The following is a 109,807-nucleotide window of genomic DNA, read 5'->3' as shown; positions in this document are numbered from 1 at the left end:
GGGGCCGGGCCGTTCGCGGGCATTCTTAGCTGAGGCACGGCAAGGATTTCGCGGGCATCTTGACATGAGGCACTACGGCACGCAGGCCTACCCCCGGAGTGTCGCGCCTCGTCAGTGAGGTGCTCCCGGAGCCTCGTGAGGCGTCGGATCGCGTCCGGGCAGGCAGAAGGGCCGCCTCGCGGATGCGGGACGGCCCTTCGTCAGCAGTGCGACTGCCGTCGGATCAGGCGCGCACGGAAGGCGCGCCGGAGATCACTTGACGGAAGCGGTCGCGCCGGCCTCTTCGAGCTTGATCTTGGCAGCCTCGGCGTCATCCTGCTTGACGCCCTCGAGGACGGCCTTGGGGGCCTCGTCGACGAGCGCCTTGGCCTCCTTCAGACCGAGGGAGGTCAGGGCGCGCACCTCCTTGATGACGGCGATCTTCGCGGAACCGGCGGAGTCGAGGATGACGTCGAACTCGGTCTGCTCCTCCTCGGCCTCTGCCTCGCCACCGGCGGCGGCGCCACCGGCAGCGGCGACGGCCACGGGGGCGGCAGCGGTCACGTCGAAGACGTCCTCGAACTGCTTCACGAACTCGGAGAGCTCGATGAGGGACATTTCCTTGAAAGCTTCGATGAGCTCGTCGTTGCTGAGCTTAGCCATGGTGGCGTTCCTTCCTTTGGGCGGGACCGGGGTCCCTGCGGTGTGAGACGGCGCATGCGCGCCAGGTCGTGCGGATCGCGCTTCCGGTGAAGGAGGCACGGGGACAGCGCTGAGGCTGTGGGGGCGGAGAGCTGAGCGGCTCGGGCCGCTCAGGCCTCCTGCTTGGCCCGCAGCGCGTCCACGGTGCGTGCTGCCTTCGACAGCGGCGCCGCAAACGTGGCGGCGGCCTTGGACATCGACGCCTTCATGGCGCCGGCGGCCTTGGCCAGCAGGACCTCGCGAGACTCGAGGTCCGCGAGCTTCTGGACGTCCTCCTTCGAGAGCGCAGCGCCCTCGAAGTAACCGGACTTGATCACGAGCTGGTCGTGGGTCTTGGCGAAGTCACGCAGGGCCTTCGCGGGCCCCACCGGCTCCCCCTTGATGAACGCGATGGCGGTCGGACCGCTGAGCGTGCCATCCAGGGCGGTGATGCCGGCCTCGCGGGCGGCGATCTCCGTGAGCGTGTTCTTCACCACGGCGTAGGTGGTCTCGGAACCCAACGAGCGGCGAAGCTCCTTGAGATCCCCCACGCTGAGCCCGCGATATTCGGTGATGACAGCGGCATCGGACTCGCGGAACAGCTCCGCGATCTCCGAGACGGCTTCCACCTTTTCGGGGTTAGCCATGGCCCTCCTTCCAGAGGTCTCTGGCCGCCGGGTGAAGAAGTCCGAGCAACAGGAAAGGCCTCGACACGCAAGTGTCGAGGCCTCGATCGCACGAGATCCGCTGCCCCGCAGGGCTCCGGCCGGGGCCGGACCGGGATGATCGTGCAACGATCGCTTCTTCACCTGCGCAGGCCATCCCGGAGGGATTTCTTCGATCGTCCTCGAGGTCGAGGACGACGACCGGCGGTCTTCGGTCCCCCCAGGCTAGACCATGCACGGGCACCGCCGCCACGTCGGGAGCGGCGTTCTGCGTCACATCCGGGCGCTGGTCCGACTCGCACGACGACGCCCCGCCCACCGTGATGGTGAGCGGGGCGTCGTGGTGCACCGTCGCGGTGACCGGGAGGCCGGTGATCAGGCCTCGTCGGTCTCCTCGAGGAGGTTGCGGGTGCGGTTCACATCGACCGGGATCCCCGGGCCCATGGTGGTGGACACGGTGATCTTCTCGATGTAGCGCCCCTTGGAGGCGGACGGCTTCAGACGCAGGATCTCGTCGAGCGCGGCGACGTAGTTCTCGGTCAGCTGCTGGTCGGAGAAGGAGACCTTCCCGACGATGTAGTGCAGGTTGGCCGCCCGGTCGGTGCGGAACTCGATCTTGCCGCCCTTGATGTCCGACACGGCCTTGGTCACGTCCATGGTGACGGTGCCGGTCTTGGGGTTCGGCATGAGGCCGCGGGGGCCGAGCACGCGGCCCAGCTTGCCGACCTTGCCCATCAGGTTCGGCGTGGCCACGGCCGCATCGAAGTCGGTCCAGCCGCCGGCGACCTTCTCGATCAGGTCGTCGTCGCCGACCTCGTCGGCGCCGGCCGCGAGCGCGGCCTCGGCCTGCGCACCGGTCGCGAAGACGATGACGCGGGCGGTCTTGCCGGTGCCGTTGGGCAGGTTGACGGTGCCGCGCACCATCTGATCCGCCTTGCGGGGATCCACGCCCAGGCGCATCGAGACCTCGACCGAGGCATCGAACTTGGCCGGGGAGGTCTTCTGCGCCAGACGCAGCGCGTCCAGCGGGGTGTAGGCGCGGCCCTCTTCGACCAGGGCTGCACCGTTCTTGTATGCCTTGCTACGGAAACCCATGTCCTCAGCCCTCCACCGTGATGCCCATGGAACGAGCGGTGCCCTCGACGATCTTCGCCGCGGCCTCCATGTCGTTCGAGTTCAGATCAGGCATCTTCGTCTCCGCGATCTCGCGGACCTGTGCCTGGGTGATCGTGCCGACCTTGTCGGTGTGCGGGACGGCGGAGCCCTTCTGGAGGCCGGCGGCCTTCTTGATGAGCTCGGCGGCCGGCGGGGTCTTCGTGATGAAGGTGAACGAGCGGTCCTCGTAGACCGTGATCTCGACCGGGATGATGTTGCCACGCTGATCGGCGGTGCGATCGTTGTAGGCCTTCACGAACTCCATCATGTTCACGCCGGCAGCGCCGAGCGCGGGACCCACGGGCGGCGCAGGTGTGGCCTGGCCGGCCTGGATCTGGAGCTTGATGACGCTCGCGATCTTCTTCTTGGGAGCCATTGCTCTTCCTTACTGTGGTGTGGTCCGGGCGGAGCTCATCACGCGCTCCTCCCACTGCAGGGCCCGCTCCCGCACGTGGCGGGGACAGACCCAGGAGGCGACGTTACCTGCACGTCGCGGCGGCGTCGACCGGGATCGGGGGTGATCCTGGTCGTACTTGCACGGCCGGGGGCCGTGCGCCGCTCAGATCTTGGCGACCTGGTCGAACGCCAGCTCGACCGGGGTCTCGCGCCCGAAGATGGACACCAGGACCTGGAGCTTCTGGGCCTCCGAGTGGATCTCGGAGATGGTGGCCGGCATGGTCTCGAAGGGACCGTCCATGACGGTGACGGACTCGCCGACCTGGAAATCGGGGACCTTCTGCGCGGCGGCGGCCTTGCCCGCACCGGCGCCCGAGGCGCGCTTCTTCTCCGGCAGGCCGACGGACGGCTCGAGCATGGAGAAGATCTCGTCGAAGCTCAGCGGTGTCGGGTCGGTCGCGTTGCCCACGAAACCGGTCACGCCGGGGGTGTCCCGCACGACGCGCCAGGACTCGGTGGTCAGATCCATGCGCACCAGCACGTACCCGGGCACGCGGACGCGGCGGACGATCTTCTTCTGGCCGTTCTTGACCTCGGTCGCATCCTCCATCGGGACCTGGGTCTCGAAGATGTACTCCTCCATGTCCTGGGTCTCGGTGCGCGTGGCCAGCTGGGTCTTCACGCGGTTCTCGTGACCGGAATAAGAGTGGATGACGTACCACTCGCCGGGAGCGGAGCGCAGGTGGCGCTTCAGCTGCACCAGCGGGTCCTCCTCCGCGGGCTCCTCGGCGGCGTCGGCGCTCTCGCCCTCGGGGGCGTCGGAGTCCTCGGCTACTGCGTCCTCGACGACGGGGTCCTCCACGACGGGCGCGGCCCCGTCGGCGGGTGCAGCGGCCTCCGCGGGCTCCTCGTCGTTCGTGGTCGCGGGCGCCTCGGCGCTCTGCGACGCGGGGTCCACGGCGGAGGAGGAGAACGAGAGGGAGTCGTCGAGGTCCGCGTAGGACTCGTCGGGGGTTGAGGTCTGATCGCTCATCGGCGGGAACCTGCCTTCCTGGCGGCGGGGAACTGATCGGTCACGGTGCGGTGTGCGGGGCGGCGGGACGGCCCGCGGCTCACAGGTCGGGGACCGTGAAGGCGATCCGGGACAGCCAGCTGAACCCGGCGTCGAGGCCGAAGATCAGCAGGATCATGAAGACGACGAACATCAGGACCGTGATCGAGTACAGGATCAGTTCCCGCCGCGTCGGGACGACGACCTTCCTCAGCTCCGCGATGACCTGGCGGATGAACAGACCGATCGCCAGGAACGGGCTCTTCGACCCGCTGCCCTGGGCGTCGGCACCGGTGGGCGTCGACGGGGCGTTCTGGCTGGAATTCACTCTGGACTGTCCGATCTCGTCGAGGTCATCCGCATCCGATCGGATGATCCCGACCGGACCGGCAGGGCAGACAGGGCTCGAACCTGCAACCTGCGGTTTTGGAGACCGCTGCGCTACCAATTGCGCCACTGCCCTTCATGAGGACCAGACCTCATGCGGCCATGTCCGCACACCCTCGGGAGGATCTGCGGTTCTGACCAGCGACCAGCATACAAGCCGCGGGGACCTCAGGCGAATCGGTCCGGGTCAGATCACAGGAGGACGAGACGCAGGCCACTCCCCCGTCGGTCTGCTCCTCCGTGGCCGGCAGGCCCGTCCGAGCTCCGTCCACCAGCGCGTCGGTCTGGCGGCGCGCGGCGGGCTCTGCCACGATAGTGGGGTGACCACCGACGATGCCAGCATCCCCGCGAACAGCCCGCAGTCCCCTCAGCATGCCGCCCGGCATGCCCGCATCTCGCAGCGGGTGGGAATGATCCAGCCCTCCGCGACGCTCGCCGTCGACGCGACGGCCAAGGCCCTCAAGGCCGCCGGCCGCCCGGTGATCGGCTTCGGCGCCGGCGAGCCCGACTTCCCCACCCCGGCGCACATCGTCGAGGCGGCGGTGCAGGCAGCGCAGGATCCGCGCAACCACCGCTACTCGGCCACCGGCGGCCACCCGGAGCTCAAGCAGGCCCTGGCCGAGTCCTTCTCCGGCTCCACCGGCCTGGAGATCGATCCCGCGCAGGTGCTCGTGACCAACGGCGGCAAGCAGGCCGTCTTCCAGACCTTCGCGACCCTCCTGGACCCGGGCGACGAGGTCATCCTCCCCGCGCCCTACTGGACCACCTACCCGGAGGCCATCCGGCAGGCCGGCGCCACCGAGGTGCCGGTGCTGGCCGGGGTCGAGCAGAACTACGTGCCCACCGTGGAGCAGCTCGAGGCGGCACGCACCGAGCGCACCCGCGCGCTGCTGCTGTGCTCCCCCTCGAACCCCACCGGCGTGGTGCTCACGCCCGAGCAGGTCGCCGAGATCGGTCGCTGGGCGCTCGAGCACGGGATCTGGGTGGTCACCGACGAGATCTACCAGTCGCTCACCTACGAGGGGATGCCGTTCACCTCGGTGCTGAAGGCCGTGCCGGAGCTGGCGGAGACCACGGTGCTGCTGGGCGGGGTGGCGAAGTCCTTCGCGATGACCGGCTGGCGCGTGGGCTGGATGGTCGGCCCGGCCGATGTCATCAAGGCGGCGACCAACCTGCAGTCCCACCTCACCTCGCATGTCAACAACATCGCGCAGCGGGCGGCGCTGGCCGCGCTGACCGGTCCGAGCGAGCCCGTCGAGGAGATGCGGGTGGCCTTCGACCGCCGGCGTCGGCTGATCGTCGAGAAGCTCTCCCAGGTGCCGGGCTTCACGGTCCCCACCCCCACCGGCGCGTTCTACGCCTTCCCGGACGTCTCCCAGGTGCTGGGCCGGACGATCCGGGGCCGGGAGATCACCACCTCCACCGATCTGGCCACCGTGATCCTCGAGGAGGCGGAGGTCGCCGCCGTACCCGGGGAGGCCTTCGGAGCCCCGGGCCACCTGCGCTTCTCCTACGCCCTGGCCGACGACGACATCACCGAGGGCATCGACCGGGTGATCGCGCTGCTGTCCGAGTGATGCTCCGCGCATGAGTGCGCTCGACGGCGCCCGCCGTGATCTCGCCGCGCTGCCGAAGGCGCATCTGCACCTGCACTTCACCGGGTCGATGCGTCCCGCCACGCTGTGGGAGCTGGCGGCGCAGCGGGGCATCCGGCTGCCGCGCTCCCTCATCGACGACGTCGCGCTGCAGGTCGAGCCGACGCGTCGCGGCTGGTTCCGCTTCCAGCGCCAGTACGACGCGGCGCGCGCCGTCGTCGATTCCGAGCAGGCGATGCGCCGGATCCTCCACGAGGCGGCGCTGGATGACGCGGCCGAGGGCTCGGGACGGTTGGAGCTGCAGGTGGATCCCACCAGCTACGCCCCGTTCGTGGGCGGGCTGACCCCGGCGATCGAGATCGTGCTGGACCAGGCCGCCCGCTCCGAGCAGGAGACCGGGGTGAGCATCGGGATGGTCATCGCCGCCTCCCGCACCCGCCATCCGCTGGACGCGCGCACGCTCGCCCGCCTGGCGGTGCGGCATGCGGGGCCGGTGGTCGGCTTCGGGCTCTCCAACGACGAGCGTCGCGGCGCCACGGCCGAGTTCGCCCCGGCCTTCCGCATCGCGCGCGAGGCCGGTCTGCTGGCGGTCCCGCACGGCGGAGAGCTGCTGGGCCCCGCCCATGTGCGAGACGTGGTGGAGCACCTGGGGCCGCACCGGCTGGGCCACGGGGTGCGGGCGGCCGAGGATCCGGCGCTGCTGGACCACGTGATCTCCGCGGGTATCGGCCTCGAGGTGTGCCCGGCCTCCAACGCCTCGCTGGGGGTCGTGGAGCAGGCGGCCGATGTGCCGCTGCGGCGCCTGGTCGACGCGGGCGCCCAGATCGCGCTGGGCGCCGACGACCCGCTGCTGTTCGGCGCGCGCCTGCTGGACCAGTACGAGACCGCACGGGCCAGCGGCTTCGACGACGCCGAGCTCGCCGAGCTCGCCGCCTCCTCGATCCGGATCTCGGCCGCGCCCGAGGCGGTCAAGCAGCGCCTGCTGAGCGGAGTGCGGGACTGGCTCGCCGCCCCGGTCCCCGCCGGCGCCGGCGGGAGCGCCCCGCCGACGGGACCTCAGCGGTCCTGACCGGCGCCCTCCGCGGGCAGGGCGAGGAAGAACTCCGGGGTCCCGAAGCCCTGGGCGGTGAAGGCCGCAGCGATCTCGGCGGCCACGGTCTGCGCCTGCGCGGCCTCGACCAGGGCGATGGTCGAGCCGCCGAAGCCGCCGCCGGTCATCCGGGCGCCATGGGCGCCTGCCCGCCGGGCCGCCTCGACGGCGAGGTCGAGCGGGGGGACGGTCACCTCGTAGTCCTCGCGCAGGGAGTCGTGCGAGGCGTTCAGCAGGGCGCCGAGCTCCGTGACGTGCTCGCGCACGGTGCCGTCCGCGAGCAGCAGGTCGAACTCCCGGACCCGCTGGATCTCGGTGATCACGTGGCGGGCACGACGCCGCACCACCTCGTCATCGACCCGGGCGAGCAGCTGGTCGAGCTGGGCGGGGTCGGCGTCGCGCAGAGTCGGCACGCCCAGAGCCGCGGCGGCGCGCTCGCTGTCGGCACGGCGCGCGGAGTACTCGCCGTCGACGTGCGAGTGCTCGGCGCGGGTGTCCGTGATCAGCAGCGCGAGACCCTGGGAGGCGAGGTCCCACGGCACCGGGCGGGTGGAGAAGTCGCGGCAGTCGAGGAAGAGCGCATGACCCTCCCGGGAGAGCACCGCGGCGGACTGGTCCAGGCCGCCGGTGGAGGCTCCCGCGAAGTCGGTCTCGGCGGTGATCGCGGCCCGCACCCGGTCCAGGGGTCCGGTGCCGAGGCTCAGCAGGTCCTCGATGGCCTCGGCGGCGGCGCACTCGAGCGCGGCGGAGCTGGAGAGCCCGGCGCCCAGCGGCACCTGACCGTCGATCATGATGTCCATGCCGCGGGTGGTGACGCCCGAGATGCGCGAGCGCAGCGCCCACAGCACACCGGCCACGTAGGCGGGCCAGCCGGTGACCGTCTCCGGGGACAGCGTCCGGGCGTCGATGTCCAGGACCGTCTCGTCCTGCGCGGAGCGCAGGCGCAGACGATCGGTGGGCGTGCGCGCCGCCGCCGCGAAGCAGCGGTGGGAGATCGCCATCGGCAGGCACAGCCCGTCCTGGTAGTCGACGTGCTCACCGATGATGTTCACCCGGCCGGGCGCCGACCAGACCCCGTCGGGCGCGTACCCGAAGGACTCCTCGAACAGCTGCGCGGCACGATCCGCCGCCGCCGAGCGCTCGGGAGCCGCGGAGAGCTCCACCGACGCCCGCTCGGTGCCTGGGGCGGCGCCCGCGGCAACGACGTGGGCGGGGCGGGAATCGGGGCTGGTCATGGAGTTCCTTCCGGAGCGGTCTGGGGCCGGGGACCGGCGGAAGCAGCCTCCGCCCGGCACGGCGTCCGCGAGTCTAACCGTCATCTCGACAAGAGCACAGTGCGGGCTCCCAGCTTCGGCCGCTCCGGTGCCCCTGTTCAGGGCCGTACTGCGAGACACGCCACCGAGGGGGCGGGGATCGGTGCCGCGGCGACGGTGAGCTCATCCCCGCGGCGGCGCAGCACGTCGATGCGGTCCCCCTCCTGGGCGGCGACCAGCACCAGGTCGCCCAGCTGGGTGAAGTGGCGCGGGTGCGCCCCCACCTCGACCTCGGTCACCAGCAGCGGACGCATCGCCGAGAGCGAGAGCAGCGAGAGGGTGTCCGGTCCGCGATTGGCCACCAGCAGGGCGGACTCGTCCTCGGTCAGCTCGATGTGCGACGGGGCATTGGCTCCGTCCCGGCCGCTGGCGGGGATCATCGAGCGCACGCTCCACCGCTGCGCGGGCCCCTCCATCACGGAGGGCAGCCCTCGCTGCGGGACGGTCCGGCTACGGGCCGCCGTCGCGATCATGCCCGAGAGCTCGCAGGAGATGTGGAGCTGATCGGATTCGTGGTCCGCCGCCAGGTGTCGGGGGCCGCTGCCGCGGCTGAGCGGGATCTCCCCCGCGAGGTCGATCATCCCGGCGGCGTCCTGGCGGTACAGCAGGACCCGGTCCAGTCCGAGATCCGGGACGGCGAGCAGCGGGGTGCCCGCCAGTGCGACCACCTGGTGCGGGTGCGGACCGTCCAGGCCGTGCTCCGTGCTGTTGTCGCCGCTGTCGCGGAGGTCCCGGTGATCGTCCAGATCGATCTGCTCGATCGGGATCCCGGCCTCGTCCAGCCGCACCGTGGCCACCGTGCCCGCACCGTACTGCGCGATGACCAGCGTGGACGGCTCGGTGCCGCGGCTGAGGTGGCAGCCCCCGGTGCCGTCGACGGCAAGGTCCCCGATGACCTCGGCCTCGCGACCGTCGGCCGCGATCCGCACGGCGACCACCCGGGTGGGATCTCCTTCGAGCACCGCGTGCAGCAGCGTCCCGTCCTGGCTCCAGAGCACGAAGGAGGGGTCCGGCAGGTCGACCTCCGCCAGGCGTTCCACGGCCGGTGCGCCGGTGGCGGCGGCGATGGTCAGGCCCAGCAGCTCGAGACCGGGTCCGCGGCCGGTGCCGCTGCGCGAGTACCCGCCGGCGGCGATCAGTGCGGTGGTGGTCATGGTCACTCCTCGCGGTCGGAGCGCCTCCCCGTGCCGTCCTCGAGGTCCGAGGGCGGCTCGAGGTCCTCGAGGAACGAGGGATCATCGAACATCGACGAGGACAGCGCTGTCATCTCACCGGTCATCGTAGACGGCTCGATCACCGCGGCGCGGCGACGTCGCCGGATCCGGCCCGATCCGAGCGAGACCCGCCGCCGCCGCAGGGTGGTGAACGGTGAGGAGATCGCCGGGGTGTACGCGATCCCGCTGCGGCGGAAGTACGGCAGCAGGCGCGAGGCCAGCAGCTGGCCCAGCACCACCCCGGCGGCGATCGCGACCGCGATCTCGGCCGCGCCCAGCATCTCCGCGACGCCGGCGCCGAGGTCATCACCGACGCCCAGCAGCCCGCTGTAGATGCGGCTGCCCGGGACCAGCGGGATCACCCCGGCCATGACGAACGCGAGGGCGGGCGCCCGCAGCCGGTCCCCGAGGACGGTCGCCACCATCCCGGTGCCGAAGGCGGCGACAGCGGCGGCCACCGGCCGATCCAGCGACGCGCTGCTGAGCAGGTGCGCGAGGATGCCGGAGCCAGAGGCCACCAGCGCGCCGAACAGCAGCAGCCGAGAGGGGACCTGGGTGCCGACGCCGTACCCGAGACCCATGCCCAGGCCGGAGATCACGACCACGACCGCCGTGGTGAAGGTCAGCGGCATCGCGGCGCTGACGGAGACGTCGGCCCCGATCACATCGGCCAGCAGCAGTCCCCCGCGCACCCCGGCGACCAGGCCCACGGTGAGCATCAGGGTCTCGAGCATGCGGCCGGCCGCGGTGACGTACCAGCCGGTGACGGCATCCTGCACCGCACTGATCGAGGAGAGTCCGGCCAGCTGCACGATGATGCAGGAGACGACGACGATCGAGGGACTGACGCTGTGGTCGATCAGGGCGACCAGCACCGCACCGCCCACCGCGACGAAGCCGCCCAGCACCTGGCTGTAGAACGGTGGGATGCTCCAGCGCGCCAGCAGCTCGCCGATCACGATGAGGAGACCTGCGGAGATCGTCGCGGCGATCACCACCAGGCTGCCCGCGCCGAAGAACAGCGCGGCGGCGCCGCCCATCACGGCGAAGCCGGAGACCACCAGGGGGATCCGGTACCGCGGCTGGCGCTGCGGGATGGCAGCGGCCTGCCGACGCGCCTCGTCCAGCGCCAGCTCCCCCGAGAGGTAACCGTGGGAGACGTCCTCGAAGGCCGCCAGCCGGGCGAAGTCCTGCACCCGGTCGCTCGCGGAGCGCACCCTGGTGAAGGGGGTCGCGGATTCGTCCGCCAGATAGGAGATCGTCACCTCGTTGAACGTCACCTGGACGGAGACGTTGCGCAGACCGGAGGAGCTGGTCACCCGCAGCACGGTCGCGGTCACCTCGGAGGCGGCGGCGCCGTTGGTGAGCAGGCCCTCGCCGATCCTCATGGCGAGGTCGAACACGGCATGGAGCCGGATGGAATCGGTGGGCACGGCTCGATCGTGCCACACCGGCCGGGGCCCGGAACACTCGGCGCGGCGGCCGGGCGCGGGATCAGAGGTTCGGTGAGGTGGACAGCACGCCGAGAGAGATCGCGAGCATCAGCAGCACGGCGACGTCGAAGCCCCGGGAGCGGACGGCCAGGGCGCCGACGACCCTGACGGGCAGGGCCGCCCGCAGCACGGCCAGGCTGCCCAGCAGCACGGCCAGCAGCAGCCCGGCCAGCGCTGCGGAGAACAGCACCCCGACCGCGATGATCGCGCCGAGCGCGCCCAGGGCGAGGGTCAGCACGCTCTGGCGTCGCACGGCCGCGGAGACGGTGAAGGGAGAACGTCGCTGCGGCACGCCGACCATGGTACGGGTACCGCGGGGGCCTCCCCCGGGGGCTTGCCCGGTTAGGCTTGCCGTGGTCGGCAGCGCCGTCGACCTCAGAGCGACCTGGAGGACTCCTTCACATGACCAGCCCCGGTTCGACGCCCGACATCGCCACTCGCACGGAGCATGATCTGCTCGGCGACCGCGAGGTCCCCGCCGATGCCTACTACGGTGTGCAGACCCTGCGAGCGCAGGAGAACTTCCACATCACCGATGTCCCGCTGAGCCACTTCCCGCGCCTGATCGAGGCGCTCGCCCAGGTCAAGCGGGCCACGGCTCGTGCGAACCATCGTCTGGGAGCGCTCGACGACGAGCGTGCCGCCGCGATCGAGCAGGCCTGCGCGGAGATCGCCGGCGGCGATCTGCACGAGAACTTCGTCGTGGACATGATCCAGGGCGGCGCCGGGACCAGCACCAACATGAACGCCAACGAGGTGATCGCCAACCGCGCGCTGGAGATCCTCGGCCATGAGAAGGGCGAGTACCAGCACCTCCACCCCAATAATCACGTCAATCTGTCCCAGTCCACGAACGACGTGTATCCCACGTCGCTGCGGCTGGGGATCCTGCTGACCTTCCCGGCACTGGTGGAGTCGATGGATCACCTGATCACCACCCTGCGCGCCAAGGGCGCGGAGTACTCCCAGGTGCTGAAGATGGGCCGCACGCAGATGCAGGACGCGGTCCCGATGACGGTGGGTCAGGAGTTCAACGCCTGGGCCACCACCATCGAGGAGGACGTCGAACGGCTCACCCGCACCGCCGCGGCGTTCCAGGAGATCAACCTCGGCGCGACCGCGATCGGCACCGGTATCACCACCGATCCGCGCTACGCGCAGCTCGCCACCGAGGAGCTCTCGGACCTGACCGGGATCGATTTCGTGGTCTCCGTCGATCTGGTCGAGGCCACCAGCGACACCGGCGCCTTCGTGACCTTCTCCGGGATCCTGCGCCGCATCGCGGTGAAGATCTCGAAGATCTGCAACGATCTGCGGCTGCTGTCCTCGGGCCCCCGGGCCGGCTTCCACGAGATCAACCTCCCCTCGGTGCAGCCGGGCAGCTCGATCATGCCGGGCAAGGTGAACCCGGTGATCCCGGAGGTCGTCAACCAGGTCGCCTTCGAGGTGATCGGCAACGATCTCACCGTGGCCTTCGCCGCCGAGGGCGGGCAGCTGCAGCTGAACGCCTTCGAGCCGGTGATCGCCTTCAACATCCTCGAGTCCACGCGCATCATGACCCGGGCGATGAACACCCTCGCCGATCGCTGCATCGCCGGGATCACGCTCAACGAGGACGTGCTCGAGGACAACCTGCGCCGCTCGATCGGCGTGGTCACCGCGCTGGTGCCGGTGATCGGCTACGGCCCGGCGACGGAGGTCGCGGCCACCGCCCTGGAGACCGGGCGTCCGGTCGCCGATCTCGTGCTGGAGCGGGGCCTGCTGGACGAGGCCCGGCTGCAGGCGCTGCTGTCCCCGGCCTCGATGACCGCCCCGCATCGCGCCACCCCGACCGGCACCATGCCGGCGCTCTCCGCGGAGCAGCTGGACTCCGGGGAGATCACGCGCCTGCCCGAGGACCCTGCGCAGACCCTCTGACCGCTCAGCTCACTCGTCGGCCTCCTCCATCTTGCCGCGCATCACCAGCTTGGGATCGGGCGCGCCGACCACCTCGTGGTCCTTGCCGTCGTACTCGAACTGGGAGAGGAAGTAGCGCATGGCGTTCAGCCGGGCGCGCTTCTTGTCATTGGAGCGGATGATCGTCCACGGGGCGTACTTCTTGTCCGTGCGGCGGAACATCTCCTCCTTGGCCTGCGTGTACGCCTCCCAGCGATCCAGGGACTCCAGGTCCATCGGGGACAGCTTCCAGCGCCGCACCGGGTCCAGCTGGCGGATCGCGAAGCGGGTGCGCTGCTCCTTCTGGGAGACGGAGAACCAGAACTTCGTCACGAAGATGCCGGAGTCCACGAGCATGCGCTCGAAGTAGGGCACCTGGTTCATGAAGGTCTCGTACTCCTCGGGGGTCGCGAAGCCCATCACCCGCTCGACACCGGCGCGGTTGTACCAGGAACGGTCGAACAGCACCATCTCGCCATCGGTGGGCAGGTGCCGGATGTAGCGCTGGAAGTACCACTGCCCGCGCTCGCGGTCGCTGGGCTTGTTCAGCGCGACCACGCGGGCGGTGCGCGGGTTCAGGTGCTCGGTGAAGCGCTTGATGGTGCCGCCCTTGCCGGCCGCGTCCCGCCCCTCGAAGATGATGATCGACTTCTGGTCGTTGTCCTCCAGCCAGTACTGGTACTTCAGCAGTTCCACCTGCAGCTTGTACTTCTCGCGCTCGTACTCGTCGCGGTCCATGCGGGTGTCGTACGGATAGCCCTGCTGCCAGGTGTAGACCGGGTTGCCCTGCGGGTCGATGAGGTCCGGGTCCGGCGTATGGCCGTCCTGGACCGAGTACCCCTCGTCGCGCAGATGCTCGATGTATTCGCGCAGGCTCTGGTTGTCAGGGATCTTCACGGTCGCTCCTTCGCACGCGGGGATGGACCAACTCTAGGGGTCCTGGATGACGGGACGCTGGACGCCCGGGGCTCCGGAGCCGGACCAGCGGTGCGCCCCGCCCCGTCAGCACCGGGATCGGGGCGCACCGACCGACGGGTCGGGAGGCCGCGGCTCAGTGCGCGAAGTGCCGTGTCCCGGTGAGGTACATGGTCACGCCCGCGGCGCGGCAGGCCGCGAGGACCTCCTCGTCACGGATCGAACCGCCGGGCTGCACGATCGCGCGCACGCCCGCGTCCAGGAGGATCTGGACCCCGTCGGCGAAGGGGAAGAACGCATCCGAGGCGGCGACGGCGCCGCGGGCCCGCTCCGGGGCCTCCTGGGCCCCGTCGGGAGCTCCCAGGGTGTTGGCCCGGGTGACCGCCAGGCGGCACGAGTCCAGGCGGTTGACCTGGCCCATCCCGATGCCGACGGCGGCGGAGTCGTCCGCCAGCAGGATCGCGTTGGACTTCACCGCGCGCACCGAGCGCCAGGCGAAGGCGAGGTCCGCCAGGGTCGCCTCATCGGCGGCCTCGCCCGCGGCGAGGGTCCACTGCGCGGGGTCGTCGCCCTCGGCGGAGAGGGTGTCGGCGTCCTGGATCAGCATCCCGCCCCAGATCTCGCGCAGCTCGGCGCCGCGGGAGTACTGCCCGGGAAGGCGCAGGATCCGCAGGTTCTTCTTGGTGCGCAGCAGCTCGAGGGCCTCGTCCTCGTAGTCGGGCGCCAGGATGACCTCGGTGAAGACGGGCCTCACCTGCTGGGCCATGGCGAGGGTGACCGTGCGGTTGGCGGCGATGACGCCGCCGTAGGCGGAGACCGGGTCGGTGCCGTGGGCGCGGGCGTGGGCGAGGGCGATGTCCTCGCCCTGGCCGGCCACGGCGATGCCGCAGGGGTTGTTGTGCTTGACCACGGCGACGGCCGGGAGGGTGTGGTCGTGGGCGGCGCGCACGGCGGCGTCGGCGTCGACGTAGTTGTTGTAGCTCATCTCCTTCCCGCCGAGCTGCTCGGCACCGGCGAGGCCGGGAGCGGTCTCGTCGGTGACCGCCAGGCGCGCCCGCTGGTGCGGGTTCTCGCCGTAGCGGAGGGTGGCGGTGATGCCGAGCTCGGCGGCGTCGGCGGCGGAGAGATCGAGGATGCTGACATCCTCGTCGTACTCGTCGTGCTCGTCGTCGGGGCCTGCTCCCTCCGCCTCGGCGGGACCGTCGAGCTGCTCGAGCATCCAGTCGCTGATCGCGTCGTCGTACTCCGCCGTGCGGGTGAACGCGATCGTCGCGAGCTGCTGGCGCTCGGCGAGGGTGAAGCCGCCGTCCGCGGCGGCCTCGGCGGCGATCGCGTAGCCCTCCGGGTCCACGACCACGGCGAGGGAGGCGAAGTTCTTCGCGGCCGCGCGCACCATGGTGGGGCCGCCCACGTCGATCTTCTCGATGATCTCCGCGAAGCTGCCGCCGGCCGCGACGGTCTCGCTGAAGGGGTAGAGGTTCACGACCACCAGGTCGAAGGGGGCGATCTGGTGGGCCTTCAGCTGCTCCTGATGGGCGGCCAGGCGCTGATCGGCGAGGATCCCGCCGTGGATGCGCGGGTGGAGGGTCTTGACCCGGCCGTCGAGCATCTCGGGGAAGCCGGTGACGGTCTCCACCTCCGTCACCGCGATGCCGGCGTCACGGATGGTGCTGCCGGTGGACCCGGTGGAGACGATCTCGACCCCGTTCTCGGCGAGGGTGCGGGCCAGGTCGACGATGCCGGTCTTGTCGAAGACGGAGAGGAGGGCTCGCGTCAGGGGACGACGCTCTGCGGTGCTCACGTGGGGTGCTCCTGTTCGGATCTGCGTGTGGTGGGCACCCAGGCGGTCGATGCTCACTGGTGTCACTCCCCGGTGGTCCCCCACCTTCGCCAGTCGTGTGCCTCCAGCATATCCGGGGCCTGGCGGAGAGGCTTCTCAGGAGGTGGCGGCGAGACGCCGCACCACGTCCACCAGCAGCGGCTGCTCGACGGCCTTGATCCGTTCATGGAGGGTCGCCTCGGTGTCGTCCTCGCGGACCTCGACCGCGGCCTGGGCGAGGATCCGCCCGGTGTCCACACCGGCATCGACCTCGATGACGCTGCAGCCGGTGATCCTCACGCCGTGGGCGAGGGCGTCCCGGACCCCGTGGGCGCCGGGGAAGGAGGGCAGCAGGGCAGGATGGGTGTTGATGATGCGACCTCCGAAGGCCTCCAGCAGCGGAGGGCCGACGAGCTTCATGAACCCGGCCAGCACCACCAGCTGCGGGCGATGGGCCGCGACCGCCTCGGCGAGCGCCGTGTCCCAGGCGGCCCGGTCGGCATGATCGGCCAGGCGCACCATCTCGGTGGGGATGCCTGCGGCGCGGGCATGCTCGAGGCCGGTGGCGTCGCGGTCGGCGAGCACCGCCACCACGGCATAGGGGCAGTCCTCGGCGCGCTCCGCGGCGAGGAGGGCGGCGAGGTTCGAGCCGGTGCCGGAGATGAGGACGACGACGGGGAGGCGGGTCACCGCTCCAGCGTAGTCGGGCACAATGGACCCGATGAACAGCGACTCCCCCTCCGGCCCGTCCACGGACCGGGCAGCCACCCGGTCCCGACGACTGTCCGGCGCCCTGACCCTGGCGATCCTGGCCTCCTGGCTGCTGATGCTCTCGCCGCTGCCCTACTCGCTGCTGTCCGGACTCACCGGGCTGGTCGCCCTGGTGCTGCTGATCCTGCTGATCGTGCGGGCGTTCCGGGAGCGACGCGTCACGATGGCGGCGTTCGGCATCCTGCTCGGGGTGCCGGCCATGCTCCTGATCATCGGCGGGGCCGCGCTCGATGTCGCGTTCTACGGCCCGATGGCCGAGCTCGAGCAGTGCCGCTCCTCCGCCATCACCGAGCAGGCCCGGACCGAGTGCACCTCGGCGGCGGAGGGCTCGATGGCCGACTGGGTCAGCGGTCTGTTCGGCGGCTGAGCCGGTTCCTCCGCCGAGCGGCGTCCGCCGGGGGTGCCGGCTCCTCGGCCGGGGTGCCCTCGGCCCGGTCGGTGTCGGTCTCGGTCGCCGGCAGCGCCCGGACATCGGCGTCGGGGCCCGCGTCCTCGGGCTCCGCGACGGGCTGCAGGGGGGCGTGGCGTCGGGCGAAGCGGGCCAGCAGCGCGCTGCGTGCGGCCTCCGGGTCGTGCTGGTCGCTCTCCGCCTGCGCGCTGCGCGTCCCCGCGTCGCCGTGCTCGCTGCGCTCGGCCGCCTCGACCCGTGCCCGCACGGAGCCGAGCGCGCTGCGGGTCCAGGGGATCAGCGGGGTCACCAGCACCGCGAGCACGAGCGCGGTGGTCGCCGCGACGATGATGATCAGCGGCAGCGCCAGCGTGCTCATCTGCGGCCCCACGTGCACCAGGCGGCCGTCCCCGATCCCGCCGGTGGACAGGCCGGCCAGCAGCAGGCACACCCCGATCACGGAGACCGGGTAGGCCGCCCAGGCGGTGATCTGCTCGCGCCGTCCGAGGTGGGCGACGTCCTGCACCAGCCGCACCGCGCCCAGCGCGATCGGGAGCGCGGGCAGGATCATCAGCAACCAGAGCGCGGCCGGGAAGTCCCCGGGCCCGGGGAGGGCGCCCAGCATGGGCAGCGCCGGGAGCACTCCGGTCTCGGCGCCGTCCAGCGAGATGCCGGTGGAGGTCCCCACCCCGACGGTGCCGCCGAGCAGCACCGTGAGCGCCCACACCGCCATCAGCGGCAGCAGGGCCAGCTGGAGCAGGGTGAGCACGGACCCGCCGACGATCCCGGGGGCGAGCCCTTCGAACAGGGCCGCCTGGGCGGGGACGGACAGCAGCAGCAGCACCACCACCAGCGCCATGCCGAGCCCGCACAATCCGGTCACCGCCAGCAGCACGGCCCGGGCGACGTCCCCGTAGGGAGCGGGCAGCAGCTCGAGCACCCGCACCCCGGGCACGGCGTCCGTCGGCTCCCGTCGCAGCGACCACAGCATGCCGAGCAGTCCCCCGGCCACGGCGACCATCAGCCCGGAGACCACCGCCGAGGTGATCATGGGCGAGGTGTCCACGCTGCGGCCGATGCCGGCCAGCACGGCCAGCCCGACCGCGTACACCAGCGCATACATGCCCAGTGCGGAGCCGGCGTCGCGCAGGGCGCCGGTGCGCAGCACGCCGTCGTCCCGCACCGGCCGCAGCGCTCGACCCACCCGGCGCATCGCCAGCGCCGAGAGCAGCAGCAGCAGGATCAGCAGACCGAAGGGAGTCATGGTCACGGGGCCGTCGATCACCCCGGTGTCCACCATGACGCCGCCGCCGTGGCCGAGCACGAGGATGCTCAGGCCGATCAGGATCGCGTCCAGCGCGGTCGCGCTCGAGGCGGTGCCGGCGACCTGGGCGGCGAGCGCCGGCACGACCACCACGGCCAGTGCGATGCCGAGTGAGGACAGCGCCCCGAGCACGCCCCGGACCAGAGGCGTCGCGATGCTGTCGACTGTGCTGCTCACGCGCGTGCTCCTAGGGGACGAGTCTCGATGGGACGCGGAACCGGGGCGGCGCGTCCGGCGGGGACGGTTCGCCGCTCCATGGTCGCACCTTCGCACGGCTCTCCTGCGCATCTGCGGCCGGGACACGGGTCACGCCCACACGCCTCCGGGTGCCGCATAATGGCACCGATGTCTGCCTCCGTCCTGCCCTCCGACGCCGCCGCCGAGCCACCGGTGGTGCTGCACGTCCGCACCCAGCGCATCGAGGAGGCGGTGGACCTGCTCGGGCACGTGCCGGCCGCGGTCAGCGGTGCGTGGCTGCGTCACGGGCAGGGGATGGTGGCGCTCGGGGAGGCCTGGTCGGCGCGGGCCGACGGGCCGCACCGCTTCGCGGCCACCGGCGCCGCTTTCCGCGCCCTGGCCGCCCGCGCCCGCGTCGACGACGAGGTGCGCGTGCGCACCAGCGGTCTGATCGCGCTGGGCAGCTTCTCCTACGCCGATTCCTCGCCGCGCCCGTCGACGCTGATGGTGCCGCGGGCCCTGCTGGGCGTGCACGACGGGGAATCCTTCCTCACCGTGGTCGGGGTCGACGAGGAGCCGGCCCTGCCCACCAGCTGGCGGGACCTGTTCCCCTCCTCCCCGCTCCCCACGGAGGCTGTGGAGCCGCTCGAGATCGAGCCCGATCACACGCCGGACGAGTACCAGGCCCTGGTGCGGGAGGCGATCGCCCAGATCCGGGACGGTCACGCCGAGAAGGTCGTGCTCTCCGAGCGCACCGCGGTGCGCACCCCCGAAACGCTCTCCCCCGCCGAGATGCTGACCCGGCTGGCCCGTGCCTACCCCAGCACCTGGGTGTATCACCTGGAGGACGTGGTCGGTGCGAGCCCGGAGATGCTCGCCCAGACCGAGGACGGTCGGGTCTTCTCCCGGGTGCTGGCGGGCTCGCGCCCGGTGGCTGACGACGGGGAGCTGGACGAGGTGGATCGACGCGCCTTCCGCAGCGACTCCAAGGAGCTGGCCGAGCATGCCTTCGCCGTCGACTCGGTGGTCGAGCGGCTGGAGGGCCTGGCAGCGGAGATCGAGGTCTCCCCCGAGCCGTTCGTGCTGCGTCTGCCGGGGCTGGAGCATCTGGCCTCGGATGTCTCGGCACGCCTGCGCAGCGGCACCACCAGCCTCGACGTCGCCTCGCGACTGCATCCCTCGGCCGCCGTCTCGGGCACCCCGCGCACCCAGGCCGACGAGATCATCGCCCACCTGGAGCCGCACGATCGCGGAGGCTACGCCTCCCCGGTGGGGTGGATGGACGCCGATGGGGACGGGCAGTGGGCGATCGCGCTGCGGATGGCGCACCTGGTCGGTGAGCGGACGGTCGTGCTGCAGGCCGGGGGCGGTCTGGTGGCCGCCTCCGATCCGGTCTCGGAGCATGCCGAGGCCCTCGCGAAGTGCCGGCCGATGCTGCGGGCGCTGCGCGGCGAGCACGGCGCCTGACGCTCAGGAGGGCCGCACCGCGAGGGTGATCCCGATGCTCTGCAGGGCACCGTCGCGCACCACCTCGAACTGGTGGGTGGAGCCGATCTCCAGCCCGCGCACCACCCCGGTCAGGGCCGCCGCTCCGCCGACGGGCGTGTCGTCGACGGCGATGATGAGATCGCCCTCCTCCAGCGACGACTCGGCGGCCGGGCTGTCCGGTTCGATGCTGATCACCTCGGCGCCGCTGTAGGTGGCCTCACCGTCCGAGGCGGTGCCGTCGGTGCTGGTCACTCCCACGAAGGCATGCTCAGCGGTGCCGTCCTCCTCAAGCTGCTCGGCGATCATCGTGGCGGTGCTCGCAGGGATCGCGAAGCCGAGCCCGATGCTGCCCGCCTGGCCGGAGGCATTGGGGATGCTGGCGATCGCGCTGTTGATCCCGATCACCTGACCGGCCGCGTCCACCAGCGGGCCGCCGGAGTTGCCGGGGTTGATGGCGGCGTCGGTCTGCAGCGCCGAGGTGAAGGTGGCCTCCGAGCCGTCGCCCTGCTCGCCGGCGGCGGTGACCGGCCGGTCCACGGCAGAGATGATGCCGGTGGTGACGGTGTTCTCGAGCCCCAGCGGGGTGCCGAGCGCCATCACCGGCTGGCCCACCTCGACCGTCGAGGAGTCCGCGAAGGTGGCAGGTCGCAGACCGTCCGGCGGCGAGTCCAGACGGATCACCGCGAGGTCCGTGGTGGGGTCGGTGCCGACGACAGAGGCCGGATAGCTGAGGCCGTCGCTGATGCTGACCTGGATCTCCTGGGCCCCCTCGACGACGTGATTGTTGGTGAGGATGGCGCCGTTCTCGTCGAGGATCACTCCGGTGCCCTGGGCGGTGCCCGCGGAGGTGGCGACCTTGATCGCGACGGTGCTCGGGGCGACCTGATCTGCGACCGCGGCCCAGTTCGGGGCCTCTCCGGTGATCGCCGCCGCCGGCTGCGCGGCGGAGGTGGAGCCGGTCCCCGGCTGCGCCGAGACCGCCGGGTCCGGGTCCAGGAACTGGTCGTAGACGACGACCCCGCCGAGGGTCGCGCCGCTGGAGAGCATCATGCCGAGCACCACCAGGGCGCTGACCCCGCCCCAGCCGGGGCCGCGGCGGGGCGGGGCCGGGCTCACGGATGCCGGTGCCGGGGAGGTCCGGGCCGTGGGGGTCTGGGCGGCCGGGAACGGGGTCGCAGCACCGTGGGCCGCAACCGGCGCGGTCGGTGCGGTCGCTGCTGCTCCGGGCTGGTCGTGCCGCGGGGCGTCACCGCTCGGGGCGTCGTATCCCCAGGCGCCCTCCCGGGGGGCCTCGTGACCCGGGGCGTCGTGCCCGGGGCCGCTGCGGTCGGAGGTGCCGTACGGGTTCTCCTGCGGGGTGTTCTCGTTCGTCATGGGATCCATGTCAGCACTCCTGTTCAAGAATTCCTCGAGTCATTGCTGGGCATCGGCTGGACGACGAGCACGCGGAGCCCCTCGGCAGGCATCGCGAGCGCCTCGGGCAGCAGCTCGGCCGTGACGCGGTGGGCCTCGGCCCCGAGGGCGGCCGCGGCCGCAGCGATGTCGGCACCGTGCGGGGTGGTGAAGAAACGTCGCAGCAGGTCCGGAGGCGCGGCGGCATGCTCGAGTCCGGAGAAGATGCGACCGCCGCCATCGTCGACCACGATCATGTCCAGCACCGGGCGCTGCTCCTCCGGGCCGATCAGCAGGCCGGTCAGGTCGTGCAGGGCGGTGAGATCACCCACCAGCAGCCGGACCCGGCCAGCTTCAGCCGCCGCCTCCCGCGCCAGGGCGATCCCGCCGGCCATCGCGGTGGTGCCGTCGATCCCGGCCAGGCCCCGGTTCGCGATGACCCGGGCGGCGGTGGGGCCGGCGTGCTGCTCGAGGTCGCGCACCAGGCTGGAGGAGCCGAGCACCAGCACATCACCCGCGCCCGAGGACTCCCAGACGGCGAGCGCGGCCTGCTGCTGCCAGCTGCTGGGCAGGACCGCCGCGGCGGTCCCGGCCGCGACGCGCCAGGCGGTGAGGTGCGCCCGCCGCTCCTGCGCGGGAACGGGTTCCTGCTCCTGGCCGACGGCGGAGGGGACCACGAGGCTCGCGCGGCGGGCGACATCGGGCCAGTCCAGCTGCCGATCGACCACGATCACCTCGACGTCCTCGGCGCCGAGCAGGGCACCGACGACGGGACGGGAGAGGGTGGGGCGGCCGAGCACGATCGCCCGCTGCGGGCGCAGCGGATGGCCCGGACCCGCCATCACCTCGCGCAGCAGGGCGGGGTAGCCGGGGATCAGGGTCTCGCCGTGGCGGGCACCGGAGCTGGGTTCGGCCAGCAGCGGCAGTCCGTGCTGGGCGGCGAGCTCGGCGGCGGCGGGTCCCGCGCCGTCCCCGGCGACCACCACGGTGCGCCCGTCCACCGGCACCGGGTGCGGTGGTGGGGGCGGGGAGCCGACACGCCGGGTGAGCACGATCCGCTGCCGGGAGGGGCTCGCGGGCTCCGCAGCGGTCTGCGTCGGCGGGGCCGTCGGGGTCCCCGGCCGCGGCACCAGCGGGTCGCGGAAGGAGAGGTTCAGGTGGACCGGGCCGGGATGCTCCCCGGTGGCCGCGGCCAGCGCCCGCGCCGCGGTGGAGACCGCGGTGCGCAGCTCGAGGGCGGTGGCTCCCGCAGCGGTGGGAGCGGGCAGATCCACGGCCAGGCGCGCGAGGGACCGGAACATCCCGGCCTGTCGGGTGGTCTGGTTCGCGCCCACCTCGCGCAGCTCCGCGGGGCGGTCCGCGGTGAGCACCAGCAGCGGGATCCGCGAGTGGTGGGCCTCCATCACGGCGGCGTGCAGGTGCGCGGTGGCGGTGCCGGAGGTGGTGACGACGGCGGCGGGACGGGCGGGATCGTGACGGCTCAGCCCCAGCGCGGTGAAGGCCGCGGCCCGCTCGTCGATGCGCACATGGGCGCGGATCCGCTCCCCCACCTCCGCGGCGGCCAGGGCGTACACCAGCGGTGCGGAGCGGGAGCCGGGGGCGAGGACCGCGTGCCGCAGCCCGAGCTCGGCCAGGGCGCTCCACAGCGCGACGGACTGGTCGACCGCGCCGGAGCCCGTGGGGCGGGGGGCCTCGATCCAGGCCGACGGGGTGATCGGGGCGGTTCGCTCATGCACCCCGTCAGCGTAGTGCGCCCGCGCGCGGGCGGCTCAGAGCCGGGCGGCGCAGGCGGCGAGCCGCTCCGCCCAGCGGGCGGTGAGCTCGGACCCCGCGGCGTGGCGCTCCAGCAGCTGCGGGGCCGGGTCGCGGCGGCCGACGGGCAGCATCCCGTCGTCGGCGTGCAGGGGCTGCTCGACGAGGTCGCCGGTGAGCAGGGGCGCGGTGCCGAGCCCGCAGGCGTACGGCAGCTCGCTCAGGGCGGCGGCGAGCGCGATCCCGGCGCTGAGGCCCACGCTGGACTCGAGCGCGGAGGAGACCACCACCGGCAGCCCGGCCTGCTCGACCAGCTCCAGGCAGCGCTGCACCCCGCCGAGGGGCTGCACCTTCATCACCAGCAGGTCGGCGGCCTCGGCCCGCGCTACCCGCAGCGGGTCCTCGGCGCGGCGCACCGATTCGTCGGCGGCGATCGGGATGTCCAGCGCGCGTCGCACCGCTGCGAGGTCCTCGAGGGCGGCACAGGGCTGCTCGGCGTATTCGAGGCCTCCGGCCGCCCGGTCCAGGACGGGCAGTGCCGTCAGCGCCTCCTGGCGGGTCCAGGCGGCGTTCGCATCGATGCGCAGGCGGGCGGCGGGGCCCATCGCGTCGCGCACCGCCTCCAGCCGGGCGGCGTCCTCGGCGAGGCTCACGCCGGGATCGGCGACCTTGACCTTCGCCGTGGTGGCACCGCCGACCCGTGCGAGGCGGTGGGCGAGCAGCGGCGGCACCACCGGGATGGTGACGTTGACCTCGACCACTTCGCGCAGCGGAGCGGGACGCTCGGTGGTGGCGTCGGCGAGGGCGGCGCGCAGCCAGCTCGCCGACTCCGCCGCGTCGTAGTCCCAGAAGGGGGAGAACTCGGCCCAGCCGGCGGGGCCGTGCAGCAGCAGACCGTCCCGCTCGGTGATCCGGCGGAAGCGGGTGGTCATGGGGATCGACCAGGCACGTGCCTCGTCGATGCCGAGGTCGCGCAGGGAGGAGGGGATCTGCATGCTCTCGAGGATAATGAGCCGGCGGCCGTGGGGCGACCTCGTACGGGCGGCTCGTCGCCGACCCGGTGCCGGTCACCGCCGGACTACCCTGGCAGTCATGACGACCGCACCTGTTCCGATGCCCCGTCGGGTCTCCGACACCTTCGACCCGCGCCGCTGGCGGGAGGTGCCCGCGGCCGAGCACGGCGGGCCTGCGCTGAGCGACATCACCTACCACCGCGCGGTGGAGCGGATCGAGTCCGCCGACGGGGAGCGCACCGAGCGGGATCTGCCCACGGTGCGGATCGCCTTGGACCGGCCCGAGGTGCGCAACGCCTTCCGACCCCACACGGTCGACGAGCTGTACCGGGCGCTGGACCACGCCCGGCTGGACACCGGCGTGGGCGTCATCCTGCTCACCGGCAACGGCCCCTCCCCCAAGGACGGCGGCCACTCCTACTGCTCCGGCGGCGATCAGCGGATCCGGGGCCGGGCCGGCTACGAGTACGCCGACGCCGAGGACTACGGCGAGACGGCGCAGGTGCGCACCGGCTCCTCCGGCCGGCTGCACATCCTCGAGGTGCAGCGCCTGATGCGCACCATGGGCAAGGTGGTGATCTCCTTGGTCAACGGCTGGGCCGCCGGCGGCGGGCACTCCCTGCACGTGGTCAGCGACCTCTCGATCGCCTCCCGCCAGCACGCCCGCTTCATGCAGACCGATGCGGACGTCGGCTCCTTCGACGGCGGCTTCGGCTCCGCCTACCTCGCCAAGCAGGTGGGCCAGAAGCGGGCCCGGGAAATCTTCTTCCTGGCCGAGGAGTACTCCGCCCAGGACGCCTACGACTGGGGCGCCGTGAACCGGGTCGTGGACCACGCCCAGCTCGAGGACGTGGCGCTGGAGATGGCGGCCCGGATCGCCACCAAGTCCCCGCAGGCGATCCGGATGCTGAAGTTCGCCTTCAACCTGGCCGACGACGGGTTGATGGGCCAGCAGGTGTTCGCCGGGGAGGCGACGCGCCTGGCGTACATGACCGACGAGGCCGCCGAGGGTCGCGATGCCTTCCTCGAGAAGCGCGCTCCCGACTGGTCGCACTTCCCGCACCCGCAGGGCTGAGATGAGCGCCACCACCTCGCCGTCCGCCCTGCCCTGGCTGGTCCCGCCCGCCTACGACGCCTCCGCCGCTTCGCTGACCGCCCACGCCGCGGCGATCGGCGAGATGATGGCGGGCCGGGCCCGGCTGTGGCTGGGTCCCTTCGACCCTCCTGCGCAGCTGCCGTCCGGTTTCGAGGACGCGGCGCTGGTGGTGCCGACGTCCGGCTCGACCGGCACCGCGAAGGCGGTGGCCCTGACCCGACAGGCGCTGCTCGCCTCGCACGACGCGACCGCGCAGCTCTTCACGGCCGACGGCACCGCCCCGGACTCCGGCGGCCACGGCTTCTGGCTGCCGCTGCTGCCCCCCACCCACATCGCCGGGGTGCAGGTGCTCGCCCGCGCCCACCGCACCGCCCAGGTGCTCGGCCTGGACGCCGCGGCGCTGCCGGACCCGCTGCCCGATCTGCGCGGCCATTTCGATGCCACCGCCTTCGTCGAGCTCGCCGTCCCCGTGCTGGAGCAGGCCGCCCGTGCCGGTCTGCCGGCGCTCACCTCGCTGGTGCCCACCCAGCTGACCCGCATCGTCACCGGCGCCACCGGCGCCGACGCCCGCGCTCGCGGGGTGCTGAAGCGCTTCGCCGGCGTGCTGGTGGGCGGCGCCGCGACCAGCCCCGATGTGCTCGCCCGCGCCCGGGCCCAGAAGATCGCGGTGCGCACCACCTACGGCTCCTCGGAGACCGCCGGCGGCTGCGTCTACGACCGCGCCCCCCTGCCCGGGGTGGAGCTGAGCCTCGCCGAGCCCGACGCCGCCGGCGCCGGACGGCTGCAGATCACCTCCCCCACCCTGGCGCTCGGCTACCTCACCGCCGGCGGCGGCACCGACACCACGCCTTTCACCGGTGACGCCGCCCGCCGCTTCCTCACCTCCGACCTCGCCGAGCTCGACGCCGACGGGGCGCTGACGGTGCTGGGCCGAGCCGATGACGTCATCAACACCGGCGGCCGCAAGGTCCTCCCCCAGGACGTGGAACGGGCCATCGACCGCTCGCTGATGCTGCGCGGCATGATCCGGGCGGCCGTGGTGGTGGGGGTCGCGGATCCCGAGTGGGGCCAGCGGGTCGAGGCACTGGTGACGCTCGAGGACGGAGTCGATCCCGACGAGGCGACCGCCCTGGTGCGTGCGGCCCTGCGCACCTCCGAGATCCCGTCCCATATGGTCCCCAAGCGAGTGCATGTGCTCGAGCAGCTGCCGCTGCTGGGCATCGGGAAGGTCGACCGCGCCGCTGCCCGCCGCCTCGCCGCGGAGACCGGGATGTGATTCGGTGCCGGGCCGGGTCCCGGACTCCGACCGCGGCGTATCCTCGTCAGGGCCGTCGAGCGGCGGCCGCGGTTCCCCCGCCGGATCCTCGAGGAGCACGATGGCCAGCCTGTCGCAGTGGGTGCAGGGCGCCCGACCCCGCACCCTCCCCGCCGCCCTGGCCCCCGTCGCCGCCGGCACCGGCGTCGCCGCGTGGCAGCTGGAGAACCTGCACGGGGAGGTGGACTGGGCGCTGGTGATCCCCCGCGCCCTGCTGGCCCTCGCGGTCTCCTTCTCCCTGCAGATCGGCGTGAACTACGCCAATGACTACTCCGACGGGATCCGCGGCACCGACGACGACCGGGTGGGCCCCTTCCGCCTCACCGGCTCCGGTGCCGCGCGGCCCACGACCGTCAAGCGTGCGGCCATCGTCTCCCTCGCGCTCGGCGGCCTGTTCGGGCTGGTGCTGGTCGCGCTGGCCCAGATCTGGTGGACGCTGCTGGTGGGCGCCGCCGCGATCGCCGCGGCCTGGTCCTACACCGGCGGGAAGAAGCCCTACGGCTACCTCGGTCTCGGCGAGCTGTTCGTGTTCGTGTTCTTCGGGCTGGTGGCCGTGGGCGGGACCGCCTACACGATCACCGGCGCACCCACCTGGGTGGCGCTGCCGGCCGCGATCGCGATCGGTCTGCTGGCCGTCGCCCTGATGCTCACCAACAACCTCCGCGACATCCCCACCGATGCGCTCTCCGGCAAGAAGACCCTCGCCGTCCGGCTGGGAGAGCGCGGCACCCGCAGGCTGTATGCGGCGGTGGTGCTGGTGCCCTTCGCGCTGATGCTGCCGGTGATGGTGGTGCAGTGGCCGGTCGCTCTGGTGCTGCTGGCGCTGCCGCTGGCGCTCTTCCCGGTGCGGACCGTGCTGCGCGGCGCTGCGGGCCGCGCGCTGATCCCGGTGCTCGGGGCGACCGGGCGGCTGGAGCTGGTCTTCTCCCTGCTGCTGCTCAGCGGTCTTCTTCTCTGACCTCGTCCCGGTCCTCGCTCCCGGTCTCGCCGTCGGCCTCGTCGAGCACCGCGTCCTCGTACTCGGCGTCCTCGTCGACCTCGTCGGCGTGGCGCGCCGCCCGGCGCTCGTCGGCCGCCTTCCAGCGCAGGGCCGCAGCATTCCGCAGCCGGTCCAGGAACAGGATCGAGAGCAGCATCGCGATCAGGGCGGCGAGCACACCGGCCAGCACCAGGCCGAGGCCGACCAGGGTCAGCAGCCACCACAGCAGGAACCAGAGGCCCAGGCGGACGACGGCATAGAACAGGAACGGGCGCATGGGTCCAGAGTAGTTCTCCCGGCGGTGCCCCCTGGCCACGGTCGCTGCGCCGCCGTGCAGACACCACCTCTCAGCACAGCGCCCACCCACCCGGCGGTCAGGTGCGTTGCCTACACTGCGGCCATGGCCCGCGGCATCATCGCAGTTCTCTCCATCGCCCTGACCGTCTTCGCGCTCGCCGACTGCGTGCAGACGGAGGACGAGAAGATCAAGGGGCTGCCCAAATGGGCCTGGATCGTGCTGATCGTGCTGCTGCCGTGGGTGGGCCCGATCACCTGGCTGTTCGTCGGCAAGGAGCGCACCAGCGGAGGCGGGCAGGTGCACCGCAGAGGCCCGGTGGCCCCCGATGAGGATCCCGACTTCCTGCGCCGGCTCGACGAGGACATCCGTCGCGAGCGGCGGAAGCGCCGCGAGCAGGAACCGGGCGAGGGCGACGGGGGCTGACGGTCTCCCGGGGCTCAGAGCCCCGAGTAGGAGTGCAGTCCGTTGATCACCGTGTTGACGATGGTGTAGTTGAAGACCACGGCCACGAAGCCGGCCAGCGCGAGCCCGGCGGCACGGCTGCCACGGTATCCGCCGGTGGCACGGGCGTGGAGGTAGGCCGCGTAGATCACCCAGATGATGAAGGTCCACACCTCCTTGGGATCCCAGCCCCAGAAGCGGCCCCAGGCCTCACGGGCCCAGATCGCGCCGAAGATCAGGGTGAAGGTCCAGCACACGAAGGCCACCGAGTGGATGCGGAAGCTCAGCGCCTCCAGCACCGTCGAGGAGGGCAGGCGGTCCAGCACATGGCCGAAGCGGCCCCAGTGCTCGGGATGCTCCTGTCCCGCGGACGCCAGCTCCCCCAGGGCGCGCTCGTGGCGCGCCTGCAGCAGCTGCATGCCGGCGACCACGGCGCCCAGGATCGACAGGGAGGTGGCGATGATGGCCACCCCGATGTGGATGTAGATCCAGTGCGAGTTCTGCAGGCTGGGGGTGAGGTTCGCGGCCGGCACGATCCAGAAGGTCTGCGCGAGCAGCAGCACCAGCAGCACGGGGCCGACCACGAAGGTGCCCAGCGCCCGCAGCTCGGCGCGCCGGATGCTGAACACCAGGAACGCGAGCATCACCACGGCGGTGCTGGTGGTCGCGAACTCGTACATGTTCGCCCACGGCACCCGCTGGGTGGCCAGGGCACGGGTCAGCACCCCCGCCACGTGCAGCGCGGTCGCCGCCCCGGTCAGGAGGAAGGCGAAGCGCTGCGCGCTCATGGTGCCGGTCCGGTGCTCGGGGCCGGCGGCGGGAGGCACGCTCCCGCCGTCGGCCTCGGCGGCCCTGGTCCCGCCCGCGGCGATCGCTCCCCCGCCGTCGGCCGCGACCGTCGCGGTCTGGAGCGTGCGCGCTGCGGCCTGCCGCTCACGGGCGGCCAGGCGCGCATCGCTGCGGCGCTGCGAGGAGGACGCGAGATCGGCGCCGAAGCCGATCAGGGCGAGCACGTAGAGGACGATCGTCACCACGAGGGCGAGGTTCGACACCTCCGCCAGCTGCTCATTGATCACTGTGCACTTCCTTCGGAGGGAGGTTCCGCGGCCCGTGCGGGCCGTGCTTGAGGGGGGTCGTGCGGACCGTCCGGGGTCCCATCCTGCACCTGGGTGAGCGAGGAGGCCAGAGCGCGGACGTCGCCCTCGAGCGCCGGGTCGTCGCTGCGGGCGAGCCCGGCCACCTCGAGCACGGTGCCGTCGGCGCTCTCGCGCACCCGCACCCAGACGCGCCTTCGGGGCACGAAGAGGGAGAGGATCAGGCCGCCGACGGCGACCAGCGCGCTGAGCAGGATCCAGCGCTCGAAGGGGTTATGGGCGATGTCGAAGGCGGCGTAGCGGCGCAGTCCGTCGAAGCTGACGGTGGTCCCGTCCGGGAGCTCGAACTCCTGACCGGGGTAGAGGCGGAGCAGCACCGGGGCACCGTCCTCGCCGACCACCGGGGTGAGGGTGGAGAGGTCGACCTCGTAGGCGTTCTGCGGGATGCCGGAGTCCAGCCCCAGGTCTCCCTGGTGGACGGTCAGCGCGAGCTGGGGATCCAGCGCATCGGGGTACAGCGAGTGCGGGCCCTGCTCGTCGATGGTGCCGGTGGGCAGGAAGAAGCCGACCACCGCGGTCTGCTCGGGCCGGGCGTCGGGGGCCTTGATCACCACCTGCGAGGTGTAGCCCACATCCCCCATCGGCACCGTGATCACGGGCCCCTCGGCGACGACCTCCCCCTCGGGATCGGTCACGGTGACCGCGGGGGCGTACCCGTTGCCGAGCAGGTACATCGAGGCACCTTTGACGTGCAGCGGCTTGTTGACCTGCACGGTCCTGGACAACTCCTGGCCGGGGGTGGTCACCTGGACATCCGCCTCGAAGGAGCGTGGCTCCCCCACGCTCCCGCCCTCCCCGGGCTGGACGTAGGTGGCGCGGAAGTCCTCGAGGGTGAAGCGGAAGTCCGGCATCTCGGTCTCGTCGAACCAGGCCCCGGACTCGAAGGAGTCGTACTGGGTCAGCGAGTTCGCGAAGCCCTCGCCCTCGATCACGGTGATCTGCCCGCGATAGCTGGTCAGCTGGCCGCCGGCGATGCAGATCAGCACTCCCACCAGTGCGATGTGGAAGGCGAGGTTGCCGGACTCGCGCAGCAGGCCGCGCTCCGCGCTGACGGAGCGGGCGCCCTTCTCCTCACGGATCTCCGTGCGGTAGCGCGAGCGGCGCAGGGAGCGACGGGCGCGCTCGATGAGCGCCTCGGCACCGCCTTCGGCGCCGGCCAGCTCGACCCGGGTGTATCCGGTGAAGCGCGTCAGCCGGGTGGGGGTGCGCGGCGGCGCCGCCCGCAGCTGCTTCAGGTGCACGCCGACGCGCGGCACGATGCAGCCGATCAACGAGATGAACAGCAGCAGGTAGATCGCGGAGAACCAGGGCGAGGAGAAGACGTCGAAGAATCCCAGGGTGTCCAGGATCTCGCCCCAGCGGCCGTTCTCCTCGAGGAACTGCTCGGTCAGCGCCGGATTCACGCTGCGCTGCGGGTACAGGGAGCCCGGCACGGCCGCGATCGCGAGCAGCATCAGCAGGATCAGTGCGGTCTGCATGCTGGTCAGCTGCCGCCACAGGAACAGCAGGGTCCCGCGCGGGCCGAGCGCGGGGGCGCTGGGCGGGCGCTTCCGCTCGATCTCCGGTTTGCTGCTCCAGGCGCTGCTCTGCGCCGCGGCGCCCGCGTCCGCCCGGGTGCTCGTCCGGTTCTCGGCCATCAGATCACCGGTTCGAAGGTCGTGATCATGCCTTGCAGGTGGCTCATCCAGGTCGCCCACACCCCGGTCATCAGCAGCACGCCGATCGCGATCAGCAGCGCCCCGGAGAGCAGGCCGATGGTGCGGCGGTGGGCGGTGAGCTTCCTGCTCAGGCCCAGCGCGCGCTCGAACAGCAGCGCGAACAGCACGAAGGGGATGCCCAGGCCCAGCGAGTACGCCAGCGAGAGGATGCCCCCGCGCAGCACCCCGCCGTCACCGCCGTCCAGCGACAGGGCGATGATCGCCGCATAGGTGGGGCCGATGCAGGGAGTCCAGCTCAGGCCGAAGATCAGTCCCATCAGCGGGGCGCCGAGCAGGCCGGCGTCGGGCTTCTTCGCAGAGACCGGGCGGGTGACCGACAGGCGGGGGAAGACCCCCATGAACACCAGCCCCATGAGGATCACCACGGCGCCGGCGATGCGGTTGATCCACAGCGCGTGCTCCTGGAGCAGATAGCCGATCATCCCGGCGAAACCGCCGAGGATCATGAACACGACGGCGAACCCGGCCACGAACAGCGCACTGCCGGCCAGCATGCGCCCGGTGACGGGCCGGGAGCGCTTCGCTCCCGGGGCGGTGGCGCTCTGGCCGGCGAGGCCGGAGACGTAGGCGAGGTAGCCGGGCACCACGGGCAGCACGCACGGCGAGAGGAACGCCACCAGGCCGGCGGCCGCGGCGACGGCGAGCGCCGGCAGCAGGGAGCCGGACAGCGCTGTGGCCTGGAAGGCCGCTCCGAGGTCAGCTGGGATCATTCGGCGACCACCGCATCGATCATCGCGCGCAGCACGGAGGGATCGGCGGCGCCGGAGATCCGGGCCGCGACCCGGCCCTGCTCGTCGATCACCAGGGTGGAGGGCACCGCATTGGGGGCGACCTGCCCGCGCAGGGAGTACATGATCTCGGCGTCGGCATCCGGCATCGAGGGGTAGGTGATCCCGTAGGTCTCCTCGAAGGCGGCCGCGGGCCCGGCGGAGTCGCGCACGTTGACGCCGATGAAGTAGACCCCCTGGTCCTGGTACTCCTCATGGATGGCCTGCAGGTGCGGGGCCTCCTCGCGGCAGGGTGGGCAGGAGGCGTACCAGACGTTGAGCACGAGCACCTCGCCGCGATGCTCGAGGGAGGAGAACTCCTCCCCGTCGTAGGTGGCGGCGACGACCTCGAGCGGGTCGCCGCGATCTGCCGGCGCGATCTCGGTGGCGACACCGTTGCCCGAGACGTACCCGGAGTCCCCGGAGCTGTAGCGGTCGCTGGCATCGGTCCCGCAGGCGGCCAGCAGGAGGGCGGCGGAGAGCCCGCCGACGCCGCCGAGCAGCGCCCGACGGGTGGGTCGGCCGGGCAGGGAACGGGCGCTCACGTCAGCCTGCCCCCGGTGGCGTCGACCGCCCCGGCGTAGAGCGCGGCGGCCGGCTCGGCGTACTCCACGCCCGCCAGGTGGGGGCCGACGAACCGCAGACTGGTGACCGAGCACAGCCCGCACTGCCGGCGGCGGGGATCGTGGAACAGCGGCCTGCCCTCGGCGCTGCGCCGGGTGACCCAGATCGGCAGCTGGTGCAGCACCAGCACCGCTTCTCGGCCCTCGGCCGCGGCGCGCGCGTCGTGGACGGCGGAGACCACGCGGGCGACCTGCTCGCGGTAGGGCTCGCCCCAGGAGGGGCGGAAGGGATTGGTGAACCAGCGCCAGTTGCGCGGGTCGCCGAGCCGGGCCTCGCCGTGGCCCATCCGCTGGCCCTCGAAGTGGTTGCCCGATTCGACCAGCCGCTGGTCGGTGACGATCTCGAGCCCGTGCGGGCCCGCGATCGGGGCGGCGGTCTGCTGGGCGCGCAGCAGCGGGGAGGAGCGCACCAGGGCGAGGTCGGAGTCGGCGAGGTGGTCACCGACCAGCGCGGCCATCTGCTCACCACGGCCGCTGAGCCGGTACCCGGGCAGACGTCCGTACAGGATGCGCTCGGGATTGTGCACCTCGCCATGACGGACGAGGTGGACCGTGGTGGTGGTCATGGGCGGCTCTCTCTCCTGCTCTGGCACTGCGGGCTCGGACCCGAGCCGCCTCACGGTACCAATCCAACCTTCGCGTCAGCGGGGAGCGGCGACCTCCTGATGAGCATCCGGACATGCGACGGCGACGGGGGCGCCCTCGTCGAGCGTCTTGCCCAGGATCCGACCCAGCTCGAGCAGGTCCTCGTGCCCGATGACGTCCACCAGCAGCGCCCGCACGGAGCGCACGTGGGTGGGAGCGGCGCGCCTCAGCATCGCCTCCCCGGCCTCGGTGAGCTGCGCCTGACGGCCACGCCCGTCGTCCGTGCACCGCACCCGCTCCACCAGGCCGCGCTTCTCCATGCGGCTGACCGTGTGGGTGAGCCGGGAGCGGGAGTGGACAACCTTGTCGGCGAGCTCCGACATGCGCAGGAACATGTTCTCCGCCTCGGACAGGCGCACCAGGATCTCGTACTCGCCGAGGGTCAGGTCGACCTCCGGATCGGCCTGCAGCGCCTCGCCGAAACGATCGGTGAGCAGGGTGGTGGCGTACAGGAACGTGCGCCATGCCGCCTGCTCCCTGCTCGTCAGCCAGAGGTCCTCGGGGGTCGAGGCCCCGTCCTCGGTCGTCGGCACCCTGCCGTCAGCGCTTGCTACTGTGCCATTCATCACGCACTCCTCTTTCCCGGGGCTCAATGCTTGCCATCATCCCCCAGTCTAGTTTAGATTTCAATCATGAGTTGGTGCTCGCCACCGCTCACCACCCCGTCCCGATCATCTCAAGGAGATCCCCGATGAACGACCTCACCCCCGGCACCTGGACCCTCGATCCCGCCCACACCTCCGCCGCCTTCACCGTGCGTCACGCCGGCATCTCCAAGGCCCGCGGCCAGTTCCACGACGTCGAGGGCGTCCTCGAGGTCGGCGAGGGCGGCCAGGAGCTGTCCTTCCGCACCACCCTGAGGACCGAGTCGATCAACACCGCGCAGGCCGACCGCGACAACCACCTGCGCAGCGGCGACTTCTTCGACGCGGAGAAGTTCCCCGAGATCACCTTCACCTCCACCAAGGTCGACGGCGACAAGCTCACCGGTGACCTCACCATCCGCGACATCACCAAGCCGGTCGTGCTGGACTTCACCTACGAGGGCGCGGCCACCGATCCCTTCGGCATCTACCGCGCGGGCTTCACCGGCGAGACCACGATCTCCCGCAAGGAGTTCGGTCTCACCTGGAACGCGGCTCTCGAGGCCGGCGGCGTGATGGTCGGCGACAACGTCAAGATCATCATCGAGGCCGAGTTCACCGCTCCCGCCTCCGCCTGATCCCCGGGCTCCGGCGGCCAGCGCCGGAGGCACCGGCGCCGAGAGCATCCGACGGGCCGTCCGCATCGAGCGGGCGGCCCGTCGTCGGCTCTCCCGCCGCGGTGACGCCCTGGCACCCGTCCGGCCCGGCGATCCGCCGCGCCGCAGCTGCCCGAGCGCCGATAGGGTGCGCCCCATGACCGCACCGCGCCTCCCCTCCCCCCGCGACCCGGACGCTCGCGTCCTCTACCTCACGCGCGAGGGCTGCCATCTGTGCGAGGAGGCCCTGCCGGTGGTGCGGGCCGAGGCCGACCGCGTCGGCTCCACCGTGGAGGTGCGGGACATCGACCAGGACGAGCGGCTGCGCGCCGACTGGGACTACGACGTGCCGGTGATCATCGTGGACGGCGCGGTCCATGCGAAGTACCGCGTCGATGCCCAGCAGCTGCGGACGGCGCTCGCACGTCGACCCTGGTGGCGCCGCCTGTCCGGCCGCGCCTGAACCGCAGGACGGCTCTCGAGAGGCCCCCGGGCGGCTCGCCGCCCGGGAGCGTCAGCTTCCGTACCGGACAGGCGTCGAGAACGGTTCGGAACCTGACGATCCCGGGCATGGCGGCACCCCTTCCGCCGGGGGACAGCCCCGTGACATGCATCGGCCCCCGCCGGACGGCGGGGGCCGAGGTGCCTCACACAGCGATCACTTCTTGTTGCGACGCTGGTGGCGGGTCTTGCGAAGCAGCTTGCGGTGCTTCTTCTTGGACATGCGCTTGCGTCGCTTCTTGACGACAGAACCCATAGGTTGCCTCTGTTCTGCAGGCTCAGGCCTGCGGGATGGTGCAGCGGATCAGGTATGCGCGGCCCGCGGAGACTGCACGGAACTCGTGCGGGCCCGACGCCACGGTCGACCAGCCATTCTACACTGCCATGCCGAACGCTCAGCCGTGCGCGAGTGCGAGATCTCTCGCAGCGGCCCGGGCGCGGGCGAGCTCCTCGGACACTGCGGAGACCACGTGGTCCTCGGCCACCGCACGCACCCTGGCGGTCAGCAGCCGGCGGGCCCGGGAGCGGTGCCAGGCCCCGATCAGTGCCGCGATCACCCCACCGGCCAGGCCGATCAGCAGCCCGGCGGCGATCCCCAGCACGACCAGCACCGTGGGCAGCGGGATCGGGACCCACAGCTGCTCGACCATCGGCATCGGCGGCGGCGGCACCCCGAGGAAGGCCAGCAGGGCGTTCAGCGCCAGCCATCCCAGCCCCACCACCCAGGTGAGCAGCGCCAGCCACTGCAGCACATCCAGCACCGGCCACCACCAGGAGGTGGCCCGCGCGCGCAGATCGGCGCCGGCGACCGCCTGGTCGAGCGCATCCGGCAGCTGGTCCTGCCCGGACCGGGCGGCGGTGCGCACGGCGGCCCGCCAGGGATCGCTGCCGCCCTCGGAGGCGGCGTCGGCGAAGCGGCGCACCCCGCCCGAGGCACGGGCGCGGGCGGCGGTATCCGGCTCCGGCAGCGAGGTGCGCTCGAGCCCCTCCCCGTCACGGCCCCGGCCGATGCCGAGGCGGCCCAACGGGTCCGGCCGGACGCGGCGGGCCCAGCGCAGCGGCGGCCAGCCCACCTTCCCGGCGGCGCGGAAGCGGTAGGAGGCGCCGACGGCGCGGGCCACCGGCTCGACCCGGGCGGCGCTCGCGAGGTCCTCGACCAGGGTGTCGATGTCGGCGGGCGCAGGCTGCTCGGCCATGCCCGTCGGGTCCGCCACCTGCTGCAGGGACTCGGCGGCCCCACGCACGTCAGCACGGTGCCGGGAGGCGATCGCCTCCCGACTGCGGGCGATCCGGACCAGGTGCTCGCGCAGCTCCACGACCCCCTCGCCGGTGCTCGCGGAGGTGGCGAGCACGGGCGCCTGGTCGAGGCCGTCGCCGCGGGCGAGGGCGGCGAGGGAGGCGAGCACCGGCTCCCGCTCGTCCTCGCGGATCCGGTCGATCTGGTGGAGCACCAGCACGGTGACCGCGTCGTGTCCGGCGAAGGGGCGCACGAACTCCTGATGGATCACGGCATCGGCGTACTTCTGCGGATCGGTGACCCACACGATCACGTCGACCAGTCCGGTCATCCGTTCGGCGACGGTGCGATTGGCGCTCTCGACCGAGTCGAGGTCCGGCAGGTCCAGCAGCACGATGCCCGGGGTGCCTGTGCCGGGACCGGCCTGGGCCGCCTCCCGGCGGGCGCGCCGGCCGGTCGGCGGCCGACGGGCGGCCTCGAGCAGCGCGGTATCAGTGCCGTCGAGGTGGTGGCGCTCCTCGACCTCGAGCCAGTCCAGCAGGGCGTCGCTGCCCCGCTCCCCGACCACGGCGGCGATGGGCGCGGAGGTCGTGGGGCGGCGCACCGCAGCCCGGGTGATCTCGATCCCGACCAGGGCATTGACCAGCGAGGACTTGCCGGAGCCGGTGGCGCCGAACAGGCCGATGACGGTGTGCTCGGCCGAGAGCGCGCGACGGCCGCCGATGCGGTCCAGCACCTCCCGCGAGGCGTCGACGGCGCCGCCGGGGGCGACACCCTCGAGCAGGCCGGTGGCGCGGGTGAGCGCCTCGATCCGTTCGGCCAGCGGGGCCGGCCCCGTCGCAGCACGGCTCAGCAGCTCTCTCATGCGTCCTCCCGGATGTCGCGGGCGAGCTGGGCGAGGGCCTCGGCGTCGGCGTGCAGCGGCGCCGCGGAGCCCTCCGCGCCGAGGCCGTCCAGCCGGTGAAGGAAGAGCTCGGACCGCCCTGCGACCAGCGCATCGAGCCGGTCGGTGAGCCGCTGGCGGGCGAGGGCCGCCATGCGCCGCACCGCCTCGTCGCCGAAGATCGTCTCCAGCAGCTTCTGACCGACCACGGCGGTCGCGGCCCCGGCGCCGACCTCGAGACCGGTGGGCACGAAGGCGGTGGAGGCGAACACCACCACCATCAGGGCCACGCCCACCGCGTTGACGCCCAGCGAGAGCAGGCGGGCCCTCGAACGTCGATCGGCGCCCTCGGCGCGGACCAGCTCCAGCACGTCCCCCTGCCAGGCCCGGATCTCGGCGTTGACCTCCTCGCCGTAGCCGTCGGGGAGACGGGAGAGGTCCTGCCCCTCGGCGAGCTGCCGGCCGGCGGGGGTGGCCTGCCAGGCGGCGTCGGCCCGCTCTGCACCGCGGGCCGTCTCGTCGATGACCACGTGCACCAGGCCGGTGCCCAGCGCCTGCTCGGCGGCGATCGCCGGGGCGGGCTTCCCGCTGACCAGTTGGCCGAGGCGGTCACGGGCACGGGTCACCAGGGACTCGACCCCGCGGAAGAACTCCCCGGTGCCCACCACGTCCTGCCAGCGGGCCAGCACCTCACCGCGCAGCAGCGAACCGTCCCCGAGGGCCTCATCGATACGCTCCCGCGCCCCGGAGAAGGCGGCGACCGCCTGCTCGCGAAGGCGCTGTCGCTCGGCGTCCTGCAGGGCGGCGTGCTCGGCGATCCGGGTCGCGGAGCCGGCCAGGCCGTCGATCGCTCCGGCCAGGGTGCGTCGCGCGATCCGGCCGCGCCCCTCGCCGTCGGCGGCGAGACGGGCGAAGTGCTGCTGCAGCTCGGTGGCCACCGCGGGCGGCAGCATCCCCGCGGCGTCGATCTCCGTCTCGGGGACCAGGAACAGCCGCTCCACCTCCACCCCCTGTCGCTCGAGCATGCCGCGCAGATCCTCGGCGAGCTCCTCGGCGACCCCCTCGCGGCCGGGGATGCGGTTCATCACCACGTCCACGGTCACGTCGCGCTCGGCGGCGGTGCGCAGCACCTCCCAGGGCACGGCGTCCGCGTAGCGGTTGGCGGTGGTGACGAACAGCCACAGGTCCGCCGCCCGCAGCAGCTGCCGGGCCAGCTCCCGGTTGCCCACCGCGACGGAGTCGATGTCCGGGGCGTCCAGCAGCGCGAGTCCCGGTGGGATCCGCTCCTCGCCGTGCAGCTCGAGGGAGGTCGCCGGGTCGAGGTCGCCGGTGGTGTCCCCGCCGTGGGGTGCCTCGGGATCCCGCCGCTGGCCCGCATGGACGCGGGCGAGGCCGGGCAGGATCCGGGCACCGGTGAACCAGGCCTCGTCGAGGGGATGGTGCAGCAGCACCGGGCGCCGCGTGGTGGGGCGGATCGCGCCGGAACGGCTCACGGGATGGCCGACCAGCGCGTTGACCAGAGTGGACTTGCCGGCGCCGGTGGAGCCGCCGATCACCACCAGCAGCGGGGCGTCCAGCGAGTCCAGGCGCGGGACCACGTGGTCGCCGAGCTGTGAGAGCGCCGCGCCGGTCTCCTCACGGGCCTGTGCGGCGCCCGCGACGGGCAGCGGCAGCTCGAGGGCGCGCAGATGCTCGGCGAACGTCTCGAGGACGGCGGTGGTCCGGTTCGTCATGGCAGCTCCCGGGGGATCAGGCGGTCGGCCCCGGTCGACGGGGCATCGACGTCATTGTGGCAGGAGGAGGAGCAGGGCCCGGCGGGCACGGCCGCCGGGACAGGTCAGTCCAGGTAGGGATCCAGACCCCAGTCGGGGAAGACGGCCCGGCGCACCGCCTGGACCGCACGATCCAGAGGGTCCCCCGGATCGAAGCCCCGCGACCAGTCCCCCGCCGCCACGGGACGCCCGTCCCCGAAGCTGAGGATCCCCGGCTCCGGGGAGAGACCGTGCTCCGCGCGGGCGGCCGCGGCCGCCGCGAGGAAGGCTTCCGGCAGCGGCGCCGCGGCCTCGATCGGTGCGCCGGTGACGATCGCGACCAGATGCGCCCAGGAGCGCGGCACCACGTCGATCACTGCGTACCCGCCGCCGCCGAGAGCGAGCCAGCGGCCCCCGCAGACCTCCTCGGCCAGCTCTCGCATCAGCAGCATCACCTCGCGCTGCGCCTCGAGCGAGACCGAGAGGTCCGCCAGCGGGTCCAGCCGGTGGCTGTCCGCGCCGTGCTGGGTGACCAGCAGCGTGGGCCGCACCGCTCGCACCAGCGGGGGGACGGTGGCGCGGATCGCCCGCACCCACCCGTCGGCCGTGGTGCGCGAGGGCAGCGGCACATTGATCGCGGTGCCCGGGGCGCCGGACCCCCCGGAGTCCTGGACGAAGCCGGTGCCGGGGAACAGCCGCTCGCCGGTCTCGTGGACGGACAGGGTGATCGCGCGCGGCTCGTCCCACAGCAGCCGCTCCACGCCGTCGCCGTGGTGCACATCGACGTCGACGTACATCACCCGCTCCTCCCCCGCGTCCAGGGCGTGGCGGATCGCGACGGCCGCATCGTTGTAGACGCAGAAGCCGGAGGCCGAGGAGGACTTCGCATGGTGCAGCCCGCCCGCGAAGTTCACCGCCCGCCGCACCCGGCCGGAGCGGATCGCCTCGAGCGCGGTCAACGAGCCGCCGACGATCCGGGCCGAGGCGGTGTGCATCCCGGGGAACGCCGGGACGTCATCGCCGCCCAGACCGAAGCGGACCAGCTCGTCGAGCTCCTCCGCGCTGATCTCCGCGAGCGGCCGCGAGGCCCGGCGGACGGCATCGATGTACGCGGGGTCGTGCACCTGGGCGAGCTGCGCGTCGCTCGCGACGGGCGCCGACAGGGTCTCCACGCCCGGCCGCTCCCACAGGCCGGCGCTGCGGGCGAGCTCCCGGGTGAGGGCCAGGCGGATCGGGGCCATCGGATGGTAGGGCCCGAAGTCGTACTCGCACAGCGCGTCGTCCCACACGATCCCGGTGGGCACCGTCGGGGCGACCCCGTCGACCGGACCGTGGGGGGCCGGACCGGCGGGGGGCGAGGGCTGCGCAGCAACGGGCATGGACCGAAGCGTACCCAGGCTTCCCGCTCCCCGCCCTCCGCGATCTCGGACGTGTCCGTGTGCCGCACGGCACGGCCGACGAACCGTCGTAGACTGCCGCGCACCACGACCGCCGGTCACGGTCCACCGCACGAGGAGCAGCATGAGCACACCCGGCAGACGCGCCGCCCGGCAGCGCACCCGGCCGCTCGGTGCCCGGAAGCACCTGCCCGCGTGGCGCCACATGCTGCATGCGCTCACCCGCGCCACCCCGGCGCGGATCGCGCTGGGCGTGTTCACGGCGATGATCGGGGCGTTCACCGCTCTGCTGTCACTGCCCGCCGCGACCACCGAAGGGGTGAGCACGGACCTCACCGACGCCCTGTTCACCGCCGTCTCCGCGATCTGCGTGACCGGTCTGGTGACGGTCGAGACCGGTACCCACTGGTCCACGTTCGGCCTCACCGTGATCATGATCGCGATCAAGCTCGGCGGGCTCGGCCTGATGACCGTCGCCTCGCTGCTGAGCCTGTCGGTGATGCACCGCCTGGGGCTCGCCCAGCGCGTGATCACCGCCCAGGAGACCCGGGCCGAGCGGCTCGCCGAGGTCGGCGGGGTGCTGAGGATCATCCTCATCACCTCGACCGTCTTCGAGCTCGCGACCTTCGTGGCGCTGACCCCCTACATGGTCATCACCGAGCACGGGATCGGGGAGTCGCTGTTCCTGGGCCTGTTCTACGCGATCAGTGCCTTCAACAACGCCGGCTTCGTGCCGGAGGCGGCGGGGACCGCGCAGTACGTCGGCGACCCCTTCTTCACCATCCCGATCGCGCTGGCCGTGTTCGTGGGGTCGCTGGGGTTCCCGGTGATCCTGGTGGTGGTGCGCAAGCTGCGCACGCCCCGGAAGTGGAGCGTGCACGCGAAGCTCACGCTGACCACCACCGTGCTGCTCTTCCTCCTCGCCTTCTTCGGCTTCCTGGGCCTGGAGTGGGCGAACCCTGCGACCCTCGGCGACCGCTCGCTGGGCACGAAGCTGATCGGCGCCGGGTTCGCGGCGGTGATGCCCCGCTCGGGCGGCTTCTCCACGATCGACGTGGGGCAGATGACCGCCGAGTCCCGGGTGCTCACCGATCTGCTGATGTTCATCGGCGGCGGCTCCGGCTCCACCGCAGGGGGCATCCGGGTGACCACCTTCGCCCTGCTGATGCTCGCGATCTGGGCGGAGATCCGCGGCAATCCGGATGTGGAGGTCTTCCACCGACGCATCCCGCACGAGACGATCCGCCAGGCCATCGGTGTGCTGGTCATGAGTGCCTCCGTGGTGTTCCTGGCGACCTTCCTGCTGCTGCGGACGACCCCGTACACGCTGGACCAGACCCTGTTCGAGACGCTGTCCGCCTTCGGCACCGTGGGGCTGTCCACCGGGATCACCACCTCTCTGCCGGACGAGGCGAAATGGGTGCTGATCGTCTGCATGTACGTGGGGCGCCTGGGACCGATGACCCTGGGCGCCGCGCTCGCCGTCCGCACCCGGCTGCGGATGATCCAGCTCCCGTACGAGCGCCCGATCGTCGGCTGAGGCCCCCGCCGCCCCGGGCCCGGCGAGCGAGGCTCTAGACTGTGCCCGCCCGGCTCGCGGAGCCCCGCGAGCCCGTTGATGAGGAGCAGACATGCCACGCAGCGCGCGCGATGAGGGGGTGCTGGTGATCGGCCTGGGCCGCTTCGGCGCCTCGATCGCCCTCACGCTCGAGAAGCTGGGCACCCAGGTGCTCGCGATCGACCCCGATGAGGAGCTGGTCCAGAAGTACTCCGGCCAGCTCACGCATGTGGTGCGGGCCGACGCCTCCCAGCCCGAGGTGCTGGATCAGGTGGGCGCCGCCAACTTCTCGATCGCCGTGGTCGGGGTGGGCACCACCATCGAGGCGAGCGTGCTGATCGCGGCGAACCTCGTGGACCTGGGCAAGCCGGTGATCTGGGCGAAGGCGATCTCCGCCGCGCACGGCAGGATCCTGCAGCGGATCGGCTGCCACCACGTGGTCTACCCCGAGGCCGATGCCGGCAAGCGGGTCGCGCACCTGGTCAACGGGCGCCTGATGGACTTCATCGAGTTCGACGACGACTTCGCGATCGTGAAGATGCGCCCGCCGCACGAGGTGCACGGCAAGACGCTCGCGGAGTCGGACATCCGCCAGCAGTTCGGCGTGACCGTGGTGGGCGTGAAGTCACCGGGCAAGGATTTCACCTATGCGGTGCCCGAGACGATGGTGGCCGCGCATGACCTGCTGATCGTCTCCGGCCGCACCGAGCTGATCGAGAAGTTCTCGCAGCGGAACTGAGCTCGGCCCGGCCGGGGCCCCGACCCGGGGCGGGGTCAGTCCGCCGTCAGCTCGCGGGACCTGCGGGCGGCGGCGGCCATCGCCGCGGCCAGTCCGGCACGGACGCCTTCGCGCTCGAGCGCGGCGTAGCCCTCCGCGGTGGTGCCGCCGGGGCTGCACACCCCGGCCTTCGCCACCGCAGGATGCACCCCGGATTCCCGCAGCATGGTGGCCGCTCCGCGCATCGTCTGCTGCACGAGCGCGTCGGCGAGGTCTCGCGTCAGGCCCTGTCGGACCGCTTCCTCGGTCATCGCTTCGATGATCGCGAAGCCGAATCCGGCCAGCGATCCGGCGGCGCCGATGAAGGCGTGGACCTGGTCCTCGGTGATGTCGACCGCGACCCCGGCGCGGGAGAACAGCGCATGGACCTGCTGGTGCTGCGCATCGGTCACGGCGCTGCCGCGCATCAGGCCGACGGCGCCCTCGCCGACCGAGATCGGGGTGTTCGGCATCGCCCGCACCACGGCCGCCCCCTCCGGGAGCGCCTGCTCGAGCTGGGCGAGAGTGATCCCGGCGGCCAGGGAGATCACCACGGCACCGGCGGGGATCTGCTCCCGCACTGCGGCGGCCAGGTCGAGGATCTGGTACGGCTTCACGCCGAGCACCACCACATCGGCCTGCGCGAGCGCCTGCTCGCGGGAGTCGGCGGCGGTGGCACCGAGCTCCTCGGCGGCCCGGCGGCTGCTGTCGGGGCTGGTGTTGGCGATCCGCAGATGAGCGGGGCGCACCCCGGCCTCGAGCATGGTGGCCGCGACCGGCCCGCCCATGTTGCCGGCGCCGATCACGGCGACCTGGAGGGCGGAGAGGTCCGGGTCGGCGGCGCGTCCACTGGTGGGGTCCTGGGTCTGAGCGGTGTTCTCGTCCATGCGTCCCAGGGTACGGGCGGTGGGATCAGGTGTCGGCGGCGGGGCCGGGTCGTGTCTGCTCGGGGGCGCCGGTCGGCCGCGCGGCGGTGGTCCTGCGCCGTTCGAGCAGCACCAGCAGCTGCACGGCGAGCGCCCCGGCCAGGGCGATCCCCAGCAGGGCGACCCGGTCGGCCCCCGGCGGCAGCAAGGATCCGTCCGCCGACTGCCAGGGCCACAGGCTGCGCAGCGCACCGATCATCACACCGGCCAGCACCACCATGGTGCCGCGATGATGGCGGACCAGCAGGTGCCGCATCAGGCGCACGATCACGACCAGGCCCACGCAGGCCCAGAGGCCGAACCAGGCGAGGTATCCCAGGTCCCGCTCGTCCACCGCCTGCAGGGTGGGCTGGTAGAGGCCGAAGCTCAGCAGCAGGAACGATCCCGAGACGCCCGGCAGCACGAGGGCGCAGACCGCGATCGCGGCCGCGGGGGCGACGATCCACGGGCTCGGGACGAGCGCTGTCGTCGGCAGCGAGGTGAGCCCCAGCCCTCCGAGCACACCGGCTGCGAAGAGCAGCAGCTCGGGCCGTCGCCACGCCCCGCCGGACAGCCTCACCGGCACCAGCACGGAACCTGCCACGAGTCCGAGGAACAGGGCGCGCATGGCCTGCGGGTGGGTCTCGACCAGACGGCCGATCGGACCGGCGATGGTGAGCACCGCGGCCGCCATCCCGATCAGCAGCGGGATCACGAGCCGCCAGGAGACGGCCCGCAGCTCCTCCCGGGCGGAGCAGACCCGGCGCGGGCCGGTGACCAGGACCCGCGCGGCCGCGGTGATCTGGTGGCCCGAGTCGATCAGCTCGTCATAGATCCCGGTGACCAGCGCGACCGTGCCGCCGCTGACCCCGGGCACGGTCTCCACGACCCCGATCAGCGCACCGCGGAGCAGGTTCCCGATCACCGGCCACCGCCCCAGTGCGGTGGCACGTCTCCCGCGAGGCGGGTGTCGTTGGATTCGTCGGTCCCCGGCTCCGGGGCGTCCTCGTCGACGCGATCGGGGAGGATCGGCCGACGATCCTGCGCGGCCGGTCCCTCCGATGGCGCGGGCGGTGACTCGTCCCACGGGATGGGCTTGCCGGTCACCGAGGAGATGACGACTCGGCGGCCCGGCGTGACCGTTCCAGGTGCTCCCCGATCGTCCCTGTGAGCAGTCACTGTCGCTCCTGGTAGCGGCGGATGGCGCTGGAGACGGAGACGTCCAGCAGCACCGAGCGCTGCTCGAAGCCGAGGAAGCTGCGCACCTCGGTGGCCAGGTGCTCCTCGAGGCGGGCCCGGCCGTCGGAGCAGATGTACTCCACCACCGCGTCGAAGTCGTCGCTGGAGTAGAAGGACAGCGGGTGGCCGGCCGGGATCTGCGGTCTCGGCAGGCGGTGGCGGATGGTGCCCACGCCGGTCGGGGAGTCCGAGCTCTCCTCGGCCTGGACCAGGCGCAGCGCCCGGTCCACGGCGCGACGGATCCGCTCGGCCTCGCCATCGGGATCGATGAACAGCGCCCAGGACCACACCCGCTCGGTGGCCCAGCCCGCGGCCTCCAGGCGCTCGGCGCGCAGCCGGTCGCGCTCGCGCTGGCTGGGGGTGTCGACGTAGTGCGACCCGTCGGTGTCCACGGCCAGCAGCAGGCGGCCGGGCATGTCCGGGTGGCCGAGCGCCAGCTCGATGCGGTCGCCGGACAGCCCGAAGTCGCGCTCGACCAGCAGCCCGAGACGGAACAGACGGTCGGCGAGGTCCTGCACCAGGGCGTCGGTCTCGAGGACGCGCGGCTCCCTGGGCTCCGGGGCGGCGTCGGCATCGGTGTCAGCGGCATGGGTGTCAGCGGCATCGGTGTCGTCGGCCGGGGGGTCAGCGACCGCGGCCTGCTCGTCGGCATCCGGCACCTCGCCGTCCGGCACCTCGCCGTCCGGCGCCTCGTCGGCCGGTGCCTCCGCACCGGCCGGGTCGGCGCTCTCCGGGGAACCGCCGGACCGGCGGGCCATGGCGGCCTCGATCGCGGCGTCCAGGTCCTCGTCGGACATCTCCGGATCGTCCCCGGTCTGCGGCCCCGTCTCGGTGGGCGCGGCCGGCTCCGGCGGGATCGCGGCCGCGGGCGAGAGGCGCGCATCCCGGGGCTCGGGCGGGGCGATCTCGTCCTCGCTGCCCGTCAGCGCGGCGACGTGCGGCACCACCGGGACATCGGGACCTCCCTGGAGCACCCAGAGCATGGCGCGCAGGTCACGGGCGCCGTCGGAGCGCAGCCGGGCGTGGTCGAGGTCCTGCACCCCGATCGCGGAGACCACGGTGGTGCGGCCGCGGGCGCGGGTGATCACGGTGGCCAGCGCCTTGCGCCCGCCGGCCTCGGAGAGGGGGCCGAAGCGGTGCAGCAGCCGTCCGTGCGGGGTCTTGCCGAAGCCGATCGAGACGATGATGTCGTCCCGCGTGACGGCGGTGGCCTGGTCCGCCGGCAGGACGGTGAAGACCTCCTCCGCCCCGGGATCGAAGTACTCGCGCAGCGCCGGGATCACCGAGACGGTGTTCATGATCCGCTCCATCAGACGGCGCGCATGGTCCTCGGTGAAGGTCAGCACCGCCAAGGAGCGCTCCGGGCGGGTGCGGGCGTGCTCGATCACCAGATCGGTCACCCGGCGCAGCTCGGCCTCGGTGCTCTCGACGTACTCCATGCCCTCGGTGACCAGGCCCCGCCCGTCCTCGACCACGATCAGCCGGTCCTGCTCGGGGGCGACGGGGCTGGGAACGGCGATGACCTCTCCGGTGAGGGCGCGGCGCTGGGCGAACCCGCGCAGCCCTTCGGTGGCGGGGTGGGGATCCCGCAGGATCTCGGCGTGCGGAGCGATCCGCAGCATGTCGTCCAGCAGGCTCGGCGCGGAGTCCCCGCCGTACTCGAGCGGGTCACCGACCACGACCGTCTGCTCACCGCGGACGATCGAGGGCAGGGCGGCGGCGGTGGGCAGGCGCCCGCCGTCGGCGACGATCACCACGTCGAAGTGCCGGCCGCGCGGGATCACCTGCGGCACCAGGTAGGGGGAGGCGAGCCACGCCGGGCGGGCCGCGAACAGGATGTCCTCGTACTTCGCGGCGAGGTCCCGGATGGAGACCGTCGACGACCGGGCGAGCTCCGCGATCGCGGAACGGGAGGTGTCCGGGTAGGCCTTCATGGTCTGGACCCTGGTGTCATCGGCGGCCGCGTGCACCCGGGCGGAGGCGCGGGCGATGTGCTCCGCGTCCAGCCGCCGGAACCGCTCCGCGACCTGCGAGAGCGAGGTCCCGTCGTACTGCGAGATGGTCGGCTCCGCACCCGCGATAAGCTCCAGGACGCTGCCCCACCAGGCCAGCTCGAGCTCGGCGCCGACCAGCTCCCGGTCCACGCGACGGGCGCGGAGGTCCTCGACCAGCTCGCCGAGCCCGTCGAAGCTGAGCCGGCGCAGCAGCTCGGTGCGGCGCGGGAGGGTCTCGAGATCACCGCGATCGGTGTGCAGGGCCTCGATGCGGTGCTCGAGCTCGCTCAGCTCGGTGCGGGTGAGGTCCGCGCCCGACGTCGTGCCGTCCAGCAGCACGGCCAGCTCGTCGAGCACCTTCTCCGAGCGGGCCGCAGCACGATGGACGGCGTCGAGGTCGTCCGGCAGCGCGGGGCGCGACGGGGTCGGCGCCTCCTCGCGGGCACCCTGCTCCGGCTCCTCGCCGAGCGTCTCCCGCCGCCAGGCGTCGGTGACCCTCCGGGCCTCGTCGAGATCCCGGTGCAGGTCCGGGGAGAGCGCCGCCGGGCGCTGCAGGGCGGCGGCGTCCTTGCGCAGGCGTCGACGCATGCCGAAGCCCATGGCCACGCCGCGCTCCTCGCGCCAGCGCTTGTCCGCGGTGGCGGCGACGAGATCCGCCAGCGGGGCGGAGAACACCGCGGGCTGGAAGGTGGCCAGCAGGCTGCGCACCCGGTCGAGCAGGGAGAGGCGGTCCTGCAGCTGGTGCAGGCTGGTGGGCTCGGTGAGGCCCAGCGCCCCGCCGCTGCGGGCGCACGCCCGGTGCAGCTGCGGCAGCACCACCTCCCGCAGCTCGGCGACGAGCTCCTCGGCGCGGGCGGCCTGGGTGTCGCTGCTGATGGGTGCGCCGTACCAGGCCGTCTTCTCCGGCCCGCTGCTGAGCACCCCGACCTCGGCCGCCTCGCGCAGCGCCGCGGCGAAGCGGTCCCGGTCGGCGCCGATCATCTGCGCGGCGACGTCGGCCCGCAGGCGCACCCGGGTGCACGGCGCCGGGTTCAGGCGCGTCAGCGCCGCCAGGGCCGAGATCGCCTCATGCGCCGACGCGTCCCAGGGGTGCTGGAGGCGGTGCATCGCCTCGACGTGCCCCACCAGGATGTCGCGGCTCGCGCCGAGCTCCTCGGAGGCGGTGTCGTCGGGCCCCAGGCCGTGGGAGCCGGCGCGGCGCAGGCTGCGCAGCAGGGCGGCGGAGGCGTTGCGCTGCAGGGAAGGATCCGGTGAGAGGTCGAAGACGAGCTCGGCGAGGTCACGATGGTTCGCGATCTCGACCAGCTGGGCCAGATTGCGCCGACGCTGGGAGACGATCAGGACGGAGCGGCCGCGGGCGTTGAGCTCCTCGGCGAGGTCGATCACGAGATCGAGGCTGGTGGTGCCGGGCGGGGTGGCGACGGCGAGGTCCTGACCGGCGAGCACCCGGGCCAGCACGGCGCGGTGGCCGGGGTCCACGGCGGCGACCAGCTCCTGCTCGGGGACCTCGGGCACCTCCTGCTCGGAGCCCGGACCGCGGACCACGGTCCGGGCGGACTCGTCCCCGGCGAGCGCGGCCACCAGCGGAGAGGCCGACCAGTCGCCGCGATCGACCTCCAGGTCCTCGGCGACGGAGCCGGCGGCGTCCATCAGGTTCCCGACCACCAGGGCGTGGAGCACGCGGAAGCCGGGCAGGGGCTGGCCGAGGGAGCGGAAGGCATCGAGCACCGGGGTGGGGTCGAAACCGTGGGAGCCGTCGGTGGTGGCCAGCAGTGCACGGGCGTCGACCGCGACCCCGGCCTCCCGCAGGGCGCGCAGCAGCACCGGGTTGAGATCGGCGGTGGCGTCGACCTCGAGGTCGACGTCCTCGCGGGCGTTCCCGCGCAGCCGCAGGGTGATCGGCCGCACCAGGACGGGGGCGTGAACCGGTGCGGAGCCGTCCTCGGGGTACCAGACGGCCTCGCCGATGCCGAGATGGCAGGTGGTCAGGCCCACCTCCTCCGCATGACGCTCGGCGATCTCCCGGATCGAGCGGGCGTGGGCGCGGGCGTCGGCCAGTGCGCCGACCTCGCGCACCAGCGAGGAGAGACGGGTGGGGCCGCGGCCGGCGAGCAGCTGGGCCAGGCCCGAGGGATGGGAGTGGGTCAGGTCCAGCACCACTCCCCCGGCCCGGATCTGGGTGAGGAAGGAGGGGGCGTGGCCTCCGCCGGTGATCTGCTGGGACCAGCGGTCCAGCGCGTCGGCGACGCGGTCCTCCCGGCTCAGCGGGCGATGCTCGTGCGGCGTGACCGGCAGATCGTCCTCGTCCTGACCGGGGGCGATGCCGGCGCCGGTCTCCTCGGCGTGCGGATCCAGGACCACTTCGTAGCCGCCGGGCTCCCGTGCCGCGCCGGCGCGGGCGGCCCGGAGGGCGGCGCCGTCCTCGCGGCCCCCGGTGTCGTCGACGACGGTGCGCTGGTCCGCGGCCGCCCGCGCGGCCCCGGCCCGGTCCTCACGGCGCTCGCTCGCCAGGGTCGACAGGGCATCGTGACGAGGGGCCGCGTCCTCACCCGGACGCTCCGGCCGCTTCTTCCCACGCAGGAAACTCCACATGGGCACCCACGCTACCGGCGCGCGGGCCCCTGTCCGTGCAGGCGTGCCGTGCGTTCCCGGCCGGGCCTGCTCATATCGGCCGGGCCGGCGTCCGGCACGGGGGCTCAGACCTCGTGGAGCCTCACCGAGGTCTCCTCGAGATGTGCGCGCAGCGCGTCCGGGACCGGACCGGCGATCACCAGGTCGGTGAGCACCGAGACCGGGCAGATGCCGGCGAGCGCGCGGTGGCCGATCTTGTCGGCGGTGGCGAGCCCCACCACCCGGCGGGAGTGGCCGATCATGATTCTGGTGACTCCGGCCTCGGCATCCGAGTTGCAGGTGAGCCCCGCATGGAGATCAAGGCCCACGGTGCCCACGAACATGGTGTCCAGCCAGAGGTCGCGCATGGTGGCGATGGCGAGCGGTCCGGTCAGCTCGAAGGAGTACGGCTCGGCGACACCGCCGAGGACGACGGTGCGCACGGAGGGGCGCAGCACGGCCTCGGTGGCGATGTTCAGGGCCGCGCAGACGACGGTCAGCCCGGGAGTGCCGTCCCGGGCGTCGAGATCCGGGCGGGCGACCGTGCGGCGCGCGGTCGCGGTGGTGCTGCGGCCGCCGTTGAAGCCGATGATCTGCCCGGGCTCGACCATCGCGGCAGCCCGTTCGGCGACGCGCTCACGCTGCGCGGAGTCCTCGTCGGCACGGCGGGGAACGGTCGCCAGGGAGTAAGCGACGTCGACCGCGACGACCCCGCCGTGGGTGCGCCGCGCGAGCTGGGCGCGCTCCATCTCCATGAAGTCGCGCCGCACGGTGGACTCGCTGACCTCCAGCTCTCGTGCGACATCGGCGACGCTGAGGCGCTTGGTCGAGGCGAGCAGGGTGAGCACGTGATCCCACCGAGCACTGCGATCCTTGGGCGCGGTGCGGGCCCCGGGGGCCGCCGGCCCTTTGTCGTCAGTTCTCGGATTACGCAGATTCACGCAGCAAGTATTGCGCACTCTGTCGCGATTCGGGGCGATTCCGCGCAAGAACCGCCAGTATTCCGGTGGTACGGGGATCACATTTGAGACACGAGGCGGCCTCGTCATAGGTTGACCCCGTCGCTCCGGACACGGGGCGGTTCCGCGAACGAGAGGATATCCACCATGGGTTTCGATGATGCGCTGAACAAGGCCAAGGATCTCGCCTCCGAGAACCCCGAGCAGGCCGAGCAGATGCTCGACGCCGCCGGTGAGCAGATCAAGGAGCGCACCCCGGACAGTGTCGACGGCCAGGTCGACTCCGGCCTGGACGCCGCCCGCGACAAGATCGGGCTCGACGGCGGCGAGGGCGAGGAGAACCAGGGCAGCTGAGCCCCGGTCCTCGCGAGCGAGCGAGCGAGCAGAGAGGAGGCCCCCGACGTGATCGTCGGGGGCCTCCTCTCTGTCCCGGGCCCCGGGGCGGACCGGCCCCGGAGGGGTCAGTCGCGGCGGCGCATGATCACGGAGCCCGCGACCACGACGGCGAGGACGATCACCGCGAGGCCGCCGAGCAGCACCGGCATCGACAGGCCACCCTCCTGCGCGGACGACTCCGCCGCCTCCGCGGTGGTCTCCGCCCCGCCCTGCGCTTCCACCGGACCGGTGGCGGTGGGGAGCTCCTGCGGGGACTCCTCGGAGTCCTCCGCCGCCTCCGTGGCCGGGTCCTGCTCGACGGTGAGGGTCAGGGTGCCCTCGATGGGGTGGCCGTCGCCCGAGACGACCCGCCACTGGATGTCGTAGGTGCCGGCCGCCAGCGGCTCGGGCAGGGTCGCGGTGGCGGTGGGGCCCTCCACGGTCGGGGTGATCTCGGCGATCTGGTCCCCGGATCCGTCGGTGACCCGCACCAGCGGGCTGACCTCGAGGATGTCGGCGGAGAAGGTGAACGTGATCGCCTCGGGGGAGGTCTCCAGCGTGGAGCCGTCGGTCGGATCGGTGCTGAGCAGGGTGTCATGCGCCTGCGCGGGCGCCGGGAGCGCGAGCATCGCGGCGCACAGCAGGGCGACGCACACGGCGAGCGCGGAGGCGGAACGGGCTGCGGAACGACTGATCACTGAGGTCACCCCCGCAGGCTACGCCAGCTCCCTGGGCACGGATCCGTGCCTCCGCTCACCGCCGGGGCAGCTCCACATGGTGGCGCAGCACGGGCAGCGCGGCGCGCGCGGCCTCGACCTCCTCGAGGTCGAGGTCCACCAGCAGCAGCCCGGGCTCCCGGCCGAGCTCCTGGCGGATCCGGCCCAGCGGGCCGACGACAGCGCTGCGGCCGATCCCCCGGGCGGCTCCGCCGGAGTAGCCCGGGGGCGGCGACTGGTCCGCGGCGAGGACGACGGTGGTGGAGTCCAGGGCGCGGGCGCGCAGCAGCAGCTGGAGCTGTTCGCGCTTGCCCGGCCCGTCCTTCCAGGCCAGCGGGAGCAGGATCGCCTGGGCGCCGTGCTGGGCGAGCGCCGTGAACTGCTCCGGGAAGCGCACGTCGTAGCAGGTCGCCACCCCGAACCGGGTGCCGGCCAGATCGAAGGTGATCAGCTCATCGCCCGGCGCGACGGTGCGGGACTCCTCCGCACCGAAGGCGTCGAAGAGGTGGATCTTGCGGTAGTCGAGGTGGGGGTCCCAGTTCGGGCCGCGCACGATCACGGTGTTGTGGACCCGGCCGTCGTCGGCGGGGGTGAAGGAACCGGCGACCACCACCACCACGTGCTCCTCGGCGAGCTCCTGGACCAGCTGGGCGAAGTCCTCGTGGTGGGCGACGGCGGCCGCGCGCAGGTCCGTGCCGAAGGGGGCGAGGGTCGCCTCCGGCAGCAGCACCAGATGGGCCCCCTCCTCGGCCGCCTCGGCCACCGCCGTGCGCACCGTGTCGCAGGTGGCGCCCAGCTCCTCGGAGACCTCGATCTGGGCCAGCGCGATGCGCGGGCCGGCCACCCGCCGCACCTGAGCCAGGGCATCCGGGGTGTCGATGTCCGCGCCCTCCGCGCCGGTGGTCGGCAGCGTCACCAGCTCGTGATCGGCCAGCTGCGCGTACAGCCGGCGCAGACTGAGATCGGCCCAGCCGCCGTCCGGGTGCTCGACCGCGGCCAGTGCCGCGCGCAGCCGGCCCAGCGGCCAGGCGGCGCCGAGGAACTGGAGGCGGCCGTCCTCTGCCTCCAGGGCGGTGACGGACGAGCTCTCGGCGCTGGCGGCGGCGAGCGCTGCGAGGGTCTCGGGGCGCAGCATCGGCATGTCCCCGCCGAGCACCAGCACGGTCGCCTCGTCGGGGCCCTCGGAGAACTCGGCGACCCCCCGCTCGAGCGCGGCCAGCGGGCCCGAGCGGGGCGGGTCCTCGAGCACGAAGCGGGCGCCGTGGCGCTCGGCGAGCACGTCGCCGTCCTCCCCGCTGGGGCCCACCACGATGCGGCGGCCGACGGGGGCGGCGCGCAGCACCCTCTCCAGGGCGCTCGCGCCCGCGATCGGCAGGCGGGTCTTGTCGGTGCCGCCGAGGCGCGAGGAGGCGCCGCCGGCCAGGATGATCGCGGCGACGGTGGCGGAGGTCTCGTGCAGCTGGCTGGACATGCTCCGATCCTGCCACGGAGCGCTACCATGTTCGAGGCCCTTCGTCGCGGCAACGCGGGTCCGGGCCACATCGCCCCCGTAGCTCAGGGGATAGAGCACCGCTCTCCTAAAGCGGGTGTCGCGCGTTCGAATCGCGCCGGGGGCACAAGTGACGCAGCAGCTCAGGCCGGTGGCGCCGCCGAGCCGCCGAGCCGGGCCGTGATGCCGGCAGCCGCCTCCGCGCAGGCCTCGCACAGCTCGGCCAGTCGCTCCCGGTCCACGCGGTAGCGCGGGGCCGCGATCAGCAGCGCACCGACGAGATCGCCCCGGTGGTCCCGCACGGCGGCCGCGACGCCCACCTCATCGGGGACCGTGAGCCCGTCGTTGACGGCGCACCGCTCGTCGTCATCGCGGGAGAGCGCGGCCAGCGCCTCCTCGTCGGTGCCGAGACGCTCGAGGGCGGCGGCGCGGGCCTCTCCGCTCAGCTCCCGCAGGAAGATGCGTACGGAGCTCGAGGCGGGCGTCTGGTACCGGGTGCCGAGCTCGACCGCGTGCTTGACGGCCCGCCGGGAGGGCACCTGCTCGACGGTCGCCGCCCCGTCGCCGTCCCACAGCAGCAGCGAGCTGGTCTCCTCCGTCGCCTCGGTGACCTCGGCGAGCACCGGCGCGGCGGCGCGGCGGATGTCCAGATCGGACAGCAGCGAGCCCGCGACCTGCAGCAGGCCGAGGCTCAGGCGGTACTTCTGGGAGTAGGGATCCCGCTCGACCAGCCCCTCGGACTCCAGCGTGGGCAGCATCCGGGAGACCGAGGACTTGTGCAGCCCGACCTGCTCGGCGATGTCGACCACACCGAGAACCGGGTGCTGGGCCGTGAAGCAGCGCAGGATCGCCATCGCCGTCGCGACGGGGGACCCGCTGCGCACGGGGCTCTCGTTCCCGGTGGTGCTGACCATCGCCTCTGCTCTCCCTGTGACCCGCTGGACTTCCGTGGATCCTACGCGTCCGCCGCCCGACGGGCCTCGTGCATCGGGTACGCGACGGCGTGCTGACCTCTGCGCTCGACGGGCTCCATGGGCTGCCTCCTGGGCGGGCTCGGCTCTGCGGGGACGACGACAGGGCTCCGCCGCTGCGGAGCCCCGTCGTCGCGGGATCGGCGTGCCGGGCGGGCGGTCAGGCCGGGATGATGTTGTGCTCGGGACCGAAGGGGAACTTCGTGATGTTCTCGGCACCGTCCTCGCCGACCACGAGGATGTCGTGCTCGCGGTAGCCGCCGGCGCCGGGCTGCCCCTCGGGCACGGTGATCATCGGCTCCATGGAGACCACCATGCCGGGCTCGAGCACGGTGTCGATGTCCTCGCGCAGCTCGAGGCCCGCCTCCCGACCGTAGTAGTGGGACAGCACGCCGAAGGAGTGGCCGTAGCCGAAGGTGCGGTTCGGCAGCAGCCCGTGGCCGACGTAGATCTCGTTCAGGGCGTGGGCGATGTCCTTGCACACGGCACCGGGCTTGATCAGCTCGAGGCCGGCGCGGTGCACCTCGACGTTGACGTTCCACATCCGCAGGGACTCCGCGTCGGGCTCGCCGAAGAAGAGCGTGCGCTCGAGGGCCGTGTAATAGCCGGTGGGCATCGGGAAGGCGTTCAGGGAGAGGATGTCGTGCTCCTGGACCTCCCGGGTGGTGGCCCAGTTGTGGGCGCCGTCGGTGTTGATGCCGGACTGGAACCAGACCCAGGTGTCCCGGATCTCGCGGTGCGGGAAGGCCTTGGCGATCTCATGGGTCATCGCCTGGGTGCCGGCGAGGGCGACCTCGAACTCCTTGACCCCGGCATGGACCGCATCCTTGATCGCCTGGCCGCCGATGTCGCCGATCCGTGCGCTCTCGCGGATCACGGCGATCTCCTCCGCGGACTTGATCATCCGCTGGCGCATGGCGGCCTGGGAGACGTCCACCAGCTCGGCGCCGGAGAAGGTGTCCTGGAGCTGCTGGCGGGTGAGCAGCGGGACGGTGTCGTCCTCGATGCCGAGGCGCTTGGGGCTGTTCACGCCGCGCTGGGCGAGGGCCTGCTGGAGGGCGAAGTAGTAGTTGTCGCGCCGCCAGTCGGTGTAGACCAGGTTCTCGCCGTAGCTGGTGCGCCAGGGCATCCCGGCGTCGATGTTGGCGCTGATGGTGCAGGTGTCGTCAGCGGTGACGACCATGCCGTAGTTGCGGCCGAAGTAGGTGAACAGGAAGTCCGAGTAGTACTTGATGCCCTGGTAGCTGGTGAGGATCACGGCGTCGAGCTCCTTCTCGGCCATGATCCGGCGCAGTCCGCTCAGGCGGCGCTCGAACTCGGCATCGGAGAAGGTCAGCTGCTGCTTCTCGCCGATGTGCAGGGTCTTCAGGCGCTCCAGCTCGGAGACGGAGCTCGCGGTGGTGGGGGTCGTGGTCATGGGGTGCTCCTATCGGGCTGCCGCCGGTGGCGGCCATCGGGTGCGGTGGCTTCTCTGCCTCGCAGCTCATGAATTGCATTCAGCGCAACTGCGTTGCGTTCATTGTGTGTGGTGTGACGGGTCACGTCAAGCGGTGCCGAGCTCCCGCCGCAGATCCGTCGCGAGATCGTCGGTGACCTGCTCGAACAGGAGTCGGCCCTTCTGGGCGTCGGAGCCGTCGGGCGCGGAGAGGCACCCGGTCTCCGGGGTGCGCTCGGCGACGACCGGCAGCCGATCGAAGCGCGGCAGGCTCGCCGGCGGGTGGCTCACGGCGCGCTCCATGTCCACCAGCTCGGGGCGCAGGTGCAGCATCAGCGAGGTCTCCAGGACACCGCCGTGCTCGATGTCCCAGCCGGGGAATCCGCCGGGGTACACCTCTGCCAGGGTCTGCTCGGAGACGTAGTCCCAGTAGGACAGCAGCAGCACCGACGGCGCCGGCCCTCCCTCGCCCCCGATCCCGGCCGCGCGGAGGTCGCCGAGCGCGAGATCTGCCGCCTCGAAGAGGAACTGGTAGTTCTCGAAGTGCCCGTTGAGCACGACCACGTTCTGAACGCCCTGGGACAGGAAGCCCGTGAGCACGCAGCGCGCCTGGGCGATGAGGGCGGCGGCGTCCAGGCTGATCGTGCCCGGCAGATGGTCGCCTCCCCCGGACTTCTGCTGGGACTTGAAGCCGTAGGTGAGCGGCTCGGCGACCTTCGCCCCGGCCCTCTCCGCCACCGCCTCGGCGAGGGTCGTGGACAACAGGGAGTCAGTCCCCATCGGCAGGTGAGGGCCGTGCTGCTCGAAGGCCCCGGCCGGCACGATCACGGTGGACCCTCCCCGGGCCACCCACTCCCGGTAGCGGTGGGCGTCCAGATGGGCCAGCCGGACCGGCTGCTGTGCTGCGGTGTCAGGCACGGTCTCGTGTCCTCTCGTCAGGGTCTCGTCGCATAGGGGTTCTGGGGTTCGGTGAGGGTTCCCTCCCCGACGCCGCGGCGCGGGTCGGGGCGCGGGATGCCGTGCTCGTCCACGGTGTCGTCCTCCTCGCAGTGGCGCGGATCATTGATCTGCTTCTCCAGCTGGCGCACCGACTTGTTGCGCGAGCGCAGACGCCGCACGAGGTTGATGATCATCAGCAGGATCACGAAGGAGAACGGGAAGGCGCCGATGATGGTGCCGGTCTGGACGGTGTCGACGACGTTCACGCCGCCGAGGGCGAGCAGCAGCACCGCGACGGTGCCGATGCTGGCCACCAGGATCACGCGGAACAGGGGACCGGATCTCCTCGGCGCCGAGACGAACTCGGCGAGGGCGTAGGTGCCCGAGTCGAGGCTGGTGACGTAGTAGGTGGCCACCAGGATCGTCGCGACCACCAGCAGCAGACCGCCCACCACCGGGACCATCCCGAGCATCGAGAAGAGCCCGGCGGAGGTGTCCTCGGCGACATCGGCGGAGACGGTGCCGCCGGAGAGCCCGTCGTAGTAGTTGCCGGCGGAGCCGATCACGGCGACCCAGACCATCACGATCAGCGTGGGGATGACGGTCACGCCGAGGACGAACTCACGGATCGTGCGGCCGCGGGAGATCCGCGCGATGAATCCGGCGACGAAGGGGGAGAAGGCGATCACCCAGCACCAGATGAAGACGGTCCAGATCCCGTTCCAGCTCTCCGACCAGTCCCCCAGCGGCGCAGCGGCACCCTCCGCCCCGGTCCAGAAGCTCATCGGGATGAAGTTGTAGAAGAACGAGCCGAAGGTCTGCGACAGGTTGGACAGGATGTACACGGTGGGGCCGAAGACGAACACCCCGATGACCAGCACGATGCTGAGCACCGAGTTCAGCTCGCTGATGCGCTTCATGCCCTTGTTCACGCCCAGGAAGGCGGAGACGGCGGTGAGACCGCCGAGCACCACGATGACGATGAACCACACGACGGGGCCCGAGGCGATACCGGTGACCGAGGTGAGTCCGGAGCTGAACTGCATGGCCGCGAAGCCGAAGGAGGTGGCCAGGCCCAGCACGGTGGCGATGATCGCCAGCAGCTCGATGACGACGCCCGCCGGACGCTGGGCGCGGGCGGGGAGCAGGTCCACGGTCGCCTCCCGGAAGGTGAGGGTCTTACCGAGGTTGTGATGGGAGTAGGCCAGGCAGATGGCGACCACGCAGTACATGGCCCAGGCGGTCAGACCCCAGTGGAAGTAGGTCCACACGATGCCGCCCTGACCGGGGTTCCCCGCATCCGCGACCACCGGCGCGCCGTCCTGCAGCAGGATCGGCTCGGCGATCGACCAGAAGATCAGCCCGATCCCCTGGCCGCAGGCGAAGAGCATGGAGTACCAGGCGAACTTGCCGTGCTCGGGACGGGCCTTCGGGCCGCCCAGCCGGATCGACCCCATCCGGCTGAGGCACAGCCAGGCGCAGACACCGAAGGCGATCAGCGAATAGGCGACGAACCACCAGGTGAAGCCGCCGGTGACGAAGGTGCGCAGCCGACCGATGACCGCGGCGGCGCCATCCGGGTCCACGATCACCGCGATCACCGCGGCGAGGATGAGCAGCGGGGGCAGCACCATGATGATCCCGCGGTCCAGCGGCGGGATCAGCCGGCCACGGAATCTCGGGAGGATGACCGGGCCGGTCTCGGTGCCGCCCTCGGGCGGTGGGCTTTGGTGCTCCGGGTGATCGGGGGTAGACATCTGGACATCCTCCAACGGCGTCGTCGTGGGCTGGGCCCTCGGGATGGAACGGGGTGGCACAGGCGATCGGGCTCAGCGTTGCATTTCCGGCAACCCGGTTGCGCTGAATTCTGGCAGTGACGGACCTCACGGTCAACCCGTGCGAGAGCATTCCGGCTCGGCCCGCCACCCGGGAGCGATCGGCAGGTGATCAGGCGGCCTGCCGCCGCAGCTCGTGATGGGCGGTCTCGCGGGCGATGAGCACTGCGATCAGGGAGACCGCGGCCGCGGCCATCAGGTACCACGCGGGGGCGATCGTGCTGCCGGTCATCCCGATCAGCAGCGTGGCGACGAACGGAGCCGTGCCGCCGAAGATCGCATTGGACAGGTTGAAGCTGATGGCGAAGCCCGAATAGCGGACCTCGGTGGGGAACAGCTCGGCGAGGAAGCTCGGCAGCGTGCCGTCGTTGAGGGTGAGCATCGCGCCCAGCAGCACCTGCACCAGCAGGATCACCAGGAAGGAATCGGTCTCCAGCAGGAAGAACGCCGGCACCGTGAGCACGATGAAGCTCACCGACGCGCTGATCAGCACCTTCCGCCGCCCGAAGCGGTCCGAGAGCAGGCCGGTGAGGAAGATGAAGCCGATATAGGTGAACAGCGCGACCGTGGTGGCGATGTAGGCGCGGGTATCGCTCAGGCCGAGCTCGGTCGACATGTACACCGGCATGTAGCTGAGGATCATGTAGAAGCCGACGGCGTTGAGCAGGACCGCGCCGGAGGCGAGCAGCCCGGTGCGCCAGTAGGTGACCAGCAGCTGCTTGGTCGGCGCCTTCACGACGTCGTCGCCCTTCGCCAGGGCCTGGAACTCGGGGGTGTCCTCGAGCTTGTTCCGGATGTACCGACCGATCAGGCCCATCGGCGCCGCGAGCAGGAACGGCAGGCGCCATCCCCAGGACTCCATCTGGGGATCGGTCAGCGTCACGCTCAGCAGCGAGGCGATCAGTGAGCCGAGGAGCAGGCCCGTGGCGGTGGAGGCCGGGACCACCGCGGCGTACATGCCCCGTCGGCGCGGCGGCGCGTACTCCACGAGGAAGGCGGAGCTGCCGGCGTACTCGCCGGCGGCGGAGAAGCCCTGCACCAGGCGCAGCACGAGCAGCAGCAGCGGGGCGAGGAAGCCCACGGCCTGATACGAGGGCAGCAGGGCGATGAGGAAGGTCGCGCCGGACATGATCAGGATCGACCAGGCCAGCGCCGTCCGCCGACCGACCCTGTCCCCCAGGCTGCCCCAGAAGAACCCGCCGATGGGGCGGATGAGGAAGGAGATCGCGAACAGCGCATAGGTGGACAGCAGGGCGACGCGCGGGTCGCTCTCCGGGAAGAAGACGACAGCGATCGTGGTGGCGAGGTAGCCGTAGACGGCGTAGTCGAACCATTCTACGAAGTTGCCGATGAAGCTGGCGACGACCACCTTGCGTCGGGTCTGCGGGGTGACGCCGGTGCCGTCGTTGGCCCGCGAGCGCCCGCTCAGGCTCCGGGATTCCGTGTCGGGGGAGCCGTCGACCGGGGTGTCTGCGTCCTGGGGAGCAGTGGACATCATCGTCCGCCTCTCTATCGGTTGCCTTGCATGCAACTGGGTTGCGTAGAACCTAGGTGCGGCCGGGACCGACGTCAAGGGATCGGCACGAAGGGTTCTTCGCGCCCCCTTTTCCGCGGACCGGGCCCCTCGGGTCCGATCACGCGGAAAATCCTCAGATGACCTGGCGGACCATCGCGTCGAAGTGATGGATGTGATCGAGCGTCAGCTGCTCGGCCCGATCGGCATCGCCGGCGAGGATCGCCTCCAGCAGCGCGATGTGCTCGCGGACGTGCACGGACACATCGGGCAGCCGGTCGACCATGGCGCTCCAGATGCGGGTGGCGAGATTGTCGAGCCGGATCAGGGAGTCCTCGAGGTGGGGATTGCCCGCGGCACGGTAGATCAGGCGGTGGACGGCCAGATCCGCGGCCAGCGCCTCGCGCCAGGGAGAGCCGTCCGCGAGGTGCGCGACACTCTCGTGCGCCTCACGCAGCGCCTGGCGCACCTCGGGATCGGCGCGCAGGGCCGCCTTGCGCGCGGCCAGCGGCTCCAGCAGCTCGCGCACCTCGGACACCGTCGCCAGCTCGGTGATGTCGACCCCGGTCGCGAAGGTCCCGCGGCGCGGGTAGGAGACCACCAGGCGGTCCACCTCGAGCCGCTTGATCGCCTCCCGCAGCGGGGTGCGGCCGACCTCGAGCTCCTCGGCGAGGCGACTCTCCTGCAGGGGATCGCCCGGGGCGATGTCGAGCACGACCAGGCGGTCCCGCAGTGTGCGGTACGCCCGTTCGGCGAGCGAGAGGGCGGGATCGGCGTGCACGGGCAAGGAGGTCATCGCAGCCTTCCTGAGGTGTGGACGATCGCGGACGGGACCTGGGGCGCCGCGGGGGCTTGACGTCGCGCGAGCACCATCATACGGTGTGCCAGGAACTGATATATCAGTTGTTCATTACGGGTACTTCAGGAGTTGCAATGACGCAGACCACTGCCACCACCGGCACCGTCCCGGCCGAGCTCACCCGCAGCCTCGCCGATCTCGACCCGGAGGTCGCCGGTCACATCGACGCCGAGCTGGCCCGCCAGCGCGAGGGTCTGGAGATGATCGCCTCCGAGAACCACACCGCCGCCGCCGTCATGCAGGCGCAGGGCTCGGTGCTGACCAACAAGTACGCCGAGGGCTACCCCGGCAAGCGCTACTACGGCGGCTGCGAGCACGTCGACGCCATCGAGACGCTCGCGATCGAGCGGGCGAAGACCCTGTTCGGCGCCGCGTTCGCCAACGTCCAACCCCACTCCGGGGCCCAGGCCAACGCCGCGGTGATGCATGCGCTGATCCGGCCCGGGGACACGGTCCTGGGCCTGGAGCTGGCGCACGGCGGCCACCTGACCCACGGCATGCGGATCAACTTCTCCGGGCGGCTCTACGACATCGCGGCCTACGGGGTGGACCGGACCACGCACCTGGTGGACATGGACGAGGTCGCGCGCCTGGCCCGCGAGCACCGCCCGAAGCTGATCATCGCCGGCTGGTCGGCCTACCCCCGCCAGCTCGACTTCGCCGCCTTCCGGGAGATCGCCGACGAGGTGGGTGCCTACCTGATGGTGGACATGGCGCACTTCGCCGGCCTGGTCGCCACCGGACTGCACCCCTCCCCGGTCCCCCATGCGCACGTGGTCACCTCCACCACCCACAAGACTCTCGCCGGCCCCCGCGGCGGACTCATCCTCACCAACGAGCCGGAGATCGCCAAGAAGGTGCGCTCGGCCGTCTTCCCCGGCCAGCAGGGCGGTCCGCTCGAGCATGTGATCGCCGGCAAGGCGGTGGCCTTCAAGATCGCCGCGACCGACGAGTTCCGCGATCGCCAGCAGCGCACCCTCACCGGCGCCGCGCTCCTGGCCGAACGCCTCACCCGGCCCGATGTCACCGCGCACGGGATCACGGTGCTCACCGGCGGCACCGACGTGCACCTGGTGCTCGTGGACCTGCGCGACTCGCCGCTGAACGGGCAGCAGGGAGAGGACCTGCTGGCCGCCGTCGACATCACCGTCAACCGCAATGCGGTGCCCTTCGACCCCCGACCGCCGATGGTCACCTCGGGGCTGCGCATCGGCACCCCCGCCCTCGCCAGCCGCGGATTCGACCGGGACGACTTCCGTGAGGTCGCCGACCTCATCGCCGAGACCCTGATCGCCGGCGCCCGCGCCGCGACCGGTGACGGCGCGGAGGTCTCCGTGGACGACGCGGTGCTGTCCGGCCTGCGCGACCGCGCCCGCGGCCTGGCCGCCGCCCACCCCCTGTACCCCGACCTCACCGAGATGGGAGCCTGACATGGCCGAGCTGCTTCCCGAGCACCCCGAATTCCTCTGGCGCAACCCCGAGCCCGCCGCCGGCTACGACGTCGTCATCGTCGGCGGCGGCGGCCATGGCCTGGCCACCGCCTACTACCTGGCCAGCGTCCACGGGATCACCAACGTGGCGATCCTCGAGAAGGGCTGGCTGGCCGGCGGGAACATGGCCCGCAATACCACGATCATCCGCTCGAACTACCTCTGGGACGAGTCCGCCGGGATCTACGAGCAGGCCCTGAAGCTGTGGGAGGGATGGCCCGAGGAGCTCGAGTACGACTTCCTGTTCTCCCAGCGCGGCGTCATGAACCTCGCCCACACGCTGCAGGACGTCCGCGACTCCGAACGGCGCGTGTACGCCAACCGCCTCAACGGGATCGACTCGCAGTGGCTGAGCCCGCAGGAGGCGCAGGAGGTCTGCCCGATCCTCAACGTCGCCGACGACATCCGCTACCCCGTCCTCGGGGGCACCTATCAGCCCCGCGCCGGCATCGCCAAGCACGATCACGTCGCCTGGGCGCTGGCCCGCAAATGCGACGAGATGGGCGTGGACATCATCCAGAACTGCGAGGTCACCGGGTTCGTCAAGGACGGCGACCGGGTCGTCGGCGTGGAGACCGACCGCGGACGCATCAACGCCGGCAAGGTGGGGCTCGCCGCCGCCGGCAGCTCCTCCCTGCTGGCCGACCTGGCGGGGTTCCGCCTGCCGATCCAGTCCCATCCGCTGCAGGCGCTGGTCTCGGAGCTGTTCGAGCCGGTCCACCCCACCGTGGTGATGTCCAACCACGTGCACGTGTACGTCTCCCAGGCGCACAAGGGCGAGCTGGTCATGGGCGCCGGGGTCGACACCTTTAACGGGTACGGCCAGCGCGGCTCCTTCCACGTCATCGAGGAGCAGATGGCCGCCGCGGTCGAGCTGTTCCCGATCTTCGCCCGCGCGCACGTGCTGCGCACCTGGGGCGGGATCGTCGACACCACCCTCGACGCCTCCCCCATCATCTCCACCACACCGATCGACGATCTCTACGTCAACTGCGGTTGGGGCACCGGCGGATTCAAGGCCACCCCGGCGGCGGGCATGACCTTCGCCCACACCATCGCCACCGGCTCGCCCCACCCCCTGAACGAGGCGTTCACCCTCGAGCGCTTCGAGACCGGCCATCTGATCGACGAGCACGGCGCCGCCGCCGTCGCCCACTGAGGAAGGAGCACCCGTGCTGCTCATCGACTGCCCCCACTGCGGACCCCGCAACGAGGTCGAGTACGCCTACGGCGGCCAGGCCCATGTGGCCCGGCCGGAGGACCCCTACGCGCTCACCGACCGCGAGTGGGCCGAATACCTCTTCTACCGTGACAACCCCCGCGGCGACTACGCCGAGCGCTGGCACCACACCGGCGGCTGCCGGAAGTGGTTCAACGCCATCCGCGACACCGCCACCTACGAGTTCCGCGCCACCTATCCGGCCGGCTCCGCACGCCCCGGCACCGGGCCGGGCCCCACCTCGCACGAAGGAGTGCAGCCGTGACCACCACCCGCCTGGATCCCACCCGCGCTCCGGGGCACGGCATCGACCGTGACCGCGAGATCACCGTCCTCGTCGACGGCACCGAGCTCACGGGCTACGAGGGCGACACCGTCGCCAGCGCCCTGCTCGCCGCCGGGCGCCCCGGCTGCGGCCCCTCCCTCTACCTGAAGCGCCCCCGCGGGGTGCTCACCGCCGGGCTCGAGGAGCCCAGCGCCCTGCTGCGGGTGCGCGGCACCCGTGCCGGAGAGGTCGACGAGTCGATGCTCCCGGCCACCACCGTCGGCATCCGCGAGGGGCTCGAGGCCGAGCACCTCCAGGGCATGGGCGTGCTCGACCCCCGCCGGGACGAGGCGCTGTACGACCACCGGTACGTCCACACCGAGGTGCTGGTGGTCGGGGCCGGCCCGGCCGGTCTGGCCGCCGCCCGGGCGGCCGCCGCGAGCGGTGCCCGCACCCTCCTGGTCGACGACCAGGCCCGCGCCGGGGGCTCCCTGCTCGGCGACCGGACGGCCGCCATCGCCGGCGGCGACGCGCTGACCTGGGTTCAGCAGACCCTGCAGCAACTGGCCGCCGCCGAGGAGTTCACCTATCTGCCGCGCACCACCGCCGTCGGCAGCTATGACGAGAACTTCGTGGTCGCGGTGCAGCATCGCACCGACCACCTGCCCGCCACGGACCGGCCCGGCGTCTCCCGGCAGCGGGTCCACCACATCCGCGCCGCTCGCGTGGTGCTGGCCACCGGCACCCACGAGCGTCCGCTGGTGTTCGCGGACAACGACCGTCCCGGTGTGATGCTCGCGGGCGCGGTGCGCACCTACCTCAACCGCTATGCGACCGCCTGCGGCAGCCGCACCGTCATCGCGACCACCAACGACAGCGCCTACACCCTGGTCGAGGACCTCGTGCTGGCGGGTCTCGAGGTGGCCGCCGTGATCGACTCCCGACCGGAGCCCTCCCCGTCCGCGCAGGCCGTGCTCGACGCGACCGGGGTGCGGAGCCTCCCCGGCGCCGCCGTGGTCGGGACCGCGGGGGACGGATCCACCGGCCACCTCAGCGCGGTCGAGGTGCGCTCCCTCGACGCGGACGGCGCCCCCCAGGGCGCGAGCGAGCGGATCGAGGCCGATCTGCTGGCCGTCTCCGGCGGGTTCTCCCCCGTCGTGCACCTGCACAGCCAGCGCCAGGGCCGGCTGACCTGGGACGAGGAGCTCGCGGCCTGGCTGCCGGTGGACACCGTCCGCGGCCAGCAGATGGCCGGCGCCGCCGCCGGTGCCTGGACGCTCGCCTCCACCCTGGCCGACGGCACCGCGGCGGGCCTCCGGGCGGCGGAGGCCACCGGCTTCTCCTCCACGCTGCAGGCCCCCGACGCTCCCGCCGCCGAGGTGGGCACGTTCCGCCCGCTGTGGATGGTGGCGGGGCCCGAGGGCGGACCGGAGACCTGGACCACCCACTTCGTGGACCTGCAGCGCGATCAGACCGTCGCCGACGTGGCCCGCGCGATCGGCGCGGGAATGCGCTCCGTCGAGCACGTCAAGCGCTATACCTCGATCTCCACCGCGAACGATCAGGGCAAGACCAGCGGCGTCAACGCCTCCGCCGTGATCGCGGCGCTGCTGGGGCACGAGGGCCCGGCCGAGGTGGGCAGCTCCGGGTTCCGCCCGCCGTACGCCCCGGTCGCCTTCGCGGCGCTCGCGGGCAGGCGCCGCGGCGCGCTCTACGACGCGGCCCGGCTCACCGCCGTCCATCCCTGGCATGTCGCCCACGGCGCCGTGTTCGAGGACGTCGGCCAGTGGAAGCGCCCCTGGTTCTTCCCCCGGCCCGGGGAGGACATGGACGCCGCGGTGCTGCGCGAATGCGCGGCGGTGCGCACGTCGGTCGGCTTCCTGGACGGCACCACGCTGGGGAAGATCGAGATCCGCGGCGCCGACGCCGCCGACTTCCTGGGCCGGGTGTACACCAACGGCTTCAAGAAGCTGGCGATCGGCAAGGGCCGCTACGGGCTGATGTGCACCGAGGACGGCATGCTGTTCGACGACGGTGTGACGATGCGCCTGGCCGAGGACCACTTCTTCATGACCACCACCACCGGTGGCGCGGCGAAGGTGCTGGACTGGCTGGAGCAGTGGCACCAGACGGAGTGGCCGGAGCTCGACGTCACCTTCACCTCGGTCACCGAGCAGTGGACCACCATCGCCGTGGTCGGACCGCGCTCCCGTGACGTGATCGCGAAGCTCGCCCCCGGACTGGATGTCAGCAACGACGCCTTCGGGTTCATGGAGTTCAAGGAGCACACCCTGGCCTCCGGGATCCCGGCGCGGATCTGCCGCATCTCCTTCTCCGGGGAGCTCGCCTTCGAGATCAACGTCGAGGCGTTCTACGGGTTGGCCGTGTGGGAGGCCGTCGCCGAGGCAGGGGCGGAGTTCGACATCACCCCCTACGGCACCGAGACGATGCACGTGCTGCGCGCGGAGAAGGGTCTGGTCATCGTCGGCCAGGACACCGACGGCACCGTCACCCCGCAGGACGCGGGCATGGAGTGGGCGGTCTCGAAGTTCAAGGACTTCCTGGGCAAGCGCTCCTTCCAGCGCCAGGACACCGCCCGCACCGACCGCAAGCAGCTGGTGGGCCTGCTGCCGCTGGACCGCACCACGAAGCTGCCGGAGGGCGTCCAGATCATCGAGAGGAGCACCTCCGTCACCCCCGACGAGGGTCCGGTGCCGATGATCGGCCAGGTCACCTCCTCGTACCGCTCCGCGGTCCTGGATCGCACCTTCGCCCTCGCCCTGATCCAGGACGGGCACCAGCGCATCGGCGACATCGTCCGCGCCCCGCTCGGGGACCGCCTGGTGGACGCCGAGATCACCTCCCACATCCTCTACGACCCCGAAGGGAAGCGCCGTGATGGCTGATCGCACCCTGTCCCCGTTCACCGCCGCCCAGGCCGACCCGGTGCTCAGCACCGAGGAGGCCACCGCCCTGCTGGAATCTCGCCCCCCGGACGAGCTGCGCCGTTCCCCCGTCGCCCATCTCGCCGCGGCGATGGCGGCCGCCGAGGTCACCGGCGAGCGCTCGGTGGCCCTGCGTGAGCTCCCGTTCACCCTCCAGATCGGACTGCGCGCCGAGATCGGCACTCCGTCCGCCCAGGCGCTGGAGGCGGAGCTGGGACTCGAGCTGCCTCGGCACCACGGCAGCACCACGGGGGACGCCGACGGCCTCCACGTGCTCTGGCTGGGGCCGGACGACTTCCTGGCCGTGGACGTCTCCCGGACCCAGCGCACCGGCGATGAGCAGCCCTTCGCCGCGGCGCTCGAGGGGATGCCGGGGCTCGCCGTCGACCTCTCCGGCAACCGCACCGTGCTGGAGCTGAGCGGCCGCAGCGCCCGCGCAGTGCTGGAGAAGAGCTGCCACGCGGACCTGCATCCCCGGGAGTTCCCCGTCGGCACCGGGATCGTCACCGCCCTCGGCACCGTCCCGGTGATCCTGCATCGCAGCGCCGAGGAGACCTTCCGGATCCTGCCGCGGGCGTCCTTCGCGGACTTCCTGGTGCGCTGGCTGCTGGACGGCATGGAGGAGTTCGGGAGCGAGGCGCTCCCATGAGCCTGAGCGTGCTGGACCTGTTCTCCATCGGGCTGGGTCCGTCCTCGTCCCACACGGTCGGTCCCATGCGGGCCGCCCGCCGCTTCGCCCGGGAGCTGGGCGACGGCGGCGCGCTGGCCGGCACCGCGGGCGTACGGGCCGAGTTCTACGGCTCGCTCGCGGCGACCGGGGTGGGCCACGGCTCCGACTCCGCCGTGGTGCTGGGCCTGGCCGGCCGGGATCCCGAGACGATCGGTGCCCAGGAAGCGCCGGAGGTGATCCGCGAGGTCGAGGAGTCCGGCCGCCTCGCCCTCGACGGCACCCACGACATCGACTTCATCCGCGAGCGCGATGTGGTGCTGCATCAGGGCAGCTCGCTGCCCGGCCATCCCAACGGGATGCGTCTGAGCGCCCTGGACGCCGAGGGCGAGGTGCTCACCTCCCAGGAGTACTACTCCGTCGGCGGCGGCTTCGTGGTCACCGCCGAGGAGCTGGAGAACCCGGTGCCGGAGGCGCTGGAGACCCCGGAGCCCTTCCCCTTCGCGGACGGCGCCGAGCTGCTGGAGCGCTGCGAGGCGACGGGCACCTCGATCGCCGAGGTGATGCGGGCGAACGAACGGACCCGGCACTCGGACGCGGAGATCGACACCGCCCTGCTGGACGTCTGGGACGTGATGCAGGAGTGCGTGGAGAACGGCTGCACCCGAGAGCAGGAGTCCTTGCCCGGACCGCTGCAGACGAAGCGTCGGGCCCCGGCGCTGCGGCGCCGGCTGCGGGAGCTGGAGGCCGCGGGCCCGGGACTGGGCAAGCACGCCACGCTCGCGGAGCTCGAGTGGGTGAACCTCTACGCGCTGGCCGTGAACGAGGAGAACGCCTCGGGCGGCCGCGTGGTCACCGCCCCGACCAACGGCGCCGCCGGGATCATCCCCGCGGTGCTCCACTACGCGATCCGCTTCCTGCACGGCGCGGCGGAGCCCGCCGTGGTCGAGGAGAAGGTGCTCGAGTTCCTGCTCACCGCCGGCGCGATCGGCACGCTGTTCAAGCGCAACGCCTCGATCTCCGGCGCCGACGTCGGCTGTCAGGGCGAGGTGGGCTCGGCCTGCTCGATGGCGGCGGCGGGGCTGTGCGCCGTCCTCGGCGGGACCCCGACCCAGGTGGAGAACGCGGCCGAGATCGGTCTCGAGCACAACCTGGGACTGACCTGCGATCCGATCGCCGGTCTGGTGCAGATCCCCTGCATCGAGCGCAACGCCATCGCCTCGGTGAAGGCCATCAACGCGGCCCGGCTGGCGCTGGCCGGGGACGGCAGCCACCGGGTCTCCCTGGACCAGGCGATCCGCACGATGCGGGACACCGGACGGGACATGATGTCGAAGTACAAGGAGACCTCGCTCGGTGGCCTGGCCGTGAACGTGGCGGTGAACATCCCCGAGTGCTGAGAGGCCCGGGTCACCCCGCCGCGTCGCGCAGCTCCTCGAGCCGGGCCGGGTCCATCAGCGCGGTCCAGCGCCGACCGGAGTCGATCAGGCCCTGCTTCTTCCAGCGGCTCATCACCCGCGAGACCGACTCGGGGGTGGAGCGGGCGAGCCCGGCGAGATCCGCGCGGGACAGCGGCACCTCGAGCATGATCCCCTCGCCGCCGCGGTCCTCGCCGAGCTTGTCCGCCAGGCGCAGCAGGGTGCTCGCGACCCGCTGCTCGACGGTCGCGGTGCCGTGGGAGCCGACGTCGGTCTCGGCCCGGGCGAGACGGGCGGCGACGTCATCGAGGACTCGCAGGGCGATGCGCGGCTGCTCGGCCAGGACCGTGCGGAACGCCTCCTGATCGATGCGCAGCACACAGGTGCCCACCAGCGCCGAGGCGGTCTGGTGGTGGAACGGCTCCCCGAGCGAGCTCATCGACCCGAACAGTTCCCCGGGGACCAGGAGGTCGGTGACCGTCTCCGTGCCGTCGGCGGTGACCTGGGAGAGCTTCACCCGGCCCTCGGCGACCACAAAGAGCGACTCCGCCGGTTCGCCGGCCCGGTAGATCGGGGTGTCCGGGGAGAAGGTCAGGGTGCGCATCCGCGCATCGATGCGGTCCAGCTCCGGCTCGCCCAGGCCCCGGAAGTAGGGCGCGCGGGCCAGCACGTACAGCCGTACCGGCCGCGGGCACTCGTGCGGCAGGGCGATCTCCGTGAGCGGGATCGTGCGCCGGCCCTGCGGGGCGGGCCCGGCGGACGGCTCCTGGGTACTCATGCGACGACTCTAACGCCCTCCCTCTCACCTGGTCAGAGATGCGGTGCGGGTGATTGATCCCCGTCATGTCGCCGCCACCAGGACCCCTCTAGGTTGAGAGCACATCGAGGGAGAAGCCCTCGAGGACCACGATCCGGAAGGACGGCCCGCCATGACCACCACCCCCGCCACCAGCACCCACTCCATCTTCCGCGCCAAGGGCTTCAGCTGCCCGTCCTGCGTCGCCAAGATCGAGAAGCAGGTGGGCCGCCTCGAAGGCGTGCAGAACGTCAGCGTGAAGTTCGCCTCCGGCCGCGTCGAGGTCGACCACGACGCCTCCGTGACCACCACCGACGATATCGTCTCCGCGATCGGGAAGGCCGGCTACGAGTCCGCCCTCTCGGCCTTCTGACCACCTGGTGCCGGGCCCCACGGGCCCGGCCACCTTTCCCGCGTCCTGTTCCGCACCTGATCGTGAAAGGCACCACCTCATGTCCGCTCTCACCCGTTGGCTGCGCGGTCCCTGGGGAACCCCCCTCGTCGCGGGTCTCCTCATCGTCGTCGCCGCGATCTTCTCCCTGAGCATCGGGGTGAACCCCTTCGGTGCAGGCCACCAGCACGGCATCGGCCTCACGCTGGACGGGCCCGCTGCCCTGGTCGCCGCCGATCTCCTCATGATCGCCGCGGCGCTGGTCGCCGGCATCCCGATCATCCTCAAGGCCGTGCGCGCCCTGATGGTCAAGGTCATCGCCATCGATCTGCTGGTCGCCATCGCCGCGGTCGGTGCGCTGCTCATCGGTCAGTACTGGGAGGCCGCAGCGGTGACCTTCCTGTTCGCCATCGGCCACGCCCTCGAGGCCGGCACCATGAATCGCACCCGCTCCGCGCTCGCCGAGCTCGTGGCGGTCGCCCCCGACGTCGCCGTGGTGATGCGGGAGGGCGAGCAGGTGGAGATCTCCGCCGCCCAGGTCCTGCCCGAGGAGACCGTGCTGGTCAAGAACGGTGCCAAGGTCCCCGTCGACGGCATCGTCATCGACGGCACCGGCGCCCTGGACGAGGCATCGATCACCGGCGAGTCCATCCCCGTCGAGAAGTCCACGGGTGATCAGGTGTTCGCCGGCACCATCTCCGACGGCGGCTTCCTGCAGGTGCGCGCCACCGGCATCGGGGCCGACACCACCCTGGCCCGCATCATCCACCGCGTGGAGGAGGCCCAGGACGCCAAGGCCCGCACCCAGTCCTTCATGGAGAGGTTCTCCACCTGGTACACCCCCGGCATCATCCTGCTCGCCCTGCTCACGGGGCTCATCACCGGGAACGTCGTGCTCGCACTGACCCTGCTGGTGATCGGCTGCCCCGGGGCGATGGTCATCTCCATCCCCGTCTCGATCGTGGCCGGCATCGGCCGCGGCGCCAAGGACGGCATCCTCATCAAGGGTGGCGAGTACCTGGAGACCAGCGCGAAGATCACCGCCGTCGCCCTGGACAAGACCGGCACCCTCACCGAGGGCAGGCCCTACCTCACCGACGTCACCGTCCTGGACCCCGCCCTGGATCGCGGCGACGTGCTCGGCTGGGCCGCCCGCGCCGAGGCCGGCTCCGAGCACCCGCTGGCACGTCCCCTCATCGACGCCGCTGCGGCCGAGGGACTGCCCGCCGAGGGACTGCCCGAGCACACCGAACCGGTTCCCGGCAAGGGCATCGTCGCCATCCTCGGGGGCCGGCGCGTCGCCGTCGGCAACCTGCCGCTGCTCGCGGCCGAGGGCATCTCCGAGGACCGCGGCGCTGCCGCCGAGGTCGACCGGCTCGCCGGACTCGGACGCACTCCGATGGTCGTCACCCTCGACGGCCGTGTGATCGGCGTGGTCGCGGTCGCCGACCGGCTCCGCACCGATGCGAAGGAGATGATCTCCCGGCTCCACGCGACAGGGGTGAAGAAGGTCATCATGCTCACCGGCGACAACCGTCGGGTCGCCGAGGCGGTCGCCGCCGAGGTCGGGGTGGACGAGGTCCGCGCCCAGCTGCTGCCCGAGGACAAGCTCACCGTCGTCCAGCAGCTCCAGGGCGAAGGCTTCACCGTCGCGATGGTCGGCGACGGCGTCAACGACGCCCCGGCGCTCGCCACCGCCGACATCGGCGTGGCGATGGGTGCGGCCGGCACCGGCGTCGCCATCGAGACCGCTGACATCGCCCTGATGAAGGACGACCTGCTGAAGCTCCCGCAGGCGATCGGCCTGGCCCGCAGCACGGTCTCCGTGATGCGCCAGAACATCGCGATCGCCCTGCTCACGGTGGTGGCGCTGCTGGCGGGTGTGTTCGCCGGCGGAGTCACGATAGCGATCGGCATGCTGGTCCACGAGGGATCGGTGCTGCTGGTCATCGTCAACGCGATGCGGCTGCTGCGCCGCCGCAGGGAGCAGCGCAGCGACCGCCCCGCCGCCCCGTCCGGGTCCCGCGCTCGGCGAAGCGTCGAGGCGACCCAGAGCGTCTGACCCCGATCGGTCCTGCGCGGCGGCCCTGACCGGCCGCATCGCAGGGGCGTGGAGGACAGTTCAGCACTCGAGAAGCACCGTTCCCGCTCGAGAGGACACGCATCATGTCTGACCAGCAGTTCGCCCTGGAGGGCAACGTCCAGCACTTCACCATCGCCGATATCGCGTCAGCGAATACGGACTTCCGCAAGGTCCTGTGGACCGGGAAGCACTCCCAGCTCGTCATCATGACCGTGCCGGTGGGCGGAGAGATCGGGGACGAGGTCCACGAGGCCACGGACCAGATCCTGACCTTCGTCTCCGGCACCGGTGAGGCCGTTCTCAACGGGCACACCCACGCGATCGGCGGCGGCGATCAGTGCGCGGTGCCCGCCGGCGCCCAGCACAACTTCCGCAATACTGGGGACGAGCCCCTCGTGCTGTATACGCTCTACAGCCCGCCGGAGCACGCGGTGGACGGCGCCTTCGCCACCAAGGAGGAGGCGGCCGCGCCGGCGGAACCCCGGCGCGGCCGTTCCCCGCACCAGCAGCGACACAGGAGAACTCAGATGTCCCAGGTATTCGTCTTCAAGGACTACGGCGGCCCCGAGGGCCAGCAGCTCGTCGAGCGTGACGCCCCGACCCCCGGGCCCGGCGAGATCGCCATCGAGGTGCGCGCCGCCGGGGTGAACCCCGCCGACTGGAAGCGCCGTGAAGGAGTCTTCGGCACCCGCGGGACTCTCCCCGCCGCGATGGGGCTGGAGGCATCCGGGGTCGTGACCGGCGTGGGTGAGGGGGTCGAGGACTTCGCCGTCGGGGACGAGGTGCTCGGCGCCCCGGCGCGGGGGCTCGGGGCCTTCGCCGCGCACACCGTGCTGAAGGCCTCGGAGTCCGTGGCCAAGCCGGAGGAGATCTCCTTCACCGACGCCGCGGCGATCCCCATCGCCGGCACCGCCGCCTACGACCTCACCCATCAGGTCGAGATCGAGCCGGGGCAGACCCTGCTGGTCCTCGGCGCCGGCGGCGGGGTGGGGCTGATGGCCCTGCAGATCGCGAAGGTCCACCAGTTCCGGGCGATCGGCGTCGCCTCGGAGTCCAAGCGCGATCTCGTCGAGGCGACCGGTGCCGCCTTCGTGCCCTCCGGCGAGGGGGTCGCCGAGCGCGTGCGCGCGCTCGCCGCGGACGGTGTCGACCTGCTGGCCGATCTCGTCGGCGGGGACGCGCTGCGTGAGCTGGCGCCGCTGGCCAAGGAGCCCTCGGTGATCGTCTCCGCCGCTGACGGCGAGACCGCCGTCGAGCTCGGCGGCGCCGGCCGGGAACGGTCCGAGGGCGTGCTGGGCAAGATCGCCGGGGTCGTCCAGTACGGCCTGGTGGACCCGCACGTGGTCCGCACCTACCCGCTGGAGCAGGCTGCCGAGGCGCTCGCCGAGGTGGAGTCCGGCCACACCCGCGGGAAGATCGTGATCATCCCCTGACCTGCCCTCGACACCGCCCGCACCTCCGGTAGCGTGACGTGGATGGCCTCCACCTCTGCTGATCCTGCTGTTCCCTCGAGCCCGTTCTCCGACTTCTCCGACGTCGACGCCTTCCTGCGGATCCCGCGCCTGGCCTCCGTGGCCGCGAGCGAGGACGGGCGGGTGGTCGGCGCGATCCAGCAGGCCGATGAGCCCGGGGCGACGCTCGTCTCCTCCCTGTGGGAGCTGGATCCGACCGGCGAGCGCCCGGCCCGTCGACTGACCTTCTCCGCGAAGGGCGAGAGCGGACCGCGCTTCGCCCCCGACGGCTCGCTGCTGTTCAGCTCCGCCCGCCCGGATCCGGAGGGCGGGTCCGAGGAGGACACCACCGCGATCTGGCGCCTGCCCCGCACCGGCGAGGCGCAGGTGGTGGCCTCCGCCGCGGCAGGCCTGTCGCTGCTCGCCGTCGCCGCGGACGGCACCATGCTCGGGGCCACCAGCGTGCTGCCCGGCGGCACGCTGGAGGACGACGCCGAGCGCCGCAGGGCCCGCAAGGACGCGAAGCAGACCACCATCTGGCACACCGGGATGCCGATCCGGCTGTGGGACCACGAGATCGGCGACGAGAGCCGCCGCCTGGTGCTGGTCTCTCCGGAGGGTGACCTCACCGATCTCACCCCGGATGTGGGCACGGTGACCCTCCACGCCGCCGCCGCGGACCTCTCCCCGGACGGCGGCACCGTCGCCACCTCCTGGACCCAGCGGGTGCGCGGCGGCGAGACCCGCAGCTCGATCGCCCTGATCGACACCGCCACCCTGCGCCGCAGCGTGCTGTGCGCGGCGGACGAGACCGCACAGTTCGGCTCCCCGCTGTTCTCCCGCGACGGCCGCAGCCTCGCGGTGATCCGCTCGACCGCCTCCTCCCCCACCGACACCAGCTACAGCCGCCTGGAGATCCACCCGCTCGGCGGCGGCGACCCGGTCACCGCGCAGCTGGGCGATCTGAGCATGACCGACCTCGAGTGGACGGCGGACGGCACGCTGCTGGTCGCCGGGGACCTCCATTCCTCGGGAGCGGTGCTCGCCGTCGACCCCGAGACCGGCGAGGCCCGGACCGTGGCGGGCGACGGCGTCTTCTCCTCCCTCGCCGCGGCCCCGGGCGGCACCTGCTTCGCGCTGCGCTCCGACATCGCGACCCCGCCGCGCCCGGTGCGGATCGCCGCGGACGGGACGTGCTCGGAGCTGCCCGCCCCGGGTGCGGTGGGCCCCCTGCCGGGCACCCTGGAATGGGTGGAGGCAGACCTGGACGGCCTCCCCGTGGGTGGCTGGCTGTGCACGCCCGCCTCCGCCTCGGCGGCGGCGCCCGCCCCGGTGATGCTGTGGATCCACGGCGGACCCCACGGCTCCTACAACGCCTGGAGCTGGCGCTGGTGCCCGTGGCTCGCGGTCGAGCGCGGCTATGCGGTGCTGATGCCGGACCCCGCGATGTCCACCGGGTACGGGGATGCGGGCCTGAACCGCGGCTGGCCGCGCCGACCGGACGTGGTCTACCGCGAGTGCGAGACCCTCTTCGACTCGGTGCTCCAGCGGGCGGAGCTCGACGCCTCGCGCACCGCGATGCTCGGCGCCTCCTTCGGCGGGTTCATGGCCAACTGGATCGCCGGGCACACCGAGCGCTTCGACGCGATCGTCACCCATGCGGGGCTGTGGGCCCTTCCCCAGCAGCACCGCACCACCGACGCGGCCGCCGCCAAGATGCGGGTGCACCGCCACGAGGACGAGGACCCGGACTGGTACCGGGCCTTCTCCCCGCACCACGAGATCGATGCGATCACCACCCCGATGCTGGTCACCCACGGCAACCGTGACTACCGGGTGCCGATCAGCGAGGCGCTGCGGCTGTGGTGGGACCTGGTCTCCAGCTGGGACGGCGAGCCCCAGGACATGCCGCACCGCTTCCTGCAGCTGACCAGCGAGAACCACTGGGTGCTCACCCCGTCCAATGCGCTGGCCTGGAACCAGGCGGTGCTGGCCTTCTGCGACCAGCACGTCCTCGGCGCGGCCCCGGTCCCGGAGGTCCTGCCCTGGTGAACGCGCGGGTGCAGCCCACCCCCGCCCGGCCTGGTCCGGGCCCGCCCGGCCACCAGAATTCCGCCTCATATGACGAGGGAACGGCTGTAGGGCGTTACACCTTCATATGAGGCAGGAAGCCGGTGGCGCCGGCCGGCGCTAGGCTGGTGGTGCCCACCCCTCGGCCCGTCCGCGGGCGTCCGAACGGACAGGATCCATGACTCCACGCCCCCGTCGCCGCTTCGATGCCACCTGGCTGCCCTTCGGCATGATGATCGGCTTCACCGTGGGGATCGGGCTGGGCCTCTCGGTGATCAGCAATCTCTTCATCGGCGCGCTGATCGGCTTCGCCGTCGGCACCGCGCTCGGCGTCACGCTCGGGTTCCGCGATCCCCGGCGCTCGGGCGGCGCGGCGGAGTCGGAGGACGAGGCCGATGATCGCTATCGCCGTGAGCACGGGGACCCGGGCCCGCAGCGCCGCGACCCCGGATCGGGGCAGCATCGCTGATCCCGTGGCGATTTGACCCTCTCTTGACCGTTTGGGACGGTGTGGTGAGGACCACATCGTGACCGGGTCCGCCTGGGAGGCACCGCCCGCGCGGTGGGAGGGAAGGATCCAGCATGAGGACCGCACGCATCGCCCGCCGCACCCGTTCCGCCATGGCGCTCGTCGCCGGCGCCGCACTGCTGGGCCTCAGCGCCTGCGGGACCGATACCGGGGCGGAGCCCGAGGGGACGCCGGCCGCCCCCGCCACCAGTTCGGACGGTGGCGGCGCGGAGCCCTCGGACGGCACCGGGGGCGCGGGCGAGCGCACGCGGATCATGCTGAGCACCGATCTGGGGCTCGATGACGCCAGCGGTGAGGGCGCCCTCGTGCTCGGATCCGACGCCCTGGCGGCGCTGCTCGCCGAGCCCTTCGGCGGTTCCGCCGACTGCGAGGCCGAGCTGGTGCTCGCACCGGGTGCCGCCCCCGTCGACTGCCTCGGCCCCGCGGGCATCGAGAGCATCGAGCCCACCCAGGAGTGGGTCGCCCACGGGGTCATGGTCCCGGCGGAGTCCGACGTCCGGAACGGCTCCAGCGTCGCGGTGCTCTTCTCCACCGGCACCGCGCTGCCGGAGGCGGCGGAGGACCTGCTGGACGAGGACGTCACCCTGACCGGCCTGGGCTTCGGCTCCGTCTATGGGATGGACCCGCTCGGCGCGGAGGACGTCGCAGCGGGCACGCTGCAGACGCTGACCTCGGAGTTCTCCTATGTGCCGGTCGGCCAGATGGCCGACTGGGAGGATGTCACCTGTCAGGACGGGCTCGACTTCGCGCAGTTCGAGACCGTGGACTGCGAGGCGACCACCGCCGAGGGCACCACCTGGGACCTGGTGGTCGCGCCCGGCACCTACGTGGACAACGACCAGGGCCTGCTGGTCGGGATCGACCGCACCAGCGAGGACTGATCCTGACCTGATCGCCCGCCCCCGGGCACGGCTATCGTGGCAGCTGCGTCGGGCGGTCCCCGCCGACGCCGCGGCCGGGACGACCCGGACGGTGGATTCTCCGGAGGACGGCCTCGCAGAAGGACCCTCCCGCCATGTCATCGCACTCCGCCGCCCCCGCCCCGAGCGACCGCGGCCCGGTCGCCGCCCTCCTCACCCGCAGCGCGATCCTCCGCCTCCTGCTGGGCTGGGTCTCCGTGGGGGCGCTCACCCTGGCCGCCCCGCTGCTGGCCGGCCGGCCCTCCTCCGCCGTGCTCGCCCTGGTGCTCGCCGCGATCGTGGCGGTGATCGTGGTGGCCGCCGGCGGCGTGGTCCGCCAGGCCGAGGCACTCGCGCGCCGCCTCGGCGACCCCTACGGCACGCTCGTGCTCACCCTGTCGATCGTGGTGATCGAAGTGGTGCTGATCGCCGCGGTGATGCTGGGGCCCGGGGACCACGCGACCATCGCCCGGGACTCGGTGATGGCGGTCTCGATGATCATCATGAACCTGGTGCTCGGGCTGTGCCTGCTGGTGGGCGGGCTGCGCCACGGCTCGCCGGCGGTGCATCGCGTGGGCACCTCCGCCTACCTGGTGATGCTGGTGGCGCTCGCGGCCCTCGCCTTCGCCCTGCCGGCGACGCTCGGGGAGGGCGGCCGCTACGCCCCGGTGCAGGCGTTCGTGATCGCCGGCCTCACGGTGGCGCTGTACGCGGTCTTCCTCTGGCGGCAGATGGGCGCCCAGGCCGCTGAGTTCCAGGAGGTGACGGTCCCGGCGGTCGGGACGCCCGGCGGCCGCGCGACGAGGCCCGACGACGGCACCGCGCCCCTGTCCCTGCGCCGGATCATCGCCGTGCATCGCGGCGAGCTGCTGGCCCGCTCCGGCCTGCTGATCGCGACGGTGCTGCCGATCGTGCTGCTCTCCCACCACATGGCTGACCTGCTCGACGACGCCTCGGACCGCCTCGGCGCCCCGGTCGCGCTCGGCGGGGTGCTGATCGCCCTGATCGTGTTCACCCCGGAGTCGATCACCGCGGTGCGGGCAGCACTGGCCGGCGAGCTCCAGCGGGTGGTGAACCTGTGCCATGGCGCGCTGGTCTCGACCCTCGCCCTGACCATCCCGACGGTGCTGGTGATCGGTCTGCTCACCGGCACTCCGGTGGTGCTCGCGGCATCGACGACGAACCTGCTCCTGCTGGCGGCGACCCTCGCCGTCGCCGCGATCTCGGCGGCCGCTCCGCGGGTGACGGCGATCCACGGCGCCGTGCACCTGCTCCTGTTCGGCGTCTATGCCCTCCTGCTCTTCCGCTGACCGGATCGTCCCCCGGCGGTCACCGGCTCCAACGCGGTATGGTCGCGGCGTGAGTGCGACGACGCTTCCCATCCCGACCGACCCCGGTGACCTGCCGGGGCTGCTCTGGCTGCCCGAGGACCTCGAGGAGCCGGTGCCCGGCCTGGTGGTGCTGCAGGAGATCTTCGGCCTGTCCGAGTACATACAGCGGCGCTGCGCGGATCTCGCCGCGCTCGGCTATGCGGTGCTGGCGCCGCAGCTGTTCGCCCGTCTGGACCCGCCGCTGGTGGGGATGGACGACTGGGACGACGTCGAGTCCTGGCTCACCGAGGGCATGGCCCTGACCGAGCAGCTGCCCTGGGAGCGCGCCGAGGCCGACGCCCTGGCGGCCCTGAACGCACTGCGTGCGCACGGCGCCGTGGACTCCGAACAGGTGGGCCTGGTGGGCTTCTGCTACGGAGGCGGTCTCGCCGTCGCCGCGACCGCCTCCGCCGCTGCGGAGGAGCGGCCGCCCTCGGTGCTGGTGAGCTACTACGGGTCCGCGCTGCCCGCGCTCCTGGACCGGGCCGCACAGGTCGAGGTGCCGAGCCTGCACCACTTCGGCACGGCCGACGCCTTCATCCCGCTGGAGCAGGTCACGGAGATCCGTTCGGCGGTCACCGCCGACGGCGCGCGCGAGCAGGTGCGCTTCCGCCTGCACGAGGGCGCCGGTCACGCCTTCGACAACCCCCACCCGGGCCTCCACCACCACGAGGCCGCCGAGGCCGCCTGGCAGCAGACGGTCGGCTTCCTCGCGGAGACGCTGCCGACGCGCCGTTGAGCAGCTGAGCGGCTGCGGCGTCCGAGCGGCTCCGACAGCCGAGCGAACCCGCCGGTCCAGCACCCGGAGAGCCCTCCGTCACGTCCAGAACTGTACGTGACCGAATAGTTATGTCCAGATTGTCGGACAGTCCGCACCGCGGAACCCTTCCCCCGTCGGCCGCTCGTCGGCCCAGCGCACAGCGTTTTCCCGCCACGCAGCCGCCATGACCTGCCCCTGCTGAGACCCATAAGCCGAGGTCAGAATCGACACTTCCGGCGAGGGCGAGGTTTGCCGCCCACGCGCAGGAGGACGAAGATAGAACATCGGGTCGGTGCGTCCACGAGCACTCGCCACGCAGGGCGGAACCGATCCGCGTCCACCCGAGGCCTATGGATGAAGGAGCCCCCGTGCCACCAGTCATCACCGCCGACGGCCTGTACAAGGTCTTCGGTCGACGACCCGCCCGAGGTGTCGAAGCCCTCCGGCAGGGAAAGTCGCGCGTCGAGCTGCGCGAAGAAGGGCTCACGGCCGCGGTGATCGACGCCAGCTTCAGCGTCGAGCCCGGCGAGAACTTCGTCGTCATGGGGCTGTCCGGCTCCGGGAAGTCCACGCTGATCCGCATGGTCAACGGACTGCTCCCCGCGAGTGCCGGCGAGCTGCGGATCGGCGACGACGTGCTCTCGAGCATGTCCGCCGCCAAGGTGCGCGAGGTGCGCCGCAAGCGAGTCTCCATGGTCTTCCAGCACTTCGCCCTGCTGCCCCATCGCACCGTCGGTGAGAACGCCGCCTATGGGCTCGAGGTCAGCGGCCTGAACCGCGCGGACCGCGAGAAGCGGGCCACCGAGGCGCTGGAGATGGTCGGCCTGAAGGGGTGGGGCGGGTACCGTCCCGACAGCCTCTCCGGCGGCATGAAGCAGCGCGTGGGCCTGGCCCGCGCCCTGGCTGCGGGGACCGACATCATGCTCATGGACGAGGCGTTCTCCGCACTGGACCCGCTGATCCGCCGCGACATGCAGGATCAGCTGATCGAGCTCCAGCAGAAGCTGGACAAGACGGTCCTGTTCATCACCCACGACCTCAACGAGGCGATGCGGATCGGCGACCGGATCGCGATGATGCGCGACGGGCGGATCGAGCAGATCGGCACCTCCGACGAGATCCTCAACGAGCCGGCCAACGACTACGTCGCCCGCTTCATCCAGGACGTCGACCGCTCCCGCGTCATGACTGCGGAGAACATCCTCGAGCGGCCCTCCGAGACCCTCGGCGAGGACCACGGCCCGCGCACCGCGCACCGCATGCTGCGCGAGACCCAGAACCCGTGGCTGGTCGCCCTGCACCGGGACCGCACCCCCCTCGGCGTCCTCTGGGAGGAGGACGTCGCCGAGGCTGTCCGCGCGGGTCGGGACGACCTGCCCTGGGTGCCCGGTCGCGAGATGCCGGTGGTCTCCTACGACACACCGATCGCCGATCTGTTCGCTCCGGCCGCCCAGCACGTCAACCCGCTGATCGTGGTCGATGAGGACGGCAAGTTCCTCGGGGTGATCCCCCGGGTGACGCTGCTGACCGCCGCCGGGACGGGGCACGGCGAGAACGGCGACACCGTGACGGCCGTCGGTGCACCCGACGCCGCCGGAGACGATGCCCTGCCGGGCACGACCCACGACACCCTCGGAGGTGACCGATGAACCCCGACGACGGCCTCGTGCCCCGCATTCCGGTCGGTGATTGGGCGGAGACCGGCATCGACTGGTTGAAGGCCAACCTCGCCTGGCTGTTCGACGCCTTCCGCTGGCTGATGGAGTTCCTGGTCGGGAACTTCACCGAGGCGCTGCTGTTCCTGCCGGCGCTGCTGCTGATCCCGCTGTTCGCGCTGCTCGCCTGGGTGGCGCGCTCCTGGCGCATGGGCATCGGCACCCTGGTGATGATGCTCGTGGTCCTCGCCATGGACCAGTGGACGCCGATGCTCCAGACCATGGCGCTGGTGATCGTCGCGACCCTGTTCGCGGTGCTCATCGCCGTGCCGCTGGGCATCCTGGCCGCCATGAGCTCCACGGTGAGCGCGATCGTGAAACCGATCATGGACTTCATGCAGACGATGCCCGCCTTCGTCTACCTGATCCCGGCGGTCACCTTCTTCTCGATCGGGCTGGTGCCCGGCATGTTCTCGACCATCATCTTCGCGCTGCCGCCCGGCGTGCGCATGACGGAGCTCGGCATCCGGCAGGTCGACTCCGAGACCGTCGAGGCCGGCGAGTCCTTCGGCGCCACCCGCGGGCAGATCCTCCGCGGCATCCAGCTGCCCCTGGCCATCCCCACCATCATGGCGGGTGTCAACCAGGTGATCATGCTGGCGCTGTCGATGGCCGTGATCGCCGGCATGGCCGGGACCGAGGGTTCCGGCAAGCTGGTGGTCCAGGCGATCGCCACCCTGGACCTTCCGCTCGGCGTCGAGGCCGGCCTCGGCGTCGTCATCCTGGCGGTCTTCCTGGACCGCGTCACGGCGGCCCTGGGCAACCCCGGCGATTACAAGACCTCGCTGGTCGCCGTGCTGAAACGACGTCGCACGGCCACCACTTCCTGACCGCACCCGAAACCTACGAACACCTCTGGAAAGGATGATCGATCATGACCAAGCGCAACTCGCTCTGGACCCCGAACTCCGTCTCCCGCCGCTCCGCCCTGGTGGGCGGCGCCGGCCTGCTGGGCCTCGGCCTGGCCGCCTGCGGCAGCGACGGCGGTGACGGCGGCGGAAGCGGCGGCGACAGCAACGGCGGTGGCGGGCCCGAGGGCAAGACCATCACCCTCGGCTACATCGCCTCCTGGACCGACGGCCTCTCCACCGCGTACCTGCTGGACAACCGCCTGACCGCGATGGGCTACACGGTCGAGCACCAGACCATCGCCGAGGCCGCCCTGCTCTACGCGGGTCTCGCCCAGGGCGACGTGAACATGTACCCCTCGGCCTGGCCCGAGGTCACCCACGCCGAATACATGGACGAGTACGGCGACAACATCGAGGACCTGGTCGCCTACTACGAGGGCGCGAAGCTGAACTTCTCCGTCCCCGACTACATGGACGACATCCAGTCCATCGCGGACCTGCAGGGCCAGGCGGACCGCTTCGACGGCAAGATCTACGGCATCGAGCCCGGTGCCGGCATCACCGGCGCCACCCAGGACAGCGTGATCCCCGGCTACGGCCTGGACGATTTCGAGCTGGTCACGTCCTCCACCCCGGCGATGCTCACCGAGCTGCAGAACAAGATCGATGCCGAGGAGGACATCGTCGTGACCCTGTGGTCGCCGTTCTGGGCCATGACCGCCTTCCCGGTCCGGGCGCTCGAGGACCCGGAAGGTCACTTCGGCGAGCCGGAGGCGCTGCACCACCTGGGCAACCAGGGCTTCTCCGAGGAGTTCCCCGAGGCCGCGGAGTGGATCTCGCAGATGAAGCTGAGCGACGAGCAGTTCGGCTCGCTCGAGGACACGGTCGTCAACCAGTTCGAGGACGGCCAGGAGGCCGAAGCGGTCGAGAAGTGGCTCGAGGAGAACCCCGACGTGCTTCCCCCGCTGCCGGGCGAGTGACCCCGGCGCGGACATCCGCGCCCCGGCCGGCGGGCTGATTCCCGCCTCGGCCATACAGGACGGGCCGACCACGATCATCTCGTGGTCGGCCCGTCCTTCGTGCGACGCTCAGCGTGCGACGGCGACCTCGGTCCCGGCCTGCGCCGAGGCGTAGCAGGCGTCGATGACCCGGGCGCGGCGCAGGGCGAGCGACCCGTCGTGCGCGGCCGGGTCCCCCGAGGCGACGTGCTGCAGGAAGCTCGCGACCGCGGCCGCGTGGTGGCCGTCCTCCCCGACGGCGGGCTGCAGCTCCGCGGGCATCCCGGCGACCTCGGTCCACACGGTGATCTCCTGATGCGGGTGCGCGGGGTCGCCGCCCCATTCGATGGTGGCGCCGCCATCGGCCCCGTAGAGGGTGACATAGCAGAGGTCGTGCGGGATCCACTGGGCCCAGCTGGACTCCAGCAGCAGGGTGCCGCCGCCGTCCAGGCGCAGGAAGGCGGTGGCGAGGTCCTCGACCTCGAAGGGGGCGCCCTGCTCGAGCTGCGAGACGCCGAAGCCGGAACCGCCGCGGCCCAATGGCCCGAACTCGGCGTGCGTGGAGGCGGAGGCGGCGGTGACCGCGGGTTCGCCCATCAGGTGCAGGGCCATGTCGAGCATGTGGATGCCGATGTCCATCAGCGCGCCGCCGCCGGAGCTCTCGGCCCGGGTGAACCAGGTGCCGAGCCCGGGGATCCCCTGGCGGCGGAGCCAGCCGGTCTTGGCGTAGTAGAGCGTCCCCAGCACGCCCGAGTCGACCACCTCCTTCAGCGCGGTGACGTCTCCCCGCTGGCGGTGGTTGAAGGACACGTCCAGCACGCGGCCGGCCTGCTGAGCGGCGGCGACCATGCGGGCGGCGGCCTCACCGGTCTGAGCCATCGGCTTCTCGGTGAGCACGTGCACGCCGGCGCCGAGGGCATGGATCGCCATCGGTTCGTGCAGGAAGGTGGGGGTGGCGATCGAGACGACGTCGAGCTCGGCCTCGGCGATCATCTGCGTCCAGTCCCGGTAGCGGCCGGGCACCTCGTGCTCCTCGCCGAACCGCTCCAGCAGGTGCTCCTCCATCGCCGAGAGCGCGACGAGGTCGACGGCGGGGTCGGCGGCGTAGGCGGCGACGTGCTGCTGACCTGCCCAGCCCAAGCCGATCACTCCGGCACGCAGTCGTCGCCGCCCGCCCTCCTGTACTGCTGCGTTCATGATGCGTGGTCCCTTCCGATCAAAGTGCTGTGCGGGATGGCTGGTCGTGCGGCGGGGTCGTCGGGAACGGGGGCAACGACCGCCCACGAGTCCGCGAGGCCGCAGATCAGAGACTCGACGTTGCCATGGTCGCATCAGTCCAGTGAGCTTGCGCCCTCGTTCTGCGGCTCGCCCTCAGCAGGACGCTCCTCCCACCGGTCGCGAGCGCCCCGGACGCTGCCCAGCAGGGTGCGCCGCCGGGGCGCGCTCGCCGCCCGAGGGTGCGCACCTGTGCCGGTGCCCGAACCGGTCTCCGCGCTCCAGGTGCCCTCACCGACTGCGGGGCGGCACTGGTGGGAGCTTCGGCTGGTGCGGCGGGGATGACCGGCCGGTGCTGTTCCTCGACCGGAATGCGGACGGTGAGCGAGGAGCTCACCGCGGCGCACGGGGCGGAGTCGCTGAAGCCCGTGATGGCGTCGGCGCCGGCAGCGGTGTCGGCCGGGCCGGTGCAGCCGGTCGCGGCCGCGGCGCCCGCTGCAGGGTGTGTCGGGGCAGGGTCCGTCGGGCCCAGCGGGGACGGGGAGGTGACGCGGGCGGCGCCGGAGAGGCCTGTCCATTCGACCAGGTGGCGCGCGGCCTCCGGGTCCTCGAGACGCCGGACGCCGGTGGTGTCGCTCTCCTTCGAGAGGTTGCAGTGCGCGCAGAGGCCCTGACCGTTGTCGATGCTCGTGGTGCCGCCGGCAGAGGCGGGGACGATGTGGTCGTGCTGGCGCACAGCGGCATCGCAGAACGGGGCACGGCAGATGAGATCCCGCCAGTCGAGGAAGCGTGCCATCGCGGGCGGGAAGGCCCGTGCTCGGGATTCGACGGCCACCAGCTCCCCTGAGGTGGGATGGGTGAACAGGCGTCGCATCACGGGACGGAGTGGTGGCCCCTCCGGTCCGTAGCGGTCATCCTCGGCGGGGCCCGGCTCGGCGAGCGCGAGGCGGAGCTGTTCGCGCACCATCCCCACCGGGACGGAGCCATACCCCTCGATATGCGCGATGTCGCCGTGGTCCGGGGAGAGCAGGGACCGCTCGGTCATGATCAGTCCGATCTCCAGGAGCACCGGGTCCATGCCTCCTTCGCGACCGATCAGGGTGTCGGCGAAGGCATCCGCCATCAGTGCGCCATGGCCCTCACGTGCTCCTTCGGCACGGAGCCGCTCGGCTTCGAGGGAGAGTCGCTTGTGGACGAGTTTGGCGTCGAGCGCCGGGAGCTGGGCGCTCACGGTCGCCATGCCGTGCTGACCGGGGGTGAAGGTGACGTGGCGGCCTCGGCGGGCCCGGTGGTGGCGGTCGGCGGCTCCCTGCGGGTCGAGCTGCCCGATCGCGGCCGCAACCGCCTCCCGCCACCGTTTGACACCGGCCCCGTCCAGACGGGGCATCTGCTCGTGCAGGGCTTCGTCGAGCTGTCGACGCTGGAGGTCATCGAGCGGCTCCATCGCGGACGCCGCCGCATAGGCCACCTGCGCCGTCACCTTGCCGGTGCCCAGCGCGCAGAGCATGCGCGGCATGGAGCGGACCATGCGCCGGGCGGAGGCCAGGGAGTGCTCGGCAGCAGAGGGTGAGCGCCGGGTGGTCAAGGAGTAGTCACGGCGGGTCCGGCCGTCGGCCAGGCGGTTGAGCCGGTCGATCGGCGGGAGGAATTCGTCCTCGTGGGCGGCGTCGTCCCGCGCGGCGCGGATCTGGTCGCGCCGGGTGGCCTCGGCCAGTGCCACCACGGCACGCGCCTCGAGCGCATCGAGCGAGCTGCGGGAGTCGTGGACCGTCGCGAGCAGCCTGTGGTAGGCGCCCCGTGGCCTCTCCCCCGCCTCGAACATCTCCTCCGGTGCGGTGGCGATCGCGGTCAGCAGGAAGTCGACGTCGCCGAGCAGCTCCGCGAGCGCGCCCGGTCCGGCCGCATGGAGCGCAGCGAGGATCTCCTCCGGAGCGGCGGAATGCCGGTCCGAGGAATCCGTCAGCTTCTCCATGAACATGCTGACATCCTCTCTCGTCGCACCGACATTCGAAAGCCCGTGCCATGAATGTGGAAAACCTACTCAGGACGCTCATCACCCTGTCCGCGCCGCTGCATGCGGCGCTATGAACTGCACTCGGGCCCGACCTGCACAGTGTGCATAACTCTATCCAGCAGATCCCGGGAAGCGCCGCCTGAATGTGGACAAGAATGTGGATGAGTAGGCACTGTGGAGGAACGGTCGCCCCTTTCCGAAGTGCTCCGGCCCCGGCTCCACCTCCGCCCGGAGCACGCCTGAGATGCCCTCCCCTCCGCCCTCGCCCTTGCCCCTTCCGCTCCGCCGGTATCTGATGGGGGTCCCTGCACGCTCACCCAGGAGGCACCGATGGAGAAGCTCGACCGCACCGCCACGACCCCCGGCCCGGACTCGTCGTTCACCGGCGAGGTGCTCATGGAGGCGATCCGCGGACCGCGGGACGGATCCCGCGCCGCGATGAATCACGTGCACTTCACGCCGGGCGCGCGCACGCATTGGCACTGGCATCCCGTCGGCCAGACCCTCTACGGCACCGGCGGGGTGGGCCTGGTCGTCACCCGCTCGGGCGAGGTCCTCACCCTCGAGCCGGGTCGCACGGTGTGGATCCCGCCGCGCGAGGAGCACTGGCACGGCGCGCTCGACACCTCGCTGATGTCCCATCTCGCGGTGCAGGAGGCCGACGAGGACGACGAGACCGTCATCTGGCTCGAGCCGGTCAGCGACGAGGAGTTCGACCGCGCGAACGAGGTGGCACGCACGAGCTGACCCGCGGCCTGTGCGTGGTGGATGCTGGCGCACCCGGACTGCTCGCCGGCATCTGCCATCACCTCAGCGCCCCGACCTCGGCGGCCGCGGCGTAGAGGGCACGGTGGGCGGGCCGCAGCGCCCGATGCGCAGCCGCAGCCGCAGGGTCCGGGGCGACGCTCCGGCCATCCGCTCGTGCGGCGAGCGGCAGGATCCGATGCTCGAGGCCCAGCGCGTCGGCCGCGGCGAGCGCGCAGCCGATCAGTGCCGCATCGGCGCCGTCGACCGTGCGCACGGGGCGCCCGGTGACATCGGCGATGATACGCAGCCAGGGCTGCGAGGCGGTCCCGCCGCCGGTGATGGCCAGGGGGCGGGATGTCGCACCCTCCTCACCATGGGCGATGGCGTGGGCGACCCCTTCCAGCATCGCCGCGTAGAGGTCGATCGCGCGGGTCCGCGGGCCGATGCCTATCACGGCGCCGCGGAGGTCGGCATCCCGCACGGGGTAGCGCTCACCGAGGATCGAGGGCAGCGCGAGGAGCCCCGTGGGCCCGCGTCCGTGCCGGTGCTCGCGCTCCTCGAGCAGAGCATCGGCCCCATCGGGCGTGACCCCGCCCAGCAGAGCCTCGCGCGCCCAGTCCGCCGCGGCGCCCGCGGCGAGCAGGGCGGAGATCCGCAGGGTCGGCCCGGCGCCGTGGTCGCCCAGGCCGTGGTCACCCGTGCCGAGCGCGAGGTGGTGCGAGGCGCCCGGCTGCGAGGGCGGGGCCGCCGCCAGCACCGACGCGCGCCAGCCGCTGGTGCCCAGGTAGGCGTAGTCCTCACCGGGGGCGAGTCCGACGATCCCGAGGGTGGTCGCCCCGGCGTCGCCCGGCGGAAGGACCACGGGGAGCCCGGCCGGCAGCCCCAGCAGTGCGGTGGCCGACGCCCCGGTGCGTCCGAGGAGCTGGCCCGCCCGGTGGGTGAGCGCCGGCAGCAGGGGCGCCGCGAGGCCTGCGGCGCGCGCGACCGGGGCGGACCAGCTGCGCGTGCGGTGATCGAGCAGCCCGGTGGCGGCGGCCGTCGTCGGATCACACCAGGCACCGAGGCCCAGTCGGTGCACGAGATGGCCGGCCGGGCCGAACACCACCTGCCGGGCACGCCGCACGAGGCCGGGATCCACGCGGTGCAGGCGCCGGAACATCGCGGCGCAGCTGCTGGCGTCCTGCTGGTTGCCGGTGAGCTCGTCCCACGAGATGCCCTCGGCCGCGAGCTGGGCGCGCAGCTCCTCGGCCTCCGCCCCGGCGCGGGTGTCGCTGTACAGGATGGCCGGAGATCCGGTCCCGCCCTCGGTCTCGAGCACCAGGTCCTGCATCTGCCCGGTGAGGCTCAGCGCGAGCAGGTCGTCGCCGGCCGCTGAGGACGGAAGGAGCCGGGTGATCGCGGTGCGGGCGGCGCGGACCCAGTCGCCGGGGTCCTGCTCCGCTCCCCCGTCGGCCGTACGGCGCGTCGGGTACTCGCTGCTCGCCTGCGCCCCGCAGGTGCCGTCCAGGTCGATCAGCGCCGCTTTCGCCGCAGACGTTCCGAGGTCCAGGCACAGCAGAGAGGGCATGGGGTGAGGATAGGCGGGCAGACCCTGTCCGCGCCGCCTGCGGACTTCCCGCGCTCCACCCGACGATCCCGGACCGGCGTCTTGACCTCGCCGGCCCACTGTCCTACTGTATTAAGCACCTAATACAACGAGACAGGGGGTGGCTGATGCAGTTCGACAGCTCGATCCCCCTCTGGACCCAGCTGGTCACGGAGTTCTCCCGACGCATCGTGGTGGGCAGCTGGCCCGCCGGGACCAGGCTCCCCGGTGTGCGGGCGCTGGCCGGCGAGCTCGGCGTCAACCCGAACACCGTGCAGCGGGCGATGTCCGAGCTCGAGCGCGAGGGACTGTGCCGCTCCGAGCGCACCGCGGGCCGATTCATCACCGAGGACACCTCCCGGATCGACCAGCTCCGGGCCACGCTCGCCGCACAGGCGGCGGACGACTTCCTGGACCGGGCCCGAGGCGTCGGGATGGGCCACGCCCAGGTGCAGCAGCTCATCACTGAGAGGTGGGACCACCATGACCCCGACCACGACGACCACACCGGAAGCGAAGGGACCTGAGATGACCTCACCCGCTCAGGAGCCGCCCACCCTGATCTCGACCCGGGCACTGACCAAGACCTACGGCAGGACCACGGCGATCGACGGGCTGGACCTCGATCTGCCCGGGGGCCGGATCGTGGGCCTGCTCGGCGAGAACGGATGCGGCAAGACCACTCTGATGAAGATCCTCGCCGGGGTCGTCAGCGACTACCGCGGTCAGGTGCGCATCGCCGGCCTCGCCCCGGGCCCGGCTTCGAAGGCGAAGGTCTCCTTCCTCCCCGACGTGAGCTTCCTGCCGCACAGCGCCCGTGCGCGCTACTGCGTGGAGCTGTATACCGACTTCTTCGAGGACTTCGACGCCGAGCGGGCCCATGAGCTGATCGGGTTCTTCGGCCTCGAGGAAACGATGCGCCTCAAGGAGATGTCCAAGGGCATGCGGGAGAAGGTGCAGATCGCCCTGGCGATGTCCCGGCGAGCACGGGTCTACCTGCTCGACGAGCCGATCAGCGGAGTGGATCCCGCCGCGCGCCAGATCATCCTCGACGGGATCCTGCGCACCTTCGACGAGGACTCGCTGCTGCTGATCTCCACCCACCTGGTCCATGATCTCGAGCAGATCCTCGACTCGGTGGTGATGATGCGCCACGGTGCCGTAGTCCTGTCCGGAGAGGCCGACGACCTCCGTGCACAGCACGGGGCGGGCCTCGATCAGATCTTCAAGGAGACGTACCGATGATCACCACCCTCATGAAGCACGAATGGCTGCGCACCCGCGGGCTGCTCGGCACCCTCGCCGGCGTCGCGCTGCTGCTGGTCGCCGCCGGCACCGCATTGACCGCCACCGGCTGGCCCGGGATCGACATGATCGGGGCGCTGATGCTCGTGGCGGCGCTGGGAGGGCTGGTCCCCGCAGTGCAGATCGCGCTGACCGTCCACTACTGGCAATCCAGCTTCGGCCGAACCGGCTATTTCACCCAGTCCCTGCCCGTGCGCGGCACGACCATCTTCACGGCCAAGCTGCTGTGGGCCCTGCTGATCTCGCTCGCCGCTCTGGTGGTGGTGCTCGGCCTGCTGTGCGCCGCCTGGCCCGTGCTCGCCGACCGGCTGGGCACCGAGCGCAATCCCTTCACCGTGATCTCGCAGCTGTGGAGCGGGTACGCGGAGGTGGTCCCGGTGCCGCTGCTGGTGATCGGCGTCGTGCTCTTCGTGGGCATGATCCTCATCTGGCCGATCCAGTACTTCTTCGCCGCCTCGGTGGGCAGCGAGACCCCGCTGAACCGGCTCGGCCTCGGGGGCCCGGTGCTCGTCTTCCTCGGCCTGTACCTGGTCACGCAGGTCGTCCTCTTCCTCGGGATGGCCGTGCTGCCCTGGGGGCTCGGGGTCGCCGACGGGCAGCTCGGGGTGGTCCGCTGGCGGCTCTTCTCGGAGCTGGCCGCGGGCGATGCCGCCTCCTCCGACATCATGCCGCTCGGCTTCCTCCCCGCGCTCTTCCTGGTGACGCTGGCGTGCCTGGTGCGCACCGTCCACTCCTGGCGACGAAAGATCAGCCTGGTGTGAGGCGTCCGGATGGGGTGCGACCGTCCGGATACTCTGGCCCGTACCCGAGCTGCACCTGGAGGAGTACGACGATGTACCACGGAACGTCCCTGCACGCGGCTCGCGTGCTCATCACCGGCGGCGCACGGGGGCTCGGGCGGCAGCTGGCGCTGGAGGCCGCACGGCGCGGAGCCGACGTGACGATCTGGGATCTCGACCAGGCGCGCGCCGAGGCCGTCGTGGCGGAGATCCGAGCCCTCGGCGCGACCGCGGTCGCGGCACGGGTGGACATCACCGATCAGGAGCAGGTCACCGCCGCCGCGCAGCCGGCCGGGCCGCAGGACGTGGTGATCAACAACGCCGGGATCATCACCGGCAAGCGGCTCCTGGAGGCGAGCGACGAGGAGATCCGCCGCACCTTCGAGCTGAACACGCTCGCCCTGTTCTGGGTGACCCGGGCCTTCCTGCCGGGGATGATCGAGCGCGACCGGGGCACGGTCGCCACCATCGCGAGCGCTGCGGGGCTGGCCGGCGTCGCCCGGCAGACGGACTACTCCGCGAGCAAGTGGGCGGCGCTCGGCTTCACCGAGTCGCTCCGGGCCGAGCTGCGCGGGGATTCCCGGGGCGTGGGCACCTTCGTGATGTGCCCCTTCTACATCGACACCGGAATGTTCGACGGAGTGACCACGAAGTTCCCCCGTCTGCTGCCGATCCTCAAGGAGGAGGAGGTCGCGCACCAGGCCCTCTCCGCGATCGAGAGCGGGAAGGAGCAGATCATCACGCCCTGGCTCGCCCGGCTGCTCCCGGCGGCGCGCATCCTGCCGGTGCGGCTGTTCGACCGCGGACTGGACCTGCTGGGCATCAACCACACGATGGACGGCTTCGTGGGCCATCACGACCGGGCATCTCCGGGGGTTCGGGGCGCTGACCGGCAGACTCCCGAGGAGCACGATGCGGGACGTTGACGACATGGACCGCGAGGACATCGCCCACCGGATCGCCGCGCTCAGCCGCTGGATCGACGACGGCAACACCCACCGCGATCCGGAGGCCGCGACCTGGGCCCGGCTCGCGAAGATCACCGAGGAAGCCGGGGAGGTGGTCGCCGCGCACATCGGCGCGACCGGCCAGAATCCTCGCAAGGGCGTCACCCACAGCGCGCCGGCCTGCAGGACTAGGCACCGGGCGAGGCCCGACGCGCCCGCGCCGAGCGTCGGAACCAGTTCACCAGCATCCCGGGCACGAACCGATCCACGAACGGTGCGCCGAACCGGGCGAGCACCTCCACCAGCAGTCCGAGGAAGAACGCGACCAGCGGTATCCACGGGGCGAGGCCGACGGAGGCTACGAGGTCGCCCGCCATCCCCACCTGTGCCTGCGCGCTGGTCCAGACCAGCGCGAGCAGCACGATCGAGCCGCCGAAGTAGGCGAACGGAAGCGCCACCCAGGAGGCGACCAGCGCCAGGATGTTCCCGGTCTCGATCTCGCGGTCCCGGTGCCACAGCAGGGAGACCACCGCCGGTATCAGCAGTGCGATCAGCACCAAGGGGATCCATGCGTACCAGGGCAGGTCGAAGAACCACAGGAACTCGTCGGTGCGTTCCACCCCGAAGTCCTCGACGCCGCCCTGCAGGGTCAGGTGGAGCGGCACGGCGAGCATTCCCAGCCCGGGCAGCAGAGCGAGGCCGTTCAGACCCCAGAGCGGGAGTGCGAGGAGCAGGCCGAGCACGGAGCGGCCCTCCCCCTCGGCGATCATCGTGATCGCTCCGCCCGCGGCCAGCAGGATCCAGACCGGGACGGCGAAGGCCAGGGCGTGGACGAGCACGAGCCGGGGCGCGGCGGCGAGATCCGCCACCAGCGGCCACCAGGAGGGCTTCTGCATCCCTGCGATATGCCCCAGGAACAGCGGAAGCGCGATGAGCACCCAGGTGCCGAAGAACATGTCCACCCCGGCGGAGTGCATCGAGATCGACATCCCGAACGACTCCTCCTCGACTGCGAACGCGGTGACGCGGGTGGCGATCACGGCGAAGATCGCCACCGCGAGGCCGGAGATCCCCGACCAGAGCAGGGCCCCGAGCACCCCGTTCGAACCCCAGCGCCCAGTGCCCCAACGGCGCTGGAGGAGGCGAGCGGCGAAGAAGGCGGTCGCCACCATCGCGACGGTGATCAGCAGCGGCATCCCCCGGAAGCTCATCGTGGCATGGCCCAAGAAGCCCAGGTTCAGCTCGAGACCGTAGGAGCCGAAGGAGGCGAGGGAGACCAGCTGGAACGGAATGCCCACCAGGCCGACGATCCCTCGCCATCCGCCCGCTCCCGACGGGGAGGCCGAACCGCCGAGGGGATCGGTGACGTCACCAGCGGCGCCGCCCGTGTCCAGGGTGAGGATCGCGAGGACGGCCGAGACGATCACCACGAGCGCCGCGCCGAGAGCCACGATGTAGGCGAGAGCGCCGATCACGAACGTGGGGATGGGATTGCCGATGCCGAACCGTCGCAGAGCGGTGCCGACCTGTGACGCGGACAGCGCCTGCGCCCCCTGGGAGCCCGCCGACGCGCCCGGTGCCGAGGGGGCGGACGCCGCCCAGGGACCCGGCGGCGCTGGATCGGCCGACGTGGGCGGCGCCGCGGGATCGACGGGCGAGCCGGACGCGGGGCCCGAGGGGGCGGAGCCGAGGGGTCCCGCGGAGGACGCGGGCGGGAACGCGCTATGCCCGTACGGCCCGGAGTCGTGGCCCGGATATCCGCTGCCGGGGTAGTTCTGGCTCCCCCTGTCGCCGTAGGGATGGTTCGTCTCCGACATGAGTGTCTCTGCGCCCTTCTCGCGTGGCCTGTCATCGCGGGCGCGGTCGTGCACCCGATACCGAGCCTAGCTGGCAGGATATTCACTGCCTCGCGGCAGCTTGCGCCGCCGTGCCCGGGTCCGGGAAGATCTCGTCGGCGGCGATCGAGCCGCCCCCACGCCGACCCCACCGGGAAGAAGACCGCATCGCCATGGACCTGAGCTTTCGACGGGCCGCACCCGAGGACATCCCCGCGGCGCAGGCGGCCTACCGGCAGATCATCGATCACCTCGCCCGGACGGCGGACTTCCCGCACTGGCACACCGAGGACCACCCGAGGCCCGCGCAGGTCGCCGCCTGGATCGCGGCCGGAGAGCTCTACCTGGCGCACACGCCCGACGACGCCGGCTCCACATCGCCGCCGGAGATCGCGGGGGTCGTCGTCCTGAACCACGAGACGGCGGGCGGCTACGAGGACGCGGACTGGGCGATCGACGCCGCCCCCGAGGAGGTGCTGGTGGTCCATGTCCTCGGTGTCACCCCCGACCATCTCGGGCAGGGCGTCGCCCGGTTCCTCATCGACTCGTCCCTGCAGGCCGCGCGAGAGCAGGGCTGCCGCACCGTCCGCCTGGACGCCTACGTCGAGAACCTGCCGGCCCGGACCCTGTATGCGCGCTACGGGTTCACCGACCTCGGTGTCCACACCCTGGCCTACGACGGCACCGACCTGGAGCAGTTCCACCTGTTCGAATTAGTTCTCTGACCCGCCGGCCGTGTCGGCGGCAGCGCTGACTCTGCCGTGGACCACGGGCCTCATCGCACCCCGCGCGCGGTCAGCGCATCGCCGAGGGAGTCGGCGTGCTTGAGGGCGACCACGAGGAACGGCATGGCGAAGTGCCGCAGGCTCTGCCGGCCGCCGCGGGCACGCTGCGCCTCGCGCACGTCACGGGCGAGTGAGGCGAGGACGGGCAGCGTGTTCAGGGTGATCGCGAGGACGAGCGCCGCTCGCTGCGGGTCGATGCCCACGCGTGCCAGCGGTGCCAGCGCGCGCTCCAGGGCATCCAGCAGCTCGCTGACCGGGGTGGTCAGCGCGAGCAGTCCGCTGATCACCACGGCGGCGGTGACGCGGGTCGTGTTCGCGAGCGCCTCCTCGGGGCCCAGGAAGATCAGCTGCCCGGCGGCGGTCACCAGGATGATCCACCGGATCGCGACGAGCTGCCGGCCCAGCACCCGCATCCCCGCTCCCGGCACCGCGTACACGGCGAGGCAGAGCGCCGCCATGATCAGGGCGCTGACCCAGCTCACCGGCAGGAAGCAGATCCCCAGCACGATGAGCATCAGCGCCAGGATCTTCGGTCCGGCGGGCAGGCGGTGCCAGGGGCCGTTCCCGGGCCGGTACAGGGTCAGCATCGCAGCTCCTGCTCGTAGGCGGCGATGATCTCCCCCGGTGCGCCCGTCCGCGCGATCGTGCCGTCCTGGACGAGGATCGCGGTCTCGCAGCGCCGGGCCAGGTCCAGGTCGTGCGTGACCAGCAGCAGGCGGTGGGCGCCGTCGGCGAAGAGGTGGTCGGCGACGCGGCGGGCGTTGCGGGCATCGAGGTAGGCGGTGGGTTCATCCGCGATCACCAGCTCGGGGCTGCGGACGAAGGCGCCGCACAGGGCGAGCAGCTGCTTCTGGCCGCCGGAGAGATCGTGCGCCGAGCGGTCCGCGCGCTCGCTCAGGCCGAAGCGCTCCAGGGCCTCCTGGACGCGTTGTGCCTTCTCCCCGCGGGGCAGCTTCGCCGAGCGCAGGGAGAAGGCGACGTCTTCGGCGACGGTGGGCATGATGATCTGGGCGTCCGGGTTGGCGAAGATGACCGCCAGGCGCCGCCGCAGCTGCGCCGCCTCCCGCGCCGGGTCCAGGCCGAGGACGCGGATGGTCCCGCTGGTGGCGGTGGCGAGGCCGCCGACGAGCCGGGCGAGGGTCGATTTGCCGGAGCCGTTCTCGCCGATGACGGCGATGGTGCGTTCGTCGTGGGTGGCGGTGATGCCATGCAGGACATCCGTGTCGCCGAGGCGGACGTGCACGTCGTCGAGCTCGAGGGCGCTCATCGGATCACCTCCACGACGGCGGCGATCCCCATCCCGCCGCCGATGGAGGCGGCCGCGATGCCGGTGGTCCCGGTCGGGGCGCCGCCCCGGATCAGCCGGCTGAACAGGCGGACCATGCTGATCGCGCCGCTGGCGCCCCAGGGGTGGCCGAGCGCGAGCGCTCCCCCGTCGGCGCAGACCCGCGGATCGTCCTCGGCCACGCCGATCCGGTCAAGCACGGCGAGGGACTGCGAGGCGAAGGCCTCGACGAGCTCGATCGCGGCAATGTCCTGGATCCGCAGCTCGGCGCGGTCCAGCGCCGCGAGGATGGCCGGTGCGGCGCCGATCCCCGGCAGTGCCGGGTCGCAGCCGGTCACCGCGTGGGCGCGGATCAGAAGTCCGGGGGCCGTGCCGCGCGCCTGCTGCGGGGCGAGGACCAGGGCGGCGGCGCCGTCGCTGATCCGGGTCGCGGTGCCGGCGGTGACCGTGCCCTGCGGGAACAGGGCGGGCAGGCGGGCCAGCAGCGGCGCGGACACCCCGATCGCGTCATCGGCGCGGGCGGCGGCGAGAGGGACGAGCTCGGCCTGGAACCGCCCGGCCTCCCGCGCCGCTGCAGCCCGTCGGTGGCTGCGGGCGGCGTGCGCGTCCTGCCGCAGCCGGGAGATCGCGTCGGCCGCGGCGAGCGCGTCGGCGGCGCGCACCATGTCGGGATCGGCCCAGCCGGCCGGGGTGAAGGGGGCACGGTCGTACGTCGCGCCGTCGACGGAGCGGGTGGGGGCGGTCGAGGCGCTCTCGACACCGCCGGCGATCCGCGGGCGCCGGTCCCCGGCCTCGATCGCCTGGGCGGCAGCGATCACGGCGGCGAGGCCGCTGCCGCACTGCCGGTCCACGGTCATGCCGGGCACCTGGACGCCGAGCCCAGCGGCGAGGGCGGCCACCCGGGCCGGGTTGCCGCCGGGGCCCATGCAGTTGCCCAGCACCACATCGGCCACCTCGACAACGGCGCCGGTGACTGCTTCCGCATCCTCCGCGGCGGCACGGAGCACGGGCGCGGCGAGATGCTCGAGCGTCACGCCGCCGAGGCCGCGGCTGCGGGTGCCGATCGGGGTGCGGCGAGCGGCGAGGACGATCGCGGTCTCAGACACGCCAGGCCCCCTCCCCCGCCAGGGCGCGGCGCAGCGCCTCGGCGCGGGCCGGCTTGCCGGAGGCGGTGCGGGGCAGGGTGCCGGTGAACCAGACGCGGGGCCGATGCGCGGGGGCGAAGCGGGAGGCGGCCATCGCGCGCAGCTCGCGCGCGCTCGGGCTCGGGACACCGGGGTCGAGCTCGACCAGTGCGGCGACGAGCGCGCCGATGCCGTCGGTCCGGAGTCCGAAGACGGCGGCGTCGGCGATCCCCGGCAGGTCGCGGAGCCCGGCCTCGACCTCCTCGGGGATGACCGTGGCCGAGGCAGTGAGGATCGCGTCATCCGCGCGACCGCGGACGGTGAGCACCCCGGCATCATAGGACGCGAGATCGCCGACGCTCGCCCAGGCGCCGTCCCTGCGCAGCGGGCCCGGCTCACCGAGGTAGCCGAGCGCCGTGAACGGCGAGCGGACCCAGACGACGCCGTCGCGCACCTCGAGATCCGCGCCGGGGAAGGCGCGGAGCCCCTCCCCCTCATCCAGCGCGACGAAGGAGAGCTCGGCCGCGCCGTAGTAGGCGACCACCCGGATGCCGCGGGCGGTCGCCTCCGCGCGCAGCAGCTGATCGAGGTGGGAGCCGCCGACGAGTGCGACCCGCAGCTGCGGGTGGGCTTCCGCGTCCAGGATCGAGCGCAGGGCCTGCGGGGTCCCGTGGAAGGCGGTGGCGTCCGCGGCCTCCGCGCTGCCGGGCAGGACCGGCCGGGGACCGCCGGCGAGCGCATGCGCGAGGGAGAACAGCGTCAGCGAGGAGGCCGGGGGCGCCGGCAGCAGAATCCGCTGCGCGGCGGCGGATCCGTCCGGGGCGAGGATCGCGGAGACGGCGGCGAAGGAGTCCGCCCAGGAGGCCGCCGTGCGCAGCACGATCCGCGGGGTGCCGCTGCTGCCGGAGGTCAGCGAGGCCCAGGCCGCCTCCTGGGGCACCGGCCCGGCCGCCGCGAGCGCCCGCACCTGCGACCACTGGGTCGCCGGCCAGCGCTCGTCCCCGACCAGGGGCACGTCCCCGGCATCGCGCACCGCGCGCAGGCGGTCCAGCAGGCCGTCCGGGGAGCCGTCGAGCAGGATGATCCGCCGGGTCATCGCGCTGCTGCGGGGCGGGCCGTCTCCTCCTGCTCGGCGCGGGAGGCGGCGGCCGGCGCGGAGGGGAGCCAGGTGCGGCGGAGCGCCCGGGGGTAGGCCCGCAGGAGCGTGGTGACCACCACGGTGGCGAGCACCGCCTTCAGCAGGTCGCCGGGGAGGAAGACCAGGCTGGCGAGGGCGGTCTCCCCGATCGGGAGGCGGGTGATGAGGCTCTGCACCGGGATGCCGAAGGCGTAGATCACGAGGATGCCGCCCACGATCATCGCCAGCGCGATGCGCCAGAGGGCCGGCTTGCGGGCGGCGGAGTGCACGATCAGGCCGATGACGAAAGCGCCGGCGATCCACCCGACCATGTATCCGGCCGAGGGCCCGACGAACGCGCCGATGCCGCCGCGCCCTCCGGCCAGCAGCGGCAGCCCGGCCGCGACGAGGACCAGGAACACGGTCATCGACACGACGCCCAGGCGCGGGCCGAGCACCGCCCCGGCCAGCATCACCCCGAAGGTCTGTGCGGTGATCGGGACGCCGCCGAACACGCTGAAGCTGCCCGGCAGGCCGAGCGCGGCGACGATCGCCGCGAACACCGCGACGCGCGCGATATCGGTCGCATCCAGCGACCATCGACGTGCTGCAGGAGTGCCTGCCATCTCGCTATCCTTCGCCTGAACGCTGTTCACCTGAACAACGTACACCTGAACAGTGTTCAGCACTACGGTAGGGTGATGGCCATCCCAGAATCTCCGCGCCGGCGGAGCCGCGACGACGTCGCCGAGATGGCCCTGCACCTCCTGGACGAGTTCGGACTGCCGGACCTCACGATGCGTCGCCTGGCGACCGCTCTCGGCGTCCAGCCCAGCGCCCTGTACTGGCACTTCCCGAACAAGCAGGCTCTCCTGGCCGCGGTCAGCGAGCAGATCCTCGCGCCGCTCACGGACATCCACCTCGACGAGCTCCCGCTGCCCCGGGCGGCGTGCGTGCTGGGCGCGCGCATGCGCGACTGCCTGCTCGCCCACCGGGACGCCGCCGAGCTGGTGTCCAGCTCCCTCGCGCTCGGTCTCGTCGAGCCGCCCGTGCGACCGGCGCTCCTGGAGGCCGCGCGTCGCCACGGCGTCGGCGATCAGCTGGCGGAGGTGGCCGCGGAGGTGGTCGTGCACTTCGTGCTCGGATTCGTCTTCCACGAGCAGCAGCGCCTGACCGCCGATTCCCTCGGCCTGCTCGAGCGATCGCCCGCCTCGAGCACCGACGGTGCCGGGTTCACGGAAGCGATGACGCTGATCGCCGACGGGCTGGACGTCTCGATCGCGCGGCGGGCGTAGGTACGCGAGGGACCGCGGTGGGCCCGGAGGGGATCGAACCCTCGACCCGCGGATTAAAAGTCCGATGCTCTACCACTGAGCTACAGGCCCGTGCCCGCCTGGCGGCGAGCCCGACCATCCTAACGGCGTCGAAGCCCGCAGCAGGACGGGCCGTGCCGGCGCCGGATATCGGCTCGCGCACGGCCCGTGGGTCCCAGCAGCGCCGCCGGCCTGGGCCGGCAGCGCTGCGGGCGGGCTCAGACGGTGGCCTCGTCCGCCTCGCGCGCATCCTGGTAGTCGCAGACGTCCTCCCCGACCCAGACCTCCACGTTCTTGATCTCCGGGAGGTCGGAGGCCAGGAAGATCGGGTCCAGGCCCTGGGCCCGTTGGGTGTTGTAGTGCCGCAGGAGCTTGACCGCGGTGGGGGCCAGCAGGGCGATCACCACGAGGTTGATCAGGGCGATGAACACCATGGACACCCCGGCGATGGTCCAGGCGAGGTCGACGGCGATCATCGAGCCGACGAGCACCAGGCCGGTCACGGCGGCGCCGAAGGCGATGTGCCAGCCGCGCCTGCTGGTGATGAAGTGCATGTTCGCCTCGCCGTAGGAGAAGTTGCCCAGCACCGAGGTGAAGGCGAGCAGGAACATGATCGCGGCGAGCAGGATCGCGGACCAGCCGCCGAGATTGGCCGCGAGCGACTGCTGCACCATCATCAGGCCTTCGCCGCCGGCGCTGACGTCTGGGAAGGAGACCAGCACGATGAAGGCGGTGATGGTGCAGATCAGCAGGGTGTCGAAGTAGACGCCGAGGGTCTGCACCAGGCCCTGCTTGACGGGGTGGCTGACCGAGGCGGTCGCGGCGACGTTCGGGACCGAGCCCATGCCGGCCTCGTTGGAGAGCATGCCGCGCTGGACGCCGTTGACGATCACCGCGCCGAAGCCGCCGCCGATGGTGGCCTGCGGGTTGAACGCCTCGGTGACGATCTGGGTGAGCACCCGGGGCAGCTCGCCGAGGTTCATCCCCACGATGATGATGCCGATCAGCAGGTAGATCGCGGCCATGAGCGGGACCATGTTCTGGGCGACCGTGGCCACGCGGCGCATGCCGCCGAAGACGATGACGCCGGTGAGCACGGTGAGCAGCACCCCGAGCGCGAGAGGCAGCCAGCTCAGCTCGGCCGGATCGGCGTACACGGCGACGGCGCCGGTGACGGCGTCGACGATGGTGTTGGCCTGCAGCGAGGTGAAGGCGAAGGCGAAGCAGACGATGAACAGCACCGCGAAGAACAGGCCGAACTTCCGGCTGCCGAGCCCGCGAGCGATGTAGAAGGCGGGACCGCCCTTGTAGGTGTCGTCCGCGCGGGTCTTCCACAGCTGCGCGAGGGTGGACTCGATGAAGCTCGCGGCACTGGTGAGCAGGCACATCACCCACATCCACAGCACCGCTCCCGGCCCGCCCAGGAAGATCGCCCCGGCCACGCCGGAGATGTTGCCGGTGCCCACGCGGGCGGCGGCGGAGACGGAGAACGCCTGGAAGGCGCTGAGCGACTTGGTGCGCTCGGCACGCTCACGGCCCGCACCCACTTCCTCCCGCTGCGCCTTCTGGGTGATGGCGCCGAACATCGCCGGAATCATCCTCAGCTGCACGGCGCCGGTGCGGATCGTGAAGTACAGGCCGAGCAGGATGACCACGGGCATCCCGGCCCAGGTCCACAGCCAGCCCTCGGCGTTGCCGAGGAGCTCGTTCAGTGAGTCGAGGGGATTCATGGACCTGACGGTAGCGGCAGCGACCTGCCACCGACCGCAGGGGCACGTCGAGACGGCTCTCCCCCGGCCCTCACCTCTCGCGCGCGCGAGAATGTGTCCCGCATCGCGGCCCTGTGGTGCACACCACACCGGGAGCGCCTCAGCTCCGCCGAAGGCCCGCGAAGATGATGCATCACTGCAGGTCGACATGAATGATCCACGGTTGTCCGACAATCCGATGCACGGACGCCGAACCGTCACAGTTGCGTCACGACACTCCGAGGGCACCCCCCTCCGGCGACCCCGGGGGCTCCACATTCGTCGCCACTCTCGGTACCGTGGAGGGCGATATGGGCCAGTTGATAGCGCACAGCGCAGACCACCCGTCCGCTACTGACCAGACCACCGGAGAAGCCTCCGACCTGGATTTCCGTCCTCCCACCATGGAGGAGGGGGCCGCCATGTGGCGGATCGCCCGCGACAGCGGCACGCTCGACCTGAACACGTCGTACGCCTACCTGATCATGGCTCGCGACTTCGCCGCCTCCTCTCGCGTGGCGATCGTCGCGGGAGAGCCGGTCGGCTTCGTGCTCGGATACCTGCGCCCCACGGCGCCGGAGCGGCTGTTCGTCTGGCAGATCGCGGTGGACGAGTCCCAGCGCGGCCGGCGCATCGCCGCCCGCCTGCTGGACGCCCTGCTGGCTGACCTTCCGCAGGTCACCACACTGGAGACCACCATCACGGCGGACAATGCCGCCTCCCAGCGCCTGTTCGCCTCCTTCGCGGAGCGTCACGGGGCGAGCCATCACGTCGGCCCGCTGCTGACGGAGGCCCACTTCCCGGATCCCGGCCACGGTGCCGAGCTGCTCCACGAGATCAGCGAGCTGCGCCGCGGCACCTGAGCCCGCGCACCTCCGGCGACCCCGTCGGCCCCGAGATCCATCGGCGCAGGCGCCCCAGCGCGCCCCCGCGCCCTCCACAGACCACCGATCCACCACCCAGGGAGATGTCATGACCATGACCGCAGCGACCGAGCCCACCGACAAGCCCGAGCTGACCGACGAGGTCAGCGCCCCCACCGTCGACCCGACCGATCTGGAGTCGGGCGTCCGCAGCTACTCCCGCGGCTGGCCCACCGTGTTCACCCACGCCAAGGGCTCCGTGCTGACCGCCGAGGACGGCCGCGAGTACATCGACTTCTTCGCCGGCGCCGGCACCCTGAACTACGGGCACAACCACCCCGAGCTCAAGAAGGTCGTCATCGACCACTACCTCGAGGACCGGGTCGTGCACGGCCTGGACATGTTCACCGACGTGCGCCGCGAGTTCCTGCAGACCTTCAACGAGAAGATCCTGCAGCCCCGCGGCCTCGACTACAAGGTCGCCTTCCCCGGCCCCGGCGGCACCAACGCCGTCGAGGCGGCGCTGAAGCTGGCCCGCAAGGTCACCGGGCGCGAGTCCGTCGTCAACTTCACCAACGGCTTCCACGGCATGACCCTGGGCGCCCTGTCGGTCACCGGCAACTCGATGAAGCGCGGCGGCGCCGGGATCCCCCTGGTGCACTCCACCCCGATGCCCTTCGACGACTACTTCGGCCAGGTCGTGCCGGACTTCATGTACTTCGAGCGCCTGCTCACCGACGACGGCAGCGGCCTGAACAAGCCCGCGGCCGTGATCGTCGAGGCCGTCCAGGGCGAGGGCGGCATCAACGCCGCCCGTGCCGAGTGGCTGCGCGGCCTCGCGGACCTCTGCACGAAGCACGAGATCCTGCTGATCGTCGACGACATCCAGATGGGCTGCGGCCGCACCGGGCAGTTCTTCAGCTTCGAGGAGGCCGGGATCAAGCCCGACATGGTGACCCTCTCGAAGTCGATCAGCGGCTACGGGCACCCGCTCGCGCTGACCCTCATCAAGCCCGAGCTCGACATCTGGGAGCCGGGCGAGCACAACGGCACCTTCCGCGGCTTCGGCCCGGCCTTCGCCACCGCCACCAAGGCCATCGACCTGTTCTGGAGCGATGACGAGTTCGAGAAGGCGACCATCGCCAAGGGCGCCTACGTGGAGAGCCGCTTCAACCGCATCGCGGCGAAGCACCCCGAGCACGAGCTGATCGTCAAGGGTCGCGGCCTGGCCCGTGGCCTGCAGATGCCCACCGGTGAGATCGCCGGGAAGATCGCGGCGCGCTCCTTCGAGGAGGGCCTGCTGGTGGAGACCTCCGGCCCCTCCGACGAGGTCGTCAAGCTGCTCCCGGCGCTGACCATCCCCGATGAGCTGCTGGCCAAGGGTCTGGACATCATCGAGGCCGCCGTCGACGAGGCGCTCACCGCCTGAGACCACTCCCCCGTCGGCCCGCCCGCACCATAGGGCGGGCCGACGGTCTGCGCGGAGGCGCCCAACGCCTGCGCAGCACCCCAGACCCTGGACCATCCACCGGAAGGACACCCCATGCTCGTTCGCTCGCTCGCCGAGGTCGAAGACACCGAAGACGATATCCAGTCCGAGAACTGGCGCTCCAAGCGCATCATCCTGGCCAAGGAGGGCGTGGGCTTCTCCGTCCACGAGACCACCCTCTACGAGGGCACCGAGAGCTACTTCTGGTACGCCAACCACATCGAGGCCGTCTTCATCACCCACGGTGAGGGCGAGATCGAGGACCTGGCCACCGGTGAGGTGCACCAGCTCGCCCCGGGCACCCTGTACCTGCTCAACGACCACGACAAGCACAAGGTGCGGGTCCGCAAGGAGATCCGCTGCGTGTGCGTGTTCAACCCGCCGGTCACCGGCCGCGAGGTGCACGACGAGAACGGCGTGTACCCGCTGATCACCGAGGACGCCTGAGACCAGCGTCTGAGCCGGACGGCTCGCATGACGGAGCCCGGCAGGACCGATGTCCTGCCGGGCTCCGTCACGTCCCGCTGGTCGCTCAGCGCTCGGGCGCTCGCCCGGCTCCGGCACCCCTCATGCGGAACGCTTGCGCACGATCAGCCAGATCACGCCGATCACCAGCAGCAGGAACCCGAGAGCTCCGCCACCGATGGCGAGCAGGATGCCGCCGAGACCGGCGAAGATGCCGCCGAGGGAGACCGGCGGGCCCACCGCGATCGGAGTGTCGCCGCAGGTGACGGTGTACTCGCCCGCCTGGTCCGCGGTGAACGAGTCCACCGACACCCAGGAGTTCTCGCCGTCGTTCATGGAGCTGGACTGGTTGGTGCCCTCGCCCACCGCGGGGCCGTCGATCGTGCAGCTGGGGACCGAGGCCCCCTCCTGGACGTAGATCTGCAGCGATTCACCGGCCTCAGCGGAGATGCTGCCGCTGCCGGACTCGAACACCTCGAGCTCGTCCAGGTCGCTCACGGTGCCGCCGAAGCCGATGACCGCGAGCACCACGCCGATGATGACGCTGAGCGCGAGGACCACCACGCCCAGGATGATGAGGATCATCGGCGCCTTCGACGGCTTCTTCGCCGGCGCCGGGGCGAAGCCCTGGGGCGAGGGGGCGCCCGGTGCGGGCATCCCTCCCTGCCCGTAGGCCCCGTACTGCGGGGAGAGCGGTCCGGAGGAGGACGGGGGAGGCTGGGTCACGAGAAGCTCCTGAGGTGGTGACGGGTGTTTCCCAGGCTAGCGCCCCCGGCGGCGCCCGGCCACGCTCCCGGGCCGGGTTCCGCCTAGACTTCCCGGCATGTCCGATCCCCTGGTCCTCGCCGCCGATGTCGAGACCGAGCTGGTCGAGAAGAAGTCCCGATTCCTCACCCGGCTGCATCGGGTCCAGGACGTGGCGCAGGCCGATGCCCTGCTGCGCAGCGCCCGCACCCAGCATCCCGACGCCCGCCACCACTGCACCGCGCTGGTGCTGGACGAGACCGCCGACCGCGCGGAGATGCACCGCTCCAGCGATGACGGCGAGCCGTCCGGGACGGCGGGGATGCCGATGCTGCAGTCCCTGCTGCACGCCCGCCTCGTGGACACCTTCGCGATCGTGATCCGCTACTTCGGTGGGGTGAAGCTCGGCGCGGGCGGGCTGGTGCGCGCCTACACCGCCGGGGTGGAGCAGGCGGTGGCGGCGGCCTCCCTGCGCCGGCGCACGGAGCTCGTGGTGGCGCAGCTCGAGGTGCCGCCGGCGGAGGTGGGGATCGCGGAGAACGCGATACGACTGTGGGCCGCCGGCCACGGGGCGAGCGTCGAGCCGACGCAGTACTCCTCGCGCAGCGCAGTGCTGTCGGTGCTGGTGGCGCCGACGGACCTCGCTGCGCTGCGTGCCGACACGGCGCGGTGGTCCTCGGGCCGGCACCCGGTCCAGGAGGTGGGGCGGCGCACGGCCGACGTCCCGCTCTGAGCAGTCGTGCTCCCGCGACCGGCGGGCCCGGCATCCGCGGGCGCGGGGTTCAGATGTCGTCGTCGGCGGCGGGGCCGCCCTCGTTCTCCCAGTTCTCGAGCCGCTTCACGGTGCGAGGGTTGAACTTCCGGCGCACACCATGGCCGGTACCGGCCACCTCATCGGCAGGCAGCACCTCGACGCCGAACTCCTCGAAGGCGAGGTGGAGGCGCTCCTCCTGCGCCGGCGTGAGGGAACGCAGGCCTCGCTCCACGCCGCGCAGATGCTCGGCGTCGAGGTCGGTGTGCTCAGCGAGGTCGAGCAGGGAGACCTGGGCGAGCGCTCGCGCAGCTCGCGCCAGATCATGGGTGATCAGGGGAACATAGGTGGCCATACCCCAGTCTCACCCATCTGCGAGGAAGAGGCCAGGGAACCGCGAGAACCGCGGCCGGCATCGCGGTGCCCGAGGGCCCGGCATGACAACGGCGCCGCCCGGAGGATCCGGATGGCGCCGCCGTCATGCCGGGCTGGGGAGCCCGGTGTCCTGCGTCAGGCCCGGTTCTTGGTCACCAGACCGTAGATGAACATGACGATGAGCGCACCGACCACGGCGAGCAGGATGGTGCCGATGCTCCACGGATTGTCGAGGATCCCGCTGACGCCGTCGCCTCCCAGGAGGCCGCCGATGAAGCCACCGACGATGGCGCCGATGACACCGAGGATGATCGTCATCCCGAGGCCCATGGCCTGCTTGCCCGGCATGATCGCGCGGGCGATGAGACCGATGATCGCACCGATGATGATCCACGAGATGATTGCCCAGAGAAGACCCATGAGAAAACTCCGTTCTGACAGGGGAAGGGACGGATAGTGCCTCCCCAGTATGCCGACGGATGCCCACGGAACCGGGGATGCTCGGCGACACCGCAGGTCACCGCGTCGACCAGCTGGTCCGCGGAGTCGCCCGCACCACGGAGCCCGAGACATCAGTGCTCCCCGTGCACACCTTGGGGAATGCAGGACGGGCCGGGCGTGATCGCCCGGCCCGTCCGCTCGTCAGGGGACCTGGAGGTCCTGCCTGTCGGGACTCAGAAGTCCCAGTCGTCGTCCTCGGTCTCCACGGCCTTGCCCATCACGTAGCTGGAGCCGGAGCCGGAGAAGAAGTCGTGGTTCTCATCGGCGTTCGGGGACAGCGCGGCCAGGATCGCCGGGTTCACCTCGACGGACTCCTGCGGGAACAGCGACTCGTAGCCGAGGTTCATCAGCGCCTTGTTGGCGTTGTAGCGCAGGAAGGTCTTGACCTCCTCCGTCCAGCCCACCGGGTCGTAGAGATCCTCGGTGTACTCCTCCTCGTTCTCGTAGAGCTCCATGAGCAGCGAGAAGGTGTACTCCTTGAGCTCCGCCTGGCGGGCCGGGGTGGCCTTCTCCACGGCCTTCTGGAACTTGTAGCCGATGTAGTAGCCGTGCACGGCCTCGTCCCGGATGATCAGCCGGATGATGTCCGCGGTGTTGGTGAGCTCGCCGCGGCTGGAGTAGTGCATCGGCAGGTAGAAGCCGGAGTAGAACAGGAACGACTCCAGCAGCGTCGAGGCGACCTTGCGCTTCTCCGGGTCATCGCCCTGGTAGTAGCTCATGACGATGTTCGCCTTCTTCTGCAGCGGCTCGTTGAACTCGCTCCAGCGGAAGGCCTCGTCGATCTGCTTGGTGTTGGCCAGCGTCGAGAAGATCTGGGAGTAGGACTTCGCGTGCACCGACTCCATGAACGCGATGTTGGTGTACACCGCCTCCTCGTGCGGGGTCACCGCATCCGGGATCAGGGAGACGGCGCCCACGGTGCCCTGCACCGTGTCCAGCAGGGTCAGGCCCGTGAACACGCGCATCACCAGCTGCTGCTCGTGCTCGGTCAGGCGGTTCCAGGACTGGACGTCATTGGACAGCGGGACCTTCTCGGGCAGCCAGAAGTTGCCGGTCAGACGGTCCCACACCTCCTGGTCCTTCGGGTCCGGGATCCGGTTCCAGTTGATCGCCTGGACCGTTGTCTTCAGGTGGTCGTTCACCGCAGCCTCACTGTCAGAAATCTTGGGGGATCAGTCCTCGCCAGTCTAGGCAGAGCGGGCTGCGGAAAGGTGCTCCGACAGTCCCGGGTCGCGGTGGGACGGGACACCACTCTCCCGGAGGGCGCGGAGTCCCCAGCATCCCCCTGCCAGCCCTGGCCCAGGGCGCTCGGAGCCGGCCCGTGAAGGAGGGGACGACGCCCACCGGGGCCTCGCGCACCCTGCCGTGCCCGCGGGTCAGCACGAACCGATGAGGTCCCGCGGCCCGCCCGCCCCGCTCACACTCCGAGACCGCCGGCGACGCCGTACAGGACCAGCGCCAGCACGAAGCCGATCACGCCCATCGCTCCCTGGAGCACGGTCCAGGTGCCCAGGGTCTGCTTCATGTTCATCCCGAAGAACCGGCTGACCAGCCAGAATCCGGAATCGTTGACGTGGGAGAAGCCGACCGAACCGGCGCTCATCGCCATCACCAGGGCGACCACCTGGAACGGGGTGAAGTCCCCGGCGGCGACGATCCCCGCCATCAGGGAGGCCGCCGTGGTCAGCGCGACCGTCGCCGAGCCCTGGGCCAGCCGGACGATCTGGGCGATGAGGTAGGCGGCGACGATGACGGGCATGCCGATGTCCTGGAGGGACTGGGCGACGGCGTCGCCGATGCCGGTGGCCCGCAGGACACCGCCGAACATACCGCCGGCGCCGGTGACCAGCACCACCGAGGCGATCGGCCCGAGTGCCGAGTCCTGGACCTTCTCGATCAGGGTGCCCGTCTTCCCGGCACCCCAGCCCAGCACGAACATCGAGACGAACAGGGTGATCAGCAGGGCGACCGGGGTCTCTCCGACCATCCGCAGGACAGCGACCACGGGGCCGGCGTTGAAGGCCTCGGGGTCCGGACGGGTGGCGCCCACCGTGTTCAGCGCGGTGTTCAGCAGGATCAGCACCAGCGGCAGCAGCAGGATCAGCACGATGGTGCGGACCTTCGGCGCAGACTCCAGGTCGCTGTGCTCACGGGAATCGCCGAGGATGTTCGGGATCGCGACGTCCAGACGGCGGCCCAGCACCGGAGCGAGACCCACACCGGCGATCAGCCAGATGATCACGGCGAAGACGATGCCCACCAGCAGCACCTGCCCGACGTCCGCGCCGAGGATCGCCGAGGCGGCGACCGGGCCGGGGTGGGGTGGGGCGAAGATGTGCATCGCGCTGAAGGCGATGGCGCTGGGCAGCGCGATCGACAGGAACGAGCCGCCGACGCGACGAGCGACCGCATAGATGATCGGCAGCATGACGACCAGGCCCGCATCGAAGAAGATCGGGAAGCCCATCAGCAGGCTGGCCAGGGAGAGCGCGAACCCGGCACGCTTCTCGCCGAAGACTCCGATCAGCGAGTCCGCGAGCGCCTGCGCACCGCCGGAGGCCTCGACCATCCGGCCCAGCATGGCACCGAGTGCGACCAGCAGCATGACGCTGCCCAGGGTCGGGTTGAACCCGAAGCCCAAAGCCTCCACCAGTCGGTCCGGGGGGATGCCGGCGGCCAGCGCCGTGCCGATGCTGGTGAGCATCAGTGCGAGGAACGCGTGCACCTTGAAGACCATGATCAGCACCAGCAGCACGGCGATGGCGCCGATCGCGAGGATCAGCAGCCCGGCGGTGCCGAGGTCCCAGTTCATGACGAGGTCGTCCATGACTCTCCTTGGGGGATTCGGAGGGGGAAGGGGGCGGCGGGGAGGGCCGCGGGCCGTTCCGTCCCCTCGAGCGCGAGGGGACGGCAGGCCAGCACGTCATCGTACCGTCGTATGACCGATGGAAGCGCAGTGCCGAGCGTGCGTCAACACCTCGCGCACGAGGGACGGCCCGTTCCGAGGCGATGCTCGGAACGGGCCGTCCGTGATCAGGCGGGGGCCGGAGGCCTCACAGCATGCAGCTGACGCAGCCCTCGACCTCGGTGCCCTCGATGGCCATCTGCCGCAGGCGGATGTAGTAGAGGGTCTTGATGCCCTTGCGCCAGGCGTAGATCTGCGCCCGGTTGATGTCGCGCGTGGTGGCGCTGTCCTTGAAGAACAGCGTCAGCGACAGGCCCTGGTCCACGTGCTGGGTGGCCTCGGCGTAGGTGTCGACGATCTTCTCGAATCCGATCTCGTACGCATCCTGGTAGTACTCGAGGTTGTCGTTGGTGAGGTAGGGGGCCGGGTAGTACACGCGGCCGATCTTCCCCTCCTTGCGGATCTCGATCTTGGAGGCGATCGGGTGGATCGAGCTCGTCGAGTTGTTGATGTATGAGATCGAACCGGTCGGCGGCACCGCCTGCAGGTAGGCGTTGTACATGCCGTGCTTCGCGACGTCCTCGCGCAGCTGCTTCCAGTCCTCCTGGGTGGGCAGGTGCGCCGAGGAGTTCTCGAACAGCCCGCGGACCTTCTCGGTGCGGGGCTCCCACACCTGGTCGATGTACTTGTCGAAGTACTCGCCGGTGCCGTACGTCGAGTTCTCGAAGTCGAAGAACCGCTCGCCGCGCTGCTTCGCGATCTCCATCGACGCCTTGATGGCGTGGTAGGTGACCGAATAGAAGTACATGTTGGTGAAGTCCAGGCCCTCGTCGGAACCGTAGAAGATCCGCTCACGCGCGAGGTAGCCGTGCAGGTTCATCTGGCCCAGGCCGATCGCGTGGGACTTGCGGTTGCCCTCGGCGATCGTCGGCACGGACTCGATGTCCGAGGTGTCCGAGACGGCGGTCAGGCCTCGGATCGCGGTGGCGATGGTCTGCGCGAAGTCCGGGGAGTCCATCGCCTTGGCGATGTTCATCGATCCCAGATTGCAGGAGATGTCCCGGCCCAGCTCGTCGTAGGTGAGGTCGACGTTCATGGTCGAGGGGGTCGAGACCTGCAGGATCTCCGAGCACAGGTTCGAGTGCGTGACCTTGCCGGCGATCGGGTTCGCCCGGTTCACGGTGTCCTCGAACATGATGTACGGGTAGCCGGACTCGAACTGGATCTCGGCGAGGACCTGGAAGAAGTCGCGCGCCTTGATCTTCTTCTTGGAGATCCGGGGGTTGTCGACCATCTCGTGGTAGATCTCCGAGACGTTCACCTCGGCGAACGGCTTGCCGTACTCGCGCTCCACGTCGTACGGGGAGAACAGGTACATCGGCTCGTTCTTCTTGGCGAGCTCGAAGGTGATGTCGGGAATGACCACGCCGAGGGAGAGGGTCTTGATCCGGATCTTCTCGTCGGCGTTCTCACGCTTGGTGTCGAGGAACCGCAGGATGTCCGGGTGGTGGGCGTTGAGGTACACCGCACCGGCACCCTGGCGGGCCCCGAGCTGGTTGGCGTAGGAGAAGGAGTCCTCGAGCAGCTTCATGACGGGGATGACGCCGCTGGACTGGTTCTCGATGTGCTTGATCGGCGCACCGTACTCACGCAGGTTGCTCAGCAGCAGGGCGACGCCGCCGCCGCGCTTGGACAGCTGCAGCGCGGAGTTGATCGAGCGGCCGATCGACTCCATGTTGTCCTCGATGCGCAGCAGGAAGCAGCTCACGAGCTCGCCGCGCTGGGCCTTGCCGGCGTTGAGGAAGG

General features: G+C 71.8%; 100 protein-coding genes, 3 tRNA genes, 1 pseudogene and 1 riboswitch (1 of these 105 cut by a window edge). Of the genes and pseudogenes, 44 read left to right on the top strand and 60 right to left on the bottom strand.

Annotation, left to right across the window (positions count from 1 at the left end; genetic code table 11):
- Nucleotides 1–252: 252 nt before the first annotated feature.
- The 7 genes from rplL to ACHUEU_RS08540 all read right to left on the bottom strand — a co-directional run bounded on the left by rplL (nt 253) and on the right by ACHUEU_RS08540 (nt 4,390).
- Nucleotides 253–642, bottom strand: a complete 390-nt coding sequence (gene rplL, locus ACHUEU_RS08570; RefSeq protein ID WP_394215506.1) for a 50S ribosomal protein L7/L12 — start codon at nt 640–642, stop codon at nt 253–255.
- 149 nt (nt 643–791) lie between these two features.
- The gene (rplJ, locus tag ACHUEU_RS08565) at nt 792–1,307 is read right to left on the bottom strand and encodes a 50S ribosomal protein L10 (RefSeq protein WP_394215505.1); all 516 of its coding nucleotides are present in this window, start codon (nt 1,305–1,307) and stop codon (nt 792–794) included.
- A 393-nt stretch (nt 1,308–1,700) separates the two neighbouring features.
- Nucleotides 1,701–2,420, bottom strand: a complete 720-nt coding sequence (gene rplA / locus ACHUEU_RS08560) for a 50S ribosomal protein L1 (protein ID WP_394215504.1) — start codon at nt 2,418–2,420, stop codon at nt 1,701–1,703.
- Between the two features lie 4 nt (nt 2,421–2,424).
- On the bottom strand, nt 2,425–2,856 hold the full coding sequence (gene rplK, locus ACHUEU_RS08555) for a 50S ribosomal protein L11 (protein WP_394215503.1): 432 nt from the start codon (nt 2,854–2,856) through the stop codon (nt 2,425–2,427).
- Nucleotides 2,857–3,039: 183 nt separating this feature from the next.
- The gene (nusG, locus tag ACHUEU_RS08550; RefSeq protein ID WP_394215502.1) at nt 3,040–3,909 is read right to left on the bottom strand and encodes a transcription termination/antitermination protein NusG; all 870 of its coding nucleotides are present in this window, start codon (nt 3,907–3,909) and stop codon (nt 3,040–3,042) included.
- A 79-nt stretch (nt 3,910–3,988) separates the two neighbouring features.
- Entirely contained in the window at nt 3,989–4,255 is a 267-nt protein-coding gene (gene secE, locus ACHUEU_RS08545) for a preprotein translocase subunit SecE (RefSeq protein WP_394215501.1), read from the bottom strand.
- 62 nt (nt 4,256–4,317) lie between these two features.
- A tRNA-Trp gene (locus ACHUEU_RS08540) sits at nt 4,318–4,390 on the bottom strand.
- A gap of 244 nt (nt 4,391–4,634) precedes the next feature.
- On the opposite strand from ACHUEU_RS08540, the gene ACHUEU_RS08535 reads away from it, so the two are divergent.
- Nucleotides 4,635–5,891 carry a pyridoxal phosphate-dependent aminotransferase gene (locus ACHUEU_RS08535; RefSeq protein ID WP_394215499.1) on the top strand — a complete coding sequence of 419 codons (1,257 nt, stop codon included), beginning with the start codon at nt 4,635–4,637 and terminating at the stop codon, nt 5,889–5,891.
- Between the two features lie 10 nt (nt 5,892–5,901).
- Nucleotides 5,902–6,978: an adenosine deaminase gene (locus ACHUEU_RS08530; protein WP_394215498.1), complete on the top strand. Its 1,077-nt coding sequence runs from the start codon at nt 5,902–5,904 to the stop codon at nt 6,976–6,978.
- On the opposite strand, the gene galK is transcribed toward ACHUEU_RS08530, so the two are convergent.
- From galK to ACHUEU_RS08510, 4 genes are all read right to left on the bottom strand, one after another.
- A complete protein-coding gene (gene galK, locus ACHUEU_RS08525; protein WP_394215497.1) occupies nt 6,966–8,234 on the bottom strand; it encodes a galactokinase in 1,269 nt (422 codons plus the stop codon). The two genes, ACHUEU_RS08530 and galK, sit on opposite strands and share 13 nt — an antisense overlap.
- A 137-nt stretch (nt 8,235–8,371) precedes the next feature.
- Nucleotides 8,372–9,466: a lactonase family protein gene (locus ACHUEU_RS08520; protein ID WP_394215496.1), complete on the bottom strand. Its 1,095-nt coding sequence runs from the start codon at nt 9,464–9,466 to the stop codon at nt 8,372–8,374.
- Between the two features lie 2 nt (nt 9,467–9,468).
- Nucleotides 9,469–10,959 (bottom strand): threonine/serine exporter family protein, encoded by a 1,491-nt coding sequence (locus tag ACHUEU_RS08515; RefSeq protein WP_394215495.1) that lies wholly within the window; start codon nt 10,957–10,959, stop codon nt 9,469–9,471.
- 61 nt (nt 10,960–11,020) lie between these two features.
- A complete protein-coding gene (locus ACHUEU_RS08510; RefSeq protein ID WP_394215494.1) occupies nt 11,021–11,311 on the bottom strand; it encodes a DUF3017 domain-containing protein in 291 nt (96 codons plus the stop codon).
- A 110-nt stretch (nt 11,312–11,421) separates the two neighbouring features.
- Here ACHUEU_RS08510 and ACHUEU_RS08505 point away from each other — a divergent pair, with 110 nt between their 5' ends.
- Nucleotides 11,422–12,936: an aspartate ammonia-lyase gene (locus tag ACHUEU_RS08505; protein WP_394215493.1), complete on the top strand. Its 1,515-nt coding sequence runs from the start codon at nt 11,422–11,424 to the stop codon at nt 12,934–12,936.
- Between the two features lie 9 nt (nt 12,937–12,945).
- On the opposite strand, the gene ppk2 is transcribed toward ACHUEU_RS08505, so the two are convergent.
- From ppk2 to purN, 3 genes are all read right to left on the bottom strand, one after another.
- A complete protein-coding gene (gene ppk2, locus ACHUEU_RS08500; RefSeq protein WP_394215492.1) occupies nt 12,946–13,851 on the bottom strand; it encodes a polyphosphate kinase 2 in 906 nt (301 codons plus the stop codon).
- Between the two features lie 154 nt (nt 13,852–14,005).
- On the bottom strand, nt 14,006–15,670 hold the full coding sequence (gene purH / locus ACHUEU_RS08495) for a bifunctional phosphoribosylaminoimidazolecarboxamide formyltransferase/IMP cyclohydrolase (protein ID WP_394215491.1): 1,665 nt from the start codon (nt 15,668–15,670) through the stop codon (nt 14,006–14,008).
- Between the two features lie 29 nt (nt 15,671–15,699).
- A riboswitch (ZMP/ZTP riboswitch) is annotated at nt 15,700–15,779 on the bottom strand.
- A 26-nt stretch (nt 15,780–15,805) separates the two neighbouring features.
- A complete protein-coding gene (purN, locus tag ACHUEU_RS08490) occupies nt 15,806–16,378 on the bottom strand; it encodes a phosphoribosylglycinamide formyltransferase (RefSeq protein ID WP_394215490.1) in 573 nt (190 codons plus the stop codon).
- Nucleotides 16,379–16,409: 31 nt separating this feature from the next.
- On the opposite strand from purN, the gene ACHUEU_RS08485 reads away from it, so the two are divergent.
- A complete protein-coding gene (locus ACHUEU_RS08485; protein WP_394215488.1) occupies nt 16,410–16,826 on the top strand; it encodes a hypothetical protein in 417 nt (138 codons plus the stop codon).
- Here the strand turns inward: ACHUEU_RS08485 and ACHUEU_RS08480 are convergent.
- Entirely contained in the window at nt 16,804–18,348 is a 1,545-nt protein-coding gene (locus tag ACHUEU_RS08480; RefSeq protein ID WP_394215487.1) for a cell division protein PerM, read from the bottom strand. The two genes, ACHUEU_RS08485 and ACHUEU_RS08480, sit on opposite strands and share 23 nt — an antisense overlap.
- 168 nt (nt 18,349–18,516) lie before the next feature.
- Here ACHUEU_RS08480 and ACHUEU_RS08475 point away from each other — a divergent pair, with 168 nt between their 5' ends.
- Nucleotides 18,517–19,815, top strand: coding sequence for an isochorismate synthase (locus tag ACHUEU_RS08475; RefSeq protein WP_394215486.1), 1,299 nt, complete (start codon nt 18,517–18,519; stop codon nt 19,813–19,815).
- A gap of 3 nt (nt 19,816–19,818) precedes the next feature.
- On the opposite strand, the gene ACHUEU_RS08470 is transcribed toward ACHUEU_RS08475, so the two are convergent.
- Genes ACHUEU_RS08470 through ACHUEU_RS08460 form a run of 3 tightly spaced genes read right to left on the bottom strand, consistent with a single transcriptional unit; the run spans nt 19,819 to nt 23,975 of the window.
- Nucleotides 19,819–21,219 carry a S1C family serine protease gene (locus tag ACHUEU_RS08470; protein WP_394215485.1) on the bottom strand — a complete coding sequence of 467 codons (1,401 nt, stop codon included), beginning with the start codon at nt 21,217–21,219 and terminating at the stop codon, nt 19,819–19,821.
- A gap of 14 nt (nt 21,220–21,233) precedes the next feature.
- Nucleotides 21,234–22,964: a 2-succinyl-5-enolpyruvyl-6-hydroxy-3-cyclohexene-1-carboxylic-acid synthase gene (gene menD / locus ACHUEU_RS08465; RefSeq protein ID WP_394215484.1), complete on the bottom strand. Its 1,731-nt coding sequence runs from the start codon at nt 22,962–22,964 to the stop codon at nt 21,234–21,236.
- A 33-nt stretch (nt 22,965–22,997) separates the two neighbouring features.
- A complete protein-coding gene (locus tag ACHUEU_RS08460; RefSeq protein WP_394215483.1) occupies nt 22,998–23,975 on the bottom strand; it encodes an o-succinylbenzoate synthase in 978 nt (325 codons plus the stop codon).
- Nucleotides 23,976–24,072: 97 nt separating this feature from the next.
- Between ACHUEU_RS08460 and ACHUEU_RS08455 the strand changes: the two genes are divergently transcribed.
- The 3 genes from ACHUEU_RS08455 (at nt 24,073) to ACHUEU_RS08445 (ending at nt 27,362) form a co-directional block, all read left to right on the top strand.
- Nucleotides 24,073–25,068 (top strand): 1,4-dihydroxy-2-naphthoyl-CoA synthase, encoded by a 996-nt coding sequence (locus tag ACHUEU_RS08455; RefSeq protein ID WP_394215482.1) that lies wholly within the window; start codon nt 24,073–24,075, stop codon nt 25,066–25,068.
- A 1-nt stretch (nt 25,069) separates the two neighbouring features.
- Nucleotides 25,070–26,365, top strand: a complete 1,296-nt coding sequence (locus ACHUEU_RS08450; protein WP_394215481.1) for an AMP-binding protein — start codon at nt 25,070–25,072, stop codon at nt 26,363–26,365.
- Between the two features lie 100 nt (nt 26,366–26,465).
- A complete protein-coding gene (locus tag ACHUEU_RS08445) occupies nt 26,466–27,362 on the top strand; it encodes a 1,4-dihydroxy-2-naphthoate polyprenyltransferase (RefSeq protein ID WP_394215480.1) in 897 nt (298 codons plus the stop codon).
- On the opposite strand, the gene ACHUEU_RS08440 is transcribed toward ACHUEU_RS08445, so the two are convergent.
- Complete coding sequence (locus ACHUEU_RS08440; RefSeq protein WP_394215479.1) at nt 27,343–27,660, bottom strand: DUF4229 domain-containing protein; 318 nt, start codon at nt 27,658–27,660, stop codon at nt 27,343–27,345. The genes ACHUEU_RS08445 and ACHUEU_RS08440 overlap by 20 nt on opposite strands.
- A 123-nt stretch (nt 27,661–27,783) precedes the next feature.
- Between ACHUEU_RS08440 and ACHUEU_RS08435 the strand changes: the two genes are divergently transcribed.
- Nucleotides 27,784–28,104 carry a PLD nuclease N-terminal domain-containing protein gene (locus ACHUEU_RS08435; RefSeq protein WP_394215478.1) on the top strand — a complete coding sequence of 107 codons (321 nt, stop codon included), beginning with the start codon at nt 27,784–27,786 and terminating at the stop codon, nt 28,102–28,104.
- A gap of 14 nt (nt 28,105–28,118) precedes the next feature.
- Here the strand turns inward: ACHUEU_RS08435 and ccsB are convergent, their stop codons facing one another.
- The 6 genes from ccsB to ACHUEU_RS08405 all read right to left on the bottom strand — a co-directional run bounded on the left by ccsB (nt 28,119) and on the right by ACHUEU_RS08405 (nt 33,595).
- Nucleotides 28,119–29,198, bottom strand: a complete 1,080-nt coding sequence (gene ccsB / locus ACHUEU_RS08430; protein ID WP_394215477.1) for a c-type cytochrome biogenesis protein CcsB — start codon at nt 29,196–29,198, stop codon at nt 28,119–28,121.
- Nucleotides 29,195–30,913: a cytochrome c biogenesis protein ResB gene (gene resB, locus ACHUEU_RS08425; RefSeq protein WP_394215476.1), complete on the bottom strand. Its 1,719-nt coding sequence runs from the start codon at nt 30,911–30,913 to the stop codon at nt 29,195–29,197. The genes ccsB and resB overlap by 4 nt, the downstream gene beginning before the upstream one ends.
- Entirely contained in the window at nt 30,913–31,704 is a 792-nt protein-coding gene (locus ACHUEU_RS08420) for a cytochrome c biogenesis CcdA family protein (RefSeq protein WP_394215475.1), read from the bottom strand. The genes resB and ACHUEU_RS08420 overlap by 1 nt, the downstream gene beginning before the upstream one ends.
- Entirely contained in the window at nt 31,701–32,306 is a 606-nt protein-coding gene (locus ACHUEU_RS08415) for a TlpA family protein disulfide reductase (protein ID WP_394215474.1), read from the bottom strand. Before ACHUEU_RS08415 ends, ACHUEU_RS08420 begins: the two co-directional genes overlap by 4 nt.
- Entirely contained in the window at nt 32,303–32,950 is a 648-nt protein-coding gene (locus ACHUEU_RS08410; RefSeq protein ID WP_394215473.1) for a histidine phosphatase family protein, read from the bottom strand. The genes ACHUEU_RS08415 and ACHUEU_RS08410 overlap by 4 nt, the downstream gene beginning before the upstream one ends.
- Nucleotides 32,951–33,025: 75 nt before the next feature.
- On the bottom strand, nt 33,026–33,595 hold the full coding sequence (locus ACHUEU_RS08405; RefSeq protein WP_394215472.1) for a MarR family winged helix-turn-helix transcriptional regulator: 570 nt from the start codon (nt 33,593–33,595) through the stop codon (nt 33,026–33,028).
- 125 nt (nt 33,596–33,720) lie between these two features.
- Here ACHUEU_RS08405 and ACHUEU_RS08400 point away from each other — a divergent pair, with 125 nt between their 5' ends.
- Together ACHUEU_RS08400 and ACHUEU_RS08395 are read left to right on the top strand one after the other, a co-directional pair.
- Nucleotides 33,721–34,251, top strand: coding sequence for a YceI family protein (locus ACHUEU_RS08400; RefSeq protein ID WP_394215471.1), 531 nt, complete (start codon nt 33,721–33,723; stop codon nt 34,249–34,251).
- A gap of 175 nt (nt 34,252–34,426) precedes the next feature.
- Nucleotides 34,427–34,732: a glutaredoxin family protein gene (locus ACHUEU_RS08395; RefSeq protein ID WP_394215470.1), complete on the top strand. Its 306-nt coding sequence runs from the start codon at nt 34,427–34,429 to the stop codon at nt 34,730–34,732.
- Nucleotides 34,733–34,927: 195 nt separating this feature from the next.
- Here ACHUEU_RS08395 and ACHUEU_RS08390 read toward each other — a convergent pair whose 3' ends face one another.
- From ACHUEU_RS08390 to ACHUEU_RS08375, 4 genes are all read right to left on the bottom strand, one after another.
- The gene (locus ACHUEU_RS08390) at nt 34,928–35,026 is read right to left on the bottom strand and encodes a 30S ribosomal protein bS22 (RefSeq protein WP_019174583.1); all 99 of its coding nucleotides are present in this window, start codon (nt 35,024–35,026) and stop codon (nt 34,928–34,930) included.
- A gap of 139 nt (nt 35,027–35,165) precedes the next feature.
- Entirely contained in the window at nt 35,166–36,872 is a 1,707-nt protein-coding gene (locus ACHUEU_RS08385) for a dynamin family protein (RefSeq protein ID WP_394215469.1), read from the bottom strand.
- The gene (locus tag ACHUEU_RS08380; RefSeq protein ID WP_394215468.1) at nt 36,869–38,623 is read right to left on the bottom strand and encodes a dynamin family protein; all 1,755 of its coding nucleotides are present in this window, start codon (nt 38,621–38,623) and stop codon (nt 36,869–36,871) included. The genes ACHUEU_RS08385 and ACHUEU_RS08380 overlap by 4 nt, the downstream gene beginning before the upstream one ends.
- A 104-nt stretch (nt 38,624–38,727) precedes the next feature.
- Nucleotides 38,728–40,020, bottom strand: coding sequence for an acetoin utilization protein AcuC (locus tag ACHUEU_RS08375; RefSeq protein WP_394215466.1), 1,293 nt, complete (start codon nt 40,018–40,020; stop codon nt 38,728–38,730).
- A 142-nt stretch (nt 40,021–40,162) separates the two neighbouring features.
- Between ACHUEU_RS08375 and ACHUEU_RS08370 the strand changes: the two genes are divergently transcribed.
- Both ACHUEU_RS08370 and ACHUEU_RS08365 read left to right on the top strand, forming a co-directional pair.
- Nucleotides 40,163–41,578, top strand: coding sequence for a TrkH family potassium uptake protein (locus ACHUEU_RS08370; protein WP_394215465.1), 1,416 nt, complete (start codon nt 40,163–40,165; stop codon nt 41,576–41,578).
- A 91-nt stretch (nt 41,579–41,669) separates the two neighbouring features.
- On the top strand, nt 41,670–42,335 hold the full coding sequence (locus ACHUEU_RS08365; RefSeq protein ID WP_394215464.1) for a potassium channel family protein: 666 nt from the start codon (nt 41,670–41,672) through the stop codon (nt 42,333–42,335).
- A 35-nt stretch (nt 42,336–42,370) separates the two neighbouring features.
- Here ACHUEU_RS08365 and proC read toward each other — a convergent pair whose 3' ends face one another.
- From proC to ACHUEU_RS08340, 5 genes are all read right to left on the bottom strand, one after another.
- Nucleotides 42,371–43,240: a pyrroline-5-carboxylate reductase gene (gene proC, locus ACHUEU_RS08360; protein WP_394215463.1), complete on the bottom strand. Its 870-nt coding sequence runs from the start codon at nt 43,238–43,240 to the stop codon at nt 42,371–42,373.
- A gap of 25 nt (nt 43,241–43,265) precedes the next feature.
- Nucleotides 43,266–44,183, bottom strand: a complete 918-nt coding sequence (locus tag ACHUEU_RS08355; RefSeq protein ID WP_394215462.1) for a DUF368 domain-containing protein — start codon at nt 44,181–44,183, stop codon at nt 43,266–43,268.
- On the bottom strand, nt 44,180–44,437 hold the full coding sequence (locus tag ACHUEU_RS08350) for a hypothetical protein (RefSeq protein ID WP_394215460.1): 258 nt from the start codon (nt 44,435–44,437) through the stop codon (nt 44,180–44,182). The genes ACHUEU_RS08355 and ACHUEU_RS08350 overlap by 4 nt, the downstream gene beginning before the upstream one ends.
- On the bottom strand, nt 44,434–49,083 hold the full coding sequence (locus ACHUEU_RS08345; protein WP_394215459.1) for a hypothetical protein: 4,650 nt from the start codon (nt 49,081–49,083) through the stop codon (nt 44,434–44,436). Before ACHUEU_RS08345 ends, ACHUEU_RS08350 begins: the two co-directional genes overlap by 4 nt.
- Nucleotides 49,084–49,187: 104 nt before the next feature.
- Nucleotides 49,188–50,042: a DeoR/GlpR family DNA-binding transcription regulator gene (locus ACHUEU_RS08340; protein WP_394215458.1), complete on the bottom strand. Its 855-nt coding sequence runs from the start codon at nt 50,040–50,042 to the stop codon at nt 49,188–49,190.
- 165 nt (nt 50,043–50,207) lie between these two features.
- Here ACHUEU_RS08340 and ACHUEU_RS08335 point away from each other — a divergent pair, with 165 nt between their 5' ends.
- Complete coding sequence (locus ACHUEU_RS08335; protein ID WP_394215457.1) at nt 50,208–50,414, top strand: antitoxin; 207 nt, start codon at nt 50,208–50,210, stop codon at nt 50,412–50,414.
- Nucleotides 50,415–50,521: 107 nt separating this feature from the next.
- Here the strand turns inward: ACHUEU_RS08335 and ACHUEU_RS08330 are convergent, their stop codons facing one another.
- The gene (locus ACHUEU_RS08330) at nt 50,522–51,142 is read right to left on the bottom strand and encodes a copper resistance CopC family protein (protein WP_394215456.1); all 621 of its coding nucleotides are present in this window, start codon (nt 51,140–51,142) and stop codon (nt 50,522–50,524) included.
- A gap of 46 nt (nt 51,143–51,188) precedes the next feature.
- A complete protein-coding gene (locus ACHUEU_RS08325; protein ID WP_394215455.1) occupies nt 51,189–52,622 on the bottom strand; it encodes a nitrilase-related carbon-nitrogen hydrolase in 1,434 nt (477 codons plus the stop codon).
- Between the two features lie 72 nt (nt 52,623–52,694).
- Between ACHUEU_RS08325 and ACHUEU_RS08320 the strand changes: the two genes are divergently transcribed.
- Nucleotides 52,695–52,767, top strand: a tRNA-Arg gene (locus tag ACHUEU_RS08320).
- Between the two features lie 16 nt (nt 52,768–52,783).
- Here ACHUEU_RS08320 and ACHUEU_RS08315 read toward each other — a convergent pair.
- From ACHUEU_RS08315 to ACHUEU_RS08290, 6 genes are all read right to left on the bottom strand, one after another.
- Nucleotides 52,784–53,554, bottom strand: coding sequence for an IclR family transcriptional regulator (locus ACHUEU_RS08315; protein WP_394215454.1), 771 nt, complete (start codon nt 53,552–53,554; stop codon nt 52,784–52,786).
- Nucleotides 53,555–53,771: 217 nt separating this feature from the next.
- Nucleotides 53,772–55,028 carry an aminopeptidase P family protein gene (locus tag ACHUEU_RS08310; protein WP_394215453.1) on the bottom strand — a complete coding sequence of 419 codons (1,257 nt, stop codon included), beginning with the start codon at nt 55,026–55,028 and terminating at the stop codon, nt 53,772–53,774.
- Between the two features lie 126 nt (nt 55,029–55,154).
- Nucleotides 55,155–55,964, bottom strand: a complete 810-nt coding sequence (locus ACHUEU_RS08305; RefSeq protein ID WP_394215452.1) for a creatininase — start codon at nt 55,962–55,964, stop codon at nt 55,155–55,157.
- A gap of 17 nt (nt 55,965–55,981) precedes the next feature.
- The gene (locus ACHUEU_RS08300; protein WP_394215451.1) at nt 55,982–57,742 is read right to left on the bottom strand and encodes a BCCT family transporter; all 1,761 of its coding nucleotides are present in this window, start codon (nt 57,740–57,742) and stop codon (nt 55,982–55,984) included.
- A gap of 190 nt (nt 57,743–57,932) precedes the next feature.
- On the bottom strand, nt 57,933–59,318 hold the full coding sequence (locus ACHUEU_RS08295) for an MFS transporter (protein ID WP_394215450.1): 1,386 nt from the start codon (nt 59,316–59,318) through the stop codon (nt 57,933–57,935).
- Between the two features lie 151 nt (nt 59,319–59,469).
- A complete protein-coding gene (locus ACHUEU_RS08290; protein WP_394215449.1) occupies nt 59,470–60,129 on the bottom strand; it encodes a GntR family transcriptional regulator in 660 nt (219 codons plus the stop codon).
- Between the two features lie 137 nt (nt 60,130–60,266).
- Between ACHUEU_RS08290 and glyA the strand changes: the two genes are divergently transcribed.
- From glyA to ACHUEU_RS08260, 6 genes are read left to right on the top strand one after another with little or no spacing between them, the layout of a single operon-like run.
- Entirely contained in the window at nt 60,267–61,622 is a 1,356-nt protein-coding gene (gene glyA, locus ACHUEU_RS08285; protein ID WP_394215447.1) for a serine hydroxymethyltransferase, read from the top strand.
- Between the two features lies 1 nt (nt 61,623).
- A complete protein-coding gene (locus ACHUEU_RS08280) occupies nt 61,624–62,841 on the top strand; it encodes a sarcosine oxidase subunit beta family protein (RefSeq protein ID WP_394215446.1) in 1,218 nt (405 codons plus the stop codon).
- A 13-nt stretch (nt 62,842–62,854) separates the two neighbouring features.
- Nucleotides 62,855–63,166, top strand: coding sequence for a sarcosine oxidase subunit delta (locus ACHUEU_RS08275; protein WP_394215445.1), 312 nt, complete (start codon nt 62,855–62,857; stop codon nt 63,164–63,166).
- A complete protein-coding gene (locus ACHUEU_RS08270) occupies nt 63,163–66,072 on the top strand; it encodes a 2Fe-2S iron-sulfur cluster-binding protein (RefSeq protein WP_394215444.1) in 2,910 nt (969 codons plus the stop codon). The genes ACHUEU_RS08275 and ACHUEU_RS08270 overlap by 4 nt, the downstream gene beginning before the upstream one ends.
- A complete protein-coding gene (locus ACHUEU_RS08265) occupies nt 66,065–66,760 on the top strand; it encodes a sarcosine oxidase subunit gamma (protein WP_394215443.1) in 696 nt (231 codons plus the stop codon). The genes ACHUEU_RS08270 and ACHUEU_RS08265 overlap by 8 nt, the downstream gene beginning before the upstream one ends.
- Nucleotides 66,757–68,178, top strand: coding sequence for an L-serine ammonia-lyase (locus ACHUEU_RS08260; RefSeq protein ID WP_394215442.1), 1,422 nt, complete (start codon nt 66,757–66,759; stop codon nt 68,176–68,178). The genes ACHUEU_RS08265 and ACHUEU_RS08260 overlap by 4 nt, the downstream gene beginning before the upstream one ends.
- Before the next feature lie 10 nt (nt 68,179–68,188).
- Here ACHUEU_RS08260 and ACHUEU_RS08255 read toward each other — a convergent pair whose 3' ends face one another.
- Complete coding sequence (locus tag ACHUEU_RS08255; RefSeq protein ID WP_394215441.1) at nt 68,189–68,974, bottom strand: Crp/Fnr family transcriptional regulator; 786 nt, start codon at nt 68,972–68,974, stop codon at nt 68,189–68,191.
- A gap of 151 nt (nt 68,975–69,125) precedes the next feature.
- On the opposite strand from ACHUEU_RS08255, the gene ACHUEU_RS08250 reads away from it, so the two are divergent.
- From ACHUEU_RS08250 to ACHUEU_RS08195, 12 genes and pseudogenes are all read left to right on the top strand, one after another.
- Nucleotides 69,126–69,365 (top strand): heavy-metal-associated domain-containing protein, encoded by a 240-nt coding sequence (locus ACHUEU_RS08250; RefSeq protein ID WP_394215440.1) that lies wholly within the window; start codon nt 69,126–69,128, stop codon nt 69,363–69,365.
- A gap of 79 nt (nt 69,366–69,444) precedes the next feature.
- Nucleotides 69,445–71,445: a heavy metal translocating P-type ATPase gene (locus ACHUEU_RS08245; RefSeq protein WP_394215439.1), complete on the top strand. Its 2,001-nt coding sequence runs from the start codon at nt 69,445–69,447 to the stop codon at nt 71,443–71,445.
- 104 nt (nt 71,446–71,549) lie between these two features.
- Nucleotides 71,550–71,966, top strand: a pseudogene (locus ACHUEU_RS08240) (cupin domain-containing protein); the annotation flags it as partial.
- A gap of 27 nt (nt 71,967–71,993) precedes the next feature.
- A complete protein-coding gene (locus ACHUEU_RS08235) occupies nt 71,994–72,899 on the top strand; it encodes an NADP-dependent oxidoreductase (protein ID WP_394215511.1) in 906 nt (301 codons plus the stop codon).
- A gap of 42 nt (nt 72,900–72,941) precedes the next feature.
- Nucleotides 72,942–74,969, top strand: coding sequence for a S9 family peptidase (locus ACHUEU_RS08230; protein ID WP_394215438.1), 2,028 nt, complete (start codon nt 72,942–72,944; stop codon nt 74,967–74,969).
- 196 nt (nt 74,970–75,165) lie between these two features.
- Nucleotides 75,166–75,456, top strand: coding sequence for a hypothetical protein (locus ACHUEU_RS08225; RefSeq protein ID WP_394215437.1), 291 nt, complete (start codon nt 75,166–75,168; stop codon nt 75,454–75,456).
- A gap of 113 nt (nt 75,457–75,569) precedes the next feature.
- The gene (locus ACHUEU_RS08220) at nt 75,570–76,397 is read left to right on the top strand and encodes a hypothetical protein (protein ID WP_394215436.1); all 828 of its coding nucleotides are present in this window, start codon (nt 75,570–75,572) and stop codon (nt 76,395–76,397) included.
- Nucleotides 76,398–76,531: 134 nt separating this feature from the next.
- Complete coding sequence (locus tag ACHUEU_RS08215; RefSeq protein ID WP_394215435.1) at nt 76,532–77,725, top strand: calcium:cation antiporter; 1,194 nt, start codon at nt 76,532–76,534, stop codon at nt 77,723–77,725.
- 49 nt (nt 77,726–77,774) lie between these two features.
- A complete protein-coding gene (locus tag ACHUEU_RS08210) occupies nt 77,775–78,524 on the top strand; it encodes a dienelactone hydrolase family protein (protein WP_394215434.1) in 750 nt (249 codons plus the stop codon).
- A 389-nt stretch (nt 78,525–78,913) separates the two neighbouring features.
- Entirely contained in the window at nt 78,914–80,194 is a 1,281-nt protein-coding gene (locus tag ACHUEU_RS08205; protein WP_394215433.1) for a quaternary amine ABC transporter ATP-binding protein, read from the top strand.
- Nucleotides 80,191–81,090 carry an ABC transporter permease gene (locus ACHUEU_RS08200; protein ID WP_394215432.1) on the top strand — a complete coding sequence of 300 codons (900 nt, stop codon included), beginning with the start codon at nt 80,191–80,193 and terminating at the stop codon, nt 81,088–81,090. The genes ACHUEU_RS08205 and ACHUEU_RS08200 overlap by 4 nt, the downstream gene beginning before the upstream one ends.
- 44 nt (nt 81,091–81,134) lie before the next feature.
- Nucleotides 81,135–82,091 carry a glycine betaine ABC transporter substrate-binding protein gene (locus tag ACHUEU_RS08195; protein ID WP_394215431.1) on the top strand — a complete coding sequence of 319 codons (957 nt, stop codon included), beginning with the start codon at nt 81,135–81,137 and terminating at the stop codon, nt 82,089–82,091.
- Between the two features lie 108 nt (nt 82,092–82,199).
- Here the strand turns inward: ACHUEU_RS08195 and ACHUEU_RS08190 are convergent, their stop codons facing one another.
- Both ACHUEU_RS08190 and ACHUEU_RS08185 read right to left on the bottom strand, forming a co-directional pair.
- On the bottom strand, nt 82,200–83,306 hold the full coding sequence (locus ACHUEU_RS08190; protein WP_394215430.1) for a Gfo/Idh/MocA family protein: 1,107 nt from the start codon (nt 83,304–83,306) through the stop codon (nt 82,200–82,202).
- A 106-nt stretch (nt 83,307–83,412) separates the two neighbouring features.
- Nucleotides 83,413–85,302 (bottom strand): HNH endonuclease, encoded by a 1,890-nt coding sequence (locus tag ACHUEU_RS08185; protein WP_394215428.1) that lies wholly within the window; start codon nt 85,300–85,302, stop codon nt 83,413–83,415.
- Nucleotides 85,303–85,668: 366 nt separating this feature from the next.
- Between ACHUEU_RS08185 and ACHUEU_RS08180 the strand changes: the two genes are divergently transcribed.
- Nucleotides 85,669–86,085 carry a (R)-mandelonitrile lyase gene (locus ACHUEU_RS08180; RefSeq protein WP_394215427.1) on the top strand — a complete coding sequence of 139 codons (417 nt, stop codon included), beginning with the start codon at nt 85,669–85,671 and terminating at the stop codon, nt 86,083–86,085.
- Between the two features lie 58 nt (nt 86,086–86,143).
- Here the strand turns inward: ACHUEU_RS08180 and ACHUEU_RS08175 are convergent, their stop codons facing one another.
- Nucleotides 86,144–87,652, bottom strand: coding sequence for an FGGY family carbohydrate kinase (locus ACHUEU_RS08175; protein ID WP_394215426.1), 1,509 nt, complete (start codon nt 87,650–87,652; stop codon nt 86,144–86,146).
- Nucleotides 87,653–87,798: 146 nt separating this feature from the next.
- Here ACHUEU_RS08175 and ACHUEU_RS08170 point away from each other — a divergent pair, with 146 nt between their 5' ends.
- From ACHUEU_RS08170 to ACHUEU_RS08155, 4 genes are all read left to right on the top strand, one after another.
- Nucleotides 87,799–88,197: a GntR family transcriptional regulator gene (locus ACHUEU_RS08170; RefSeq protein ID WP_394215425.1), complete on the top strand. Its 399-nt coding sequence runs from the start codon at nt 87,799–87,801 to the stop codon at nt 88,195–88,197.
- A 1-nt stretch (nt 88,198) separates the two neighbouring features.
- Nucleotides 88,199–88,915, top strand: a complete 717-nt coding sequence (locus ACHUEU_RS08165) for an ABC transporter ATP-binding protein (protein ID WP_394215424.1) — start codon at nt 88,199–88,201, stop codon at nt 88,913–88,915.
- Nucleotides 88,912–89,736: a hypothetical protein gene (locus ACHUEU_RS08160; RefSeq protein ID WP_394215423.1), complete on the top strand. Its 825-nt coding sequence runs from the start codon at nt 88,912–88,914 to the stop codon at nt 89,734–89,736. The genes ACHUEU_RS08165 and ACHUEU_RS08160 overlap by 4 nt, the downstream gene beginning before the upstream one ends.
- A 71-nt stretch (nt 89,737–89,807) precedes the next feature.
- Entirely contained in the window at nt 89,808–90,680 is an 873-nt protein-coding gene (locus tag ACHUEU_RS08155; protein ID WP_394215422.1) for an SDR family oxidoreductase, read from the top strand.
- 209 nt (nt 90,681–90,889) lie between these two features.
- Here ACHUEU_RS08155 and ACHUEU_RS08150 read toward each other — a convergent pair whose 3' ends face one another.
- On the bottom strand, nt 90,890–92,518 hold the full coding sequence (locus tag ACHUEU_RS08150) for a hypothetical protein (RefSeq protein ID WP_394215421.1): 1,629 nt from the start codon (nt 92,516–92,518) through the stop codon (nt 90,890–90,892).
- A gap of 191 nt (nt 92,519–92,709) precedes the next feature.
- Here ACHUEU_RS08150 and ACHUEU_RS08145 point away from each other — a divergent pair, with 191 nt between their 5' ends.
- Nucleotides 92,710–93,261, top strand: a complete 552-nt coding sequence (locus ACHUEU_RS08145; RefSeq protein ID WP_394215420.1) for a GNAT family N-acetyltransferase — start codon at nt 92,710–92,712, stop codon at nt 93,259–93,261.
- Nucleotides 93,262–93,311: 50 nt separating this feature from the next.
- On the opposite strand, the gene ACHUEU_RS08140 is transcribed toward ACHUEU_RS08145, so the two are convergent.
- The 5 genes from ACHUEU_RS08140 to ACHUEU_RS08120 are packed head-to-tail and all read right to left on the bottom strand — an operon-like array spanning nt 93,312 to nt 97,473.
- A complete protein-coding gene (locus ACHUEU_RS08140; protein ID WP_394215419.1) occupies nt 93,312–93,908 on the bottom strand; it encodes an energy-coupling factor transporter transmembrane component T family protein in 597 nt (198 codons plus the stop codon).
- Nucleotides 93,902–94,588: an energy-coupling factor ABC transporter ATP-binding protein gene (locus ACHUEU_RS08135; protein WP_394215418.1), complete on the bottom strand. Its 687-nt coding sequence runs from the start codon at nt 94,586–94,588 to the stop codon at nt 93,902–93,904. The genes ACHUEU_RS08140 and ACHUEU_RS08135 overlap by 7 nt, the downstream gene beginning before the upstream one ends.
- On the bottom strand, nt 94,585–95,712 hold the full coding sequence (locus ACHUEU_RS08130; protein WP_394215417.1) for a thiolase family protein: 1,128 nt from the start codon (nt 95,710–95,712) through the stop codon (nt 94,585–94,587). The genes ACHUEU_RS08135 and ACHUEU_RS08130 overlap by 4 nt, the downstream gene beginning before the upstream one ends.
- Nucleotides 95,705–96,826, bottom strand: coding sequence for an AMP-binding protein (locus ACHUEU_RS08125; protein WP_394215416.1), 1,122 nt, complete (start codon nt 96,824–96,826; stop codon nt 95,705–95,707). The genes ACHUEU_RS08130 and ACHUEU_RS08125 overlap by 8 nt, the downstream gene beginning before the upstream one ends.
- Complete coding sequence (locus ACHUEU_RS08120; protein ID WP_394215415.1) at nt 96,823–97,473, bottom strand: biotin transporter BioY; 651 nt, start codon at nt 97,471–97,473, stop codon at nt 96,823–96,825. Before ACHUEU_RS08120 ends, ACHUEU_RS08125 begins: the two co-directional genes overlap by 4 nt.
- Before the next feature lie 75 nt (nt 97,474–97,548).
- Between ACHUEU_RS08120 and ACHUEU_RS08115 the strand changes: the two genes are divergently transcribed.
- Nucleotides 97,549–98,142, top strand: coding sequence for a TetR family transcriptional regulator (locus ACHUEU_RS08115; protein ID WP_394215414.1), 594 nt, complete (start codon nt 97,549–97,551; stop codon nt 98,140–98,142).
- Nucleotides 98,143–98,160: 18 nt separating this feature from the next.
- Here ACHUEU_RS08115 and ACHUEU_RS08110 read toward each other — a convergent pair.
- Together ACHUEU_RS08110 and ACHUEU_RS08105 are read right to left on the bottom strand one after the other, a co-directional pair.
- Nucleotides 98,161–98,232: transfer RNA gene (locus tag ACHUEU_RS08110), tRNA-Lys, on the bottom strand.
- Between the two features lie 146 nt (nt 98,233–98,378).
- Nucleotides 98,379–99,890, bottom strand: a complete 1,512-nt coding sequence (locus tag ACHUEU_RS08105; protein WP_394215413.1) for an alanine/glycine:cation symporter family protein — start codon at nt 99,888–99,890, stop codon at nt 98,379–98,381.
- A 329-nt stretch (nt 99,891–100,219) separates the two neighbouring features.
- Between ACHUEU_RS08105 and ectA the strand changes: the two genes are divergently transcribed.
- The 3 genes from ectA to ACHUEU_RS08090 all read left to right on the top strand — a co-directional run bounded on the left by ectA (nt 100,220) and on the right by ACHUEU_RS08090 (nt 102,707).
- Entirely contained in the window at nt 100,220–100,771 is a 552-nt protein-coding gene (gene ectA / locus ACHUEU_RS08100; protein ID WP_394215412.1) for a diaminobutyrate acetyltransferase, read from the top strand.
- Nucleotides 100,772–100,880: 109 nt separating this feature from the next.
- On the top strand, nt 100,881–102,200 hold the full coding sequence (ectB, locus tag ACHUEU_RS08095) for a diaminobutyrate--2-oxoglutarate transaminase (RefSeq protein WP_394215411.1): 1,320 nt from the start codon (nt 100,881–100,883) through the stop codon (nt 102,198–102,200).
- A gap of 114 nt (nt 102,201–102,314) precedes the next feature.
- Nucleotides 102,315–102,707, top strand: a complete 393-nt coding sequence (locus ACHUEU_RS08090; protein WP_394215410.1) for an ectoine synthase — start codon at nt 102,315–102,317, stop codon at nt 102,705–102,707.
- 120 nt (nt 102,708–102,827) lie between these two features.
- Here ACHUEU_RS08090 and ACHUEU_RS08085 read toward each other — a convergent pair whose 3' ends face one another.
- The gene (locus ACHUEU_RS08085) at nt 102,828–103,451 is read right to left on the bottom strand and encodes a hypothetical protein (protein WP_394215409.1); all 624 of its coding nucleotides are present in this window, start codon (nt 103,449–103,451) and stop codon (nt 102,828–102,830) included.
- Nucleotides 103,452–103,548: 97 nt separating this feature from the next.
- Between ACHUEU_RS08085 and ACHUEU_RS08080 the strand changes: the two genes are divergently transcribed.
- Nucleotides 103,549–104,202: an IMPACT family protein gene (locus tag ACHUEU_RS08080; RefSeq protein WP_394215408.1), complete on the top strand. Its 654-nt coding sequence runs from the start codon at nt 103,549–103,551 to the stop codon at nt 104,200–104,202.
- Nucleotides 104,203–104,251: 49 nt separating this feature from the next.
- Here the strand turns inward: ACHUEU_RS08080 and ACHUEU_RS08075 are convergent, their stop codons facing one another.
- The 5 genes from ACHUEU_RS08075 to nrdE form a co-directional block, all read right to left on the bottom strand.
- Nucleotides 104,252–104,575: a hypothetical protein gene (locus ACHUEU_RS08075; RefSeq protein WP_394215407.1), complete on the bottom strand. Its 324-nt coding sequence runs from the start codon at nt 104,573–104,575 to the stop codon at nt 104,252–104,254.
- Nucleotides 104,576–104,730: 155 nt separating this feature from the next.
- The gene (locus tag ACHUEU_RS08070; RefSeq protein ID WP_394215406.1) at nt 104,731–105,015 is read right to left on the bottom strand and encodes a GlsB/YeaQ/YmgE family stress response membrane protein; all 285 of its coding nucleotides are present in this window, start codon (nt 105,013–105,015) and stop codon (nt 104,731–104,733) included.
- 254 nt (nt 105,016–105,269) lie between these two features.
- The gene (gene nrdF / locus ACHUEU_RS08065) at nt 105,270–106,238 is read right to left on the bottom strand and encodes a class 1b ribonucleoside-diphosphate reductase subunit beta (RefSeq protein WP_394215404.1); all 969 of its coding nucleotides are present in this window, start codon (nt 106,236–106,238) and stop codon (nt 105,270–105,272) included.
- Nucleotides 106,239–106,513: 275 nt separating this feature from the next.
- Nucleotides 106,514–107,923: a GntP family permease gene (locus tag ACHUEU_RS08060; RefSeq protein WP_394215402.1), complete on the bottom strand. Its 1,410-nt coding sequence runs from the start codon at nt 107,921–107,923 to the stop codon at nt 106,514–106,516.
- A gap of 226 nt (nt 107,924–108,149) precedes the next feature.
- A protein-coding gene (gene nrdE, locus ACHUEU_RS08055; RefSeq protein ID WP_394215401.1) for a class 1b ribonucleoside-diphosphate reductase subunit alpha crosses the window boundary here: on the bottom strand, nt 108,150–109,807 show its 3' portion. 475 nt of this gene lie beyond the right edge of the window; only the last 1,658 of its 2,133 coding nucleotides appear in the window; its start codon lies beyond the right edge, outside the window; it ends in the stop codon at nt 108,150–108,152.

Origin of the sequence: Brachybacterium vulturis (genome assembly GCF_043641765.1) — a bacterium.
Classification (GTDB): domain Bacteria; phylum Actinomycetota; class Actinomycetes; order Actinomycetales; family Dermabacteraceae; genus Brachybacterium; species Brachybacterium vulturis_A.
This window is presented reverse-complemented; position numbering and strand designations above follow the sequence as displayed.

What these genes read in the sequence shown, in the direction of transcription:
- ACHUEU_RS08185 (WP_394215428.1), bottom strand. Translation starts at nt 85,302, where the DNA reads ATGTTCATGGAGAAGCTGACGGATTCCTCGGACCGGCATTCCGCCGCT.
- ACHUEU_RS08180 (WP_394215427.1), top strand. Translation starts at nt 85,669, where the DNA reads ATGGAGAAGCTCGACCGCACCGCCACGACCCCCGGCCCGGACTCGTCG.
- ACHUEU_RS08215 (WP_394215435.1), top strand. Translation starts at nt 76,532, where the DNA reads ATGTCATCGCACTCCGCCGCCCCCGCCCCGAGCGACCGCGGCCCGGTC.
- ACHUEU_RS08310 (WP_394215453.1), bottom strand. Translation starts at nt 55,028, where the DNA reads ATGACCACGACCCCCACCACCGCGAGCTCCGTCTCCGAGCTGGAGCGC.
- ACHUEU_RS08175 (WP_394215426.1), bottom strand. Translation starts at nt 87,652, where the DNA reads ATGCCCTCTCTGCTGTGCCTGGACCTCGGAACGTCTGCGGCGAAAGCG.
- ACHUEU_RS08200 (WP_394215432.1), top strand. Translation starts at nt 80,191, where the DNA reads ATGAACCCCGACGACGGCCTCGTGCCCCGCATTCCGGTCGGTGATTGG.
- ACHUEU_RS08245 (WP_394215439.1), top strand. Translation starts at nt 69,445, where the DNA reads ATGTCCGCTCTCACCCGTTGGCTGCGCGGTCCCTGGGGAACCCCCCTC.
- ACHUEU_RS08400 (WP_394215471.1), top strand. Translation starts at nt 33,721, where the DNA reads ATGAACGACCTCACCCCCGGCACCTGGACCCTCGATCCCGCCCACACC.
- ACHUEU_RS08485 (WP_394215488.1), top strand. Translation starts at nt 16,410, where the DNA reads ATGAACAGCGACTCCCCCTCCGGCCCGTCCACGGACCGGGCAGCCACC.
- galK (WP_394215497.1), bottom strand. Translation starts at nt 8,234, where the DNA reads ATGACCAGCCCCGATTCCCGCCCCGCCCACGTCGTTGCCGCGGGCGCC.
- resB (WP_394215476.1), bottom strand. Translation starts at nt 30,913, where the DNA reads ATGGCCGAGAACCGGACGAGCACCCGGGCGGACGCGGGCGCCGCGGCG.
- ACHUEU_RS08385 (WP_394215469.1), bottom strand. Translation starts at nt 36,872, where the DNA reads ATGAGAGAGCTGCTGAGCCGTGCTGCGACGGGGCCGGCCCCGCTGGCC.
- ACHUEU_RS08160 (WP_394215423.1), top strand. Translation starts at nt 88,912, where the DNA reads ATGATCACCACCCTCATGAAGCACGAATGGCTGCGCACCCGCGGGCTG.
- ACHUEU_RS08070 (WP_394215406.1), bottom strand. Translation starts at nt 105,015, where the DNA reads ATGGGTCTTCTCTGGGCAATCATCTCGTGGATCATCATCGGTGCGATC.
- ACHUEU_RS08255 (WP_394215441.1), bottom strand. Translation starts at nt 68,974, where the DNA reads ATGAGTACCCAGGAGCCGTCCGCCGGGCCCGCCCCGCAGGGCCGGCGC.
- ectB (WP_394215411.1), top strand. Translation starts at nt 100,881, where the DNA reads ATGACCATGACCGCAGCGACCGAGCCCACCGACAAGCCCGAGCTGACC.
- nusG (WP_394215502.1), bottom strand. Translation starts at nt 3,909, where the DNA reads ATGAGCGATCAGACCTCAACCCCCGACGAGTCCTACGCGGACCTCGAC.
- rplA (WP_394215504.1), bottom strand. Translation starts at nt 2,420, where the DNA reads ATGGGTTTCCGTAGCAAGGCATACAAGAACGGTGCAGCCCTGGTCGAA.
- ACHUEU_RS08445 (WP_394215480.1), top strand. Translation starts at nt 26,466, where the DNA reads ATGGCCAGCCTGTCGCAGTGGGTGCAGGGCGCCCGACCCCGCACCCTC.
- ACHUEU_RS08165 (WP_394215424.1), top strand. Translation starts at nt 88,199, where the DNA reads ATGACCTCACCCGCTCAGGAGCCGCCCACCCTGATCTCGACCCGGGCA.
- ACHUEU_RS08155 (WP_394215422.1), top strand. Translation starts at nt 89,808, where the DNA reads ATGTACCACGGAACGTCCCTGCACGCGGCTCGCGTGCTCATCACCGGC.
- rplL (WP_394215506.1), bottom strand. Translation starts at nt 642, where the DNA reads ATGGCTAAGCTCAGCAACGACGAGCTCATCGAAGCTTTCAAGGAAATG.
- ACHUEU_RS08225 (WP_394215437.1), top strand. Translation starts at nt 75,166, where the DNA reads ATGACTCCACGCCCCCGTCGCCGCTTCGATGCCACCTGGCTGCCCTTC.
- ACHUEU_RS08090 (WP_394215410.1), top strand. Translation starts at nt 102,315, where the DNA reads ATGCTCGTTCGCTCGCTCGCCGAGGTCGAAGACACCGAAGACGATATC.
- ACHUEU_RS08290 (WP_394215449.1), bottom strand. Translation starts at nt 60,129, where the DNA reads ATGACCTCCTTGCCCGTGCACGCCGATCCCGCCCTCTCGCTCGCCGAA.
- ACHUEU_RS08335 (WP_394215457.1), top strand. Translation starts at nt 50,208, where the DNA reads ATGGGTTTCGATGATGCGCTGAACAAGGCCAAGGATCTCGCCTCCGAG.
- ACHUEU_RS08530 (WP_394215498.1), top strand. Translation starts at nt 5,902, where the DNA reads ATGAGTGCGCTCGACGGCGCCCGCCGTGATCTCGCCGCGCTGCCGAAG.
- ACHUEU_RS08280 (WP_394215446.1), top strand. Translation starts at nt 61,624, where the DNA reads ATGGCCGAGCTGCTTCCCGAGCACCCCGAATTCCTCTGGCGCAACCCC.
- ACHUEU_RS08410 (WP_394215473.1), bottom strand. Translation starts at nt 32,950, where the DNA reads ATGACCACCACCACGGTCCACCTCGTCCGTCATGGCGAGGTGCACAAT.
- ACHUEU_RS08380 (WP_394215468.1), bottom strand. Translation starts at nt 38,623, where the DNA reads ATGACGAACCGGACCACCGCCGTCCTCGAGACGTTCGCCGAGCATCTG.
- ACHUEU_RS08365 (WP_394215464.1), top strand. Translation starts at nt 41,670, where the DNA reads ATGCCACGCAGCGCGCGCGATGAGGGGGTGCTGGTGATCGGCCTGGGC.
- ACHUEU_RS08505 (WP_394215493.1), top strand. Translation starts at nt 11,422, where the DNA reads ATGACCAGCCCCGGTTCGACGCCCGACATCGCCACTCGCACGGAGCAT.
- ACHUEU_RS08235 (WP_394215511.1), top strand. Translation starts at nt 71,994, where the DNA reads ATGTCCCAGGTATTCGTCTTCAAGGACTACGGCGGCCCCGAGGGCCAG.
- ACHUEU_RS08140 (WP_394215419.1), bottom strand. Translation starts at nt 93,908, where the DNA reads ATGCTGACCCTGTACCGGCCCGGGAACGGCCCCTGGCACCGCCTGCCC.
- ACHUEU_RS08475 (WP_394215486.1), top strand. Translation starts at nt 18,517, where the DNA reads ATGTCTGCCTCCGTCCTGCCCTCCGACGCCGCCGCCGAGCCACCGGTG.
- ACHUEU_RS08265 (WP_394215443.1), top strand. Translation starts at nt 66,065, where the DNA reads ATGGCTGATCGCACCCTGTCCCCGTTCACCGCCGCCCAGGCCGACCCG.
- ACHUEU_RS08420 (WP_394215475.1), bottom strand. Translation starts at nt 31,704, where the DNA reads ATGATCCCAGCTGACCTCGGAGCGGCCTTCCAGGCCACAGCGCTGTCC.
- ACHUEU_RS08075 (WP_394215407.1), bottom strand. Translation starts at nt 104,575, where the DNA reads ATGGCCACCTATGTTCCCCTGATCACCCATGATCTGGCGCGAGCTGCG.
- rplK (WP_394215503.1), bottom strand. Translation starts at nt 2,856, where the DNA reads ATGGCTCCCAAGAAGAAGATCGCGAGCGTCATCAAGCTCCAGATCCAG.
- ACHUEU_RS08125 (WP_394215416.1), bottom strand. Translation starts at nt 96,826, where the DNA reads ATGACCCGGCGGATCATCCTGCTCGACGGCTCCCCGGACGGCCTGCTG.
- ACHUEU_RS08520 (WP_394215496.1), bottom strand. Translation starts at nt 9,466, where the DNA reads ATGACCACCACCGCACTGATCGCCGCCGGCGGGTACTCGCGCAGCGGC.
- ACHUEU_RS08220 (WP_394215436.1), top strand. Translation starts at nt 75,570, where the DNA reads ATGAGGACCGCACGCATCGCCCGCCGCACCCGTTCCGCCATGGCGCTC.
- ACHUEU_RS08440 (WP_394215479.1), bottom strand. Translation starts at nt 27,660, where the DNA reads ATGCGCCCGTTCCTGTTCTATGCCGTCGTCCGCCTGGGCCTCTGGTTC.
- ACHUEU_RS08315 (WP_394215454.1), bottom strand. Translation starts at nt 53,554, where the DNA reads ATGGTCAGCACCACCGGGAACGAGAGCCCCGTGCGCAGCGGGTCCCCC.
- ACHUEU_RS08460 (WP_394215483.1), bottom strand. Translation starts at nt 23,975, where the DNA reads ATGCAGATCCCCTCCTCCCTGCGCGACCTCGGCATCGACGAGGCACGT.
- ACHUEU_RS08195 (WP_394215431.1), top strand. Translation starts at nt 81,135, where the DNA reads ATGACCAAGCGCAACTCGCTCTGGACCCCGAACTCCGTCTCCCGCCGC.
- rplJ (WP_394215505.1), bottom strand. Translation starts at nt 1,307, where the DNA reads ATGGCTAACCCCGAAAAGGTGGAAGCCGTCTCGGAGATCGCGGAGCTG.
- ACHUEU_RS08435 (WP_394215478.1), top strand. Translation starts at nt 27,784, where the DNA reads ATGGCCCGCGGCATCATCGCAGTTCTCTCCATCGCCCTGACCGTCTTC.
- ACHUEU_RS08455 (WP_394215482.1), top strand. Translation starts at nt 24,073, where the DNA reads ATGACGACCGCACCTGTTCCGATGCCCCGTCGGGTCTCCGACACCTTC.
- ACHUEU_RS08345 (WP_394215459.1), bottom strand. Translation starts at nt 49,083, where the DNA reads ATGTGGAGTTTCCTGCGTGGGAAGAAGCGGCCGGAGCGTCCGGGTGAG.
- ACHUEU_RS08080 (WP_394215408.1), top strand. Translation starts at nt 103,549, where the DNA reads ATGTCCGATCCCCTGGTCCTCGCCGCCGATGTCGAGACCGAGCTGGTC.
- ACHUEU_RS08450 (WP_394215481.1), top strand. Translation starts at nt 25,070, where the DNA reads ATGAGCGCCACCACCTCGCCGTCCGCCCTGCCCTGGCTGGTCCCGCCC.
- ACHUEU_RS08115 (WP_394215414.1), top strand. Translation starts at nt 97,549, where the DNA reads ATGGCCATCCCAGAATCTCCGCGCCGGCGGAGCCGCGACGACGTCGCC.
- ACHUEU_RS08230 (WP_394215438.1), top strand. Translation starts at nt 72,942, where the DNA reads ATGGCCTCCACCTCTGCTGATCCTGCTGTTCCCTCGAGCCCGTTCTCC.
- ACHUEU_RS08190 (WP_394215430.1), bottom strand. Translation starts at nt 83,306, where the DNA reads ATGAACGCAGCAGTACAGGAGGGCGGGCGGCGACGACTGCGTGCCGGA.
- ACHUEU_RS08295 (WP_394215450.1), bottom strand. Translation starts at nt 59,318, where the DNA reads ATGATGTCCACTGCTCCCCAGGACGCAGACACCCCGGTCGACGGCTCC.
- ACHUEU_RS08260 (WP_394215442.1), top strand. Translation starts at nt 66,757, where the DNA reads ATGAGCCTGAGCGTGCTGGACCTGTTCTCCATCGGGCTGGGTCCGTCC.
- ACHUEU_RS08250 (WP_394215440.1), top strand. Translation starts at nt 69,126, where the DNA reads ATGACCACCACCCCCGCCACCAGCACCCACTCCATCTTCCGCGCCAAG.
- ACHUEU_RS08060 (WP_394215402.1), bottom strand. Translation starts at nt 107,923, where the DNA reads ATGGACGACCTCGTCATGAACTGGGACCTCGGCACCGCCGGGCTGCTG.
- ACHUEU_RS08470 (WP_394215485.1), bottom strand. Translation starts at nt 21,219, where the DNA reads ATGGATCCCATGACGAACGAGAACACCCCGCAGGAGAACCCGTACGGC.
- ACHUEU_RS08150 (WP_394215421.1), bottom strand. Translation starts at nt 92,518, where the DNA reads ATGTCGGAGACGAACCATCCCTACGGCGACAGGGGGAGCCAGAACTAC.
- ACHUEU_RS08390 (WP_019174583.1), bottom strand. Translation starts at nt 35,026, where the DNA reads ATGGGTTCTGTCGTCAAGAAGCGACGCAAGCGCATGTCCAAGAAGAAG.
- ACHUEU_RS08135 (WP_394215418.1), bottom strand. Translation starts at nt 94,588, where the DNA reads ATGAGCGCCCTCGAGCTCGACGACGTGCACGTCCGCCTCGGCGACACG.
- ACHUEU_RS08405 (WP_394215472.1), bottom strand. Translation starts at nt 33,595, where the DNA reads ATGAATGGCACAGTAGCAAGCGCTGACGGCAGGGTGCCGACGACCGAG.
- ACHUEU_RS08170 (WP_394215425.1), top strand. Translation starts at nt 87,799, where the DNA reads ATGCAGTTCGACAGCTCGATCCCCCTCTGGACCCAGCTGGTCACGGAG.
- proC (WP_394215463.1), bottom strand. Translation starts at nt 43,240, where the DNA reads ATGGACGAGAACACCGCTCAGACCCAGGACCCCACCAGTGGACGCGCC.
- ACHUEU_RS08370 (WP_394215465.1), top strand. Translation starts at nt 40,163, where the DNA reads ATGAGCACACCCGGCAGACGCGCCGCCCGGCAGCGCACCCGGCCGCTC.
- ACHUEU_RS08375 (WP_394215466.1), bottom strand. Translation starts at nt 40,020, where the DNA reads ATGCCCGTTGCTGCGCAGCCCTCGCCCCCCGCCGGTCCGGCCCCCCAC.
- ACHUEU_RS08120 (WP_394215415.1), bottom strand. Translation starts at nt 97,473, where the DNA reads ATGGCAGGCACTCCTGCAGCACGTCGATGGTCGCTGGATGCGACCGAT.
- ACHUEU_RS08325 (WP_394215455.1), bottom strand. Translation starts at nt 52,622, where the DNA reads ATGTCCAGCCAGCTGCACGAGACCTCCGCCACCGTCGCCGCGATCATC.
- ACHUEU_RS08300 (WP_394215451.1), bottom strand. Translation starts at nt 57,742, where the DNA reads ATGTCTACCCCCGATCACCCGGAGCACCAAAGCCCACCGCCCGAGGGC.
- ACHUEU_RS08145 (WP_394215420.1), top strand. Translation starts at nt 92,710, where the DNA reads ATGGACCTGAGCTTTCGACGGGCCGCACCCGAGGACATCCCCGCGGCG.
- glyA (WP_394215447.1), top strand. Translation starts at nt 60,267, where the DNA reads ATGACGCAGACCACTGCCACCACCGGCACCGTCCCGGCCGAGCTCACC.
- ectA (WP_394215412.1), top strand. Translation starts at nt 100,220, where the DNA reads ATGGGCCAGTTGATAGCGCACAGCGCAGACCACCCGTCCGCTACTGAC.
- ACHUEU_RS08395 (WP_394215470.1), top strand. Translation starts at nt 34,427, where the DNA reads ATGACCGCACCGCGCCTCCCCTCCCCCCGCGACCCGGACGCTCGCGTC.
- ACHUEU_RS08105 (WP_394215413.1), bottom strand. Translation starts at nt 99,890, where the DNA reads ATGAATCCCCTCGACTCACTGAACGAGCTCCTCGGCAACGCCGAGGGC.